The 111,101-nt window shown below is 70.8% G+C and carries 110 protein-coding genes, 1 tRNA gene and 1 pseudogene (2 of these 112 only partly in view); 67 read left to right on the forward strand and 45 right to left on the reverse strand.

Features of this window, described 5'->3' with window-relative positions:
- Together HZS55_RS08225 and HZS55_RS08230 are read right to left on the reverse strand one after the other, a co-directional pair.
- On the reverse strand, positions 1–284 hold the 5' portion of the coding sequence (locus tag HZS55_RS08225; RefSeq protein ID WP_179911207.1) for a glycosyltransferase. Its footprint begins 1,108 nt before the window's first position; only the first 284 of its 1,392 coding nucleotides appear in the window; its start codon is at positions 282–284; its stop codon lies off the left edge, out of view.
- Between the two features lie 149 nt (positions 285–433).
- Positions 434–877: a DUF302 domain-containing protein gene (locus HZS55_RS08230; protein ID WP_179911208.1), complete on the reverse strand. Its 444-nt coding sequence runs from the start codon at positions 875–877 to the stop codon at positions 434–436.
- A gap of 190 nt (positions 878–1,067) precedes the next feature.
- On the opposite strand from HZS55_RS08230, the gene HZS55_RS08235 reads away from it, so the two are divergent.
- Positions 1,068–1,472, forward strand: coding sequence for a helix-turn-helix domain-containing protein (locus HZS55_RS08235; RefSeq protein ID WP_179911209.1), 405 nt, complete (start codon positions 1,068–1,070; stop codon positions 1,470–1,472).
- Positions 1,473–1,508: 36 nt separating this feature from the next.
- Here the strand turns inward: HZS55_RS08235 and HZS55_RS08240 are convergent, their stop codons facing one another.
- Entirely contained in the window at positions 1,509–1,934 is a 426-nt protein-coding gene (locus HZS55_RS08240; protein WP_246308390.1) for an NAD(P)/FAD-dependent oxidoreductase, read from the reverse strand.
- A gap of 166 nt (positions 1,935–2,100) precedes the next feature.
- Between HZS55_RS08240 and HZS55_RS08245 the strand changes: the two genes are divergently transcribed.
- The 4 genes from HZS55_RS08245 (at position 2,101) to HZS55_RS08260 (ending at position 4,411) form a co-directional block, all read left to right on the forward strand.
- Positions 2,101–2,562, forward strand: a complete 462-nt coding sequence (locus HZS55_RS08245) for a dTDP-4-dehydrorhamnose 3,5-epimerase family protein (protein ID WP_179911211.1) — start codon at positions 2,101–2,103, stop codon at positions 2,560–2,562.
- A gap of 67 nt (positions 2,563–2,629) precedes the next feature.
- Entirely contained in the window at positions 2,630–3,703 is a 1,074-nt protein-coding gene (locus HZS55_RS08250) for a glucose-1-phosphate thymidylyltransferase (RefSeq protein WP_179911212.1), read from the forward strand.
- Positions 3,704–3,705: 2 nt separating this feature from the next.
- Positions 3,706–3,885 carry a hypothetical protein gene (locus HZS55_RS08255; protein WP_179911213.1) on the forward strand — a complete coding sequence of 60 codons (180 nt, stop codon included), beginning with the start codon at positions 3,706–3,708 and terminating at the stop codon, positions 3,883–3,885.
- 208 nt (positions 3,886–4,093) lie between these two features.
- Positions 4,094–4,411 (forward strand): type II toxin-antitoxin system VapC family toxin, encoded by a 318-nt coding sequence (locus HZS55_RS08260; protein ID WP_179911214.1) that lies wholly within the window; start codon positions 4,094–4,096, stop codon positions 4,409–4,411.
- Between the two features lie 25 nt (positions 4,412–4,436).
- Here the strand turns inward: HZS55_RS08260 and HZS55_RS08265 are convergent, their stop codons facing one another.
- Positions 4,437–5,345, reverse strand: coding sequence for an SDR family oxidoreductase (locus HZS55_RS08265; protein ID WP_179911215.1), 909 nt, complete (start codon positions 5,343–5,345; stop codon positions 4,437–4,439).
- Positions 5,346–5,399: 54 nt separating this feature from the next.
- Between HZS55_RS08265 and rfbB the strand changes: the two genes are divergently transcribed.
- The 6 genes from rfbB to HZS55_RS08295 all read left to right on the forward strand — a co-directional run bounded on the left by rfbB (position 5,400) and on the right by HZS55_RS08295 (position 11,900).
- On the forward strand, positions 5,400–6,326 hold the full coding sequence (gene rfbB, locus HZS55_RS08270; RefSeq protein ID WP_179911216.1) for a dTDP-glucose 4,6-dehydratase: 927 nt from the start codon (positions 5,400–5,402) through the stop codon (positions 6,324–6,326).
- A gap of 150 nt (positions 6,327–6,476) precedes the next feature.
- A complete protein-coding gene (locus tag HZS55_RS08275) occupies positions 6,477–8,309 on the forward strand; it encodes a glycosyltransferase family 39 protein (RefSeq protein ID WP_179911217.1) in 1,833 nt (610 codons plus the stop codon).
- 296 nt (positions 8,310–8,605) lie between these two features.
- Entirely contained in the window at positions 8,606–9,598 is a 993-nt protein-coding gene (locus tag HZS55_RS08280; protein ID WP_179911218.1) for a glycosyltransferase family 2 protein, read from the forward strand.
- Entirely contained in the window at positions 9,598–10,431 is an 834-nt protein-coding gene (locus HZS55_RS08285; protein WP_179911219.1) for a class I SAM-dependent methyltransferase, read from the forward strand. The genes HZS55_RS08280 and HZS55_RS08285 overlap by 1 nt, the downstream gene beginning before the upstream one ends.
- On the forward strand, positions 10,428–11,477 hold the full coding sequence (locus tag HZS55_RS08290; protein WP_179911220.1) for a lysylphosphatidylglycerol synthase transmembrane domain-containing protein: 1,050 nt from the start codon (positions 10,428–10,430) through the stop codon (positions 11,475–11,477). Before HZS55_RS08285 ends, HZS55_RS08290 begins: the two co-directional genes overlap by 4 nt.
- Before the next feature lie 54 nt (positions 11,478–11,531).
- Positions 11,532–11,900 carry a hypothetical protein gene (locus HZS55_RS08295; protein ID WP_179911221.1) on the forward strand — a complete coding sequence of 123 codons (369 nt, stop codon included), beginning with the start codon at positions 11,532–11,534 and terminating at the stop codon, positions 11,898–11,900.
- Positions 11,901–11,922: 22 nt separating this feature from the next.
- Here HZS55_RS08295 and HZS55_RS08300 read toward each other — a convergent pair whose 3' ends face one another.
- Positions 11,923–12,186, reverse strand: coding sequence for a tudor domain-containing protein (locus HZS55_RS08300; protein WP_179911222.1), 264 nt, complete (start codon positions 12,184–12,186; stop codon positions 11,923–11,925).
- 130 nt (positions 12,187–12,316) lie between these two features.
- Here HZS55_RS08300 and HZS55_RS08305 point away from each other — a divergent pair, with 130 nt between their 5' ends.
- Positions 12,317–12,919, forward strand: coding sequence for a sulfite oxidase-like oxidoreductase (locus HZS55_RS08305; protein ID WP_179911223.1), 603 nt, complete (start codon positions 12,317–12,319; stop codon positions 12,917–12,919).
- A 33-nt stretch (positions 12,920–12,952) separates the two neighbouring features.
- On the opposite strand, the gene HZS55_RS08310 is transcribed toward HZS55_RS08305, so the two are convergent.
- Both HZS55_RS08310 and HZS55_RS08315 read right to left on the reverse strand, forming a co-directional pair.
- Positions 12,953–13,993 (reverse strand): DHH family phosphoesterase, encoded by a 1,041-nt coding sequence (locus HZS55_RS08310; RefSeq protein ID WP_179911224.1) that lies wholly within the window; start codon positions 13,991–13,993, stop codon positions 12,953–12,955.
- A gap of 78 nt (positions 13,994–14,071) precedes the next feature.
- Positions 14,072–15,382 carry a hypothetical protein gene (locus HZS55_RS08315; protein ID WP_179911225.1) on the reverse strand — a complete coding sequence of 437 codons (1,311 nt, stop codon included), beginning with the start codon at positions 15,380–15,382 and terminating at the stop codon, positions 14,072–14,074.
- Positions 15,383–15,597: 215 nt separating this feature from the next.
- Here HZS55_RS08315 and HZS55_RS08320 point away from each other — a divergent pair, with 215 nt between their 5' ends.
- From HZS55_RS08320 to HZS55_RS08360, 9 genes are all read left to right on the forward strand, one after another.
- Complete coding sequence (locus HZS55_RS08320; protein ID WP_179911226.1) at positions 15,598–16,674, forward strand: FkbM family methyltransferase; 1,077 nt, start codon at positions 15,598–15,600, stop codon at positions 16,672–16,674.
- A gap of 153 nt (positions 16,675–16,827) precedes the next feature.
- Positions 16,828–17,676, forward strand: a complete 849-nt coding sequence (gene nadE / locus HZS55_RS08325; RefSeq protein ID WP_246308391.1) for an NAD(+) synthase — start codon at positions 16,828–16,830, stop codon at positions 17,674–17,676.
- A 196-nt stretch (positions 17,677–17,872) separates the two neighbouring features.
- A complete protein-coding gene (locus HZS55_RS08330; protein WP_179911227.1) occupies positions 17,873–18,889 on the forward strand; it encodes a DUF4129 domain-containing protein in 1,017 nt (338 codons plus the stop codon).
- Positions 18,886–19,464: a DUF7269 family protein gene (locus HZS55_RS08335; RefSeq protein ID WP_179911228.1), complete on the forward strand. Its 579-nt coding sequence runs from the start codon at positions 18,886–18,888 to the stop codon at positions 19,462–19,464. The genes HZS55_RS08330 and HZS55_RS08335 overlap by 4 nt, the downstream gene beginning before the upstream one ends.
- Complete coding sequence (locus tag HZS55_RS08340; RefSeq protein ID WP_179911229.1) at positions 19,457–21,031, forward strand: DUF58 domain-containing protein; 1,575 nt, start codon at positions 19,457–19,459, stop codon at positions 21,029–21,031. Before HZS55_RS08335 ends, HZS55_RS08340 begins: the two co-directional genes overlap by 8 nt.
- Positions 21,028–21,531, forward strand: coding sequence for a DUF7519 family protein (locus tag HZS55_RS08345; RefSeq protein ID WP_179911230.1), 504 nt, complete (start codon positions 21,028–21,030; stop codon positions 21,529–21,531). Before HZS55_RS08340 ends, HZS55_RS08345 begins: the two co-directional genes overlap by 4 nt.
- A 331-nt stretch (positions 21,532–21,862) precedes the next feature.
- The gene (locus HZS55_RS08350; protein WP_179911231.1) at positions 21,863–23,092 is read left to right on the forward strand and encodes a carboxylate--amine ligase; all 1,230 of its coding nucleotides are present in this window, start codon (positions 21,863–21,865) and stop codon (positions 23,090–23,092) included.
- 76 nt (positions 23,093–23,168) lie between these two features.
- On the forward strand, positions 23,169–24,053 hold the full coding sequence (locus HZS55_RS08355; RefSeq protein ID WP_179911232.1) for a hypothetical protein: 885 nt from the start codon (positions 23,169–23,171) through the stop codon (positions 24,051–24,053).
- Between the two features lie 61 nt (positions 24,054–24,114).
- Positions 24,115–25,479, forward strand: a complete 1,365-nt coding sequence (locus HZS55_RS08360; protein ID WP_179911233.1) for a hypothetical protein — start codon at positions 24,115–24,117, stop codon at positions 25,477–25,479.
- Positions 25,480–25,822: 343 nt separating this feature from the next.
- On the opposite strand, the gene HZS55_RS08365 is transcribed toward HZS55_RS08360, so the two are convergent.
- Together HZS55_RS08365 and HZS55_RS08370 are read right to left on the reverse strand one after the other, a co-directional pair.
- A complete protein-coding gene (locus HZS55_RS08365; protein ID WP_179911234.1) occupies positions 25,823–27,394 on the reverse strand; it encodes a cryptochrome/photolyase family protein in 1,572 nt (523 codons plus the stop codon).
- A 129-nt stretch (positions 27,395–27,523) separates the two neighbouring features.
- Positions 27,524–28,123, reverse strand: a complete 600-nt coding sequence (locus tag HZS55_RS08370; protein ID WP_179911235.1) for an HdeD family acid-resistance protein — start codon at positions 28,121–28,123, stop codon at positions 27,524–27,526.
- 429 nt (positions 28,124–28,552) lie between these two features.
- On the opposite strand from HZS55_RS08370, the gene HZS55_RS08375 reads away from it, so the two are divergent.
- Positions 28,553–29,878, forward strand: a complete 1,326-nt coding sequence (locus HZS55_RS08375) for a metallophosphoesterase (RefSeq protein WP_179911236.1) — start codon at positions 28,553–28,555, stop codon at positions 29,876–29,878.
- 15 nt (positions 29,879–29,893) lie between these two features.
- Here the strand turns inward: HZS55_RS08375 and HZS55_RS08380 are convergent, their stop codons facing one another.
- Positions 29,894–30,865 (reverse strand): hypothetical protein, encoded by a 972-nt coding sequence (locus HZS55_RS08380; RefSeq protein ID WP_179911237.1) that lies wholly within the window; start codon positions 30,863–30,865, stop codon positions 29,894–29,896.
- A 155-nt stretch (positions 30,866–31,020) separates the two neighbouring features.
- Here HZS55_RS08380 and HZS55_RS08385 point away from each other — a divergent pair, with 155 nt between their 5' ends.
- The 7 genes from HZS55_RS08385 to HZS55_RS08415 all read left to right on the forward strand — a co-directional run bounded on the left by HZS55_RS08385 (position 31,021) and on the right by HZS55_RS08415 (position 39,541).
- Positions 31,021–33,039, forward strand: coding sequence for a hydantoinase/oxoprolinase family protein (locus HZS55_RS08385; protein WP_179911238.1), 2,019 nt, complete (start codon positions 31,021–31,023; stop codon positions 33,037–33,039).
- A gap of 532 nt (positions 33,040–33,571) precedes the next feature.
- Positions 33,572–35,218: a hydantoinase B/oxoprolinase family protein gene (locus tag HZS55_RS08390; RefSeq protein ID WP_179911239.1), complete on the forward strand. Its 1,647-nt coding sequence runs from the start codon at positions 33,572–33,574 to the stop codon at positions 35,216–35,218.
- Positions 35,219–35,273: 55 nt separating this feature from the next.
- Complete coding sequence (locus tag HZS55_RS08395; protein WP_179911240.1) at positions 35,274–36,305, forward strand: DUF4129 domain-containing protein; 1,032 nt, start codon at positions 35,274–35,276, stop codon at positions 36,303–36,305.
- Positions 36,302–38,365: a DUF58 domain-containing protein gene (locus tag HZS55_RS22395; protein WP_246308392.1), complete on the forward strand. Its 2,064-nt coding sequence runs from the start codon at positions 36,302–36,304 to the stop codon at positions 38,363–38,365. Before HZS55_RS08395 ends, HZS55_RS22395 begins: the two co-directional genes overlap by 4 nt.
- Positions 38,362–38,853: a DUF7519 family protein gene (locus HZS55_RS08405; RefSeq protein WP_179911241.1), complete on the forward strand. Its 492-nt coding sequence runs from the start codon at positions 38,362–38,364 to the stop codon at positions 38,851–38,853. Before HZS55_RS22395 ends, HZS55_RS08405 begins: the two co-directional genes overlap by 4 nt.
- A gap of 91 nt (positions 38,854–38,944) precedes the next feature.
- Positions 38,945–39,115 (forward strand): hypothetical protein, encoded by a 171-nt coding sequence (locus HZS55_RS08410; RefSeq protein ID WP_179911242.1) that lies wholly within the window; start codon positions 38,945–38,947, stop codon positions 39,113–39,115.
- 72 nt (positions 39,116–39,187) lie between these two features.
- Complete coding sequence (locus tag HZS55_RS08415) at positions 39,188–39,541, forward strand: DUF5789 family protein (RefSeq protein ID WP_179911243.1); 354 nt, start codon at positions 39,188–39,190, stop codon at positions 39,539–39,541.
- Positions 39,542–39,547: 6 nt separating this feature from the next.
- On the opposite strand, the gene HZS55_RS08420 is transcribed toward HZS55_RS08415, so the two are convergent.
- Positions 39,548–40,495: an AAA family ATPase gene (locus HZS55_RS08420; RefSeq protein WP_179911244.1), complete on the reverse strand. Its 948-nt coding sequence runs from the start codon at positions 40,493–40,495 to the stop codon at positions 39,548–39,550.
- A gap of 157 nt (positions 40,496–40,652) precedes the next feature.
- Here HZS55_RS08420 and HZS55_RS08425 point away from each other — a divergent pair.
- Positions 40,653–40,737 (forward strand) — tRNA-Ser (locus HZS55_RS08425).
- 186 nt (positions 40,738–40,923) lie between these two features.
- Here HZS55_RS08425 and HZS55_RS08430 read toward each other — a convergent pair.
- From HZS55_RS08430 to HZS55_RS08440, 3 genes are all read right to left on the reverse strand, one after another.
- Entirely contained in the window at positions 40,924–41,445 is a 522-nt protein-coding gene (locus HZS55_RS08430) for a hypothetical protein (protein WP_179911245.1), read from the reverse strand.
- A gap of 83 nt (positions 41,446–41,528) precedes the next feature.
- Entirely contained in the window at positions 41,529–43,403 is a 1,875-nt protein-coding gene (locus HZS55_RS08435; RefSeq protein WP_179911246.1) for a DUF2070 family protein, read from the reverse strand.
- Positions 43,404–43,562: 159 nt separating this feature from the next.
- Positions 43,563–44,111 carry a GMP synthase subunit A gene (locus HZS55_RS08440; protein ID WP_179911247.1) on the reverse strand — a complete coding sequence of 183 codons (549 nt, stop codon included), beginning with the start codon at positions 44,109–44,111 and terminating at the stop codon, positions 43,563–43,565.
- A gap of 156 nt (positions 44,112–44,267) precedes the next feature.
- On the opposite strand from HZS55_RS08440, the gene HZS55_RS08445 reads away from it, so the two are divergent.
- Together HZS55_RS08445 and HZS55_RS08450 are read left to right on the forward strand one after the other, a co-directional pair.
- The gene (locus tag HZS55_RS08445) at positions 44,268–45,374 is read left to right on the forward strand and encodes a lysylphosphatidylglycerol synthase transmembrane domain-containing protein (RefSeq protein WP_179911248.1); all 1,107 of its coding nucleotides are present in this window, start codon (positions 44,268–44,270) and stop codon (positions 45,372–45,374) included.
- Positions 45,375–45,963: 589 nt separating this feature from the next.
- Positions 45,964–47,028: a lysylphosphatidylglycerol synthase transmembrane domain-containing protein gene (locus HZS55_RS08450; RefSeq protein WP_179911249.1), complete on the forward strand. Its 1,065-nt coding sequence runs from the start codon at positions 45,964–45,966 to the stop codon at positions 47,026–47,028.
- Positions 47,029–47,065: 37 nt separating this feature from the next.
- On the opposite strand, the gene HZS55_RS08455 is transcribed toward HZS55_RS08450, so the two are convergent.
- The gene (locus HZS55_RS08455) at positions 47,066–47,647 is read right to left on the reverse strand and encodes a DUF7097 family protein (protein ID WP_179911250.1); all 582 of its coding nucleotides are present in this window, start codon (positions 47,645–47,647) and stop codon (positions 47,066–47,068) included.
- Between the two features lie 127 nt (positions 47,648–47,774).
- Here HZS55_RS08455 and HZS55_RS08460 point away from each other — a divergent pair, with 127 nt between their 5' ends.
- The 3 genes from HZS55_RS08460 to HZS55_RS08470 all read left to right on the forward strand — a co-directional run bounded on the left by HZS55_RS08460 (position 47,775) and on the right by HZS55_RS08470 (position 51,622).
- Positions 47,775–49,505: a methyl-accepting chemotaxis protein gene (locus tag HZS55_RS08460; protein WP_246308393.1), complete on the forward strand. Its 1,731-nt coding sequence runs from the start codon at positions 47,775–47,777 to the stop codon at positions 49,503–49,505.
- Between the two features lie 38 nt (positions 49,506–49,543).
- Positions 49,544–49,900: a DUF192 domain-containing protein gene (locus HZS55_RS08465; protein ID WP_179911251.1), complete on the forward strand. Its 357-nt coding sequence runs from the start codon at positions 49,544–49,546 to the stop codon at positions 49,898–49,900.
- A 156-nt stretch (positions 49,901–50,056) separates the two neighbouring features.
- On the forward strand, positions 50,057–51,622 hold the full coding sequence (locus HZS55_RS08470) for a (R)-citramalate synthase (RefSeq protein WP_179911252.1): 1,566 nt from the start codon (positions 50,057–50,059) through the stop codon (positions 51,620–51,622).
- Between the two features lie 27 nt (positions 51,623–51,649).
- On the opposite strand, the gene HZS55_RS08475 is transcribed toward HZS55_RS08470, so the two are convergent.
- Positions 51,650–51,853, reverse strand: coding sequence for a hypothetical protein (locus HZS55_RS08475; RefSeq protein WP_179911253.1), 204 nt, complete (start codon positions 51,851–51,853; stop codon positions 51,650–51,652).
- A 31-nt stretch (positions 51,854–51,884) separates the two neighbouring features.
- Entirely contained in the window at positions 51,885–52,421 is a 537-nt protein-coding gene (locus tag HZS55_RS08480) for a bifunctional nuclease family protein (RefSeq protein WP_179911254.1), read from the reverse strand.
- A 220-nt stretch (positions 52,422–52,641) separates the two neighbouring features.
- Between HZS55_RS08480 and HZS55_RS08485 the strand changes: the two genes are divergently transcribed.
- The 4 genes from HZS55_RS08485 (at position 52,642) to HZS55_RS08500 (ending at position 54,730) form a co-directional block, all read left to right on the forward strand.
- The gene (locus HZS55_RS08485) at positions 52,642–52,929 is read left to right on the forward strand and encodes an amphi-Trp domain-containing protein (protein ID WP_179911255.1); all 288 of its coding nucleotides are present in this window, start codon (positions 52,642–52,644) and stop codon (positions 52,927–52,929) included.
- A gap of 78 nt (positions 52,930–53,007) precedes the next feature.
- A complete protein-coding gene (locus HZS55_RS08490; protein WP_179911256.1) occupies positions 53,008–53,466 on the forward strand; it encodes a DUF7109 family protein in 459 nt (152 codons plus the stop codon).
- Between the two features lie 75 nt (positions 53,467–53,541).
- Complete coding sequence (locus HZS55_RS08495; RefSeq protein WP_179911257.1) at positions 53,542–54,180, forward strand: NUDIX hydrolase; 639 nt, start codon at positions 53,542–53,544, stop codon at positions 54,178–54,180.
- Between the two features lie 88 nt (positions 54,181–54,268).
- Entirely contained in the window at positions 54,269–54,730 is a 462-nt protein-coding gene (locus HZS55_RS08500; RefSeq protein WP_179911258.1) for an MGMT family protein, read from the forward strand.
- A gap of 3 nt (positions 54,731–54,733) precedes the next feature.
- Here the strand turns inward: HZS55_RS08500 and HZS55_RS08505 are convergent, their stop codons facing one another.
- The 3 genes from HZS55_RS08505 to lonB form a co-directional block, all read right to left on the reverse strand.
- A complete protein-coding gene (locus HZS55_RS08505; RefSeq protein WP_179911259.1) occupies positions 54,734–55,111 on the reverse strand; it encodes a hypothetical protein in 378 nt (125 codons plus the stop codon).
- A gap of 43 nt (positions 55,112–55,154) precedes the next feature.
- Positions 55,155–56,198 (reverse strand): CPBP family intramembrane glutamic endopeptidase, encoded by a 1,044-nt coding sequence (locus HZS55_RS22610; protein ID WP_246308394.1) that lies wholly within the window; start codon positions 56,196–56,198, stop codon positions 55,155–55,157.
- Between the two features lie 95 nt (positions 56,199–56,293).
- On the reverse strand, positions 56,294–58,456 hold the full coding sequence (gene lonB / locus HZS55_RS08515) for an ATP-dependent protease LonB (protein ID WP_179911260.1): 2,163 nt from the start codon (positions 58,454–58,456) through the stop codon (positions 56,294–56,296).
- A 398-nt stretch (positions 58,457–58,854) separates the two neighbouring features.
- On the opposite strand from lonB, the gene HZS55_RS08520 reads away from it, so the two are divergent.
- Positions 58,855–59,394 (forward strand): nicotinamide-nucleotide adenylyltransferase, encoded by a 540-nt coding sequence (locus HZS55_RS08520; protein ID WP_179911261.1) that lies wholly within the window; start codon positions 58,855–58,857, stop codon positions 59,392–59,394.
- Between the two features lie 50 nt (positions 59,395–59,444).
- On the opposite strand, the gene HZS55_RS08525 is transcribed toward HZS55_RS08520, so the two are convergent.
- A complete protein-coding gene (locus HZS55_RS08525) occupies positions 59,445–60,812 on the reverse strand; it encodes an APC family permease (protein WP_179911262.1) in 1,368 nt (455 codons plus the stop codon).
- A 179-nt stretch (positions 60,813–60,991) separates the two neighbouring features.
- Positions 60,992–62,548, reverse strand: a complete 1,557-nt coding sequence (gene thsA, locus HZS55_RS08530; protein WP_179911263.1) for a thermosome subunit alpha — start codon at positions 62,546–62,548, stop codon at positions 60,992–60,994.
- 360 nt (positions 62,549–62,908) lie between these two features.
- Here thsA and HZS55_RS08535 point away from each other — a divergent pair, with 360 nt between their 5' ends.
- Together HZS55_RS08535 and HZS55_RS08540 are read left to right on the forward strand one after the other, a co-directional pair.
- Entirely contained in the window at positions 62,909–63,730 is an 822-nt protein-coding gene (locus tag HZS55_RS08535) for an amidohydrolase family protein (protein WP_179911264.1), read from the forward strand.
- Between the two features lie 79 nt (positions 63,731–63,809).
- Positions 63,810–65,066, forward strand: a complete 1,257-nt coding sequence (locus HZS55_RS08540; RefSeq protein WP_179911265.1) for a glycosyltransferase family 87 protein — start codon at positions 63,810–63,812, stop codon at positions 65,064–65,066.
- Positions 65,067–65,100: 34 nt separating this feature from the next.
- On the opposite strand, the gene HZS55_RS08545 is transcribed toward HZS55_RS08540, so the two are convergent.
- The 5 genes from HZS55_RS08545 to HZS55_RS08565 form a co-directional block, all read right to left on the reverse strand.
- On the reverse strand, positions 65,101–65,763 hold the full coding sequence (locus HZS55_RS08545) for a class I SAM-dependent methyltransferase (protein WP_179911266.1): 663 nt from the start codon (positions 65,761–65,763) through the stop codon (positions 65,101–65,103).
- Entirely contained in the window at positions 65,763–66,659 is an 897-nt protein-coding gene (locus HZS55_RS08550; RefSeq protein ID WP_179911267.1) for a thiamine-phosphate synthase family protein, read from the reverse strand. The genes HZS55_RS08545 and HZS55_RS08550 overlap by 1 nt, the downstream gene beginning before the upstream one ends.
- Positions 66,660–66,884: 225 nt before the next feature.
- Positions 66,885–67,472: a dCTP deaminase gene (dcd, locus tag HZS55_RS08555; RefSeq protein ID WP_179911268.1), complete on the reverse strand. Its 588-nt coding sequence runs from the start codon at positions 67,470–67,472 to the stop codon at positions 66,885–66,887.
- Between the two features lie 86 nt (positions 67,473–67,558).
- A complete protein-coding gene (locus HZS55_RS08560) occupies positions 67,559–68,734 on the reverse strand; it encodes a glycosyltransferase family 39 protein (protein ID WP_179911269.1) in 1,176 nt (391 codons plus the stop codon).
- Between the two features lie 100 nt (positions 68,735–68,834).
- A complete protein-coding gene (locus HZS55_RS08565; RefSeq protein WP_179911270.1) occupies positions 68,835–70,394 on the reverse strand; it encodes a glycoside hydrolase family 43 protein in 1,560 nt (519 codons plus the stop codon).
- 113 nt (positions 70,395–70,507) lie between these two features.
- Between HZS55_RS08565 and pth2 the strand changes: the two genes are divergently transcribed.
- From pth2 to psmB, 5 genes are all read left to right on the forward strand, one after another.
- Entirely contained in the window at positions 70,508–70,846 is a 339-nt protein-coding gene (gene pth2 / locus HZS55_RS08570) for a peptidyl-tRNA hydrolase Pth2 (protein ID WP_179911271.1), read from the forward strand.
- Positions 70,847–70,988: 142 nt separating this feature from the next.
- The gene (locus HZS55_RS08575; RefSeq protein ID WP_246308395.1) at positions 70,989–71,381 is read left to right on the forward strand and encodes a DUF5518 domain-containing protein; all 393 of its coding nucleotides are present in this window, start codon (positions 70,989–70,991) and stop codon (positions 71,379–71,381) included.
- 287 nt (positions 71,382–71,668) lie between these two features.
- Positions 71,669–72,118: a hypothetical protein gene (locus tag HZS55_RS08580; RefSeq protein WP_179911272.1), complete on the forward strand. Its 450-nt coding sequence runs from the start codon at positions 71,669–71,671 to the stop codon at positions 72,116–72,118.
- A gap of 161 nt (positions 72,119–72,279) precedes the next feature.
- Positions 72,280–73,020: an archaeal proteasome endopeptidase complex subunit alpha gene (gene psmA, locus HZS55_RS08585; protein ID WP_179911273.1), complete on the forward strand. Its 741-nt coding sequence runs from the start codon at positions 72,280–72,282 to the stop codon at positions 73,018–73,020.
- Positions 73,013–73,756 (forward strand): archaeal proteasome endopeptidase complex subunit beta, encoded by a 744-nt coding sequence (psmB, locus tag HZS55_RS08590; RefSeq protein ID WP_179911274.1) that lies wholly within the window; start codon positions 73,013–73,015, stop codon positions 73,754–73,756. The genes psmA and psmB overlap by 8 nt, the downstream gene beginning before the upstream one ends.
- A 61-nt stretch (positions 73,757–73,817) precedes the next feature.
- Here psmB and HZS55_RS08595 read toward each other — a convergent pair whose 3' ends face one another.
- Positions 73,818–74,090, reverse strand: a complete 273-nt coding sequence (locus HZS55_RS08595; protein ID WP_006885878.1) for a MarR family transcriptional regulator — start codon at positions 74,088–74,090, stop codon at positions 73,818–73,820.
- A gap of 205 nt (positions 74,091–74,295) precedes the next feature.
- Between HZS55_RS08595 and HZS55_RS08600 the strand changes: the two genes are divergently transcribed.
- The 4 genes from HZS55_RS08600 (at position 74,296) to HZS55_RS08615 (ending at position 76,966) form a co-directional block, all read left to right on the forward strand.
- Positions 74,296–74,706, forward strand: coding sequence for a pyridoxamine 5'-phosphate oxidase family protein (locus tag HZS55_RS08600; protein WP_179911275.1), 411 nt, complete (start codon positions 74,296–74,298; stop codon positions 74,704–74,706).
- 111 nt (positions 74,707–74,817) lie between these two features.
- Positions 74,818–75,528 (forward strand): class I SAM-dependent methyltransferase, encoded by a 711-nt coding sequence (locus HZS55_RS08605; RefSeq protein WP_179911276.1) that lies wholly within the window; start codon positions 74,818–74,820, stop codon positions 75,526–75,528.
- 112 nt (positions 75,529–75,640) lie between these two features.
- A complete protein-coding gene (locus HZS55_RS08610) occupies positions 75,641–76,543 on the forward strand; it encodes a glycosyltransferase family 2 protein (protein ID WP_179911277.1) in 903 nt (300 codons plus the stop codon).
- 141 nt (positions 76,544–76,684) lie between these two features.
- Positions 76,685–76,966, forward strand: coding sequence for a hypothetical protein (locus HZS55_RS08615; RefSeq protein ID WP_179911278.1), 282 nt, complete (start codon positions 76,685–76,687; stop codon positions 76,964–76,966).
- A 29-nt stretch (positions 76,967–76,995) separates the two neighbouring features.
- On the opposite strand, the gene HZS55_RS08620 is transcribed toward HZS55_RS08615, so the two are convergent.
- Both HZS55_RS08620 and HZS55_RS08625 read right to left on the reverse strand, forming a co-directional pair.
- A complete protein-coding gene (locus HZS55_RS08620) occupies positions 76,996–77,760 on the reverse strand; it encodes a DUF7001 family protein (RefSeq protein ID WP_179911279.1) in 765 nt (254 codons plus the stop codon).
- Between the two features lie 69 nt (positions 77,761–77,829).
- Positions 77,830–77,976, reverse strand: coding sequence for a hypothetical protein (locus tag HZS55_RS08625; protein WP_179911280.1), 147 nt, complete (start codon positions 77,974–77,976; stop codon positions 77,830–77,832).
- A gap of 121 nt (positions 77,977–78,097) precedes the next feature.
- On the opposite strand from HZS55_RS08625, the gene HZS55_RS08630 reads away from it, so the two are divergent.
- Both HZS55_RS08630 and HZS55_RS08635 read left to right on the forward strand, forming a co-directional pair.
- Positions 78,098–78,793, forward strand: coding sequence for a class I SAM-dependent methyltransferase (locus tag HZS55_RS08630; RefSeq protein ID WP_179911281.1), 696 nt, complete (start codon positions 78,098–78,100; stop codon positions 78,791–78,793).
- Between the two features lie 118 nt (positions 78,794–78,911).
- Positions 78,912–80,474 (forward strand): SagB/ThcOx family dehydrogenase, encoded by a 1,563-nt coding sequence (locus HZS55_RS08635; RefSeq protein ID WP_179911282.1) that lies wholly within the window; start codon positions 78,912–78,914, stop codon positions 80,472–80,474.
- 45 nt (positions 80,475–80,519) lie between these two features.
- Here the strand turns inward: HZS55_RS08635 and HZS55_RS08640 are convergent, their stop codons facing one another.
- Positions 80,520–81,710 carry an outer membrane protein assembly factor BamB family protein gene (locus HZS55_RS08640; RefSeq protein ID WP_179911283.1) on the reverse strand — a complete coding sequence of 397 codons (1,191 nt, stop codon included), beginning with the start codon at positions 81,708–81,710 and terminating at the stop codon, positions 80,520–80,522.
- A gap of 86 nt (positions 81,711–81,796) precedes the next feature.
- The gene (locus HZS55_RS08645) at positions 81,797–81,961 is read right to left on the reverse strand and encodes a hypothetical protein (protein ID WP_179911284.1); all 165 of its coding nucleotides are present in this window, start codon (positions 81,959–81,961) and stop codon (positions 81,797–81,799) included.
- A gap of 74 nt (positions 81,962–82,035) precedes the next feature.
- Here HZS55_RS08645 and HZS55_RS08650 point away from each other — a divergent pair, with 74 nt between their 5' ends.
- Positions 82,036–82,200, forward strand: coding sequence for a hypothetical protein (locus HZS55_RS08650; RefSeq protein ID WP_179911285.1), 165 nt, complete (start codon positions 82,036–82,038; stop codon positions 82,198–82,200).
- 413 nt (positions 82,201–82,613) lie between these two features.
- Here the strand turns inward: HZS55_RS08650 and HZS55_RS08655 are convergent, their stop codons facing one another.
- A complete protein-coding gene (locus tag HZS55_RS08655; RefSeq protein ID WP_179911286.1) occupies positions 82,614–83,546 on the reverse strand; it encodes a sulfide-dependent adenosine diphosphate thiazole synthase in 933 nt (310 codons plus the stop codon).
- Between the two features lie 154 nt (positions 83,547–83,700).
- Here HZS55_RS08655 and HZS55_RS08660 point away from each other — a divergent pair, with 154 nt between their 5' ends.
- From HZS55_RS08660 to hutH, 8 genes are all read left to right on the forward strand, one after another.
- On the forward strand, positions 83,701–84,627 hold the full coding sequence (locus HZS55_RS08660; RefSeq protein ID WP_179911287.1) for a thiamine-phosphate synthase family protein: 927 nt from the start codon (positions 83,701–83,703) through the stop codon (positions 84,625–84,627).
- Positions 84,628–84,746: 119 nt separating this feature from the next.
- Positions 84,747–85,028 carry a hypothetical protein gene (locus HZS55_RS08665; RefSeq protein WP_179911288.1) on the forward strand — a complete coding sequence of 94 codons (282 nt, stop codon included), beginning with the start codon at positions 84,747–84,749 and terminating at the stop codon, positions 85,026–85,028.
- Between the two features lie 52 nt (positions 85,029–85,080).
- Entirely contained in the window at positions 85,081–86,082 is a 1,002-nt protein-coding gene (locus HZS55_RS08670) for a hypothetical protein (protein ID WP_179911289.1), read from the forward strand.
- Between the two features lie 50 nt (positions 86,083–86,132).
- The gene (locus tag HZS55_RS08675) at positions 86,133–87,386 is read left to right on the forward strand and encodes a hypothetical protein (protein WP_179911290.1); all 1,254 of its coding nucleotides are present in this window, start codon (positions 86,133–86,135) and stop codon (positions 87,384–87,386) included.
- Between the two features lie 59 nt (positions 87,387–87,445).
- On the forward strand, positions 87,446–89,302 hold the full coding sequence (gene hutU / locus HZS55_RS08680) for a urocanate hydratase (RefSeq protein ID WP_179911291.1): 1,857 nt from the start codon (positions 87,446–87,448) through the stop codon (positions 89,300–89,302).
- Positions 89,295–90,374, forward strand: coding sequence for a formimidoylglutamase (hutG, locus tag HZS55_RS08685; protein WP_179911292.1), 1,080 nt, complete (start codon positions 89,295–89,297; stop codon positions 90,372–90,374). Before hutU ends, hutG begins: the two co-directional genes overlap by 8 nt.
- On the forward strand, positions 90,367–91,734 hold the full coding sequence (locus tag HZS55_RS08690; protein ID WP_218927291.1) for an imidazolonepropionase: 1,368 nt from the start codon (positions 90,367–90,369) through the stop codon (positions 91,732–91,734). Before hutG ends, HZS55_RS08690 begins: the two co-directional genes overlap by 8 nt.
- On the forward strand, positions 91,727–93,334 hold the full coding sequence (hutH, locus tag HZS55_RS08695) for a histidine ammonia-lyase (protein WP_179911293.1): 1,608 nt from the start codon (positions 91,727–91,729) through the stop codon (positions 93,332–93,334). Before HZS55_RS08690 ends, hutH begins: the two co-directional genes overlap by 8 nt.
- Positions 93,335–93,396: 62 nt before the next feature.
- On the opposite strand, the gene HZS55_RS08700 is transcribed toward hutH, so the two are convergent.
- The 7 genes and pseudogenes from HZS55_RS08700 to HZS55_RS08730 form a co-directional block, all read right to left on the reverse strand.
- Positions 93,397–95,970: an AAA family ATPase gene (locus HZS55_RS08700; RefSeq protein ID WP_179911294.1), complete on the reverse strand. Its 2,574-nt coding sequence runs from the start codon at positions 95,968–95,970 to the stop codon at positions 93,397–93,399.
- Positions 95,971–96,107: 137 nt separating this feature from the next.
- A complete protein-coding gene (locus HZS55_RS08705) occupies positions 96,108–96,866 on the reverse strand; it encodes a 4-phosphopantoate--beta-alanine ligase (protein ID WP_179911295.1) in 759 nt (252 codons plus the stop codon).
- A gap of 162 nt (positions 96,867–97,028) precedes the next feature.
- Complete coding sequence (locus tag HZS55_RS08710) at positions 97,029–97,256, reverse strand: helix-turn-helix domain-containing protein (protein ID WP_179911296.1); 228 nt, start codon at positions 97,254–97,256, stop codon at positions 97,029–97,031.
- A 91-nt stretch (positions 97,257–97,347) separates the two neighbouring features.
- Positions 97,348–97,764: pseudogene (locus HZS55_RS23000) on the reverse strand (bacterio-opsin activator domain-containing protein); the annotation flags it as partial.
- Positions 97,765–97,911: 147 nt separating this feature from the next.
- Positions 97,912–98,178: a UPF0058 family protein gene (locus HZS55_RS08720; RefSeq protein WP_179911297.1), complete on the reverse strand. Its 267-nt coding sequence runs from the start codon at positions 98,176–98,178 to the stop codon at positions 97,912–97,914.
- 188 nt (positions 98,179–98,366) lie between these two features.
- Positions 98,367–99,224, reverse strand: a complete 858-nt coding sequence (locus HZS55_RS08725) for a pantoate kinase (RefSeq protein WP_179911298.1) — start codon at positions 99,222–99,224, stop codon at positions 98,367–98,369.
- A 77-nt stretch (positions 99,225–99,301) separates the two neighbouring features.
- Positions 99,302–99,751: an SHOCT domain-containing protein gene (locus tag HZS55_RS08730; protein ID WP_179911299.1), complete on the reverse strand. Its 450-nt coding sequence runs from the start codon at positions 99,749–99,751 to the stop codon at positions 99,302–99,304.
- A gap of 137 nt (positions 99,752–99,888) precedes the next feature.
- Between HZS55_RS08730 and HZS55_RS08735 the strand changes: the two genes are divergently transcribed.
- The 3 genes from HZS55_RS08735 (at position 99,889) to HZS55_RS08745 (ending at position 101,714) form a co-directional block, all read left to right on the forward strand.
- The gene (locus HZS55_RS08735; RefSeq protein ID WP_179911300.1) at positions 99,889–100,191 is read left to right on the forward strand and encodes a UPF0175 family protein; all 303 of its coding nucleotides are present in this window, start codon (positions 99,889–99,891) and stop codon (positions 100,189–100,191) included.
- A gap of 49 nt (positions 100,192–100,240) precedes the next feature.
- Positions 100,241–100,756, forward strand: a complete 516-nt coding sequence (locus HZS55_RS08740; protein WP_179911301.1) for a hypothetical protein — start codon at positions 100,241–100,243, stop codon at positions 100,754–100,756.
- Between the two features lie 160 nt (positions 100,757–100,916).
- Positions 100,917–101,714: a bacteriorhodopsin gene (locus tag HZS55_RS08745; RefSeq protein WP_246308426.1), complete on the forward strand. Its 798-nt coding sequence runs from the start codon at positions 100,917–100,919 to the stop codon at positions 101,712–101,714.
- Positions 101,715–101,750: 36 nt separating this feature from the next.
- On the opposite strand, the gene HZS55_RS08750 is transcribed toward HZS55_RS08745, so the two are convergent.
- The 4 genes from HZS55_RS08750 to HZS55_RS08765 all read right to left on the reverse strand — a co-directional run bounded on the left by HZS55_RS08750 (position 101,751) and on the right by HZS55_RS08765 (position 105,011).
- Positions 101,751–102,371: a hypothetical protein gene (locus HZS55_RS08750; RefSeq protein WP_179911303.1), complete on the reverse strand. Its 621-nt coding sequence runs from the start codon at positions 102,369–102,371 to the stop codon at positions 101,751–101,753.
- A 255-nt stretch (positions 102,372–102,626) separates the two neighbouring features.
- Positions 102,627–103,931, reverse strand: a complete 1,305-nt coding sequence (aspS, locus tag HZS55_RS08755; RefSeq protein WP_179911304.1) for an aspartate--tRNA(Asn) ligase — start codon at positions 103,929–103,931, stop codon at positions 102,627–102,629.
- Between the two features lie 121 nt (positions 103,932–104,052).
- The gene (locus HZS55_RS08760) at positions 104,053–104,196 is read right to left on the reverse strand and encodes a hypothetical protein (protein ID WP_179911305.1); all 144 of its coding nucleotides are present in this window, start codon (positions 104,194–104,196) and stop codon (positions 104,053–104,055) included.
- A 92-nt stretch (positions 104,197–104,288) separates the two neighbouring features.
- Positions 104,289–105,011: a phosphoglycerol geranylgeranyltransferase gene (locus HZS55_RS08765; RefSeq protein ID WP_179911306.1), complete on the reverse strand. Its 723-nt coding sequence runs from the start codon at positions 105,009–105,011 to the stop codon at positions 104,289–104,291.
- Positions 105,012–105,167: 156 nt separating this feature from the next.
- On the opposite strand from HZS55_RS08765, the gene HZS55_RS08770 reads away from it, so the two are divergent.
- Together HZS55_RS08770 and HZS55_RS08775 are read left to right on the forward strand one after the other, a co-directional pair.
- Positions 105,168–109,265 carry an Eco57I restriction-modification methylase domain-containing protein gene (locus tag HZS55_RS08770; RefSeq protein WP_179911307.1) on the forward strand — a complete coding sequence of 1,366 codons (4,098 nt, stop codon included), beginning with the start codon at positions 105,168–105,170 and terminating at the stop codon, positions 109,263–109,265.
- A gap of 389 nt (positions 109,266–109,654) precedes the next feature.
- The gene (locus HZS55_RS08775) at positions 109,655–110,110 is read left to right on the forward strand and encodes a Rieske (2Fe-2S) protein (RefSeq protein WP_179911308.1); all 456 of its coding nucleotides are present in this window, start codon (positions 109,655–109,657) and stop codon (positions 110,108–110,110) included.
- Between the two features lie 71 nt (positions 110,111–110,181).
- Here the strand turns inward: HZS55_RS08775 and HZS55_RS08780 are convergent, their stop codons facing one another.
- Positions 110,182–111,101, reverse strand: the end of a protein-coding gene (locus HZS55_RS08780) for a DNA topoisomerase I (protein ID WP_179911309.1). The gene runs 1,681 nt beyond the window's last position; only the last 920 of its 2,601 coding nucleotides appear in the window; its start codon lies off the right edge, out of view; its stop codon occupies positions 110,182–110,184.

The raw sequence follows: 111,101 nt of genomic DNA on the forward strand, positions 1-111,101 counted from the left end.
AACATGCCGGAGACGGTGAAACAGGCCATCACCGCCTGGACGACGACGATACTGCCGAGGCCGATTCCGAGGACGGTCGGGACCGCGACGACGACGGTCATGCCGCCCTGGAGGTAGCCGGCGACGACGACGGCGGCGACGAGGCCGACGTACGCGGTCGCGTCGACCGCCTCCCGGACGGAGTCCGGACGGAGCGCTCGAACCGCGGCGGCGCTGCGACGGAGCGTCCGACGGAGACGGCCAGGGCCGGGGCTAACGGAGGGGAGGGCGTTTCGGGGACGCATCGTATCTCGACCGTCGCACGCTTCTCGCATATAAATGTATGTACGACTTCACGATCGGCAACTCGGCGAAACCGGCGGAGGGGGCGAGGGAGTCGTCTCGGCCGCGGGCGGACGCCAGGCGGCGGATCCGGCGGCGGTGGCGCGGCCGTTCAGTCGAGGTTCGCGAAGGCCTCGTCGACGAGTTCGCCGGTCTCGGCGACGATCCCGTCCATCGCTTCCTCGTCGGAGACCATCCCGAGGAGTCGCGCGATGCGCATGATCGAGACGTGGTAGACGCGCTGGACGCCGGGCTCTTGCTCCCAGACGACGACGTTACAGGGCATCAGCGCGCCGAGCCTGTTGTCGGTCGCGTCGAGCGCTCTGTCGGCGATCGCCGGGTTGCAGGCCCCCAGCACGTAGTAGGGGTCCCTGTCGGCGTCGACCTTCTCGTTGAGCATCTCCGACGGCGAGAACTCCACGGGGATCCCCATGCCGACATCGGTGAACGCCTCGCGGACGCGTTCGACGGCTTCCTCGTGGTCCATCTGCAGCGTGGTCTGGGCCTCGCCGAAGTCGTCGGGGTCGATCTCGGTCGGGTCGATCGGGAGCGTCATTGTTGTAGAGCATTGGGCGTTCAGAACAAATATATTTCGGCGGGGGCACTCCTCTCACTTCGCGTATCTATCCGGATCGAAGTCCCCCTCCGCGTCGATCCCAACCGCACACACCTCCGATTCACGTCTACAATTGCACGATCTGTACACAAATCTTATACCCGTCGATTCCGTAGCGTTCGGCACACAGATGCCGGATTCGATGTCCGAACAACTACAGCGGGACATGGAGTGTGGGGGGCTTCTGGAGTGTTTCCACGGGCTCAAACAGCTCGACAGGGACGTCTTCCAGGCGTTGGTCGACACCGACGAGCCGCTGACGGTCGACGAGGTCGCGGCGGCCGTCGACCGCGAGCGCTCGACCGCCTACCGCGCCGTCCAGCGGCTGCTCCAGACCGGTTTCATCCGGAAGGAACAGGTCAACTACGACCAGGGCGGCTACTACCACGTCTACGAGCCCGCCGACCCGGCGACCATCGCCGACGACATGCAGCGCATGCTCAACGACTGGTACGCCAAGATGGGCCAGCTCATCCGCGAGTTCGAGACGAAGTACGAGGACACCGAGACGCCCGCCGGCTCGGTCGAGGGCTGACCGGCCCGGAGCGCGCTGGCGTGACTCGCGGGACCGTCACGCCAGGTCGCCGTCGACAGCCTTCGCCGCGGTGAGTACGGGGTCCCAGACCGGGCCGAACGGCGGCGAGTAGCCGAAGTCGAGGTCGGCCAGTTCCGCCACGGTGAGTTCCGTGTGGAGCGCGGTCGCGGCGGCGTTGATCCGGTGGGCACACCCCTCCTCGCCGACGAGGCCGGCGCCGAGCAGCCGGCCGTCGTCGGCGTCGGCGCCCATCTCGGCGACGATGCGCGACCCGCCGGGGTAGTAGTGGGCACGGGAGATGGTCGTGATCGTCTCCTCGACGGGATCGAAGTCGGCTGCTCGGGCCGTCTCGCCGCGCTCGATCCCGGCGTCGGCGGCCAGCTCGGCGTTCGGTTCGACGCCCTCGTCGACGAGCACGGCGTCGACCGGGATGCGCCCGTCGCCGGTCTCGATCGCGGTCACGGCGTCGTCGCCGACGAACCGCTCGACGCGACCGTCGCGGCGTCGGGACGCGCCGTCGGTGACGGGCGGGCGGGCCGGCGGCCAACCGGGAGTAAGCCCGGCCCACTCGACCCCGGCGGGCGATACGCTCCGTGTAACAATGCGACCGCGGCGTCCCCCGTGCAACATGATAGACGGCGTCGCGGTGCGGGACCTTCAGGTGAACGCCGACGAGCGCGGCCATCTGGTCGAGTGCTTCCGCGAGGACTGGCCGGAGTTCGACCCGGAGCCGTCGATGAGTTACCACTCGACGAGCTACCCGGGGGTCGTCAGGGCGTGGCACCGCCACGTCCGGGGACAGGTCGACCACTTCGTCTGCCCCAGCGGCCGGATCAAGGTCGGCGTCTACGACGACCGCGAGGGGTCGCCGACGCGGGGCGACCTCGACACGTTCGTCGTCGGCGAACACGACCAGCGGCTCGTCCGGATCCCGGGCGAGTGCTGGCACGGGTTCAAGGTCGTCGGCGACGAGCGCGCGCTGCTTCTCAACATGCCCACGAACCTCTACGACTACGACGACCCCGACGAGCAGCGCCTCCCCCCCGACACCGACGAGATCCCCCTCGACTGGGACGAGACGCCCCACTGACCATGTCCGGACGCGCCCCACTGACTATGTCCGGACGCTCACCCCTCGCGGTCGGGAGGGCCCGCGCGTGAAGGGACTCGTGCTCGCCGGTGGGACGGGGTCGCGGCTCCGGCCGATCACCCACACCGGGCCCAAACAGCTCATCCCGGTCGCGAACAAGCCGGTCGTCGAGTACGCCATCGAGGACCTCCGCGCCGCCGGCATCGACGAGATCGGCGTCGTCCTCGGGCACAAGGGCCGCGAGGCCATCCAGTCGCTGCTCGGCGACGGGAGCGACTACGGCGTCGAGATCACCTACGTCGTCCAGGGCGCTCCCCTGGGACTGGCCCACGCGGCGGGCTGTGCCCGCGCGTTCGTCGGCGACGACGACTTCGTGATGTACCTCGGCGACAACCTCCTCAACCGCGACATCGGCCGGCTGGTCGAGCGCTTCGAGGCCGGCGACGGCGACGCGGCCATCGCCCTCCAGCACGTCGACCGGCCCCGCCAGTTCGGGATCGCCGCGGTCGACGACGACGGGACCGTCCGGCGACTGGTCGAGAAGCCCGACGACCCGCCGAGCGACCTCGCCCTGGTCGGCATCTACGTGTTCTCCCCGGCCGTCTTCGACGCCATCGCCGACCTCGAACCGTCCTGGCGGGGGGAGCTGGAGATCACCGACGCGCTCCAGTGGCTGCTCGACGAGGGGCGGGCGGTCGACGCCCACGTCGTCGAGGGCTGGTGGAAAGACACCGGCAAGCCCGGCGACGTGCTCGACGCCAACCGGCTCGTCCTCGAGGACATCGACCCGGCGGACGCGGGGCGGATCGCCGACGGCGCGCGGACCCGCGGTCGGGTCGATCTACGCGACGGCGCCGAAATCGAAGCCAGCGCCGTCGTCCGCGGCCCGGTCTCGATCGGCGAGGGCGCGACCGTCCGCGACGGCGCCTACGTCGGCCCCTACACCTCGATCGGCCCCGGTTCGACCGTCGCCGAGGCCCACGTCGAGAACAGCGTCCTCATCGGCGCGGTCGACGTCGACGCCGAGGTCAGGATCGTCGACAGCCTCGTCGGCCGCAACGCGTCGATCGAGAGCGCCGACGGCCACCGCCCCGACGGCCACCGGCTCGTCGTCGGCGAGAACTCCGAGCTGAAGTTCTGAGCATGAAGATAATCACCCACACCTGCTCCGACTGCGGAACGGTCGTCTCCGCGAACGAACTGGAGGACCGGCGCGTCACGAAGTGTCCCGGCCTCGACTGCGAGGCGGTCCTCCGCTTCTCGGACCTGCCCGAGCGCGACCGCGAGCACTTCCTCGACAACAGGGAGCGGTATCGGCTCTGAACGCCGGCGAACGACGCTCTCGGTGGCCGCTTCGGACTCGTCGCTGGGCGTTGTGTCCTTGATGGGTCGATACCCCATCAAGATGGACGGGATACGGGGGGTTACGTCCCAACAGGGACAGATCTTTGTCGATCGGTCGTCACCACACGGGTATGAGCGACTCAGGGGGGCGTCCCCAGTCGGTGACCTCGTCCATCGGCCACTGTACGTGACGACCCACGTCCTGTCGGAGTTCGCTACGCTGGCACTCCGGTACGCTGGCCCCGCCGCCGCGGCGCGAGCCGTCGAACGCGTCCGTGACTCGGGGCTGTTCACCGTCGTCCACCCCGACCCGACCGCCTTCGACGAGGCCTGCCGAGCGCTGGAGCGCTACGACGACCAGCGGATCACGCTCGTCGACCATCTCACCGGCGTACTCGCCGACCGACGCGATGTCGCCCGCGTCTTCACCTTCGACAGCGACTTCGGGACGCTCGGATTCACCGCGATCCCGAGCGATACGGACGATGCGGGCGTCGACGAGTGACGCCGCGGGCAGTCCACACTGACCGTCAGTGTTCGTCGACACTCGCCGCGAGCGCCCCGTCGATCGCCGCCAGATCCTCCGCGAGCGTCGGCTGGTCCCGACCCAGCGTCGCTTCGACCCTCGACACGTCGAGGCAGGTGTCCCGCGGCCGCGCGGCCTCGCGGTCCGCGTCCCCCATCGAGCCCGCGTCGACGAGCCCCGGATCGACGCCCAGCCGCTCGGCTATCAGGGCGCCGAACTCGCGGGGGGTCACGCAGGAGCGCGCGGCGACGTGGTAGGTCCCGCGGGCCTCGGCGGCGGCCAGGCCGAGGAGCGTCGCGGCGGCCTGGCCCGCGCGGGTCGGCGTGACGCGCTGGTCGGTGAACAGCGGGACCGCGGTGCCGGCGGCCAGTTCGTCGCGGACCCACGCGGGAAATCCGGTGAGTTCTCCCGAAAAGCCGTGGGTGCCGTAGACGAAGGAGAGTCGGGCGACGAGCGTCTCGCCCCCGGCGTCGCGGACCGCGCGCTCGCCGGCGAGCTTCGACTCGCCGTATTCCTGGAGGGGGTTCGGCTCGGCCGACTCGTCGTAGGGCTCGCTCGCCCGGCCGTCGAAGACGTAGTCCGTCGAGACGTGGACGAAGGGGACGCCGCGCTCGGCGCAGGCGCCGGCGAGAGAACCGGGGGCGCGGCCGTTGACGGCACGGGCCCGCTCGGGGTCGCGCTCGCAGCCGTCGACGTCGACCGTCGCGGTGCAGTTGACGACCAGTTCGGGGGCGGCGTCGTCGAGGACGGCGGCCGCGCGGTCGGCGTCGCGGACGTCGAACTCGTCGCAGTGGACCGGTGGGTCCGCCGGGTCCGAGCGGACGGTGCCGCGGACCGTCCAGCCGCGGTCGCGGGCGGCGGCGACGACGTTGCTCCCGAGGCGACCGTCGGCGCCGAGGACGAGCGTGCGCACGTCGTCCGGTAGGGGGTCGATAAACAAATACGTCGGCGCTGACCCTGCAGGCAGATGCGAACGCTCGTCACCGGTGGCGCCGGCTTCATCGGCTCGAACTACGTCCGTCACCGCCTCGCCCGGACCGGCGACGAGGTGGTGACGCTCGACGCGCTGACCTACGCGGGGTCGGCCGACAACCTCGCGGGCGTCCGCGACCACGACCGCCACGAGTTCGTCGAGGGCGACGTGCGCGACGAGGGCCTCGTGACCGACCTCGTGGCCGACGCCGACGCGGTCGTCCACTTCGCGGCCGAATCGCACGTCGACCGGTCCATCGACGGCGCGGCGCCGTTCGTCTCGACGAACGTCGACGGGACGCGCGCTCTGCTGGACGCCGCCCGCGCGACCGACCTCGACCGGTTCCTCCAGGTGTCGACCGACGAGGTGTACGGCGAGACCGTCGACGGCCGGTTCGCGGAGACGGACCCGCTCGACCCGCGCAACCCCTACGCGGCGACCAAGGCCGGCGCCGACCACCTCGCGCTGAGCTACCGGGCCACCCACGGCGTGCCGGTCGTCGTCACCCGCTCGTCGAACGTCTTCGGGCCGCGCCAGCACCCCGAGAAGCTGATCCCGAAGTTCCTCACGCGCGCCGCTCGCGGGGAGCCGCTCCCGCTGTACGGCGACGGCTCGAACGTCCGCGAGTGGACCTACGTGACCGACAACTGCCGGGCGCTCGACCGCGCGCTGGCCGACGGCGAGCCCGGCGAGGTGTACAACGTCGCCAGCGGCGAGGAGCGCACGAACCTCGAGGTCACCGAGGCGGTCCTCGACGCCGTGGGCGCCTCGCGGGACCTGATCGAGTTCGTCGACGACCGGCCGGGTCACGACCAGCGCTACGCGCTGGAGACGGGGAAGATCCGGGGGCTCGGCTGGGAACCGGAGTACGACTTCGAAGCGGGCCTCGAACGCACGACCGAGTTCTACCTCGATGAGTGAGCGCCGCCGCACCGGCCGCTCGCCGAGTCGCCCGCCCCGGAGCGAGCCGGGTAACCGGGACTTACCGTCGAAACGGGCGGTCGACCGGCGGACTGCGAGCCCGGCGAGCCGACCGAACGGCCGGTTCCGGCGGGGCCGGCGCGGGGTGGCATGCGGCCGATAGCGGGCGGGCTGGTCGGGCGGGCGCGGCGCTGTCTCCGCGCGGACTTCGAGTCGGACCCGTACCTGCCGTACATCCTCGGGTTGGCGGCGCTGCTGTCCGGATTCTGGTTCTGGCATCGGGTCCCGAACTTCGCGACGCGGGACGAGCGCTGGCGGCTGGTCGACCCGATGTCGTTCGTCGGGACGGTCGCGGCCGACCCGAGTATCGAATCCGCTCTCGACGGCCTGAGCGAGGGCCGGACGTTCGGCGCGACGTTCTACCTGTTCGGGCTGGCGCTGGTGCCGGTGTTCGTCGCCGCCTTCCTCACCGGGCGGATCGAGGCGTTCGTCGCCATGCCCGAGCACGCGTCGGTCGACCTGTGGGCCCACTGGCAGCGCACGCCGCGGTGGATCTGGACCTGGAGCATCGTCCTCGGGCGCCTCGTCGTCGTCGCGCTCGCGGTCGGCTGTGTCTACGTCACCTACCGGATCGGGACGACGATGCGCGACCGGGCGACCGGGCGGCTGGCCGCCCTGCTGTGCTCGCTGACGTGGGGGGTCCTGGTGCTCGCCCACGAGGTCGGCGAGGACGTGCCGGCGCTGTTTTTCGTCCTGCTGGTCGTCTACTGGTCGCTGCGCTACGCCGAGACGGGCGACGCCGGACTCTTCCTCGCGGCGTGTCTCGCCGGCGGCGTCGCCATCGCGCTGAAGCTCACGACGGCGGTCGTCGTCGCTCTGATCGCCGTCGCCTTCCTGTTGCGGGTCGGCAACGCCGGCGACGACTGGCGGGCGGCGCTGGTCCGCCCCCGGATGCTCGCGGCGGGCGCCGCGCTCGGCGCCGCGGCCATCTTCGTCGGCTTCCCGACCGTGATCGCCGACGGGCTGGACCCGCTGGTCGCCCGCATCCAGCGGGGCGCGAGCGGCAAGACCGACCCGCACGGCTGGCGGGTCGAGCCGACGTGGTGGTGGTTCCTGCGGAGCTATCTCGGCGGGCTGGGGCTCCCGCTGTTCGTCGCCTCGGTCGGCGCGCTCGCGGCGAGTCTCCCGCGGCTGTTCGACCGCTCGACCGAGGCCGACGCCGTCGCGCTGGCGCTGGTCGGCCTCGCCGCGTACGGCCGGCTCTACAGCAACTGGGCGTACGTCCGCGTCCACCACCTCCTGCCGACGTTCCCGCTGCTGGCGGTGCTGGTCGCCGCGGCGCTGGTGCGCCTGCGCGAGTCGCGGCCGGGGCTCGCCCGCCCGCTGATCGCCGTCCTGCTGGTGACGAGCGGGCTGTACGCGGGCGCGGGCGTCCTCGGCTACGCCGCCCAGCCGCGCGACGGGGCGACCGACTGGCTGCGGGCCGAAGCCGGCGCGAACGCCACCGTCGAGACGTACCCGAACGACCCGCAGGAGACCGCCGTCCCGCACGACGTGACCGTCTACCGCCCGTCCAACCGGAACGCCACGCCCGGCGGCGCGAACCCAGGCGGCGGCCCGTGGCTGCTCGGGCTGGAGACCCGCTGTCCCGACTACGTGCAGTTGCACTACTACGAGAGCGTGCTCGTGCTGGCGCCCGACGACTGGAGCGAGCGGGCCCGCCGCCTGGGGGGCGAGCGCCGCCGGCAGTACGTCCGTGACCTGCTCGCCGAGGACACCTACCCCTACCGCGTCGCGGCGACGTTCGGCTCCCGGCCGGCCTTCCTCGACGGCCGGTCGCGGTCGGCCGGACTCCCCGAACTCGTCGAAGTCGGGCTCGTCCCGCGGACGCTCCAGTACGGCGACCCCCAGGACATGGGGGTTGACCAGTACACCGTGATCCTCGAACGCAACGGCCGATGCACGCCCTCGGAGGCGTCATGACCCGACCGCGGCGGGGTCAGGTGACCCCGACCCTCCGCCGCCCGCCGCGGCGAGCCGGTGGCGGCGGACCGCGATCGAGAGGTCGGCCGATATCGACGCGTTCGACGCCTTTCGTGGCGGGCTTGTGTGTGCAAGATGATTCGTTATGCTCGTACCGGTCGACCGTTCGGGTGAGTGCTCCGTATGTCACCGCTCGTCTCCCGCCGGGACGGGTCCGGCACGGCATCGAATCGGGCAGTCGCATGCCACTGGGGCCGCCCCGACGGGCGGTCGACGTGCGGGAGGGAGTGGTTTGGATGACCGGCGACACGTCGAGCGGTTCGGAGCGGCGAGCGGGGGGCGAGCGGGTCCGCGAGCGCGGCGACGACCCGCGAGCGAGCGCGGACGCCGAGTCGCGGCCCGCCTTCTCGCTGGTCTTTCTGACCTGGAACCCGGGCGACGCCATCGTGGCGGCGATCGACTCGGTCTGCCGGCAGGACTTCGAGGACTACGAGGTCGTCGTCGTCGACAACGGCAGCGACGACGGCACGCCCGAGCGGGTCCGGGGGGCGTACCCGGACGAGCCGGTCCGCGTCTTCGAGAACGACCGCAACCGCGGGTTCAGCCGCGGGATCAACCGCGGTATCCGCGAGAGCCGCGGGCGGTACGTCTGCACGTACAACCACGACACGCAGTTCCCCGTGGACTACCTGTCGACGCTGGCCGACCGGGTGACGCCGGAGGCGGTGTGGACCACCGCGCGGCGCAACTACCGCGTCGACCCGCGGGGGACCTACGTGCGCCTGCTCTCGCGGTACCGGTTCACGGTGCCCTACGTCGTCGACTCGCTGTCGGGGACGGCGGCGGTGAACTACGTCCCCGGCGACGGGACGGTCGTGCCGCGGCGGATCTACCGCGAGGAACTCGACGGGGAGGTGTTCGACCCGTCGATGCCGACCCGCGGCGAGGACGTGGACCTCTCGCTGCGGCTGGCCGACAGCGGCGTCCCGATGCGGGCGGTGCTCGACACCCACTCGATCCACCCGGACAAGGGCGACATCTACGCCCCGTCGGTCGCGAACTTCGCCGCGCTGGTCCGGACGATCGGCGCCCGGATGGCGGCCCACAGCAACAACTCCGTCCCGCGCGCGACGGTCGCCCTGGCGGCCGCGAGCCTCGTCACCCAGCCGCTGAACGTCTACTTCGCCGCCTACCCCCGCTCGGCGGAGGCGTTCGTCGAGGCGACCACGGTTCGGCGCCGCGAGGACCGACCGACGCCGGCCGACCCGACGTTCACGGAGGCGCGCTGATGGACTCCGACGACACCGCCGGATTCCTGCCGTTGTCGCTCGCGCCCGGGAGCGCGGTCGATCGCGGCGACCTCCTGCGGCGCTCGCTCCGGGCGAGCGGCGCGCTCGAACTGGTCCACGAGGGGGTCGACCGGTACAACCGGATCGCGGGTTCGGAGGGGTACGAGCCGCCGACGGACCTGCCGGAACTGCGGGCGGTCCAGCGACGCGCCCGCCGGAACACCGACACCAGCGACCACCTCGAACGGCTGTTCGTCGAGGCGCTGGCGGCCGACCCCGACACCGTCGTCGAACTCGGGGTGCGGGGCGGCGAGTCGACGTTCGTCTTCGAGCGGGTCGCCCGCCTGACGGGCGCGGACCTGGTCAGCGTCGACGTCGAGGGGACGACCTACGACACCGACTACGAGCGCTGGGAGTTCGTGCGGTCCGACGACGTCGCGTTCGCCGAGGCGTTCGAGGAGTGGTGTGCGGGCCGCGAGGTCGACCCGGCCGTCGACGTGCTGTTCGTCGACACGAGCCACGAGTTCGAACACACCGTCGCGGAGATCGACGCCTGGTTCCCCCACCTCGCCGACGACGCGGTCGTCCTGTTCCACGACACGAACATGCGGCGGGTCTACCGCCGCGAGGACGGCACGGTCGGGCTCTCCCGGCGCGCCGACCGCGGCGTGATCCGGGCGCTGGAGGAGCACTTCGAGTGCTCGCTCGACGAGACCGAATCGTTCGCGACGGTCCGCGACGGGTTCGTCCTCGAACAGCGGCCGTCCTGCAGCGGGCTGGCCGTCCTGAAGAGGCTCGGCTTCGACCCCGCGGCGGACGGAGGCGAGCGGTGACGGCCGACTCGCGGTATCGAGCCCGGGCCGTCACCGGCGCGCAGTACCTCCTCGGCGCGCTCGCGCTGGCGTGGGTGGTCACACAGGTCGACTGGGCGCGCGCGCTCGCGCTGGTAGGGGGCGTCTCGCTCGGGACGGCGGCGGCGCTGGTCGCGGTGAGCACCGTCGGGCTGGCCACGTCGCTGTACATGTGGCAGGTGTTGCTCGACCGGGTCGAGCCGACCGGCTACCGCGACGCGGCGGGGACGGGACTGGTCGTGCTGTTCGTCAACCAGCTGTTGCCCTCGCGGCTGTCGGGACGTGCGGTCGCACCGTTCGTCGTCCGCGAGCGCACGGGGATGGGTTACGCCGACGCCGTCGCGGTCTCGGGCGTCCACACCGGGCTCTACGCGGTGCTGTACGGCGCCACGGCGCTCGTCGGCGTCGCCCTCGCGTTCGGGCGGGTGCCGTCGGCGCTGGCGCTCGTCCTCCTGCTCTCGACGGGGCTGTACGTCGCCGCCGGCGGGCTGGTGTTGCTCGCCGGCGCGCACATGCGGAGCGTCGACCGCGTCGCCGGCCTGCTCGCGGGCGCGGGGCGGCGCGTCCCGGTCGTCGGCGACCGCCTCGCGGCGCTGTCGGGGTCGCTCCCGGCGTTCACCGAGTCGTCGTCGGCGACGTTCCGCGACCTGCTCGGCGCGCCGGCGGCGCTGGGCCCCTACGCGGTCGGGTTCGTCGTGACGGTGCTCGCGGTACCCGGCCTGCGCGTCTGGCTGCTGTTCCGGAGCCTCGGCGTCGGGTTCGAGCCGCTGGTGGCGCTGCCGCTGTACCTCGTCGCGGCCTACAGCGTGACGCTGTTGCCGCTGACGCCCGGGAGCGTCGGCGTCACCGAGGCGACCGCGACGGCGGTGTTCACCGCGCTGGGGGCGCCGGCCGCGGCCGTCGTCCCGGTGGTGTTCCTCGACCGCCTCCTCGGCTCGTACCTCCCGGCGCTCGTCGGCTGGTACCCCTCGCTCCGGGTCGACTTCGGCGACCTCGCCGCGGGGCCGTCCGCGGGGACCGGCGACTGAGTCGCCGCCTCCCCGCGGCGGTCGACCTTTGCCGGTGGCGACCCATCGACCGGTGTGACCGACCACGACAGCCGCGGCCGGGGCCTCGCCGAGCGCCTCGCGGACGCGCTCGACCGCGAGGCGACCGGCGCGTTTCGCGTCGTCGACCGGACGAGGCGAGTCGCCCCGACGCCGGACGGGGCCTTCGCCTACGCGATCGCGGCCGACGGAACGGCGCTCGCGGAGGTGTTCGTCGCACCCGAGCGCGTCCGCGTCGAGTTCACCGCGGCACAGGAGCGCGCGGCGAGGGCGGGCGCCGACGCCGACCTGCGGGTCCGGCCGAAAGCGACGAGGCCGCCCCGGACGCTCGCGTTCGTCGAGTCTCCCGGCGACGTCGAGCGGGCGCTGGACGCGTTCGAGGCGGTTCTGACGGCCGTCGAGTGAGCGGGGTGGTCGCGCTCGCTCGTCACTCGCGTTCGGCGCGGGCGGCCGCGGCGCCCTCGTCGACGTGGTCGAGACAGCGGATCTCGCCGGATTCGGTGTCGAAGGCGAACGGGTCGCCGGGGGCGATCCGTCGGCCGTCGACGGCGCAGCCGTCGTCGTGGCGGAGGAAGTACCGCCCCTCGGGGCGGCCGGTCTCCAGGCGGCCGGCCTGGACGGCGAACTTCACGAGCCCCTCGCCGATCTGCGTGCGCTCGGGCGAGTCGGCTTCGAGTCTGATGACGGGCATCGGTGGTCGCCGGGCCCTACCGGCGGCGGGGCGATAAATCGTCGGCCGGCCGGCGCAGGCGGCCGGGCCGGCAGCGAGCGGCGGCACTCTCAGACCGGCCGTTTAGGGGCGGCCCCGCCCAAGGGCGTCCATGGGCGTCAGAGACGTGACCGACATCCACGAGGAGTTCGACGGCGAGCGGCTCCCGCCGGGCCAGCGGGAGACCGAGCGGTTCCCCGTCCTCTCGCTCGACCACACCCCGGAGTTCGACCCCGACGACTGGGCGTTCACCGTCCGCGGCGCCGTCGACGAGGAGCTGACCTACTCCTGGGCGGAGTTCCGCGAGCTGCCCACCGACACTCAACGGCAGGACTTCCACTGCGTGACGGGGTGGAGCCGCTTCGACAACGAGTTCGTCGGCGTCCCTTTCCCCGAGATTGCCGAGCGCGCCGGCGTCGACGACGACGCCGTCCACGTCATGTTCGGCGCGATGGACGGCTACTCGACGAACCTCCCCCTCGAGGAGTGCATGCGCCGGGAGGTGCTGTTCGTCCGCGAGTTCGACGGCGACCCGCTACCCTCCGACCACGGCGGCCCCCTGCGGGTGGTCACCCCGCACAAGTACGCCTACAAGGGCGCCAAGTGGGTCGACGGCGTCACCTTCCTCACCGAGCCCCAGCGGGGCTACTGGGAGAAACGCGGCTACTCGAACACCGCGAATCCGTGGGCCGAGGACCGCTACACGACGATGTGAGCGGGTCCCGTCGGGACCCGGCGGGCGGTGCCGTCATCCCGACGACTCCTCCGAGAGCCGGAGTTCGGCGACGAGGCGGTCGCTGACGACCGATTCGACGATGTCGACCAGTCTCTCGTCGTCGGCGGTGTAGTCGGCGAAGACGCCGAGCGAGACCTCGCCGCCGGCCATGTCCTGGTGGCCGCCGGCGGTGCCCACGTCGCCGAAGGCGTCGTCGAGGGCGTCGCCGAGGTGGATGCGCGGGTCGACCGTCCGCCCGCTGAGGTGGATCGACCGGCCGACGATGCCGAAGACGATGGCGGTTTCGACGCCTTCCAGCGTCTGGAGGTAGTCGGCGGCCTGCGGGAGGGCGTCGCGCTCGGTGGTCCGGCCGACGTTGGAGATGAGCACGGAGCCGCGGGTCCGTCGGTGTTCGATGGCGGTGGCGATGGCGTCGAGCGTGGCACCGGTGACCGACGGGCTGGCCAGCTGGCGGAGCAGGTCGATGTCGGCCCGTTCGTGGAGGTAGCCGGCGGCCTCGTACTCGGCGCGGGTCGTCCCGCGGAGGAACTCCAGGGTCTCCCGGCGGATGGCGAACAACAGCGCCGTCGCGAGGTCCTCGTCGAGCTCGGCGTCGAGGTCCCGGACGTACTCGGTGAAGATGGTGGCGGTCGCGCCGATCTCCTCGCGGTGGTCGACGAAGCGGGCGTCGACTTCTTCGGCCGGGTGGTGGTCGACGACGATGTCGACGGGCGTCTCCTCGGGGACACGGTTGTTCCGGCCGGGGACCGAGTGGTCGACGAACGCGAGCAGCGATCCCGATGGGCGGTCGCGGGCCATCGCGGGGTCGAACCGCTCCAGGTCGATGTCGAGCAGGGTGACGAACGCGCGGTTCTGCTGGTGGGAAATCTCCCCGCTGTAGGTGATCCGCCACTCCTCGACGCCGGCCGCCGCGGCGATCCGGCCGAGCGCGAGCGCGCTCGCCAGGCAGTCGGGGTCGGGGTTGTTGTGACAGACGATGGTGACGGCTTCGCCCTCTCTCAGGAGGTCGCGAAGCGCTCGGGCCGGACGTGCGGTCGGCGATGACTGACTCATCGTGTGGCTCGGACGGGCCGTCTAGACGCCCGGTCGGCAAAACGCCCCGGCCGGCACACGCCGTCGTTCCGGGAGCGCTCACGAGCCGGCGGTCGAGATCTTCGACAGGGCGTCGTAGACCGGGTACAGCGACGCGTAGACGGGATACGGGAGGTTCCGCGCGACGGCCCGAGCCAGCCGCTCGCGGCGCGCCGGGGTGGCCTCGCTGGCGACCGCGGCCATGTCGACGCCGTCGAGCCACCGGAAGAAATCGGTCGCGCCGTCGACGGGGAACGACCGGTCGAGGTCGACGTGGGCCTGGATGTCCTCCCAGTGGAAGCGAGTGTGCTCGTCCATCACGAACGCCGTCCGCTCGAAGGCCGCGCGGATCTCGTCGAGCGTCCGCCGGTCGGCCTCGTAGCCGAACTCGTTCGGGTCGAGTCCCGCGAGGACGAGCCCGACGATCGTTCGGTAGCACTTCTCGCAGTCGTTGCAGTTGCCGCCGGCGTCGTCGTGGATGCACGTCCGCAGCGGGAACCGCTCGCCGGTCTCCTCGACGTACGCGGCGATGCGCTCTATCTTCTTCTGGCGGGTGAGCTCGAACCCGTCGTGGTTCCCGCGGCTGTGTCCCCAGCGCACCCGGTCGTCGATCGCAGGGTGCGAGCCCCACGGCTCGTCGAATCCCGCTGTGTGGCTGGCCGCGATGTGGACCGTCCCGAGGCCGAGCGCGTGGGCCAGCGGCGCGCACAGCCCGAGCAGCCCCAGCCCGTGGCCGACGGAGCTGTACCAGGCGCCGTCCACGTAGCGCTTGTAGTGGGCCTGCAGCATCGGGGTGTCCAGCACCGAGAGGGCGTTCGACCGGACGTAGCGACAGTCGAGCCCGCGCCGGTCGGCGAACGGTTCGACGTGCTCGCGGAACCCGCGCCAGCGGTCGTCCTCGTCCGGGCCGACGACCCACCCCTGGACGCCGATCAGCGTCGGCTCCGCCTCGCGGTGGCGGACGTAGCTGGCGACGGAGTCGACCCCGCCGGTGAACAGCAGGCCGCTGTCGTCGACGGCGTCGGCCGGGCGGCCGTCGGCCGTCCGGCCGACCTCGTCCGCCCGCAGTTCCCCGGGGTCGACGAACTCGGGGTACATCCGCGCCAGCGCCTCGCCGACCTCCCCGAGCGCGTCGAGGAACGCCCGGTCGACCGCCGGCGCCGCCACGTCGTCGCCGTTGGCCCAGGCGACCGGCGCGACGTGGGCCAGCGCCGGGATCGACGCGATCGCGGGCGGCACGTCCGAGATATCGGCGTCGTAGTCGACCCGGACCGTGTCGCCGGTGAAAAAGCGCCTGAGGTCGCGCGACGGCGTGACCTCGCACTCGACGGTCGACCCGTCGACGGTCGGTTCACCGACGACGACGGTCATCGGCGGTCCCACCCGCCCGGCTCGCCGCTCGCGCGACGGAGTCGTCTCACCCACTGATTCGCGTGCATGTTCGTCGTGACCTATGGGCGATGCGACGAGGTAGTAAATTCGGCGCTACCCGCCCGCGTCTACCCGTCCTCGCCGAGGAGAAGCGCTCCATACTGCGCGTAAGTGCTATATACTCATACGTATCTGCCCGGTCGTCACGACCACAGATGCAGCGGGTGGTCTCGAAGCTCCGAACGGCGCTAGCGAATCCGCGTGCGGCCCTCCCGTACGTCAGGTCGCGGCTTCGGGTGGCTCGCGGGCTGGCCGCGCTCTCGCGGTACCGCCTGGCGTCGCTGTACGTCGCCGACCTGCTCGGCGGTACCGACCGGTTCGAGTCCTACGTCCGGGCCAACGAAGGCGACCGCTACCCCGAACTCGACGTGCTGGACTTCCGGATGCGGGTGGACGCTCTCGACGAGGGGCTCTCGCGCGAACTGCTGCGCGACGGCGTCAGGGAACCACTCGCCACTGAGGCCTACCGGCGGGAGCTGACCCGGCTGGAGAGCGAACGCGGCCCGCTGACGGTGGTCGACGCGGGCGCCAACATCGGGTACTTCGCGCTCCAGTACCCGGCGCTGAGTCGGTACGTGGGCGGGAACGGGAACGAGGACGAGCACGTGGAGGGGGACGGGAACGACGAGAAACGGGAAGGGGGCGAGGGGGAGGTGATCGCCGTCGAACCGCTCCCGAGCAACGCCGCGCTCCTCGAAGGGAACGTCGCGCTCAACGGGTTCGAGGAGTCGGTGTCGTGTCACCGCTGTGCCGTCGGGTCGTCGACGACGCGGACGACGATGCACGTCTCCACGCACAGCAACTGGGGGACCGTCGGCGACACCATGGGGATGGACCACTTCGTCGACGAGATCGAGGTCCCGGTGTGGCGCCTCGACGACCTGCTCCGCGACCGGGCGGTGCCGCTCGACTCCGTCGACGCGGTCCGGATGGACGTACAGGGCTACGAGTACGAGGTGGTCCGCGGGATGGCCGACCTGCTCGACCGGGGCGACCTCGGCCTCCTGTTCCTGGAGATCCACCCCTGGTATCTGCGGGAGACCGGCGAGTACGACGCGTTCCTCTCGACGCTCGAGGCGGCCGGCTTCGAGCCCGTCTTCGTCGCCGACGGCCGCACCGGCGTCCTCCGGTCGGAGAAGGCGAGCTACACCGAGCGGGAACTCGACGTCGACAGCCTCGACGAGCTGCGGTCGGTCGACTTCACGACCGAGGTCGTCCTCCGGGCGGGTTGAACGCCGTCCCGGCGTATTAGGTGTGTCAGGACTAAGGCAGACCCCTAATAGGTATATAGACAACCGCTAAGGGCGGTCGGTCGCCCGGATCGGACGTGACCGAACGACGCCACGCGACCGACGCGAACCGACGGACCGGGGCGGTGGTACGCCGTGAGTGACGCGGCCCGGCACCCGCGAGTGCTGGACCTGCCTCGGGACGAGACCGGACTGGCGACGACGACCGTCGCGCTCAGGCGGCTGCAGGAGCTGTTGCCGGAGTTCCTCGTCGATCTGACGACCGACGCCGACGCCGAGGGGCTGGTCGTCCCGCTGGACGGCGGGGTCGCCACCGCGACGGCGGCGGCGCTGGCCGTCGACGCGGTCGGCGCCGAGGACGTGATCGGGCTCGCCATGCCCGCGGGGCTGACCGACGAGGCGACCGCGCGGACCGCCGAGACGGTCGCGGAGATGCTGGGGATCGACCACCGGCGGCTGCAGCTGCAGCCGGTCGTCGCGGCCTTTCAGGAGACGGTCGGCGAGGCCGGCGGCCCGGCCGACGACCTCGTGGCGACGGACAACGCCGTCGAGCGGTTCCGGACGGCGACGGCCTACTACTTCGCCAACCGCCGGGAGGCGCTGGTGGTCGGGCCGGTCGACCGCACGGACCGGCTGCTCGGGTCGGCGACGAAGTACGGCGAGACGGGCGTCGACTGCTTGCTGTTCGGCGACCTCTACGGGACGGAGGTCCGCGCGCTCGCCGCGGCGATGGACCTCCCCGTCGACATGCTCGACGGCGACGGCCGCGCGCCGGCGGGCGGCGCGACCGACGCGAACAGGCTCGACGTCGACGCCGAGACGGTCGACCGGGCGCTGCGACTCCACGTCGACGAGGGCCGGGAGCCGCGGGCGGTGGCCGACCGCCTGGGGATCGACCGCTCGGTCGTGGCCCGGCTGAAAGAGTGGTGCGCGGCGACGCGACACAAGCGACACATGCCGCCCAAACCCTCGACGAACCGCTGAGAGCGGGCCCGGCGCGGACCGTCGTCGACGGCACCGCTCGTCGGGTGGGACCGTTCGCCGACGGCACTGCTCGTCGGCTGGGACCGTTCGCCGACGGCACCGCTCGTCGACGGCACTGCTCGTCGGCTGGGGCCGACTTCACGTCGGGTCCCCCCCCCTGCGGTACCCCTAAGGGCGGCTACCCGCTAGAAGGGGTGTGGATCCGTCACGCCTGAGCCCGCGGACGGTCGCCCTCGCGGTCCTGTGCGTCGCGGTGATCGCGTTCGCGGCGGCGACGCTGGACACGACGACGAACCCGGACCCGTCGGCCGGCGCGGGCTACGCCGGTGTGGACGACCAGCTGGGCGGCGAGCGCACGCCGGCCGAGGAGTCGACCGGCGACAGCGCGAGCCCCCGGGACTCGCCGCTCGACCTCGACTTCGACTTCGCGGAGGGGTCGCCGTTCCAGTTCTGCCAGTCGTGGCTCAAACAGCCGCTCGTCCAGCTGCTGTTGCTGTCCGGCGTCGTCGGCGTGTTCGCGCTCGGTCGCCGGCTCGACGACGCGGCGACGGGGTTGGCCGCCGTCTTCGTCGTCGGCTATCCCGGTTTCTTCCTCTATCTCCTCCTGACGACCTGCCGGACGGACCCGGGACTGCTGTCGTTCGCCGACGGCGGGCGGCCGGCCCAGGAGGGCGGCGGGTTGCTCGGCGGTGAGGCGACCGTCGCGCCGCCGTCGTTCTCGACGGCCGCGCTGCTCGTGCTCGTCGTCGCGACGCTGGTCGCCGTCGCCGCGCTGGTGTTGACCGGCAACCACGACCAGCGCGAGGAGCACGAACGGGGCAGCGACGAGGACGACCCCGACCTCGAGCCGTCCGCGGACGTGCGGGCGGTCGGCGCGGCCGCGGGGCGGGCGGCAGATCGCATCGAGGAGAGCGACGGCTTCGAGAACGAGGTCTACCGCGCGTGGGCGGCGATGACCGACCACCTCGCGGTCGACCGGCCCGAGTCGAGCACGCCCGCGGAGTTCGCGACCGCCGCGACGGACGCGGGGATGGACCCGGCGGACGTGGCCCGGCTCACCGAGGTCTTCGAGGAAGTGCGCTACGGCGGCGAGGAGCCGACCGCCGAGCGCGAGCGTGCGGCCGTCGAGACGCTGCGGCGGATCGAGGCGACCTACGCCGACGCGGACGCCGACACCGCCGGCGACGGTGAGGGGGCGGTGGACGACCGATGAGCCGGAGCGTCACCGCGACGCTGGGGGTGTTGTTGGGCGTCGTCGGGCTCGCGGCCCTCGCCGTCCCACAGATCACGACGCCGCTGCCGACCGGCGAGACGTTCGTTCTGGTCGTCGGGCTGGTCCTCGTCCTGGGCGCGGTAGCGCAGGTCCAGCGCCGGCGCCACACGGAACTCGACTACGCGGAGACGCCGGACGCGGAGCTGGCGGTCGACCTGCCGACGCCGGGCGACGACCTCGACCGGCGGCTCGGCCGGCTGCGGCTGACGCGGTTCAACGAGGCCGAGCGCCACCGCATCAACGACGAGATCCGTGACGTGGCCGCGGCGACGATCCGGCGCCGCGAGCGGGGGTCGGCCGAGGCGGCCGAGCGAGCGCTCGACGAGGGGAGCTGGACCGACGACCCGTTCGCGGCGGCCTTCTTCACGGGCCGAGTGCCCGAGGCGCCGACGACCGACCGCCTGCGCGAGCTGTTCGACCGCGAGTCGCCGTTCAAGCGCCGCGCCGTCCGGGCGATCGACGCCGTCGAGCGGCTGCTGGAGAGCGAGGTGCGCCGGGAGGCCGACGATGAGTGAGGACGATCCCGCACGGCCGGGTTCCGAGCGGTCGGATACCCGGGGCTCGGAGCCCGAGCGACCGGACGGCGGCCGAACGGTGGTCGACGAGGACGACGAGGCCGACGAGACCGGCGCGGCGGACGAGCCGTCAGTCGACCCCGGTGGCGGGGACGGGACCGAACCGGCGTCGGCCGGTGCGAACGAGCGGGACGGCGAGACGACCGAGGCGGGGAGGGCCGACGAAGGGGACGTAGCAGATGGGTCGGCGGGCGGGGCCGACACCGGGGGGCCGGTGGCGGTGACGGTCCGCTCGTCGCGGCTCCGCTCGACCAACCACTGGGTGGGGTTCGCGACGCTGGTCTTCCTGTCGGCGGGGCTGGGGGCGCTGTTGCGCTCGCGGGCGCTCATGCTCGCGGCCGTCGTCGGCGTCGGCTACCTCGCCTACGCGAACACGACGGAGGCGCCCGAGCCCGACCTCGCCGTCGAGCGGCGGCTCTCGGCGGAGGACCCGGAGCCGGGCGACACGGTCGAGGTGACGGTCGTCGTCGAGAACGTCGGCGAGGCGGCGCTGCCGGACCTGCGGGTCGTCGAGCAGGTGCCCGAGGCGCTGGCGGTCACCGCGGGGCCGGCGCGGGCGGCGACCGCGCTCCGTCCGGGCGCCCGCATGACCTTCTCCTACACCGTCCTCGCGCGGCGGGGCGCCTACCGCTTCGAGGGGCTGACGGTGATCGCCCGCAACGCCAGCGGCAGCCGCGAGCGGGAACTCGACGCCGAGACCGAGCCGGCGGCGATCACCTGTCTGGCACCGGTCGACGCGACGGAGGCGGTCCCGCTGCGCGGGCTCACCTCGCCGTACACGGGCCGGGTCTCGACCGATTCGTCGGGCGAGGGCACCGAGTTCGCGTCGCTCCGGGAGTACCAGCACGGCGACGCCCTCTCGCGGATCGACTGGAACACGTTCGCCCGCGACGGGACGCTGACGACCATGGAGTTCCGCGAGGAGCGCATGGCGACGGTGGTGGTCGTCCTCGACCTGCGCGAGGAGGCGTACCTCCAGGCCGGCGACGACGGCCCCCACGCGGTCGACCGCGGCATCGACGCGGCCCGCCGCGTGTTCAACTCGCTGCTCGGCACCGGCGACCGCGTCGGGATCGCCGCGTTCGCGGCCGAGACGGTCTGGCTGTCGCCGGGCGCGGGGCCGACCCACCGCGCCCGCGCCCGGGAGCTGCTGTCGACTCATCCGGCGCTGTCGCCGACGCCGCCGGACGGACGGGTGTACGTCCGGCTCCAGCTGCGCCGGCTGGCCCAGCGGCTCGACGACGACGCGCAGGTGGTGTTCGTCTCGCCGATGCCCGACGAGACGAGCGCGGTGATCGCCCGCTCGCTGCAGGTGCGGGGCCACGCCGTCACCGTCCTCAGCCCAGACCCGACGATGCGGGACACGCCGGGGCGGCGGCTGGCGGCCGTCGAGCGGTCGAACCGGCTGAACGACCTCCGGGGCAGCGACGTGCGCGTTGTCGACTGGGACGGCGACGAGCGGCTGGCCGAGGCGCTCGAACGCGCGCGCAGGCGGTGGTCCGGGTGAGCGGGACGGAGGTCACCCGCCGGCCGGGTCGCCACTCGCTGGTCGTCTCCGGGATCGCGGGCGCGACGGCGACGGCGATGGCGCTGACCGGCGGCGGCGCCGGCGCGGCGGTGGCGGCGCTCGGGGCGGTCGTGTTGCTCGCGGGCGTCCGGACGGCGAACCATCGCGCCGTCGACGCGGGCGGACTGGTCGCGTTCCTCGGGGTCGCCGCCGCGGCGCTGTCGGAGGCGCCCCCGGTCGCGGTCCTGCTCGGGACGGTCGCGGCGGTCGTCGCCTGGGACGCCGGCACCAACGCCGTCTCGCTGGGCCGGCAACTGGGCGCCGAGGCCGACACCGTCCGCGCCGAGAACCTCCACGCGATGGCCGGCGCCGTCGTCGGCCTCGTCACCGCCGTCCTCGGTCTCGTCCTCTTCGAGGTCGGCCCCACCCGCCAGCCCGTCACCACGCTGTTCGTCCTCCTGATCGCCGCGACGCTGCTCGTCGTCGCGCTGAACCGGTGAGGCGCCGACCCGACGGCTGGTGTTATAGTAGAATTTGAAAGCGTTTGCTCGGTCGACCGCACGACTGCGTGCGGTCATCCGAGCGATGTCTTTCAAATTCTACTATAGCCGTGTGCAACCGAGCGATACGATCGGGTTACCCCTCGCGGTCGCGCGCTCGGGCCGCCGAACCCGCCGGTCCCGACCGGCGGTCGCCGGCGAACACGTCGGCGCGGTCCGCTCCGATCGCGCCCGGGATCCAGCGGTACCCCGAGCCTGTGAGAACGAAACGTACCGGTACCGAGCGTTTCAGAGCCGATTACTACGAGCCGTCACCGCGTGGGATCCGGGTATGGTCGAAGGCAGCACGTCCGACGGGCCCGCAGTCGCGGTGCCGGTCACGGACGTCCCGAGCACGGTCGCCACGCTCCGCTCGCTCGCTCCGCACGGCATCCACACGGTCGTCGTGTCGGAGATGGCCACCGCGCAGGCCTTCGCGTCGAAGTACTGTGACGAAGTCGTCGGGACGGCCGACCCCCACGCGGACCTGCTCGCCTACAGGGACGACTTGCTCGACGTGGCGGCCCGGGACGACGTTCGGACCATCGTCCCCGTCCGGGAGGTCGACGCGTACGTCCTCTCTCGCTACCGGTCGTCGTTCGAGCCCCACGTCTCGCTGCCGGTGCCCGACATGTCGGCGCTCGAACGCGTCCACGACAGGCTGTTGCTGGCCGAGGCCGCCGAGTCGGCCGGGGTCCCCGTCCCCGACACCCGGCGGCCGGCCGACGTCGAGGACTGGTCGCGGGACCTGCTCGCCAAGTCCCGATACAACCTGCTCACGGCCAGCTACGACGACTCGCTGGGCCCCGGGGAGAGCGCGACCTCGGACCTGATCGAGCACTTCGAGACCGGCGTCCGACCGGACCTCGACTCGCTGTACGAGCGCCATCGGGTGGAGCCGATCGTCCAGGAGTTCGTCCCGGGCGGCGAGGAGTACATGGTCGCCGCGCTGTACGACTCGGGCGACCCGCTCGCCGTGTTCCAGCACCGCCAGGTCCGGGGCACCCGCTACACCGGCTCGGGCGGCGCCTACCGCGAGTCCGTCTCGATCCCCGAACTCGAAGCGGTGGCGACGGATCTGCTCGACCACCTCGAGTGGAACGGGTTGGCCTGTCTGGAGTACCTCCGCGACGAGGACACCGGGGAGTTCGTCCTCGCGGAGATCAACCCGCGCATGTGGCAGTCGCTGGCCTCGACCGTCGCGATGGGGGCGGACTTCCCCCGGTACTACTGGCAGCAGGCCACCGGCCGGGCCGACGAGATCGACCCCTCCTACGACCTGGGCGTCGGCTGTCACTGGCTGAAAGGCGAGTTCCTGCACGCGCTGAGCCTGTTCCGGTTCGACTCCCCGCACGTCGAGCGGCCGGGCTACGCCGAGACGCTCCGGGACATCGCCGTCTCCACCTACCGCCACCCGCGGTTCGACTACCTCTCGCTCGACGACCCCGGCCCGTTCCTCCAGGACTGCTCGACGCTCCTCGCCGAGCTGCCCGCCGTCCCGAGACTGCAGGTCAAGGGCTGAGGCGACCCGTCGGTGCGATTCCGGTGTCACTGGGATGACCGAAGCGTTTTTACCGGAAGATAGTCAGAAAGTTGGTATGAACGGCAGAGCGGTCTTGGCGTGGGTGACGGGTGTTCTGCTGACGCTGCTGGGGCTCGTGTTCCTGGTCGGCGCGCCGCCGGTCGGTGTCGTCGTCCTGCTGGTCGGGTTGTACGTGCTCCCGCCGGTCAACCGCCGGGTCGAGATCGACATCTCGCCGTCGTGGGCCGTGTCGTGGACCGCCGGTGTACTTCTGTTCCTGTTCGCGCTCGTGATCGTTCATCTGGTCCCGCTCGCTGGAGCGGTCGCCGCCGTCGGTGGGCTGTTCGCGCTTCCCCCTGTCCGCCGGCAGGTGACGAGTCGGACGGGCCGCGAACTCGGTCGCGGAGCGGTCGTCGGGGTCGTCCTGCTGGCCGCGGTCGGTGCGGGCGGAACGGCCGCGCTCGCGCTGGAGACCGACGAGACGCTCGGCACGGACACGAAGGTCCACGACGTGGGCGAGCGGTTCGTCGTCGACGAGGACGACACCGACCTCGCGGTCACCGTTCAGGGCGTCAACAGGACGTACTCGCTGGACCGCCCCGAGGCGGTAGTGGTGGGCTCCCCGGAGGAGGTGTATCTCGTCGTCACGGTCCGTATCGAGAACGTCGGTGACGAACACGTCCCCCTCCGGGAGAGCACCCTCCTGGCGGTCAGCGCCGACGACGAGCGAAGCTACCAGATGCACGAGGGCACGGACGATATCCGCGAAGGCGGTCCGTACCGGGCGCCGGGGCTGGAACTGTCGCCGACGACCTCCGGACCGCGCCTCGACGGCGGCGAGGAGATAACCCGGACCATCGCCTTCCGCGTCGACCGCGACCGGACGTATCTCCTCACGAACCAGGCGACCGGGCCGTACTCCGGTGCGGACCGTCACTACGTCCCGCTCGGGGACGTGTGACCGGTTGCGTGCCGGTTGCGTGTCACAACTATCAAGGTAATTGCTAGGCTGTCGTGATGTAATGGCAGACGACGATCGGAGTCGCAGACAGTTTCTCCGGGCGAGTAGCGTTCTGGGCGCTCTCGGGCTCGCAGGGTGTACGGGCGTACTAGAGGAGACGACCGCGACGCCGCCGGACGCCGGTGAGACGACGGAGGTACCGGAACTGGTGTCGACCGGGACGGCGACGCCCACGGCGGCCGAACAGCCGGCCACGACCGGCCCGACGGAGACCGATACCCCGACGGCGACCGCGACACCGGAACCGTCGGTCACGATCGGTGTCGCGGAAGAACTCGACCGACAACGGCCGGACCTCCCGGAGCAACCGGAACCGGATTGGACCGTCGCCGCGGACGGTAGCGGCGACTACGAATCGCTCAGCGAGGCGATGCGGATAGCCAAAGACGGTGAGGTGATCGAACTCAAGGCCGGGACCTACGAGATCACGTCCGGGGGAGAGATACAGTTCGTCGGCGCCGGACGGTCGGAGACGACGGTCAACGTCACTGCAGACGGTGTCAACGGGTCGGACTTCTCCTTTCACGGTCTGACGGTGGCCGAGATGCCGGCCGTCGCCGGGCTCAATACGTCTCTCCGGTTCTACGATTGCCTGGTCGAAACCTCGATCGAGGCCGCCCGGAGCAGCCGGAGCTACGGCGTCCACGGCGTCCGGTCCCGGTTCGTCGAGTCCGTCAACGCCGAACTGCTGGAGGCCAGCGGCTGTCTGTTCGAGAGCGAGGCCAGTCCGGTAAGTATGCGCGTCAGCGACTGTCGGTTCGAGTCGGGAACGAAGCTGTTCGATGCCAAGTCACTGGAACGGTGCGTCTTCGACGAGCCCGTTAGCCTGCGTCTCCAGGGCGGGGAGACGGTGTCCGACACGGTCTTCACTGGCGTATCAGTCGATGTCATCAACGCCCGCGAATCCGGCGTGATCACGAACTGCCACTTCCAGCAGCCGGACGGCTCCACCGAGGTCGCGTCGTTCACTGGCAACGGTGACGTGCGGTACTGTCGGTTCGAGGGATCTTGCGACCCGAACTGCCGATCCCTCTTCGCCAACGAGTTCACCGCGGACGGGGCTGTAGAGTACTTCATCGACGGGCGAGCGCCGTCGGAGTTCGTCGCGAACGTCTTCGACGGCGCCGATATCCGGGTCGACTCGCTTCGCAACGATTTCGACTACAAGACCGCCCCGTATCTCGAAGCCGCGGAACTCGGGAACTACTACAGCGGGCACGACGAGTCGGACGAAGACGGTGACGACATCGTCGATCTCCCGTACCCGATATCCGGCGAGATGGGCCTGACAGACAGGTACCCGTTGGCTTCCAAGGACATCGCGAGGTACCTCCCAGTGACCGCCGAGTGTGAGTTCTGTGGCTAAGCGGAGGCCCGACGAGTTCCCGGGGAGGTAGCTCAGGCGTCCCCGACGGACCGGAGGGGCTCGACGATGTTTTCTCGACGTCACCGGAGCGCTCGCGACAGCGGGCTGTTCCGGGCTGATGAGGTCGTCGACGCCGATGGCCACCCCACAGGGGACAGACGCGGCCGTGGTCGTGGACGGGTGTCGGACGACGATCCGGAAGGGCGAGCGCCAGCGTTCGACGACGCCGACTACCGCTCGGAGTCGACGAACGACGCGAGAGTAATACACCATCGGATCAGCGAGGGAATCCGCTCCAGGCCCGTTCGGGTGGGGCGGCCCGGCGTTTGCAGGCGGCCGCGTCTCAGAGGTCTCCGTCGCGCTCCATCGACCGGAGTTCGCTGACGCGCTGGAAGATCTCGTCGAGTTCGCCGTCCTCGCGCTTGTCGTCGACGTGGCCGTAGACGAACCCCATCCGGTGGTTGCTCCGCAACTCGTCCTCGTTGCGGTCGAGGAAGTCCCAGTACAGCGCGTTGAGCGGGCAGGCGCCTTTGCCGGTGGTCCTGTCGGGGTCGTAAGCGCAGTCGCCGCAGTAGTCGCTCATCCGGTCGACGTAGTTGGCCGAGGCGACGTACGGCTTGGTGGCGAAGACGCCGCTGCCGTAGGCCCCCATCTCGACGACGTTCGGCGTGGTCACCCAGTGGTAGGCGTCGACGTAGGTCGCGTGGAACCACTCGTTCAACTCGGCGGGGTCGACCCCCCACAGCGTCGCGAAGTTCGAGAGGACCATCAGCCGCTGGATGTGGTGGGCGTAGCCCCGCTCGTACACGTCGGCGACGCTGCCGCCGACGCAGGCCATGTCGGTCTCGCCGTTCCAGAAGGCGTCGGGGAGAGCCCGGTCGGCGCCCAGTCGGTTCGCTTCGGCCAGGTCTGGCATCGCGTGGCGGTAGACGTGGCGCACGAACTCGCGCCAGCCGAGGAACTGGCGGACGGCGCCCTCGGCGGAGTTGAGCGGCACGTCCGCCCGGCTCTCGTAGGCGTCTTCGACGGCCGTGACCGCTTCCCAGGGGTGGAGCAGCCCGAGGTTGACCGCCGGCGAGAGCAGCGCGTGGGCCATCGCCGGGTCGTCGGCCCGCATCGCGTCCTGGTACGGGCCGAACTCGGGCAGCCGTTCGGCGACGAAGTGGTCGAGCGCGGCCAGCGCGTCCTCGCGGGTGACCGGCCAGGCGAAGCCGTCGGTCGATCCCCAGGTGTCGAACTCCGCGGCGACCCACTCGCTCACCGCGGCGGTCAGGTCGTCGCGTTCAGGCTCGTACACCGGCGGGGCCTCCCAGTCGTCGGGCGGGACCGCCCGGTTGTCCGCGTCGAGGTTCCACTCGCCGCCGACCGGGCCGCCGTCCGCCATCAGGACGCCGCTCTCGCGGCGCATCCACCGGTAGAAGCTCTCGTGACGGAAGGCGTCGGTCTCGCCGTCGGCCCACTCGTCGAAGGCCGCGCGGGTGGAGCAGAACAGTTCGTTGCCGACGAGGTCGAGGTCGCCGCCGACGGCGTCGACGAGGTCGGCGAAGCGGCCGCCGCTGCGGTGGCTCGGCGAGCGCATGGCGACGAGCGTGTCGTCGGGGTGTCGCTCGAAGTACGTCGCGAGGCCCTCGCGGAACGTCTCGGCGCGGACGTACTCGACCTCGTAGCCGGCCGCGCGGAGTTCGTCCCGGAAGTGACGCATCGCGGCGAAGACGAGCGTGAGCTTGTGGTGGTGAAAGGGCTTGCGCCGGGCGAACCCGTGGGCCTCGATCATGCAGACGCGCGACCCCGGCGGCGCGCGGCCGAGCGGTCCGACCTCGGGGTGGAGGTGGGTCCCGAGGACCCAGGGGACGCGGTTCGGATCGGTCAGGTCGTACTCGTCGGGGGTTCCGACGACCGGGCGTGGCTGTGTCATGGCGGAGACGGGGCCGATATCTCACCTAGCGGGACTCGCACAATAGAGGCGGTACCCACACAGTTCGACCGGGGTCGCCACGCGTCCGGTCCGCGCCGCGTCCGCGCCCGGCCGGACACCTCGTCCCGCTCACCCGCTCCGAGGTTCGCCACCCATCGCTTCGCCGCCGCTCGCAGTCCCGCCCCGTCGACCCGCGTAGCCGACGTACACCAGCAGGACACCGGTCGACAGCAGGTGGACCCCCGTCAGGAGTCCGACCGCCCACGCGGCCGTGCTCGGGAAGCCGGCCCACAGCAGGACGGCCAGCCCCAGCGAGACGGCGCCGCTCGCGACGTACCAGAGCCAGTTGGGCTCCGAGCGCGCCCGGATCCCCATCGCGACTTCGATGACCCCTTCGACCGCGAAGTAGGCGATGAGCAGGATCGTCACCGTCGTCAGGCCGAGCACCGGGTTGGCCAGCAGCGAGATCCCGGCGACCGCGTAGACGACCGCGAGCGCGACCTGCCAGACCGTCCCGGCGACCCCGCCCGCCGAGAAGGCGTTGACGGCGTGCCCGAGCGCGCCGACGACCAGCAGCGCGCCGAGCAGGACCGAGACAGCGACGCCGGTCACGAACGGCGCCGCGATCGCGGTCAGTCCGAGGACGGTGATCAGGAGGCCGGCGCCCATCAGATACCGCCAGCCCCGCTGTACGTCCGCCGATTCGACCGAGGAAGTGTCTGTGCTCATCGGCTCTCTCTCCCGTTAGGAGTACGCCGACCCCCGAGATAACCGTATTCGTGGCGCCCTATCGACATTGTTACTAGGTCACGCACCGTTACGGACGGTTGAATACGGTTACCGGAGAACGGAGCGGCTACTCGCCCGCCGCCGGGGTTCGGCCGGGCTCGCGGCGCGGCGGCGCGGCGGATCCGAATCGGTCGGATATCGGCTCTCGGCCGCCGCCCGCGGGACTGGCCACAGATCCGGTTCCAAGTGGGAACAACCGACTTGACGGCTTCGCCCCTCGCTTCGAAACGAGATGGGACGGGTTTCGTCGCCGCTCGCGAGCCCCGCGGTCGTCCGGCGGTGGTCGAAGGCGGTCGCTGCCCGTGGTCGGTCGCGTGTCGCCGGCGCCGCTCGCACCGGACCGGCGGTCGAACGGGGGAGCGCGGGCGGATGACCGACGCCTACTACCTCCTCAGCGACCTCCACATCGGCGGCGACGAGCAGTTGCGCCACGTCGACTTTCGCGAGGAACTGATCGAGTTCCTCCGCGACCTGGCGGACAGCGACGAGGACGCCGAACTGCTGATCAACGGCGACGCGTTCGGGCTGTGGGAGCTCACCGAGGTCGAGGGGCCGGCGAAGTTCGACGCGCTGGTCGCGGACTACCCGGACCTGTTCGCGCAGTTGCGCGCGACCGGCGAGCGGGTCCCGATCACGCTCATCCCGGGCAACCACGACTACGAACTCGCCGCCCACGACGAGTACGTCGACCGGCTCGCCGAGTACAACGTGACGCTCGACCAGTCGGTGTCGATCACGCGCGAGCTGGGCGATTCCGTCGTCCACGTCGAACACGGGATGCAGCAGGACCCGAACAACCGGATCCCGGACTTCGGGAACCCGTACGCGAATCCGCCGGGCTACTTCGTCAACCGCCAGATCACGAGCCGTGCGGGGCGGCTCTCGGGCCGCGGGAAGTACAACTGGCTCAGGGACATCCAGGCGGTGACGCCGATGACGCAGATCCCCGACTGGCTCGTCTCGAACTACTTCTACCGGGAGATGAGCGCCTGGCTGCGCTTCGCGGTCGTCCCCTTCCTGTTGCTGTTCAACGCGGCGCTGTGGTACGTCGGTGTCGTCGCCCTCGACGCGACCGGGGTCTGGTCGCTCCCGATGGAAGCCGTCCAGGACGCGCTCGCTCTGTTCGGTCCGGTCGGGTACCTCGTCGACATCGTCCTGACGGCCAATCTGGTGCTCGTCGGGCTGCTGCTCGTGATCGCCGCCCCGCTGTACGTCTTCGCCAGGGACGTGCGGAAGACGCTCCGGCGGTTCGGGCTCGTCCACGAGGGGAGCGACGAGGACCCCGTCGAGAAGTACCTCGACCGGGCGCGGGCGGTCTTCCGGGCCGACCCCGCCGTCGCCGTCTACGTCTACGGCCACACCCACCGCCCGTCGACGACCGAAGTCGGCGACCGGCTCGTGATCAACACCGGCACGTGGCTCAAACGCCTGCACCGCGTCGATCCGGTCGTCGGCCTCCTCCCGCCGGTGTACTACGCGTCGTTCCGGCTCAACTACTTCCGGCTCACCGCGGCCGACGACGGGGGCGTCCGGGTCGACTACGAGGTCGTCGACAAGCCCGACCCCGACGACGAGACGCTCCTCCAGCGGCTCCTCACCCGCCCGCCGGAATCCGAGGCGCAGATTCCGGAGACGACCGTCGTCGACCCGCCCGCGCCGCTCGACGAGCCGGTGTCCGAGCCCGCCGAGGAGTGAGCGGCCCACCCGGGGCTACGGCGCGGTCGCCGATGGGGTCGCCGGGTCGACCGGTGCGGTCGTGCCGTTCGCGGCGGTCGCGGTCGGTGACCGGTCGGTGCCGTCGGCGGTCGCGGTCGGTCCCGGGGTCGTGACGGTGACGGCCTCGGAGCCGGGGACACAGAACGCGTCGGGGCGGTCGACGGTGACGGTGCCGACTTCGCCGACGGCGAACGTCTCGACTTCGGTGGTGTTGACGATGCCGTCGATGGTGTCGCGCTGGAGCGTCCGGACCTGCCGGACGCGGCGGACGACGCCGCGGCGGTCGACGAACACCGTCGACTCGACGCTCAGCGCCTCGCCGGAGCCGACGAGAATCTCGATATCGCGGGCCTCTTGGAAGACGCGCACCTCGGTGCCGTTCCAGGTTCGCGTGCCGATCTGCGTGTAGTTGTAGTCGCCGATCCGCTCGTCGAGCCAGCTCTCGCCGGTCAGGGCATCGCGGTACCGGGCCGACCCGGGCGAGTCGGGGTCGTAGGGCTGGCGGTCGACCGCGACGCCGTCCTCGACCTGCCGGAGCCGGTAGATCGTTCCGGCGACGGCGAACACGCGGACCGACTGGAAGCCCAGCGTGACCCCCTCGTAGGTGAACGCGGTGACACCGGGCATGGCTCGCACCCGGGTGCCGTCCATCCGGAGGGAGAAGCTGTAGTCGTCCAGCGCCGCCCCGTGACCGGCGACGATATCGTCGCCGGCGACCGTCCCGTTCGTGGTCGCCAGTGGCACGGGCGTCGCCGGCGTCGGGGCCGGCGTCCGGTCGTCGGCCGCGACCCGCGGGGCGAGACACTCCGTCGGCGTCGGCGTGGCCGTCCGCAGCGACTCGGCGGTCGGGACCTCGACGGGCGTCAGCGTCGCCGTCTCGGGACGGTCCGTACCGTCCCCGCCGGCGAAGGCGTTACAGCCGGCGAGGACGACCAGCAGCGCGACGACGACGGTACGTCGATGCACGCTCCCCACTGAGGAGTCGACCCGCAAAAACCTACGCACGGCGATGCCCGGGGGCCGCGGGTTCGACGCCGGTCGCTCCGGCCGCCGGGGTGGACGCGCGTCCACGGCCCGTACCGACGGGGCAGGCTTATCGCCGTGCCGCCGTTGGGGTCGGTATGAACGCAGCCGACGACGCCGCCGACGCTCGCGACGCCCGCCTGGGCGTCGACGTGGGCGGCACCTTCACCGACGTGGCGCTGGTCGTCGACGGCGAGTTGACGACCGCGAAGGTCCCGACGACCGACGACCAGTCCAGCGGGGTCGTCGCCGGGATCGAGGCGGCCTGCAACGCCGCCGGCGTCGACCCGAGCGCCGTCGTCGGATTCCGCCACGCCACCACCGCCGCGGTCAACGCCGTCCTCGAAGGCGCGGGCGCTCGGACGGCGCTCGTCACCACGGAGGGCTTCGCCGACGCCGTCGAGATCGGTCGCCAGGACCGCCCCGACCTGTACGACCTCTCGGCGGAGAAACCCGAGCCGCTCGTCCCGCGCGAGCGACGGTTCGAGGTGGCCGAGCGCACCACCACGGAGGGGATCGAACGGGCGGTCGACCCCGACGGGATCCGGGAGCTCGCCGACGCGCTCGACGGGAACTGCGAGAGCGTGGCCGTCTCGTTCCTCCACGCGTACGCCCATCCAGACAACGAGCGCCGGGCCGCCGAGATACTGCGCGAGGAACTGGCCGTCCCGGTGTCGGCCAGCCACGAGGTGCTGGCGGCGTTCCGCGAGTACGAGCGGACGGCGACGACCGTCGCCGACGCCTACGTGACCCCGACCGTCGACGACTACCTCGCGCGGCTGTCAGAGCGGGCCGCGGACCTGGCGCTCCCGCCGGTGCGAGTGATGCAGTCCAACGGCGGGATCGCGGACGCCGAGACCGTCAGGGAGCGCGCGGTCACGACGCTGCTGTCGGGACCGGCGGCGGGCGTCGTCGGGGCGGCGCGGTTCGAACGGACCGCCGACGCCGGGCTCGTGACCTTCGACATGGGCGGCACCTCCTCCGACGTGAGCCTCGTCCGCGGGGGGAGCGCCGAGCGGACGACCGACGCCGAGATCGGGGGCCACCCCGTCGGCGCGCCGATGGTCGACGTACACACCGTCGGCGCGGGCGGCGGGTCGATCGCCCGGGTCGACAAGGGGGGTGCGCTTCGGGTGGGACCCGAATCCGCGGGCGCCGAGCCCGGCCCGGCCTGCTACGGGAAGGGCGGCGACGAACCCACGGTCACCGACGCGGCGGTCGTGCTGGGGTATCTCGGCGCCGATACGACGCTCGGCGGGGGGCTCGAACTCGACGCCGACCGCGCCGAGGCGGTGATGGAGGACCTCGCGGACGCGGCCGGCCTCGACACGGTCGTCGACGCCGCCCAGGGCGTCTACCGGGTGGCCAACGCGACGATGGCGCGGGCGATCCGCGGCGTGACCGTCGAGCGGGGCCACGACCCCCGGGAGTTCGCCCTCGCGGCGTTCGGCGGCGCCGGCCCGATGCACGCCGCCACGCTCGCCGACCGGCTGGGGGTCGAGACCGTCCTCGTCCCGCCCGGCAACGGCGTCCTCTCGGCGCTGGGCCTGCTGGCCGCCGACGAGCGCCACGACGCGACCCGGACCTACCGCACCGGCCTCGCCGGCGCCGACGCCGGGGCGGTCGAGTCGGTGTTCGACGAGCTTGCCGACGAGGCGCTCGCCGACGCGAGCGACGCCGAGACCGCGGCGGTCGAGCGCGCGGTCGAGTGTCGCTACGCGGGCCAGAGCTTCGAACTCGCGGTCGACGCGCCCGACCCGTTCGACCCCGAGACCGTGCGCGACCGGTTCCACGACGAACACGAGCGCGCCCGGGGCTACCGCATGGACGAGCCGGTCGACCTGGTCACCTGCCGAGTCACGGCGACGGTGCCGGGCGACCCGCCCGCCATCGCGTACGACCCCGAGGGCGACCCACTGGTCGGCAAGCGCGACGTGTTCTTCGAGTCGGGGTTCTACCGCGCGCCGGTGTACGACCGCGCCCGCGTCCCGGTCGGCGTGTCCGTCGACGGCCCGACGATCTTCGCCGGCGGCGAGAGCACCGTCGTCCTCCCGCCGCAGTGGACCGCCCGCGCCGACGAACAGGGGACGCTCGTGCTGGAGGCCGGTGAGCAATGAGTCGGGACCGTGATCTGAGATCGAGACGAGGCGATGCGACGCTCCATGCGGCGCGCGCTGTCGTCTCGGAATCGCTCGCGATTCCGATGGGCCGTCAGAGCAGCGCTCTGACACTGGCGCGCTCTCGTGCGCGCGACGGCACCCGTGCGAGGTCTGCGGGCGAGCCGAGCGTCGCTCGCATGGCCCGAGGGAGCGCTGCTCCCTCGCTGTCTTCGCGAGATCTGCGAGCGCAGGCTCGTCGGAGCTTGCTCCGACGGTGGATGAGGGAGCGACCGCAGGGAGCGAGCGAATCGGTCGGGGAGGCCCGTGGCTTACGGTGGCGGTGCGGTCGGTTCGGGTGGACTGAAAGGGGCCGCCGCGAGCGCGAACCCCGGCGACGTAAGCACTGGACCGAGCGACCGGCAGGAGCGAGGGAAGCGCGCAGCGAGCCGCGGGAGCACTCGCGGCGGGGGCTTTCGGCACCCGTTCCCGTGGGCGGGCTCGCAGTAGCTCGCGCCACCGATCGAGACGGCACCAACGGAGGACACGACGAATGATGGCCCTCGACCCGGTCGAACTCGAGATACTGCGAAACCAGCTCGAAAGCGTCGCCGAGGAGATGGGACAGGTCCTGATCCGGGGGGCGTACTCGCCGAACATCACCGAGCGGCGGGACTGCTCGACGGCCGTCTTCGATGCCGACGGGCGGCTGGTCGCCCAGGCCGAACACATCCCGGTCCACCTCGGGGCGATGCCCGAAGCGGTCGACGCGGTGCTCGACCGCGACCCCGAACCGGGCGACGTGTTCGCGCTGAACGACCCCTTCGAGGGCGGCACGCACCTCCCGGACGTGACGCTCGTCTCGCCGATCGCGCCCGAAACGGATTCGACTCCGCCCGACGGGAGCGACGCCGACACTGACGCCACGGACGACGAAATCCTCGGCTACGCGGTCTCGCGGGCCCACCACGCCGACGTGGGCGGGATGGCGCCGGGGAGCATGCCGGCGGGCGCCCGGGACATCCACCAGGAAGGGCTACGGATTCCGCCCGTCAGGCTCGTCGCGGACGGGGAGATCGACGACGAGGTCGAGTCGCTCGTCCTCGCGAACGTCCGCGACCCCGACGAGCGCCGCGCGGACCTGCGGGCGCAGATCGCCGCCAACGAGCGCGCCGAGGAGCGGATCGCCGACCTCCTCGCCGCCCACGGCGACCGCCTGCTCGCGGCGTTCGACGCCGTGATCGACTACTCCCGCGAGCGCGTCGAGAGCGAACTCCGCGCGCTCCCCGACGGCACCTACCGCGCCAGCGACGTGCTGGAGGGCGACGGCGTCACCGACGAGGAGATCCCCGTGGAGGTGACAGTCACCGTCGACGGCGCCGCGGTCGACGTGGACTTCGCCGGCACCGCCGACCAGGTCGCCGGCAACGTCAACGCCCCCCTGACCGTCGCCAAGAGTGCCGTATACTTCGTGATCAGGTGTATTACTGACCCCGAGATACCGCCGAACCAGGGGTGTTACGACCCGATCACGGTGGACGCGCCCGAGGGGTCGCTGTTGAACCCCGAACCGCCGGCGGCGGTCGTCGGCGGGAACGTGGAGACGAGCCAGCGGGTGACGGACGTGGTCTTCGCGGCGCTGGCCGAGGCGGCGCCCGACCGGGTCCCCGCGGGCGGGCAGGGGACGATGAACAACCTCGTCGTCGGCGACGCCGAGTTCGCCTACTACGAGACCGTCGGCGGCGGCGCGGGCGCGAACTTGGGGAGCGACGGCCTCTCGGGCGTCCAGGTCGGGATGACGAACACGCTGAACACGCCGGTCGAGGCGCTGGAAGCGGCCTACCCGCTGCGGGTCGAGCGCTACGCGCTCCGCGGGGGCAGCGGCGGCGACGGCCGACATCGCGGCGGTGACGGGCTCGTTCGGAGCGTCCGGGTCGAGACCGACGCGACCGTCTCGCTGCTGACCGAGCGGCGTCGACACGCTCCGCGGGGGATCGCGGGCGGTGCGGACGGCCGGCCGGGGGTCAACCGCATCGACGGCGAGCGCGTCCCCTCGAAAGTCACCCGAGAGGTGTCGGCGGGGACGACCGTCACCGTCGAGACGCCCGGCGGCGGCGGTCACGGCGGATCGGCGACCGAGCGGGTCGACGAGTCCGGACCGGCCGACGACAGCGACGAGCGGTCGGCCGACGCGGAGTGACCGACCGGCCGACGCGACGGGAGCCTTAAGTCCCTCCTGACTGTTTGGTCAGGTCATGGCAGACCGAGCGGCTGCGGCCGTGGTGGTGGTGTTGTGTGTCGTCGCGCTGGCGCTGACGGCGTCGACGCTCTCGGCCACGTCGAGCAACCAGCGGGGCGCGGGCGACGGCGACCGGGTCGGGGCCAGCGACGACCCGCTGGGCCAGCAGACGCCGGTCAACGAGAGCGCGCCCGACGCGCCCGGACTGCCGGGCGACCTGGTGGCGATCCTGATCGCGGCGGCGGTCGTACTGGCGATCCCGGGGGCGCTGTTGATGGGGTACGACCGGGTGCTCGGCATCGCCGCCGCAGTCGTGTTGTTCGTCGGACTGCTGGGGCTGTACGTTCTCCTCTCCGGGACGATCGACGTCCCGTCGCCCGGCGGTGCCCTCCCGAACGCGTCCGGCGATCCGCTCGGTGGCGGCGGCGACCTGGGCAGCGCCGACGAGAGCGCGGCGGACAACGCCCGGGACCTCCCCTCGCTGGTGACGTTCGGCGTCGTCGGGTTCGCGCTGTTGGCCGCGCTGGGGCTGATCTACTACGCCAGCGCCAGCGTCGACGCGTCGGTCGACCCGACGCCGCCGCCCGAGCCCGACTCGCCCGACCGGGAGTCGGTCGGGACCGCGGCGGCCCGCGCGGCCGACCGCATCGACGACCACGAGGGCGACGCCGAGAACGCCGTCTACGAGGCCTGGGTCGAGATGACGACCGCGCTCGAGGTGCCCGACCCCGCGACGAGCACGCCCGGCGAGTTCGCCGACGCCGGGACCGCGGCCGGGATGGACGAGGCCCGCGTCGCCGAGCTGACCGACCTCTTCGAGCGGGTCCGCTACGGGTCCGAGCCCGTCACCACCGACCACGAACGGCGGGCCGTCGAGACCCTGCGTGCGATCCAGGCGGCCCACGAGGGGGTCGACGCCGACTCCGTGGCCGCGGCCGCCGCCGCCGAGTCAAACGGTGGGTCGCCGGTTGGCGACGGCCCGGGAGACGAGACGGGGGCGACCGATACCGGTGGCGACGAACCCGACGAGTCGGGTGATCGGACGTGAGCCCGGACGACGTGGACCGGGACCCCGGGAGCGTCACCGACCAGCGCCTCCAGCAGGGCCAGGCCATGGGGCGGACGATGGAAAGCGTCGACACGGGCGTGACGGGCGACATCGACTTCGAAGCGCCGTCGGTGCGCGACAATCCGGTCAAGACGGCCATCGGGCTGGTCGTCGTCGTGGCGGGGTTGGCCGCGGTCGTCGGCCTCGACGCGGTGCCCGCGCTCCCGTTCGGGAACGGCGTCGTGGCCGGGATATCGATCTCGGCGATCCTCACCGGGTCGCTCGCGCTGGCCCGACGGGCGTTCACCGATTACGAGACGGCCGAGACGGCCGACGTGGAGTACCGCGAGTCGGTCACCGTCCCCGGTTCGGACTTCGACGACGCGCTCGCCGGCGCGATCCACGGGCTGAGCCGGACGCGCGTGGACGCCCGCCGCGACGTGACCGAACGACTCCGGCGCGCGGCCGTCTCGATCTACGCGCAGGCCGAGCGCATCCCCGAGGCGGAGGCCCGCGAGGCCGTCGCCCTGGGGACGTGGACCGACGACCCCGTCGCCGCGGCCCTGCTCTCCGACGAGGCGTCGGTCTCGTCCACCGGCGACCAGGTCCGGTCACTCGTCGGTCGCCGACCGAAGCTCGCGACCGACACCGACCGCGTGCTGGCCGAACTGGCCGCCCTCGCGCCCGGTCTCGACGCCGCCGACTGGGCGGACGAAGCGTCGACCGACGCCGACCGCCCCTCGACGGTCCGGACGACCGACCGGCGGCGCCGACAGGTCGACCGGCGGACGAACCGGTGGACGGGCCTGACGGGGCTGGGCCTGCTCGCCGTCGGCGTCGGCATCTGGGCCGGCCACTCGGCGGTGCCGCCGTCGCTGATGGTCGCCGCCGCGACCGTCGTCGGCGCCGCCGGCTACGTCTACCTCTCCTCGCCGCCGCCCGTCGAACTGGCCGTCGAGCGCGACCTCTCCGCGACCGACCCCGCGCCGGGCGACCCCGTCACCGTGACCGTCCGCGTCACCAACGAGAGCGACGACCTCCTCCCCGACCTGCGACTGGTCGACGGCGTCCCGCCGGCGGTCCGGGTCGTCGACGGGTCGCCGCGGTTCGCCACCGCGCTGCGGGCCGGCGAGACCGTCTCCTTCTCCTACACCGTCGAGGCGGTCCGGGGCGACCACCCGTTCGACCCGGTCCACGTCGTCGCCCGCGACTTCAGTGGCGCGCTCGAACGCGAGCGCCACATCCCGGGCGAGGGCGAGACGGCCGTCTCCTGCGCGCTCGATCTGAGCGCCGACGAGGAGATCCCGGTCCACCCCCAGACGGCCCGGCGGGTCGGTCGCGTCGTCACCGACACCGGGGGCAGCGGCGTCGAACTCCACTCCGTCCGGGAGTACCAACGGGGCGACCCCCTCTCCCGGATCGACTGGAACCGCGTCGCCCGCTCCGGGGAGTTCGCCACCCTGCTCTTCCGGGAGGAACACGCCGCGACGGTCGTGGTCCTCGTCGACGCCCGCGCGGAGGCGTACGTCGCCCCGCGGGTCGACGCCCCCTCCGCGGTCGACCACTCCATCGCCGCCGCGGACGTGGTCGTCGCCTCGCTCATCGGCGCCGGCGACTCCGTGGGGGTGGCCGCCCTCTCGCCGGAGCGCTGTTGGCTCGAACCCCGCGGCGGCGCCACGCAGGCCGCCCGCGCCCGCAGCCTGCTCGAACGCCACCCCGCATTCGACGGGAACCGGCCCGAGGGCGCCTTCTACGGCGAGTTCGCCGAGCGCCGGCTCCGCCGGGAACTCCCCAGCGACGCCCAGCTCGTCCTCTGTTCGCCGCTCGCCGACGACGACGCCGTCGACATCGTCCGCCAGCTGCACGCCCGCGGATACCCGGTCACGGTGCTCAGCCCGGACGCGACCGCCGGCGCCTCGACCGGCCAGCGGCTGGCCAGCGTCGAGCGGGCGATGCGGATCTCCCGGTTGCGCCGCGCGGGCGTCCGCGTCGTCGACTGGGACCCCGACAGGCCGCTGGAGACGGCCATCGACGCCGCCCAACGGCGGTGGTCGGCGTGAGCGTCGTCCGCCGCCCCGCCCGCGAGTCGGTGTGGATCGCCCTCGCGCCCGGCGTCGTCGCCGTCCTCGGCCTCGCGGTCAACCTCGGCTCGTTCGTCGTCGCCGCGGCCGGCCTCGCCGTCGTCGGCTACGGGACCGACCGCGCCTCGCGCGCGATCGTGACCGCGGGGAGCGGCCTGATCTTCGCCGGCGTCCTCAACGCCGGCGCTCGCGGCGCCCCGCCGGCCGTCCTGCTGCTCGTGACCGCCGCCACGATCGTCACCTGGACGACCGCCGAGCACGTCGTCGGCCTCGCCGAACACCTTGGTCGCGAGGCCCCGGTCCAGCGGTCGATCCTCGTCCACCTCGGCGGCGCGACGCTGACGACGCTGGTGGCCGGCGGCATCGGCCTCGGCGTCTTCCTGGCCTCGACCGCCACGCTCACGCCCGGCGTCCTCGTCTTCCTGCTCGTCGGCAGCGGGCTGTTGCTGTACGCGCTGGAACCGTAGCGCGGGTCCCGGCCCGGCCCGGCCCGGCCCGGCCCGGCCCGGTTCACCACAAAGATTTCCCGGTCGCCGGTCCGACCACTCGGTCGACAGCATGGCACTCGCTACTCGACCGGCCATCGTCGCGGCGCTCGCGGGAGCCGGTCTCCTGGCGGTCCTCGCCGGACTGGTCCACTGGTACGGTCCGCTGTGGGCCGGCGCCCTGGTCGTCGCCGGCGCGGGCTACGTCGCCTTCGAGACCGCTTTCGCCGACGCGTCGTTCTGACGGACTCCCGTCCGACGCGCACCGCTCGTTTGCAAGGTGAAGGCAGTTGCGCGAGCCGACCGGAACGGGGGTATGTCCGAAAGCGACGACGACCACGAGCAAGGGGTCGAGTTCGGGTCGATCGAATCGGTGTTCGAGGAGGTGTCCTACCCGGTGACCGCGGGCGAACTCGCCGAGGAGTACGGCGACCGGGAGATCGGGCGCACGAGCGCCGACCCGATCGCCATCCGGGATCTCTTCGCCGGCGCGGGCGAGCAGTCGTTCGAGTCCGACGAGGAGCTGCGCCAGGGGATGCTCAACATGATGCCCGCCGAGTCGGTGGGACGGCAGCGCTACTCCGACCGCGGGGGGTCCGACCAGGACGACATCGACCAATCGGAGATGCAGGCGGACAACGAGCGGCAGGTCGAGGACCGCGGCGAGTGACCGGCCTCAGACCGTCGGGACCGGTATCTCGTCGAGGACGCTGTCGACGACCGACGATTTCTGCACCTCGTCGACGCGGGCGTCGGGCGTGAGGACGATGCGGTGGGCCAGCACCGGCTGGGCGACGCGTTTCACGTCGTCGGGGGTGACGTACTCGCGGCCGACCATGGCGGCGCGGGCGCGGGTCGCCTCCAGCAGGCGCTGGGTGCCCCGCGGCGAGACGCCCACCTCGACGCGCCGGTCCTGGCGGGTCGCGCGGGCGATGGCCGAGACGTAGGTCACCAGGTCGTCGTCGACGCGGACCTGCTCGGGCGCCTCGCGCAGGCTCGTCACGAGGTCCTGGTTCAGCACCGGCGAGACCGACGGGCTCTGCTCGCTGCGGCCCAGGCGGCGGTGGAGCAGCTCCTCCTCGCCGGCCTCGTCGGGGTAGCCGATGGAACTCTTGACGAGGAAGCGGTCGACCTGCGCCTCGGGGAGTTCGAAGGTGCCCTCCATCTCGACGGGGTTCTGCGTCGCGAGGACGAAAAACGGGGAGGGCAGCTCGTAGGTGTCGCCGTCGACGGTGACCTGTTCCTCCTCCATCGCTTCGAGGAGGGCGGACTGGGTCTTGGGCGGCGCGCGGTTGATCTCGTCGGCCAGCACGACGTTCGCGAACAGGGGGCCCTCGTTGAACTCGAACTCCCGCTCGCGCTCGTTGAAGACGTGCGTGCCGGTGATGTCCGCGGGCAGCAGGTCGGGGGTGAACTGCACGCGGGAGAAGTCGAGGCCGAGGGCGGTGGCCATGCTGCGGGCGGTGAGCGTCTTCCCGGTCCCCGGCACGTCCTCCATGAGAACGTGGCCGCGGCCGACGAATCCCAGCAGCACGGTCTCGAGGAACTCACGGTCGGCGATGACGGCCGACCCGATCTCGTCGAGGACCCGGTCGCACTCCGCGTTCGCTTCGCTTACGTCCATGGAATCCCGTGAGCGCGCCGACAAGTTAGGCGTTGGGTCTGGCGTCGCGGTCGCCGGGCCGCGTGGAGGTCCGCCGGCGGCCCGCCCTCGCCGACTCCCCGACGCGAGCGGGACGAACCGTAACGGATAAAGTCGGCCTGCGTGTAGCGGGAGATGAGCCGAGGTAGCCTAGCCTGGCCAAGGCGCCTGCTTCGAGAGCAGGTCTCCGCAAGGACTCAGGAGTTCAAATCTCCTCCTCGGCGTTTCTCGTCGACGCTACCTCCCGAGAGCGTTCTATCGCTCTCGCTCCGGGTCGATGTGCCCGCCGCGCGAGATTTGAACCCTGGACGTCGCAGCGCGAGCGAAGCGAGCGACCGTCTTCCTCCGGTTCAAATCTCCTCCTCGGCGTTCTTCCGAACTCGACCGTCGAGCGACGGCCGTCGGCGCGGTCAGCCGCCGGTGCCGGGGTTCTGATAGACCGCGGCGACGATACCGGCGGTCTGGCCGAGGCCGACGGCGGCGATGCCGACGGCGGCGTCCACGTCGGAGCCGGCCAGCCCGTAGGTGGCCGCGCCGGCCAGCGCGAGGACGGCACCGCCGAGGTAGATCCGGTTGAACGGCGGGTCCATCTCGGCGGCGGTCGCGACGTAGGCCAGCGCGGGAACGATCATCCAGCCGTACAGCGTCACCGGGAGCGCGGGGTCGGCGTCGGACGTGACCGCCAGGTCGACGGCGCCGACGAGCGTGACGACGAAGCCGACGACGACGACCCCTTGCCAGACCGCGAGGACCGGGCCGGTCATCTCCCCGCGGGCGAGGACGGCGAACGCTCCCAGGAGAACGGTCATCACGGAGAGCCCGACCAGCAGGACGTGTCGCGATACGAGCGGGGAGACGTGGGCACCGAGCGCCAGCGCCCACGCCGCCGGGACGAGGACGGCCGGCGCGACGTCTGTCAGCGAGCGGCTCACGGCGAGCGCTACGGACAGCTCCGTGTTCGGCGTTTCGGTCGGCGTCCGAGTACGCGGGCGTCGAACCGGGAGATATCGGCCGTCTACAGCCGCGCGACGAGGAAGATGAGCGCCGACACGGACAGGGCGGCGGTGATGATGGCGCCGGCCAGCGGCGCGCCCATCGAGACGGCGGCGTTGGCCGTCGAGGCGAGCATCTCCGTGCGGTCGTTGCCGAAGACGGTCACCTCGGCGCTCTCGGTCTCCATGCCCGCCTCGACCGGTTCGAGGTCGGCCTTGGCCCGTTCGACGAGGTCCTCGATGGCCGCGACGACCTCCGCTTCGGGGAGGACGTCGCCGATCTGGTTCTCGGCTTCCATCGTGTTGACGACGTGCGTGTCGGTCGTCAGCACCTCGACGGTGTCGACGGTGTCCACGGCGTCGACGATGCGCTCGCGGAGGCCGGGCACCATGTTGTTGCCGTCGACGAAGACGTAGGCGGTCTGCTGGCCGTCCACCTCGAAGACGGCCACGCGGATGCCGAGCGGGCCGATGCCCTCCTCGGGCTCCCAGTCGGTCTCGTCCCAGGCGACGCCGCACTCGAACGGTTTCCGGGTCGCGGCGGCGAGCCGGGAGCCGACGTCGCGGGCGCCGTCGATCATGTCGAACGAGCGCTGGCTGCCGGGGACGACGTGGCCCAGGTCCTCCCCGTCGAGGCCGTTGTTGCAGTTGTGGGCGTCGGCGAGCATCACCTCGTCGAGGTCGCCGGTTCGGGCCTCGGCGACTGCGGAGAGGCCGACGGCGTACTCCACGTCGTCGGCGAACCCCGGCGAGAACGTCGACGCGAGGAAGGCGCCGTCGCCGAACGCCTGGCCGGTCAGAGTGGCGTCGCCCTCCGTGAGACGGACGGACTCGGTGGCGGTCGCGCCGTACTCGATGCGCTGGTAGGCGTTCTCGGCGGTGTCGATGACGGTCTCGACCTCGCGCTCGGTGACGAGGTTGAAGTCGTGGCCGGCGGTGGCGTGGGGCGGGAACGCCAGCCCGTCGGCCTGCTCGGCGATGCGGCGCGGGAGGTTGCCGCCGCCGATGTCGCCCATCGGGCCGGGGTGGAGCATCGGGAGGACGAACCGGGCCTTCTCGCCGCCCTCCGGCCGGCGGACCGAGAGCACGGTCACGGGGACGATGGCGTCCTCGCCGATGTCCTCGAAGAACGTCTCGAGCTCGCGGCTGCCCTCGGCGACGTGGCCGATGAACCCGCGGACGAAGTCGAGGACGCTGACGCCGAGGCTGCGCTTCCAGGGCTGGTCGATGACCGTGAGGAACAGCCAGACGCAGCCGGCGTAGACGACGCAGATGAGCGCGAGCAGGCCGAACTTCCCGGGGTCGACGTACTGCATCTCGGCGATGCGCGCGGGCGCCTCGTCGGACCGGAAGAGGAAGGCGCGAGCGACGGGGCCGCCGCCGAACTCCAGGTAGCGCATCGTCCCGCTGTAGACGAACAGCAGCAGCGCCGCCGAGGCTGTCTGGATGCTCGCGGCCGCCGACGCGACGACCAGCCGCTGGCGCGAGACGGCCATGATGACGAACAGTCGCAGGGCGAAGATCGACGCCAGCGCGACCAGCAGGGCGTCGACGACGAACTCCTGGCCCAGCGGCGTCACGAACGCGACGAACGCCGCGACGGTCAGCACGCCGATGGTGATGAGCTCGCAGGCCAGCGCCAAAAGCGACGCCTGGTTGCGCGAGAGCTGGCCGCCGAGCTTGCGGTCGACGTACGGCGTGAACACGCTCGCCGCGACGGTCGGGATGCCGATGTAGAACAGCCCCTCCCAGGCGTCCTCGAAGACGAACCGGGAGTCGAAGGCCGCGACGCCGGCGATCGCCGCGATGAGCAGGGCGAAGCCGACGCTGGAGTACCAGCTGGGCGCGCGAAAGACGAACCGCGAGAGGCTCGCGAGGTTGCCCTGTGTGGTCGTCATGACTAACCTGATCCACCAATGACGGTACGATCACTTCAAACGTGGGAGTTCCGTCAGACGCCCGTCAGCGGCCAGTTCAGTCGTCGAAATGGCGATATCTCCGATCGCGATCGCGAGATCGTGAGGCGCGGTCACACGCCGTCGTCCGCGGGCGGTCACCTACTCGCAGATGTCGAGGAAGTTCTCGAAGACCTCCTCGCCGCGCTCGGTGTGGGCGACCTCGGGGTGCCACTGGACGCCGTACAGACCGCGGTCGGTGTCGCTCATCGCCTCGACGCCGCAGACGTCGCTCTCGGCGGTGCGGGCGAAGCCGTCGGGGACGCGCACGACCTCGTCGGCGTGGCTCGCCCAGACGCGCGTGCTCGGGGCGAGCGAGCCGATCAGGGGGTCGGCGTCGTCGACGATGTCGACGGTCACGTCGGCGTAGCCGCCGTAGTCGCCCTCGCCGACCTCGCCGCCGAGTTCCGTCGCGATCACCTGGTGGCCCAGGCAGATGCCCAGCACCGGGACGTCGAGGTCGAGGTAGTCGGGGCAGTTGCCGATGCGGTCGATCGAGGGGCCGCCCGAGAGGACGAGGCCGTCGGCGTCGATCTCTTCCGGTGGCGTCTCGTTGTCAACGATCTCCACGTCCACGCCCATGTCCCGGAGCGCGCGCTGCTCCAGGTGTGTGAACTGGCCGTGGTTGTCGATCACGTCGATGCGGGTCATTACGCCCCCGTAGCCCACCGGACGGTAAAAGGCGTCCGGAACGCGCAGGACTGGCCAGCGGCGGACCGCGACGACCGACGTTGTAACGAGTGGCCGCCGTCCGTCCCCGTCTCCCGGTCACCGCGCTTATGTCCGCCCCTCGCGAGCAGTCGGTAGATGCGACGCCTCCTCCGGGTCGTCCTCGGGTTCGCGCTGGCCCTGCTCGCGGTGGGTGGCTTCCTGTGGATCGTCGGCCCGCGGCAGGTCCTCGCCGAACTGGCCGGCGTCGAGCCGGTCACCTACGCGGCCGGCTTTCTCGCCGTCGTCGCCGCCTTCTACTGCTGGAGCGAGGCGCTGCGGCGCCTGCTCGCGGGCGTCGACGGCGACGCTGGTGGTGAGGTCGGCGGTCCCCGCTACCGCGCGGCGTTCATGAGCGGCGAGTTCGCGAAACAGGTGGTCCCGATGGGCCACTCCGGCGGGCCCGTCTTCGTCTCCTACGCGGTCAGCCGCGAGACCGACGCCCCCTACGAGGCGGCGCTCGCGGCGGCGACGGTCGTCGAACTCGTCAACATCGGAGCGTCGATGGCCCTCGCCGGCGCCGGGCTCGGTATCGTTCTGCTCACGAGCGACGGACCGATCACGCCGCTGTTCGCGGCGCTGCTCGTCGGCTTCGCGGTCGCCGTCGTCGCGCTCGGCGGGGCGGCGCTGCTGGTCTACTCCCGCCGGGCGCTCGTCGAGCGGCTGGTCCTCCGGGCCGCCGGCGTCGGCCGGGCGACCGTCGGGCGGTTCTCCGCTCGCGCGCGAGACGCGCTGGAACCCGGTCGGGTCGCGGCGACGTTCGGGACGTACTACGCGGCGTTCGACCGGGCGCTGGCCGACCGGACGCAGGTGCGTCGCGCCGCGGTCTTCTCGATTCTGGGCTGGGCGCTGTTTCTCGCGCCGATGTACACGAGCTTCCGGGCGATCGGCGAACCGGTGCCCTACGCCCTCGTCTGCTTCGTCGTCCCCGTGCTGAGCCTGGTGAACGTCGTGCCGTTGCCCGGCGGCCTGGGCGGCTTCGAGGTGGCGCTGGCCGCCGTCGTCGTCGCGCTGGTCGGGCTGGAACTGCCCGCGGCGACGGCCGGCGTCTTCCTCTATCGACTGTCGAACTACTGGTTCGTCGTCCTGCTCGGCGGGCTCGCCACGGCCTGGGTCTCGGCGCGAGTGGCCGACGCGCCCGGCCCGCTCGCGCCGACCTCGGAACCCGACGGATCGTCCGCGGAGTCGACGGCCGATAGCAAGTGAAGTCGCTGCTCGATCCGTGTTGCTCGTCGATCGGTTGTTTCCGCTGGGATCGGCTCGGACGGAAGTCCTACGAGAGCGGCCGCACTCGTCGATGAGCGATGAAAGCCCTCGCCGCGCTCGCGGTCGGCTCCGCCGACCGCCGCAGGCCGTGGCGGCTTCTTGGCGCGGCTTCGCCGCGCCAACGGTCCGAGGGAGCGAAGCTCCCTCGCTATCGCCGCCACGCGCACCTCGCCCGTTCAGTCCGCCGGGAGAGCGAGCTCTCCCGAGCCCTGACTCGCTTCGCTCGTCAGGACACCAGGGGCCGCAACCGCCCCGCACAGTAACCGCCCCGCACAGCACCGCAGACGGCCACGAGCCTCCCCAGCCGATTCGCTCGTTCGCTGCGCTCACTCGCTCATCCACCGTCGGAGCAAGCTCCGACGAGCCTTCTCTCACGAGTTCGAGAAGACCTCGCGCGGCTACGTCGCGGCACGGAGGCCGCGACAGCGCGCGCCAACCGCACCACACCCGCTCACAACAGCACTTGCACTGAACGGACCCATCGCGAGCGTCGGACGATTTTTACCGGCCGGCCGCGTTCGTCGTCAGTATGTCACGTCGCGTTCGGCTGGTCGCGGGGTTCACGCTCGCGTTCCTGGCCGTCGGCGGGCTCCTCTGGGCGGTCGGACCCGAGGCCGTGCTGGCGGAACTGGTGTCGGCGGATCTCGCGGTGCTGTCGGTCGGCTTCCTCGCGGTGGTCGCCGCGCTCGGCGTCTGGAGCGAGGCGGTGCGGCGCCTGCTGGCGAGCACCGGCCACACCGTCCGGGGCCGGCGCTACCGCTCGGCGTACCTGAGCGGCGAGTTCCTCAAGCAGGTGCTACCGATGGGGCAGAGCGGCGGGCCGGTGCTGATGTCCTACACGGTCAGCCGCGAGACCGCGGCGCCCTACGAGTCGACGCTGGCCGCGGCGTCGGTGTTCGCCTTCCTCAACGTCGTCGCGTCGCTCGTGCTCGCCGTCGTCGGCCTGGCGCTCCTGGTCGCCACCCAGCGGGGCCCGTCCGGGACGCTGCTGCGCAACGTCCTCGTTGCGATGGTCGCCGTGACCGTCGTCGTCCTCGCGCTCACCTATCTCGCCGTGTACCGACGGGAGGTCCTCGAAGGGATCGCGCTCCGGGTCGCCGCCGGCCTCCGCCGGACGGTGGGACGCGTCTCCCCGCGGGCCGACGCGGCGCTGGCGCCCGAGCGCGTCGCGGACGCGGCCGCGCGGTTCGGCGGATCGATCGGCGACCTGGCGGGCGACCGCCGGCGGATCGGAACGACCGTCGCGCTGGCGGTCACCGGTTGGCTCTGCTTCCTGCTGCCGCTGTACACGAGCTTCCTCGCGATCGGCGAGCCGGTCCCATACGCGCTCGTCGTCTTCGTCGTTCCGGTCGTCACGCTGCTGAACGTCGTGCCGCTGCCCGGCGGCCTGGGCGGGTTCGAGGTGGCGCTGGCGGGCGTGACCGCCGCGCTCGCCCCGGTCGGCCTGCCGACGGCGACCGCCGCCGTCTTCCTGTTCCGGCTGTCGAACTACTGGTTTATCGTCCTGCTGGGCGGGCTGGCCGCCGCGTCGCTGTCGGTCCGAGTGAGCGACCCGCCGCCGGTGGTTCCGCTGGAGGACGACGAGGGGGTCTGACCGCTCTCGCTCTCGGGCTACGTGTCACCGGACACGCTCACGTACCGCCGGGTCCGTCCGCGTCGTCGCTCCCGCCTGTCTCGAACCGCTCGGCGGCGGACCGGAAGCCGAGTTCGGACCGTTCCCGGGAGCGACGCCCCTCGCGCTCGGCGATGGCCTCGGGATCGGGGTTGGCGTCGTCGTCGACGCTCGCCCACGAGTCGTGGACCTTCGCGTGACACCACCGACAGAGGAAGACCGTTATCTCGTGGCTCGGTTCCTCGTCGTCGGACCCGCTCGCGTACGAGAGGTGGTGCTCCTCCAGGAGCGGCCGCTCGTCGTCGTGGGCCATCCGGCGCTCTTCGAGCCCGCAGCGCTCGCACGCCCGGTCGCGGTTGCGACACCGGAAGTGCGGGCAGTCGGCCCACTCCCAGGGACCGGTCAGTCCCTCCTCGTCGAACTCGCCCACGACCGGACACCGGAAGTCCTCGCGACTGCGCGCGTCGGCGAACTCGGGGTCGCGCTCGCCCCGCTCGACGGCGAACCGACAGCGACCCTCGTCGGTGCAGTGGTCGCAGCGGTCGACGTGGGCGTACGGGTCCTCTACCCCCACCGACGTGCCGGCGGGCGTCTTCTCCATGTCCGGCCGGTGGGCGCCGAGGGGTTTGAACCTCCCGCTCGCCCGGGGCCCGACCGCCAACCGGTCAGTTCTCAAATAATGAAATACGCGTCCAGCATTTATCACGCACGTGTTCGAGTCGACCCGTATGGACGTTCGCCCCGTTCGGTGGTACAAGCGGTTCATACGACGGTGGATGACGACGATGGGGATCGACCGGTCGGTCGAGCGGACGGTCGTCGCGGCGGCCGGGATTCAGTTTCTGATATCTGTCGCTCAGGCGGTCGTCCCGTTCGTGACGACGGGCGCCGCGCGGGTCGCGCTCGCTGCGGTCCTGTTCGTGGGGGCGGCGCTGGCGCTCGCGAACACGGTCTGGATCACGCGTGAAGACGTGGTCGTCCCCGTCCGGCGGCTGGAGGCGGCGGCCGACCGGATCGCAGACGGGGAGGTGGACGTGGCCGTGCCGGCCAGCGACGACCCTTCGGAGGTCGGGAGCCTGACCCGGTCGTTCGCGGCGATGAGCTCGCACATCGAACTCGTGGCGGCGCAGGCGGACGCGCTGGCCGACCAGGAGTTCGACGCGCCCGTCCTCGACGAACGGGTGCCCGGCGCCTTCGGCGAGTCGCTGGCCCGGATGGCCGAGAATCTCCGCGAGTACACCGACGAGTTGGAGACGATGACCGCGGACCTGGAACGGCGCTCCGAGCGGCTGGAGTCGCTCGTCGCGGCGTTCGGCGACGCGACCGACCGCGCCGCGGACGGGGACCTGACCGCGCGGCTCGACCCCGACGATGTCGCGGGCGACGACGACCAGTTCCGGGAGATCTGCGAGAACTACAACCGACTCGTCGGGACGCTCGGCGCGACGGTCGGCGACGTGCGCGCGTTCGCCGACGACGTGTCGGCGGCCAGCGACGACGTGGCCGCGAGCATGGACGAACTCGACCGGACGAGCGACGAGGTGGCCGAGTCGATCCAGGGGATCTCCGAGGGCGCGACCCGCCAGAGCGAGCAGGTCCGGTCGGTCGCCGAGCGGTTGAACGACCTCTCGGCGACCGTCCAGCAGATCGCCGCCTCCGCCGACGAGGTGGCCGACACCGCGGGGACCGCCGCCGAGCGCGGCCGCTCCGGGCGCGACACCGCGACCGAGGCCATCGACGCGCTCGACGATCTGGAGGGGCGGATGGAGCGGACCGCCGACGCCGTCGAGGGGTTGGCCGACCGCATGACCGAGGTCGACGAAATCGTCTCCTTTATCGACGGCATCGCCGAGGAGACGAACATGCTGGCGCTGAACGCGAGCATCGAGGCCGCCCGCGCCGGCGGCGACGGAGGCGGTGGCGGCGCGGGCGACGGCTTCGCGGTCGTCGCCGACGAGGTCAAGGGGCTGGCCGAGGAGACCCGCGACGCCGCCGAGGAGGTGGGCGACCTCGTCGGCGAACTCCAGCGCGAATCCGCCGAGGCGGCCGCGACGGTCAGGGAGATGCACGACCAGGTCGGCGACAGCGTCGCCACGATAGAGGGGGCGCTGGGCGATTTCGAGGACATCGTCGCCGACGTGGGGGACCTCGACGAGAGCGTCCGCGAGATCAGCGCGGCGACCGACGAGCAGGCGGAGACGACCCAGGACGTGGTCGCCGTCGTCGACGAGGTGGCGAGTATCAGCGAGGACACCCGCGACGAGGCCGAATCGGTCGCCGCGGCGGCCGAGCAACAGACCGCCTCGGTCTCGACGGTCTCGGCGGACGTGCGGTCGGTCGCCGACCGCGCGGACGACCTGCTGACCGCGCTCGATCGTTTCGACCTGCCCGACGGCGCGGGCGACGGGGCCGCGACGCTCGCGACCGGTCGCGCCTCGGCCGCGCCGACCGACGATTGAGGGCAACGGTTTTGTCCCGCTCTCTCCAGGGTGTAGCCATGCGCCTCGTCCACGAGTCGGCCGACGGCGACACGCGGACCCTCGCGACGGACGTGGAGCGAGCCGACTCGCTGCTACAGAAGATCAAGGGGCTGATGGGCAAGTCCTCGCTGCCCGACGGGTACGCGCTCGTGTTCGACTTCGGGCGGACGAGCTATCGCGACGTACACATGCTGTTCGTCCGCACGCCGCTGGACGTGGTCTGGTTGCTCGACGACGAGGTCGTCCAGGTGAAGACCCTGGAACCCTGGCGTGGTACCGGCGTCGCCAAGGCCGACTGCTTCGTCGAACTGCCCGGCGGCGCCGCCGACGGCGTCGAAGTCGGCGACCGGGTGTACCTCGACGGCGACGAGTGAGCGAGCGTCGGTGAAAACCGAGAACGGAGTCGACGGCGTCGAACCCGACGGTTTAATTAGGGCGGCTCGCTTCACCTCGGAGTACGATGTCGGACTATACCGACACGGAGGATAGAGGAAGTCGCCTCACGGCGGCTGGCCGAGAAATTCTCCGTCATGTGTGACGGCTCCGGTGAGCGCGAAGGGACCACGCTCTTTGGCGACCATCCCGAGACGACTCACCTCAGTGACGTTGGAGACGTACAGTTTCTCGATACGACGCTGCGCGACGGCGAGCAAGCGCCGGGCGTCTCGCTGACGCCCGACGAGAAGGCCCGCATCGCCCGCGCGCTCGACCGCGCGAACGTCGGGTTCGTCGAGGCCGGCAGCGCCTGTACCGGCCCCGGCGAACGGGAGACCATCTCCCGCGTCGCCGAACTCGACCTCGACGCGACGGTCACGAGCTTCTGTCGGGGCATCCAGCGGGACATCGATCTGGCCCTAGAGTGCGACGTGGACGGCATCAACCTCGTCGTCCCGGCGAGTGACCGCCACATCACGGACAAGGTGGGAACGACCCACGAGCAGAACGTGCAGGACACGGTCGAGCTCGTCGAGTACGCCAAGGACCACGACCTCTGGGTCGAGGTCATCGGCGAGGACGGCTCCCGCGCTGACCTGGACTACCTCGAAGAGCTCCTGGGCGCCTCGCTGGAGGCGGGCGCCGACCGCATCTGCTGGGCCGATACGGTGGGTCACGCCACCCCGGACGGCGCCCTCGAAGCGGTCGCTCGCCTGTCCGAACTCGGGCCAGTGAGTACCCACACCCACGACGACCTCGGGCTGGCCGTGATGAACGCCCTCACGTCGGTCGCGGCGGGCGCCGACGTGGTCCACGGCACGGTCAACGGCATCGGCGAGCGCGCCGGCAACGTCGCCGTCGAGGAGGTCGCGATCGCCCTCTCGCACGGGTACGGCGTCGAGACGCTCGAACTCACGGAGGTGTACGACCTCGCGGAGCTGGTGGCCAACGCGACGGGCATCCCGCTGCCGCCGAACAAGGCCGTCGTCGGCCAGAACACCTTCACCCACGAGTCGGGCATCCACACCGACGGCACGCTCAAGGACGACGCGATGTACGAGCCCTACCCGCCCGAGACGGTGGGTCGCGAGCGCCGTCTCGCCCTCGGCAAGCACGCCGGCCGCGCCGGCGTGAAGGCCGCCCTCGACGAGAAGGACTTCGAGGTGACCGACGACGAGTTGTCGGCGATCGTCGCCCGCGTCAAGGAGATCGGCGACCGCGGCAAGCGCGTCACCGACGCCGATCTGCTCACCATCGCCGAGGACGTGACCGACAGCGAGCACGACCGGCGCGTCGAGATCACCGAACTCACCACCGTCGCCGGCGGGTCGACGCCGACGGCCACGGTCACCCTCGTCGTCGACGGCGACGAGCGCACCGAGGCCGAGATCGGTTCCGGACCCGTCGACGCCGCGATCAACGCCGTCCAGTCGGCGCTCGGTCACTCGTTCGACACCCACCTCGAATCCTACCACGTCGACGCCATCACTGGCGGTACCGACGCCATCGTCACCGTCGAGGTGGAGATGTCCCGCGGCGACGACTTCGTGACGGTGTCCGCCAGCGACTCGGACATCACCCGCGCCTCCGTCGAAGCGATGGTCGACGCCATCGACCGCCTCGTCGCTACCAGCGACGACCGCGTCATCGCCGACGATTGACCGCGGCGCGGTGACTTTTCGCCCCGCTCACGCCGACAGCCGGGCGGAGGCTTGGACGGCGCCAAAGAGTACGGCCAGCGCGCCGGTCTCGACGAGCATCGGCGGGTCCCCCTCGAGTATCGTCCGCAAGACCAGCGCCAGCACGCCGAACAGCGTCGCCAGCAGCAGGTTGTACTTCGCCGGCACGACCCGGGTCTCCCGGTCGAGTTCGACGAGACCGTCTGATCCCACACCCCGTTCGGAGTTCGAGACGGGAACCCCCTCAGAACGGGTCGTCGTCGCCGAAGCCGGGATCGTCGTCCTCGTCGTCGAACTCGAAGCTCTCCTCGCCGAGGTCGTGTTCGCGGCGGGCTTCCTCCTCGTCGACGAAGCCGAGTTCGTCGGGGTCGCGGCCGGCCTCGTCGATCACCTCGTCGGAGACGATGATGGGACAGTCGACGCGCAGGGCGAGCGCGATGCCGTCGCTGGGCCGGGCGTCGAAGACCATCTCCGAGCGCCCCTCGTCGCCGTACTGCTCGGTGTCGATCTTCGCGTAGAACGTGCCGTCGGCCAGATCGTCGATGCGGATGCGGTCGATGGCGGCGCCGAACTCGGCGACCATGTCGACGAACAGGTCGTGGGTGAGCGGGCGCTCGAAGGGCGTCCCGTCGAGGGCGTGTTGCATCGACTGGGCCTGGTCGGCGCTGACGAAGATGGGGACCAGTTCCTCGCGGACCCGCAGCAGCACGACCGGGTGGCCCGGGCCGTCGTCGCCGACGCCCACGCCGACGCCCTCGACCGTGGCCTCGTGAGTTGCCATGTTACCGCGTTGGGGCGCGACCGTCAAAAAGGACCGTGCGCGACCATCTTTTTGGCGGAGGGGTGGGCAAACTGCACCCGCCCTCCGCGAAAAAGATGGGTGAAAACGCCCTCCTCCGCGGGGGTTCGGTCCGCTCTGACGGAAGGACCGCGCGCCGCAGGCGCGCGGATGCTCAGTGCAGCCTCTGGACTTATCGGTGCAGGTGACGTAGTGTCTCTGTATGCCTGAAAAAGTCCTGTTCAAATCCGAGACCGATCAGACCCGAGAAGAGATCGCGTCGTATCTTCGTAGTGTCGCTGATAAACTCGACCGAGGAGAAGCGGTCACGCTGAAATCCGGTTCCGAATCGGTGACGATGGAGCCGCCAGCCCGCCCGACGTTTGAGGTCAAAGCCGAACGCGAGGGACCGACGGACGGGTCCGGCGAACTGAGCATCGAGTTCGAACTCGAATGGGACGAGAACGCCGGTGGGGATGGCGGTGGCAGCGGCCAATTAGAGATCGAGTGACCGGTTCGCTCAACGAACTGAACACCGTCACACGGAGCGGAGGCGAACGCTGAAATGGGCCGGCGTCGTGGCCCCGGTATGAGTCTCGTCGCCGACGAACTCGCCGGTGTGGTCGACCTCTTCGGGGGACTGACTCGGGCGGAACTGCGCCGCGCGCTCGAAGAGCTGGCGTACAAGCGCGGCGAGGAGCCCGACGCCGACGCCGTCGCCGCGGCCGTCGAGGCGGCCGTCGAGAGCTATCACCTCGTGCCCGTCGAGCGCGACGAGGTGACCCTGCTCGTCGCCGGGCCGACGGCCTTCCCGACGCTGCCCGAGCACGCGGAGGACCTCCCGCACATCATGGACGTGCAAGACCGGTCGGTCGACCGCGAGACCGCCGCGGTCGCCGCCCGCGACCGCCTCGACGCCCAGGCGGTCGAGGTCGCCGAGGCCGGTGACGCCGACCGCGCCGACGAACTCGTCGAGGTCTGTTACGACCTCGAGACGTGGGCCGCCATCGACACCGCGGAACTGCGCGAGCGACTCGACGACGTGTGAGCCCCCGGCCCGACCGGCGACCGTTCCTTCGAGGGTAACCCGCCAGTTAAGACCACCCGCCCCGTTGCTCCGCGTATGGACCTGTCGCGGGTGCGAGAGCGTGACCCGGTCGGCCTGCCGGCCGAGGGGTCGCGAGCCGACGGGAGCGACCGCCTCACCGGCGAGGAGCGCGAGGCGGCGGTCCTGGCGCCGGTCGTCACCCGCGACGGCGCCGACCACGTCCTGTTCACCAAGCGCGCCGACCACCTCCCGGACCACCCCGGGCAGATGAGCTTCCCCGGCGGCGGCCGCGAACCCGAGGACGCGGACCTGCTCGCCACCGCGCTCCGGGAGGCCGACGAGGAGGTCGGGCTCCGGCCCGACGAGGCCGAGGTCGTCGGCCGGCTCGACGACATCCGGACGATCACCGACTACCTCGTCCGCCCGTTCGTCGCCCGCGTCGCCGACCGCGAGTACCTGCCCGGCGACGGGGAGGTCGCCGAGGTGGCCGTCCTCCCCGTCGCCGGACTCGTCGACCCCGACAACTACGAGAGCGAGCGCCGCGACCACCCCCACTACGGCGAGATCCGACTGCACTTCTTCCGCGTCGACGGGTTCACCGTCTGGGGCGCCACAGCCAACATGCTCGTCCAGCTGCTGGAGTTGACCACCGACTGGGACCTCCCTCCGGAGCCCGACCGGACCGTCGACGCCGACGTCGACCTCCCCGGGTGACCGGGGTCGGACGGCTGGCCGGGCGACCCGGGACCGGCTGGCGCGCGCGGGACGAATCTTCAAGTTCCGACCGGACGGAGGTGGTGCTATGAACGAGGAGGCGGGGATCTACGCGCGGGAGTCATCGTATCTCGACCGACACGTCCAGTTCGGAGAAGCGCAGGGACGGGTACTCTCGCTGTCGTTCCCGAACGCGCCCGACGACGACGCGGCCGTCGACCACGCACTGCTCGACCGGATCGAGGAGTACCTCGCCGGCGGGGACGACGACTTCACCGACGTGACCGTCGCGCTGACGGTCCCGACCGACCGCCGTGCGGTGCTCGAGGCGGTCCGGGAGATTCCCCACGGCGAACAGGTGAACGTCGCCCAGCTCGTCCGGATGACGGCCGAGGGCGACCCCGACGACGAGGAAGACGTGCGCACCGCTCGCAGCGCGCTGGCCGACAACCCCGCGCCGCTGCTCATCCCGGACCACCGCGTCCGCGACGGTCCCAGCGCCGCCCCTGCGGAGGTCGAACAGCGCCTGCGCTCGCTCGAAGGGCTCTAAGCGTCAGGCCGCCGCGTCGTCCGCGTCGCCCGCCCGATTCGAGAGGACCAGCAACAGCGCGGCGAGGATCGCCAGGTCCGCCACCAGCGAGAGCGTGCCCGTTTCGACCGGCGACCACCCGACACCGACCGCCGACAGCACCAGTGCCGTTCCGCCGGCGACGAGCAGCCCGCCGGCGAGCAGGCGCGCCTGCGCGCCCGTCGCGGCGACGGCCACCGCGCCGACGCCCCCGAGGACGAGCGCGAGCCCCACCGCGAGGTCGGCCGGCGCGAACGCCAGGCCGCCCGTCGAGTCGGTCACGGCGACCGCGAACCACGCCAGCGCGAGCAGCGCCCACCCCGCGAGCGTCGCGCGACGGACGAGCGCGTCGTCGACGTCCATACGCGACCGGTCACCCCGTTGTCAGAAAACGGTGGCGCTCCGCTCAGGACCACACCGGGTCGGGGAGGCCCAGTCCCTCGTGAGCCAGAAACTCCAGCGCGTTGACGAGGTAGTGGGCGACGACGACGACGAGCAGGCTATCGGTCAGGACGAACCCGGCCGCGAGCGCGAAGCCCAGGCCGCCGGTGACGAGCACGCCCACGCGACCCTGGGCGCCGTGGCCGAGCGCGAACGCGACCGAGGAGACGACGGCGAGAACCCAGGGGGAGGTACCGGCCGCCGGCGTCACCGCGCCGACGACCGCCGCCCGGAAGACGAACTCCTCGACCACCGCGATGGTCGGCAGCGTCGCCCCCAGCAACAGCCCCCAGCCGCGGACCCCCTCCGGCGCGAGTAGCTCGCGCAGTCCCTCGTCGTAGTCCGCGCCCGAGGCCGCCGCCAGCCCGGAGGCGAGTTCGTTGCCGACCCAGAGGACGACTCCGAAGACGACACCGACCAGAAGCGCCGGCAGCCCCGTCGAGAGCGCGTCGCCGCCGACTCCCAGTACGTCCAGCGGAACGCCGAAGTACCAGACCCCGCCCGCGAGGATCGCGCCGAACAGCCCCTGCGTGAGCGCCACGTTCAGCAGGAGCAAACCGGGCGACATCGCCGGGTCCTCCCGGACGTTGCGTGCGACGGCGGGTTCGACCGGGCGATCCGCCGCGCCCCCGTCGGCGTCGCGGAGCCGATCGGCGTCCTCGGTCGGCCCCAGCGCCCCGTCGGGCGCCAGCGGGTGCGCGACCGGCGACGACTCCGGCGCGTCTTCGTCCCCGTCGCGGTCGCCGTCACCGGTGATCCCCCGTTCGGCCGCGTTTATCTCGCGACCGCCGAATCCCGTCTGTCCCGTCGAATGCGGCCGCTCGGGGCTCGAATCGTCGTCCCCGTGGTCGCCGTCCGCCTCGTCGCCGTCGGCGACGCCCTGCGAGAGCCGCGCGAGTATCAGAAAGCCCGCCAGGACGACGGCGACGAGCCAGGCGAACCCGGCCAGATCCGTCTCGGGGACGGGCAGCGTCTGGAGGGCGCGACCGACGGCCGGCGAGAGCGTCACACCCGGAGTTGGGACTCGGCGGTCGAAAGTCGTTTCGGAGCCGAAGAAAGCGAATTCGCGGGTCGAACGAGCGGCGTCGGGCCGAAGCGCCGCGACTACTGCGGGCTCGGCGAACCGCCGGTCTGACCGACCTCGCGCTGTTCGAGCGCCTTGCCCGTGATGGACTTGAGGCGGTCGACGAGCCCGTCCTTCTCGGGCTCGCCCGCCAGCGCGACCTCCAGCACCTCGGAGATGTGCTGGACGGGGACGATCTCGATCTGGTCTTTGAACTCGTCCTCGATCATCACGTCCTGCTCGTTGGCCTTGGGGATGATGACCGTGTCGAGGCCGGACTTCGCCGCCGCCTCGATCTTGTGCGTGACGCCGCCGACCGGGAGCACGTCCCCGCGGACCGACAGCGAGCCGGTCATCGCGAGGTTCTGCTCGACGGGCACGTCTTCCAGCGCGCTTATGACGGCCGTCGCGACCGTGATGGAGGCGGAGTCGCCGTCGACGCCGCCCTCCCCGGCCTGGACGAACTGGATGTGGACGTCCCGCTCGGAGATGTCCTCGTCGCTGAACTTCTTGATGATAGCCGAGACGTTCTGGACCGCCTCCTCGGCCATCTCCTTGAGCTGACCGGTCGCGATGACCTGACCGGGGCCCTGCGACGGCGTGACCTCGGCCATGACCGGGAGGACGATCCCGCTGTCCTCGCCCATGACCGCGAGGCCGTTGACGCGGCCGACCACGTCGCCCTGGTTGACGGTGAGCTCGTAGTCCTTGCGCCGTTCGATGTAGTTGTCCGCGAGCTGTTGCTCGATCGACCGGGAGCGCTTTTTCGCCTGGAGCACGTCCTCCCGTTCGGTGAACTCCTTGTCCTCGGCGCGGGCGATGTCGCCCGCGACGCGGACCAGCCCACCGAGGTCACGGAGCTTCAGCGAGAGGTGGCCCTTGCGGCCGGAACGGCGGCGAGCCTCGAGGATGACCTCCTCGACGGCCTCCTCGGTGTAGTGGGGCAGACGGCCGTCCTTCTCGACCTCCTGGGCGACGAACCGGGAGTACTTCCGGCGCATCTCGGGCTCGTCGTCGATGGTGTCGTCCATGTACACCTCGTACCCGTACCCCTTGATACGCGAGCGCAGGGCCGGGTGCATGTTCTCCATGGCGTCGAGGTTCCCGGCCGCGACGATGATGAAGTCCGTCGGGACGGGCTCGGTCTGGACCATCGCGCCCGAGGAGCGCTCGGACTGGCCCGTGATCGAGAACTCGCCCTCCTGGATGGCCGTCATCAGCTTCTGCTGGCTGCGGATGTCGAGCGTGTTGATCTCGTCGACGAACAGCACGCCCTTGTTGGCCTTGTGGATGTCGCCGGCCTCGACGCGGTCGTGGCTGGGCGTCTCCATGCCGCCGGACTGGAACGGGTCGTGGCGCACGTCGCCCAGCAGCGCGCCGGCGTGGGCGCCGGTGGCGTCCTCGAACGGCGCGGTCTGCTGGTTGGCGTTGTTGACCAGCAGGTTCGGGATCATCGCGTCGTTGCCCCGCGAGCCGTAGCGGAAGGCGAGATAGACGACGCCGGCCGCGAGGATACCCAGGAGGACCGACCCCTGGATGAGCAGCGCGTACCCGATGATGATCGCGATGATGATCCACATCAGGAACGACCGCATCTGGTTGCGCTTGCGCGCCTCCTCCTTGTGCGCGTCGACGATCTGTTCGCCCTTCCCCGCCGGCACGGTGCGGATCTTCGGCTCGTTGCCGTCGTCGGGGTTGTGGTAGACGAGCACGTCCTGCAGCTCCTCCTTGGGGAGCAGCTGGCTCATCGCCTTCGCCAGCATCGACTTGCCCGTCCCCGGCGAGCCGATCATCATCACGTGGCGGCGCTGTTTGGCCGCCTTCAGCACCACGTCGCGGGCGTGGTCCTGTCCGATGACCTGGTCGACCAGCCGGTCGGGCACCTCGATGTCCGCCGTGGTCTCGATGTCGAGCCCGCCGAGCAGGTCCTCGTCGGCGGCCTCGTCGGCGTCCTTGACGACGGCCTCGTCGTCGATCTCGACCGTGCTGCCGAGACTGTCGTCGCCGTCGACCGCGACGGCGGACTCGCCGTCCCCGGACTCGTCGGTACCCGACTCGTCGCCGCCCTCGGCGTCGGCCGACGGCCCCGGCTCTTCGCCCCGCTCGTCGGGGGTCGAGTCCGGCGCCTCCTCGGCCACGCCGACCTCCTCGGTCTCGTCCGCGTCGTCTGCGGACGGATCGTCGGTGTCGATATTCTCACTCATATAAACGATTCTGACATCAGAAGCCAAGGGCTGTTTATTGATATACTTTCTCCCACAGCGCGTCCCGATAACGCGCTCAAACCGCCGGACGTTGGCGGTATCGGCTGCCTCGGAGTACACGGCTCCTACCGGTCAGTCCGGAAAAAACAGGGGGTATCTATAGTAGAATTTGAAAGCGTTTGCTCGGTCGACCGCACGACTGCGTGCGGTCATCCGAGCGATGTCTTTCAAATTCTACTATAGGGTTGGCGCGCGGGGCGGAGCGGGGTCGTCCGTCGCCCCAGATCGGCCGTCGGGCGGGCGACAGCCGTGGGATCGTGGGCGGGCCGACGAGCACGGGCCCCGCTCGACGAGGCGAGTCACGGGGGTTAATGTGCCCGCTCCGCACAGGAAGCCGTATGACGCGCGGGTTCTACATCGGGCGCTTCCAGCCGTTCCACAACGGCCACCGGGCGATGGTCGACCACATCGTCGACGAGGTGGACGAACTCGTCCTCGGCATCGGGAGCGCGGACGTGTCCCACACCGTCCGCAACCCCTTCACCGCGGGCGAACGCGTGATGATGGTGAGCAAGGCCGTCCGCGACGTGGACGTGCCCACCTACGTCGTCCCCATCGAGGACATCGACCGCAACGCCGTCTGGGTCAGCCACATCCAGAGCATGTCCCCGTCCTTCGACGTGGCGTACTCGAACAACCCGCTGGTCGTCCAGCTGTTCGAGGAACGGGGCATCGAGGTGCGCGACTCCCCCATGTTCGACCGCGACCGCCTGGAGGGCAGCGACATCCGCGACCGGATGCTCGCCGACGACACCTGGACCGACCGCGTCCCCGACGTGGTCGCCGAGGTGATCGACGAGTTCAGCGGCGTCCAGCGACTCCGGACGATCGCTAAGGACGACGTCTCCGAGCGCTGGGAGAGCGGCGAGGACGACTGAACCGGAGACGAGAACGACGAACCGGAGACGGGCGCGACCCCCACGAGGGCCTACCGGAACGGCGACCGCTCCTCGACGAACTCGGGTTCGACCGACTCGACCTCCTCCTCGATCGCGTCGCGCTCGAAGTACAGCAACTCGACGGCGACGGCGACGACCGAGACGACCACCACGACGTAGAACGTGTGGCGCTGGTTCGTGTAGAGGTGCCAGAAGAGGAGCGGCAGGAACGCGGCCGTCCCGACCAGTCCGACGGCGGGCGGGACGGGGTCGATCCGGTCGCGGTCGCGCTCGCGCAGCGCGAGGTAGCTCATCGACCCGAAGACGACAATGAACGCGACCGAGGCGAAGGCGGTGATCCCGCCGAGACTCCCGATCGCCGCGAACGCCGCCGTGACGCCCCCGAGGACGAGCAGCGTCCGTGTCGGGATCCCCTCGGCTTCCGAGTCCCCGATCCGGTCGGGGAGCAGGTCGTCGGAGAGCATCCCCTTCGCGAAGTGACCCGTCGAGAACAGCGTCGCGTTGATCGCCGACCCCGTCGAGAACAGCGCCGACAGCGAGATGACGAGCGCGCCGGCCCGCCGTAGCCCGAACGACTCCGTGATCGCGCCGGCGGCGTCCGCCAGCGCCGTGTGGGGGTGCGACCGCAGCGCCTCGGGCGCCAGCGCGATGGTGACGACGGCGACCATCCCGTAGATGAGTACCGCCACCGGGATCGAGACGTACACCGCCTTCCGGATGGTCTCGACGGGGTTCTCGATGCTCTCCTGGTCGTAGAAGAGCAGCTGCCACCCCTGGAAGGCGACGAACGAGACCGCCGCCGCGACGACCGGCCCGAACGAGGTGAGCCGGGAGAACCCGAGCGAGAGCGTCGCGCCGTCGGAGCCGAGGGCGACGTAGGCGATGCCGCCGACGCCGAAGGCGACGAGGACGCCCACCTTCGCGGCGACGAGGACGTTCTCGGCGCTCCCGGTCGCTTGCGCGCCCAGCAGGTTCAACCCGACGAACCCGGCGACGGCGGCCACGGAGACGACCGGTCGGAGCGGGACCGCGCCGACGCTGTCGGGGACGCCGCCCAAGGCGACGGTGAACTCGCCGAAGGCGAAGGCGTACATCGCCATCGACCCGACGTAGCCGAAGAGGAGCGTCCAGCCGGCCATCCCCGCGAGCGTGGAGTTGCCGACGAACGACTGGACGAACGAGACCGACCCGCCCTGATTCTCGTCGTCCACGTCGTTGAGCGCGTTGTAGGAGTAGCCCGCGCAGGCGGCGACCACGCCCGCGAGGCAGAACGATACCCACGTCGCCGGGCCGGTGATCCCGGTGACCACGCCCAGGACGGCGTAGATCCCACCGCCGATCATGCCGCCCAGCGCCATCGACACGCTCTCGGTGAGGCCGAGTTGCTCGCTGGACACGGCTGGGTCGGCCTTCGGGTCTCAGTCGGTTGAAAGTGGCGTCGGCGAGGCCCACGCGCCGACCGGATCGTGACGCCGGCGAACGGCGGGAGCCGCTGCTGTTCGGGTGTGGTCGATAAAATTCGGGATGTGTTCGAGAACCGACAGCGGGACGGTCGGCTCGCTTCGGGTCGCGGCGCTTAGCTCGCGGAGATGACGTCGTCGATGCGGACGATCATCGTCGCGGCCTCGGTGGCGCTCTCGACGGCCTCGTCCTTGACGGCGACGGGGTCGAGGACGCCCAGCTCGACGGGGTCGTCGATGACGCCGGTCTGGCCCTCGGAGATGATGCCGGCGATGCCCTCGCTCTCGTACTCGGCGCGCAGGTCGACCAGCGCGTCGATGGGGTCCATGCCCGTGTTCTCGGCGAGCGTGCGCGGGAGCACGTCGACGGCGTCGGCGAAGGCCTCGACGGCCAGCTGCTTGCGGCCCTCGACGCTGGCGGCCTCGCTACGGATGTGGTCGGCGACCGCGATCTCGGTGGCGCCGGCGCCGGGGACGACGCCGCCCTTGTCGAGGGCGGCCGTCACGACGTCGAGCGCGTCGCCGAGGACGCGTTCGAGCTCGTCGGTGACGTGCTCGGTGCCGCCGCGGGCGAAGACGGTGACCGACTGACCGGCCGCGCCGTCTTCGACGAAGGTGACGTAGTCGTCACCGAACTTCTCGACGCTGATGGAGCCGGCGGAACCGAGGTCGTCGGCTTCGAGCTCGTTGACGCCGGCGGCCCGCGAGAGGCCGGTCGCGTGGGCGAGCTCGTCGCCCTCGTCGTCGCCGACCTCGAAGGCGGCGACGCCGTTCTTCGCGAGGATCGCTGCGACCTGGTCGGCCACGTCGCCGTCGACGAACAGCACGTCGACGCCCAGATCGAGGACGTGCTCGGCGTAGCCGCGGAGTTCCGACTCCTCGGCCTCGATGGCGGTGTTGAGGTCGTCGACGCTGGAGACGTTGTACTCGGCGTCGATGGAGGCCTCCTGGACCTCGATGTCGTCGTTGACGAAGGCGATCTGCGGGTCCTCGAAGCTGGTCGGCATGTTGTCGTGGACCGGCTCCTCGTCGACGAGGACGCCGTCGACCAGCCGGGTCGCCGACGAGGACGAGCCCGTCTGCGTGTAGACGGTGATGTTGTCGCGGACGACGCCGTCGTCGTCGGCGACGCGGCGGACGGCGTCGACGACGGTCTCGGCGAGGCGCTCGGCGGAGACGTCGCCGGTGCCCTTGCCGGTCATCGACGAGCGGGCGACGGTCTCGAGGAGGTCGTCGTCGAGCTCCTCGTCGAGCTTGATCTCGTCGATGGCCTCGTGGGCCATCGAGAGGGCGGCGTAGTACCCTTCGACGATGGTCGTCGGGTGGACGTCGTCGTCGAGCAGGTCCTCGGCCTGGCTGAGGAGCTCGCCGGCGAGCACCGCGGCGGTGGTCGTCCCGTCGCCGACCTCGGTCTCCTGGGTCTCGGCGACCTCGGAGATCATCTGCGCGGCCGGGTGCTCGATGTCCATCTCGTCAAGGATGGTCGCGCCGTCGTTCGTGATGACGACGTCGCCGCCGTCGGAGACGAGCATCTTGTCCATGCCGCGCGGACCGAGTGTGGTCCGTACGGACTCGCTGACGGCCTTCCCGGCCGTGATGTTGGAGCTCTGAGCGTCCTTGCCTTGCGTGCGTTCACTGTCCTCGTTGAGGATGAACATCGGCTGTCCACCCATGCGTCGCTGGCCAGATGACATGGTTGAGTTTCATCTATTCATCGTTAGCGGTTCTATATAAAACTTTCCAAGCACCCCCCACAACCACCGCCAGCGGTGTGTGAGGGGTCACCATTCGATTTCCCGGGAAGCGTTTAAATAGGATGAAGCAGGGTGGTGGTTCGTCGTCGGATCCGGGCGTGAGGAGTCGGTCGACGCGGTGCGGTCGGCGCGTGCTGTCGGGCGTGTTCGAACCAGGCGAGGCGTGACCGGAGGACGCCTCACGGAGTGACCCGAGGGCGACGAGTCCGAACACCGGTCCGACCACTCGCCCGTTCGCTCCGACAACCGTTTCAACCACCTCCACACATGGTAGGGTGAATGCTGGAGCTGGAGCACGGGTTCCGGGTGGTCGACGTACACGCGCGGCTGGAGCCGGACGAGGACCGCCGTCAGCGGGAGGGGCTGGGTGACCCCGAACGGCTGGAGCGGGAGATGCACCAGGCCGGCGTCGTCCGGTCGCTGGTGTTCCCGAGCGCGCGCGACGGCAACTACCTCCCGGCGAACAACGCCGTCGCGCGGATGAGCGTCGGCCGGCCGTTCGTCGCCGTCGCCCGCATCGACGGCGCTCGCGACCCCGGAGACACGACCGCGGCGAAACTCCGGAACCTCACCGCCCGCCGCGGGGACCACCACACCTCCCCCGAGGACGTCGAGCAGTACGCCTACGACGACCGCTTCGTCGGCTTCAAACTCCACCCCGCTCGCGACGGGCTCCCCGACGAGGAAGTGCTGGCGGGACTGGCCGACGTGGGCCTGCCGACCATCGTCCACGGCGGCCGCGACTTCCCGCCCGAAGCGGTCGAGGCGACGCTGCTGGAGTACGACTTCCCGGTCGTCCTCGCCCACTTCGGCGGCCACCCGCTCGACCGGGAGCTGATGGAGCGCAGCATCGACATGCTCGACCACTCCTCGTCGCTGTATCTCGACACGAGCTTCGTCCGCTACCGCGACCCGCTGGAGCGGGCGATCATGGAACACCCCGACCGGGTCTGTTTCGGCAGCGGGTCGCCCGCTGCCCACCCCAACGTCGCGGTCATGGAAGTGCTCACCCTCGACGTGCCCGAGGACGCCATGACGAAGGTCTTCTCGAACAACCCCGGCCGCGTCTTCGACGCGCTCGCACCCGCCGGCGACGGGTGACCGCCGCGGTCGATCCCCGCCCCGCGGTCGCTGTCACCGATCCGACACGCACAAGCCCCCCGACTGCGCACCCGTGAGCGTGACCGACCGAAGCAGGGACGCGTTGGCGGTGTTCGCGACCGGCGCGCTCCTCGGGGTCGCGATACTGGTCAACTACGCCGTCAACCGGCCCGGGACGTTCGGGCTCAACTACCGCGTCTACCACGTCGCCGCCGAGGCCGCGCTGGCGGGTCGGGACTTCTACGCCGTCACGCCTGCCGACAGCGGCTACCACTACGTCTACCCGCCCGCCGCCGTCGTCGCCTTCCTCCCGTCCGCCCTCGCCGAGAGCTGGGTCCCCGGCTTCCTCGCCATGACGGCCGTCTCCGTCGCCGCCAGCGCCGTCGCCGCGCGACTGCTCGCGGGGTACGTCGAGTCGCTGGGCTACGACGTGGGCCGTCTCGAACGGGCCCTCCTGTTCGCGTTCCTGCTCGCCTCGGCCGCCTCGGCCCCGTCGCTGGGCTACGGGCAGGTGAACCACGCGCTCGCGCTCGCGCTGGTCGCCGGGTTCGTCTGGCTCGCTCGCGACCGGGAGGGCAGAGCGGGCGTCGCGCTCGCGGTCCCCGCGTTCGTGAAGGTGTTCCCCGCGGTCGTCGGCCTGTGGTTGCTCCGCCGGCGCGCGTGGCGCGCCATCGCGGCCGCGGTCGGCACCGCCGCGAGCCTGTTCGGTCTGGGACTGCTCGTCTTCGGGGTCGACACCACCCGGACGTACGTCACCGCCGCCCTGCTCCCCCAGCGGGAGACGGCCGACTTCGTGGGCGGGCTCGCGCCGGGCAAGAGCTTCGTGACGCTCCGTCGGCCGCTGTCGGTGGTGTTCCCGAACGTCGACCCGGTCTGGTACGCCGTCGGCGCGGCGGCGCTGCTGGCGCCCGTCCTCGCCGCGCTGTACTACCGCCCGCGGACCGTCACCGACCGCCACGTCGCCGTCCACGGGACGCTGGTCGCGATGGTGCTCGCCTTCCCGTCGCTGTTGCTGTACTACGCCTACACTGCGTTCTCGCTCGTGGTCCTCCTGTACGACCTCCCCGCGGGTCGCGGCCGCCAGCTGTTCGTCGCCGGCGCGCTGCTGGCCAACGTCTCGCTGTCGTACGGTACCCTCCGGGAGACCGTCCGGGCGCTCCCGCTCGATCCCGCGACCGCACAGGCGATACTGGACGCCGCGCTCCCGGTGCTCCGCCTCGGGACGCCGGTGCTGTGGGGGAGCCTGCTCACCCTCGCCGGCTGTCTCGTCTACCGCGTCGAGTCCGGTGCGCTGTCGGTCCCCGCGCCGCTCCGCGCGGTCGTCGGCGACGACTGACCCGGTCGTTCACCCTCGGTCTCAGTCCCCTGACTCACGCCCGCTCGCCCCACGCGAGCCCCAGGTACCCCAGCCCGAACGCCTCGAAGCCGTGGTCGACACAGCCCGAGTAGACGGCGTCGCGGGCGGTCGCCACCCGTCGCTCCAGGCTCTCCACGGGGGAGACGCGCCCGTCGCCGGGGGCGGCCAGCCGGACGAACGCGCGGAAACCCAGGTTCAGCGGCGCGGCGACCCGTCGCTCGGAGCGGCCGGCGTTGAGCAGGGCGATCCGCCCGCCGGGCGCGAGCGTCTCGATCCACCGCTCGACCGCGGGGCGGGGGTCGGCGAACATCCCGACGACGAACGTCGCCAGCACGGCGTCGACGGGGCCGTCGACCGGCGGCCGTCGGGCGTCGGCCTGCACGAGGTGGACGTTGTCCCAGCCGGCGCGGTCGACGCGCTCGCTGGCCCGCCGGAGCATCTCGCGGGTCACGTCGACGCCGACGACCCGCCCCTCGGCGCCGACGCGCTCGCGCAACTGGGCGAAGTTCGCGCCGGTGCCACAGCCCATCTCGACGACGGTGTCGCCGGGTTCGAGCCCGAGCCGGTCGGCGGCGCGGTCGCGCCAGGAGTCGACGCCCGGCGCGGTCGCCAGCCAGTCGTAGGCGTTCGCCCAGCGGCCGTAGAACGCCTGTGTCGCCCGAGTGTCGTTCGCCATTACAGCTCTCTGACCGCGCGGGCGGCGGTCGGGCCGTCCGCCCCCAGCACGTAGACGATCGGTTCGACGCCGAACCCGCCGGTCTGATAGAGCACGTCGGCGTCGGGCGACTCGGCGAGCGCGTCGGCGACGGCCTCGGTCAGGTCGCGCTCGGCGTCGAACGCGACGGCGGTGTAGCCCGCGTCGGTCAGCGTCTCGACGATCTCGGGGTCGTAGCGGACGTTCAGCGCCGCGCGGGCGTCGCTCCCGCCCGCTCGGGCCGCCAACAGCACGCTCGCGACGTGCTCGCTGACGCCGAACTCGGGATCGCCCGGGACGGCCGTCGTCCCCTCCAGGTCGAGGATGCGCCCCGGCACCGCGGCCACGTCCTCGATGCCCTCCGCCTCCGGGAGGCACTCGACGAGGTTGGACCCGACGGCGGGCACCAGCTCGGGGAAGTCGTCGGTGTTCTCCAGGATGCGCACGCCCCGTCGCAGCGAGGCCAGCACCTGCTCGGCCGCTCGCACCGTGCTCTCGGGGTCGTGGATGGCGAAGCGGTCGTCGCCGTACTCGGCGAGGCCGGGCATCTCCGCCTCGTGGAGCTGGGCGAGCAGGTCGCCCTGCTCCAGCCGGCGGACGAACACCTCCGCCTCGACGAGCGCCTGGACGGGGCTCATCTCGCCGCTCGCGAGCCCCTCGGCGAGGCGCTCGACCAGCTCGCGCAGGCGCCGGTCCGAGAGCAGCCGGTCGTTGCGCTCGACCTCGCCGTGGACGTACTTCGAGACGGCGCTCTGGCTGATACCCAGCAGCTCCGCGACCTCGCTCTGGGTCAGCCCCCGCTCGCGCAGCGCCTCGGCGAGCATCGACCGGAACGTCGGCAGGAACTCGTCGACGACGACCTCCTCGACGAACTTCATCGGTCGGTCACCGCCGTTGTCGCCAGCATGTCACTGGTCGCCTCCGAACTCCAACTCGTTTCTCGCCGACATCGTGCCGACACGCCAAGGGGTCGTCACTGGTCGCCTCCGAACTCCAACTCGTTTCTCGCCGACACCGTGCCGACACGCCAAGCGGTCGTCACTGGTCGCCTCCGAACTCCAACTCGTTTCTCGCCGACACCGTGCCGACACGCCAAGCGGTCGTCACTGGTCGCCTCCGAACTCGCGGTCGCCCTGGATCTTCGACGCTTGCGGCCCGGACTGGTCCTGGTACTTCGAGCCGCGTTCCTCGCCGTAGGGGCGGTCGGCGGGCGTCTTCAGTTCCGTGAAGGTCAGCTGGGAGATGCGCATCCCCGGGGTGAGCGCCACGGGAGCGGTCCCGAGGTTGGAGAGTTCGAGCGTGATCTGGCCCTTGTATCCGGGGTCGCACAGTCCCGCGGTGGCGTGGACGACGATGGCGAGCCGACCCAGCGAGGAGCGGCCCTCGACGTGGGCGATGAGGTCGTCGGGGATCTCGACGCGCTCGTGGGTGGTCCCGAGCACGAAGTCGCCGGGGTGGAGGATGAACTCACCGTCCTCGTCGACGACGGTCTCCTCGACGTACTCGTCGACCTCGTTCTCGCTCGTCGGGTGGATACAGGGGATGTTGGCGTGCTGGAACTCCAGGAACTCCCGGCCCAGCCGCAGGTCGACGCTGGCGGGCTGGATCTGGATGTCCGGGTCGTCCAGGGGTTCGACCACCAGATCCCCCGCCTCCAGGCGTCGTAGAATATCGGCGTCCGACAGTATCATACAAGCGTCTCTCCCCGCTCGCGGTAAAACATCACGATTGCCGGTAGTGGACCCGCCGAGGTTTCGACGGCTCACCGGGTTCGGCGTTACACCGGGCTCAGCGAGCGGACGCGCCGCGGCCACTCGGTCAGCGAGACGTAGTAGCCGGCGAACAGGGCGTAGACGACGACGGCGGGACCGAGGAAGTTGCGCCAGCCGGCCACCCAGATGCCCATCGCGGTGACGACGACCGCGGCCAGCGGCGTCGCCCACAGCGCGAGCAGGTCCCATTCCTCGCGCCGTATCGCCGCGCGGATCCCGAGCGCGGCGAGGACCATCAGCGGGGTCAGCGAGAGCCCGGCTTTCAGCGCGTGGCTCGACGACCAGCCGGGCATCACCGGCGAGAAGAACCACAGCCCGCGCAGGACGGCGATAGCGACGACGTGTTCGGCGTTGGCGACGAAGAAGTCGACGACGCCGCTGGCCGTCGCGGGGTCGTAGCCGTAGACGACCCGCTCCGGCGTGACGATTATCCCCTCGCGCCAGTGGTACAGCATCGACCCCTTCGCCCAGCCGAACTGCAGGCGATAGGCGATCCCGGCCGCGAGCGCGCCGACGATGCCGAGGTTCACCTTCGCGGGGAACCCGAGGTTCAGCCGGCGGTCGCTGGTCGCCGGCAGCAGGTCGTAGAGCAGGTACGCGCCGACGATCGGCAGGCCGTTCGGGCGGACGAGCGCGACGAAGCCCAGCGACCCGAGCGCGAGCAGGCGGTTGCGGGTCGTCGGCGTCGTGTGGTAGTGCGCCAGGCGCCACAGCGCGAGCGCGAGCGCGAACGTGAGCATGAACTCCGACTGGGGGCGAGCGACCCACCGATACACCTCCCACTGGAGCGCGAGCGCGACCCCGGCGGCGAGCCCCGCCGACCGACCGACCAAGTGGCGACCGGTGGCGTAGACGAGGACGCAGGCGAGCGCCGAGAGGACGACCTGGACGCCGACCCAGCCGTGGACCCACTCGCCGGTCGCTTTCAGCCACCCGCAGTAGGGCAGCCAGTAGCCGGAGTAGGCGAGCGCTCGGGTCCCGAACAGGGTCCCGGCCGAGAGGTCGTTGCACCACGTCAGGTAGCGGGTGCCGTCGCGGACGACGTGGGTGCCCATGTCGGCCCACACCCACGAGCGCAGCGCGAGTGCGACGAGGAAGATGATGCCGGCGTCGCGCGCCCCCGCGTCGTCGGGGAGGGGCGCCGAGAGGGCGTCGCGGACGCTGGAGCGGCGGAGGACCATCGGTAGCGTGGCTGACACCACCCTCCCTTGAAAATCTTCTTCATGCGACCGCAGGGTTCAGGCGAGACGCGCGGCGGGGCGCGACGTCGACGCCCGTCGGTTACCGGTCCGCGGGCTCGTAGCGGAACCGCTCGACCCGGGCGGGCGTCGCCGCTGCCGGGCCGCCGTCGGCGACCGCGTACGGGCCGACCACCACGCCGGTGAACCCGCCGGCGACCTCCGTCGCGAGGTACTTCGGCCGCGCGTCGGCGACGACCTCGCCGTCGACGCGGAACTCGTAGGATTCGGCGGTGGCGTCGACGCCGAGCGACACTCGCTCGTCGACGGGCTCGCGCGCGAGCACGTCCGTGGCGTCGCCGATCGTGAGGCGGACGACGGCTTCGGCGCGGTCGGCGTCTCCGTCGCCGGTGTCGCCGCGGTCGCCGTCACCGTCGTCGGCGGGGACGACGCCGACCTCGTAGTGGTGCTGTTCGTCCATGACGAGCGCCAGTCCCGCCTCTTCGCCGGGATCGGGGTCGAACGCCAGGTCGGCGCGGATCCGGCAGTCGAAGTTCGTCTGCCGACGGCAGAGGAGCGTCGTCCCCCTTTCGTCCAGGGACTCGGGGCCGCCCCGGAGAACGAGCCCGCCGTCGGTGAACGCGTAGCGGTCGCGGTCGGGCGTCCGGCGGTACAGGAACTCGTGACCCCGTCCCTCGGAGAAGTCGGTGTCCGTGTGTTCGACCGGGGCGGGACCGGACCGACCCGCGGACTCGGTGGTAGCGGCCCCGCCGTCGCCCGGCAGCGCCGCTCCGTCGATCTCCGTCGGGAGTGCCTCGCCCGCGACGACCGGCCAGCCGCCCTCCCAGGCGACGGGCGCGAGGAACGTCTCGCGGCCGAGGTGGTGCCAGCCGGGGAACCCGCCGCGCGGGCGGGTGCCCAGACAGACCAGCCACCAGTTCCCGTCGGCGTCGGTGACGAAGTCGGCGTGGCCCGCCGCGTGTACGTCGTGGTGGAAGTCCCTGCGATGGGTGAGGATCGGGTTCTCGGGGTGGGGTTCGAACGGGCCCGTCGGGTCGTCGCTCCGACCGACCATCACGGAGTGGCCGGTGCTGGTACCGCCCTCGGCGACGACGAGGTAGTACGTCCCGTCGCGCTCGTAGAGGTGCGGGGCTTCGGCGTTCGGGTCCTCGTGGCCGGTCCAGACCGTGTACCCCTCGCCGAGTTCGCCCGTTTCGAGGTCGATCTCGGCCTGTTCGACCCGCCGGTCGTCGTCGGTCGTGAAGTAGGTGAAATAGCAGGCGTCCCCGTCCCAGAACAGATCGGGGTCGATGCCGGGAGCGTCGACGTACGTGGGATCGGACCACTCTCCGGCGGGGTCGTCGGCGGTGACGACGAAGTGGCCGCCGCCGCTCGTGTTCGTCGACGTGAGGTAGACGGTGCCCTCGTGCTCGCGGAGCGTCGGCGCGAAGATCCCCCCGGAAGCCCGGGCGTCGCGCGTGTCCAGTTGCGACTCGCGCGTGAGCGCGTGGCCGATCGGCTCCCAGTCGGCCAGGTTCTCGCTCCGGTACAGCGGGAGTCCGGGGAAGTACTCGAAGGAACTCGTCGTCAGGTAGAACGTCTCGCCGACCCGGCAGACCGACGGGTCGGGGTGGAAACCGGGTAGGACGGGATTCGATGGCACGTCACACCGCTCGACGCGGCAGGTGGTAACTCCTGCGGACGCTCGCTGGTACCGGGGCGAGCGCCCGGTGGGGGATGGAAAGGCAGATACCGCGCCCGGTCGTCCGGGGAGCCATGAAACAGGCCATCGTCGCCCGCGCCGACCTCGGGATGGGCGAGGGGAAACTCGCCGCGCAAGTCGCCCACGCGTCGCTCATGGCCTTCGAGGACGCCGACCGACAGGCCGCCAGCGAGTGGAAGGGCAGCGGCCAGAAGAAGGTCGTCCTCCAGGCGAACGGGGAGTCCGAGCTGTTCGAACTCGCCGACAAGGCCGAACGCGAGGGACTGCCCCACGCCGTGGTTCGGGACGCCGGACACACGCAACTGGAACCGGGGACCGCCAGCGCCCTGGCCGTCGGCCCAGCGCGCGATGACCTCGTCGACAAGGTGACCGGCGACCTCTCGCTGTACTGAGCCGGTTCGACTGGCCGACTCGCACCTCGCGGACAACTCGCGTCCATTCGTTCCGTCGCCGCGGCCATCTGGTACGTGAATCTGAAATTACCTCCCGGTGTCGGCAAGTTCGCTTAACACGTCAGCCAGCCTGGACTCGCGTATGGTAAAGTGGATGGCCGTCGCGTACGGAATCGTCGCATCGCTCGTGATCGGGCTCCTCGGCGGACTGGGCCTCCCGTTCACCGACGCGACCCTCCCGACGGTCGGCGCGGGGCTGACCGGCCTCGTCGCCGGCGCGATAGCCGGATACGCCGCCCGGGAGGGGTTGGGTGGCGGCGCGTTACACGGGTTCCTCGCGACGGCTATCGGGGGGCTCATCGTCGCGCTGGTCCTGCTGTTCGTCGGGACGCTCGTGGCCGGTATCTTCGGGTTCGGGGCCGGCGTCGCCGCGCTCGTCTGGGTCGCCGCGACCGGGATCCCCGGCGCGGTCGGCGGCGCGATCGGCGGCGCCGTCGCGCCCGAACCCGAAGCCGCCGGCCGACCCGTCGCCTGACGACCACTCCCCCGTTCGTTCGGTCCCGAGTAACCTGAGCGTATCGCTCGAACCGGCGCGCAACGGAGCGGTTCGGCCGGTGAAACCGCCGTAGACCGCCGGTCTTTCGCCGTCGGCCCGTCGGGGCCGATGACACGAGTTAAGCGTCCGTAGCCGGGAGGGTGGGGTATCGATATGACCGCGCGCTCCGCCGCGACCCGGTCCAGTGTCGAACACCCGTCGACCGCCGACCCGACCGCCGCCGGTTCGCGGAGCCTACCGCGAGACGGACGCGGGGGGTCCCGCTGATGTACGAGACGAACGCGGCCGCCCGGCTCGCCGGCGCGGCCGCCCTGCTGGTCGCGCTCGCGGTCTGGGGACTGGTGTCCGTGCTCGCGGGCGGCGAGACGACCGCGTCGACGTGGGCCCTGGGGCTCGCCGTCATGTTCCCGGTCGGGGCGCTCGCTCTCGGATACGCCAGCGAGCGCCCGGCTTCGGCGCTCGGGGGCGAGTACGCCCTCGGGCTCGTCGTCGCCGTCGCGACCCTGTCGGTGACGTATCTCGCGGCGCTCGCGGTCGGTTTCCCGGCGGTCGCCCCCATTCTGGGAGCGACCGCGCTCGAACTCGTCGTCGCCGCCGTCGGCTTCGCCCTGCTCGCGGCGGCCCTCGCGGTCGCCGACGCGCGGTACGTCGAGCGCCCGGCCACCGCGGCCCGCCTCGAAGCGCGATACCTTGACGACCCCGTGGGCGACGACTGACGGGGCCCGACCCCTCGGGTTCGGACCGGCACCCTCGCGACTCCGACCGCTACCGGCGCGACCCGGACGCCACCGCCGCGTAGTCTCGCGGTCTGGTGAAAAGGCCTATATATGGAGACCACTAACTGGAGGTTAGTCACGACGACTCAGTGACCCACACTATGCAGGATCAGAACCAGCAGGCGTACGACCGCGGGACGTCGATCTTCTCGCCGGACGGACGCCTCTATCAGGTCGAGTACGCTCGGGAAGCGATCAAGCGCGGTACCGCCAGCGTCGGCGTTCGCACCGCCGACGGCGTGGTGCTCGCGGCCGACCGGCAGGTACGCTCGCCGCTCGTCGAGGAGGGGAGCATCGAGAAACTCCACCGCGTCGACGACCATATCGCGGTCGCGAGCGCGGGTCACGTCGCCGACGCGCGCCAGCTCGTCGACTTCGCGCGCGAGCAGGCGCAGGTCAACAAGCTGCGCTACGACGAGCCGATCGGCGTCGAGTCGCTGGCCAAGGAGGTCACCGACTACATCCAGCGCTACACCCAGAGCGGCGGCGTCCGCCCGTTCGGCGTGGCGCTGGCCATCGGCGGCGTCGACCCCGACGGCACGCCGAAGCTCTTCGAGACGGACCCCTCGGGGACGCCCTACGAGTGGAAGGCGACCGCCATCGGCGGGAACCGCGAGGCGCTCCAGAGCTTCCTCGAAGGAGAGTACCGCGCCGAGATGGACCTCGATTCGGGGATCTCCCTCGCGCTGGAGACCATCGCACAGGGCGACGAGGAGGTCGACCCCGAGGCCGCCGAGGTGACCGTGATCGACACCGAGACCCATCGGGTGCGCTCGCTCGACCCCGAGGAGATCGCGAGCCACCTCGACGAGCTGGAGACGGGAGGTGACGGCGATGAGTAGATTCACCGACCCGCTGACCGGCGCCGACGCCGTCGGCGACCCGACCGCGCCCGAGCTCGCGGACGGGTTCGACGGGGAGTTCGGCTCCGGGGACGCCGGAGACGCGCAGGCCCGCGACGAGGGCGCGGTCAACAAGACCGGGACGACCACGGTCGGCATCACAGCTGAGGACGGCGTCGTCGTCGCGACGGACCGGCGCGCCTCGCTGGGCGGCCGGTTCGTCTCGAACAAGTCCGTCCAGAAGGTCGAACAGATCCACCCGACCGGCGTGCTGACGCTCGTCGGCTCCGTCGGGGGCGCCCAGTCGTTCATCCGGACGCTCCGCTCGGAGGCGGACCTCTACGAGGTGCGCAAGGGCGAGTCGATCAGTATCTCCGCGCTCGCCACCCTGGCGGGCAACTTCGCCCGCGGCGGGCCGTGGTTCGCCATCAACCCGATCCTCGCGGGCGTCGACGAGGAGGGCAGTCACGTCTACAGCATCGACCCCGCGGGCGGCGTCATGGCCGACGACTACACCGTCACCGGCTCGGGGATGCAACTCGCCTACGGGACCATCGAGGGCCAGTACGACGAGGGGATGAGCATGGCTGACGCCCGCGACCTGGCCGTCCGGGCCGTCGAGGCCGCCAGCGAGCGCGACACGGGCTCGGGCAACGGCGTCTACGTCGCCGAGGTCACCGGCGACGGCGTCGACATCGAGGGCTTCGACGACACCGACGCGGCGCTGGCCGAGTAGGCGTCGAACGCCGTCGCGGTCCGGTCTCGACTCCGAGAACCCGGCCGACGGCCGCGGCGGCTCAGCTGTTGAGGAAGTAGACCTGTTTCCGGGCGTCGTGGAAGCTGTAGCGCGACCCCACGAGGCCGGACTCTTCGAGGCGATTCAGCGCGTAGCGGACGGTCCGGTCGGGCAGCAGCGACTCCTCGGCCAACTGGCCCTGCGAGAGGGGCGCGTCCGTCTCCAGTACTTTCGCGACTAGCTTCGCGCTCGGGGGGAGCTCGCGGAGCCGCTCGCGGAACTCGGCCTCGCCCAGTGCTTCCTCCGCCGCGGGCTCGTCTATGGTCGTGCTCATACCACCTCGTCTCGCGAGGGTACTGGTAAAAGTTGGCTATATGGATGACCAAATAGTCCAAACCATATAAGGTGTCCTAATATTTCTGCCCGTTCGTCGAACGGGTCGACAGTAGCGGACGGATCCGGCCGGATCTGTCCACGAGGGGAACAGGCGGGGTCGCTCCGTGGCGCACCTTTTCGGCGCTGTGGACCGACGGTCCGGTATGTCGTCGATCCCGGAGTCTTCCCACGAACTGTTCGAGAAGGAGACCTACGCGCACTTCGCGACGCTGACGCCGGCGGGGTTTCCCCACGTCACGCCCGTCTGGATCGACTACGACCCCGATGCCGACCGGGTGCTGGTCAACACGGCGCGGGGGCGCCGCAAGGAGCGCAACGTTCGCGAGGACCCACGCGTCGGCGTGAGCATGGTCGACCCCGACGACGCCTACCGGTACTGTTCAGTGATCGGTGAGGTGACGGCGCTGACCGAGGACGGCGCCGAGGACCACATCGACGGTCTGGCGGCTCGCTACCTCGGAACCGAGACGTATCCCGGGTACGAGAACGACCCGGGTCCCAGGGTGATCGTCGAGATCCGACCGGACGAGGTGTTCACGGCGGACGTCTCCTGACGTCGGGCGGGAGCGACACGCGAGCGGCCCGGACGACACCGCCGTCGTGGGTGCTTGTCTGCGAGCGCTTTCAGTACTCTTTTGCCCCCCGAGGGGGCAAATCCGGGTATCGTGAAGGGTCAGGAGTGGTACCAGCAGGAAACCGTCGTCGAGTCCTACGAGGACAAACGCTTCTCCCGCGGTGGGGGTCGGCTCACCGACCGACTGGAGAAAGAGGCGGTCGGCGAGGCGCTCGCGCCCGTCGAGGACCGGAAGATCCTCGAGATCGCCTGCGGCACGGGTCGGTTCTCCGTGATGCTCGCCCAGCAGGGCGCGGACGTGGTCGGGCTCGACATCTCGGCGCCGATGCTCGGCGAAGGCCGCCGGAAGGCCCGCCAGGCGGGCGTCGACGGCCACCTCGAGTTCCTGCGCGGGGACGCGGCCCGCCTGCCGTTCCCGGACGATCACTTCGACTCCGTGTTCGCCATCCGCTTTTTCCACCTCGTGGACGCGCCCGAGAAGTACCTCAGCGAGCTCGCTCGCGTCTCGAAGGACCAGGTCGTCTTCGAGACGTACAACCGCTTCTCGGGTCGGTCGCTGTACAACTGGGCGCTCCCGATGGGGTCGCGGCTGTACTCCCGGCGGGAGGTCGACGGGATGCTCGCCGCCGCCGACCTGCGACTGACCGGCGAGACCCACGAGTTCGTCGTCCCGTTCGGCCTCTACCGCAAGCTCCCGGGCGGCGTCGCGAAAGCGTTCCGCAGCGTCGAAGAGGCGGTCGACCGCACGCCGCTGGGCGACAGCCTCGCCTCGATCTCTTACTGGTCCGCCGCCGTCGAGTGAGCACGGGCGGTCCGGCCGGCGGTCGCCCGCGTCTCGCGCCGTCGCTTGACTCGGATTCGCAGGGTCCGTTCGTCCCACGACTTTTATACGCGTCGAGCCTGCTACGGACTGTATGCAGCTCTCGGTGGTGGTTCCGACGCTCGACGGCCGGGAGCAACTCGCCCGGACGCTCGACGCGCTGACCGGGCACGTCCCCGCGGCCGAGGTGGTGGTCGTCAACGGCCCGTCGACCGACGGGACGACCGGGATGGTCCGCGAGCGCGACGACGTGGACGTGCTCGTCGAGGTCGCCGACCGGACCGTCACGGCCGCGCGCAACGCCGGTATCGAACAGACCACCGGCGACGCCGTCGCGCTGGTCGACCAGGGCCTGGCCGTGACCGACGAGTGGTACGACGCGCTGGTCGAGGGGCTGGCCGACGCCGACGTGGTCTCCGGCCCGGTCCACGAGCGACTGCGCGGCGGGATGACCACGGAGGAGGTCGAGTCCGACGCGCTCGCCGGCCGCGAGATCACCTACTTCAACGGCGGCAACGTCGCGTTCTCGCGGCCGGCGCTCGACGCGCTGGACGGCTTCGACGAGTATCTGGAGATCGGCAGCGCCCGCGACGGCGCCCACCGCCTGGCGAACCTCGACTACGCGGTGACCTGGCACTCGGAGATGGGCGTCGCCCGCCAGGTCGGCGCCGACGGCGGCGGGCCGACGAGCGACCTCGGCTGGAAGTACCGCTCGCTCGCCTACCGTCTCGTCAAGAACTACGGCGTCCGCCCGCGCGTGGCTGCGCGAATGGTGGCCCACGCCGGCCGCGACGCCCTCGACTCCCTGCGCGACGTGGCCCGCGGCGACGGCACGCCGTCGAACTGGCTGACCACCGGCCGCGACGTGCTCTCCGGGCTGGCGGTCGGCTCGAAGGACGGCGCCTGGGCGCGCCTGCTCGACCGGTCGTCCCGTCGCAACCCCTACGGCCGCTCGGCCCGCTCGGAGCGCGCGGTCGCCGTCTACGACCGCCGCTGACCGGTTCCGTGTCCCCGTCGCTATCGACCGCCGTCGACCGGCCCGGAGAGATTCGACTTCCGAAGGCGGCGACCGCGAGCGAACGGGTCGCGAGCGGTTGCGCCCGCCACACTTTTGACAATCCCGCCGCCAGTTCGAACGATGCCCTCCAACAGAGCGGTCGGCGCGGCTCCGATAGCGACCGGCGTCCTCCTCACCGGGTCGGCCGCGCGAGAGCTCGCACAGCACGGAATCGAACTGTGGACGGCGCTGGCACTGGTCGGCGGCCTCTCGGCGGTCGCCGTCGGTGTCGGCGTCCTGACCGGGCGCGGCGGGTTCGACCCCGACGACGCCGACGGACACCGCGACCGGACGACGACGGTCGCGCTCGCGGGCCTCGCGCTGACGAGCGTCGCCGTCGGCGCCGGCCTCGCGCTGGCGTAGGCGGACGCCACCGAACGGCCCCACTCACGCTACTTCCGATAGCGCTCGGCGTGTTCGGGGCAGAACTCCGGGTCTCGCAGTTGCGCCCGGACCACACCGGGCTGGCGATGCGGATTGTGCAACCGGCAGTCCTCGTCGTCGCAGAAGCTCTCACCGGTCTCCAGATAGTGGTAACACTGCAGGACGTAGCCTCCCAGCGCCTCGGTCGTCCGGGGGTCGGACTCGACGAGGAACTCGCCGTCGACCTCGTTCTCCAGCACCTCCCGCGGAGGCGCGCCACCGGAGAGCAGGGCGTGTTTCTGCTGGGCCTTGTAGTACTGCTCGGGCTTGGCGGGCGCCTCGTAGAGGCCGGGCACCGACACCACGCCGGGCTGGCCGAGGACGTTCACCCGCTTGTGCCAGCGGCCGTCGTGGTCGCCCCAGGTACCGACGACGCGGTCCAGCAACGGGACGTGCAGGTGCTCCAGGCCGCGCTCGTCGGCGGGGACGAGCCCGTTCAGGATCGACTGGACGCGCAGTCCGTCGTAGATGACGCCGCCGGCGCGCTCGGGATTCTCCAGCGCCCGTCGCTCGTAGCGGACGATACCGACCATCGTGTTGCCGGTCTCGCGCTCGTACGGCGAGAGCACCCGCGCCTCGGCGAACGACTCCGCCAGATCCTCCCCGCCGTAGACCGAGAGAAACCGGTCGCGCACTCGCACGTCGGCGCCGACGCGTCGGCGGAGCCACTCGGCGACCGCGTCGGCGTCGGCTTCCGTGGTGGGCGCGCGATAGAGCGTAACCTCCTCGACCATACGAACCGGTGGTACCACCCGGTGAAACGATTTGCGGGTTCCGCTCGCCGCGGGGCCGCCCGCGGCCCGCTAGATCTCGCTCCCGTCGAAGCGCTCGTGACGCTGGTCGTCCATCTCGGCGAGGTGCTCCCTGATGACGCTCCGTCTGTCCTTGCGGTTGCACGCCGGCGCCGGACACCCGACGTACTCCCGCTCTCTGGCAGCTGTCTCGGGCATGGTTCGTGCTACGAACCCACACGCTTTAGTCGGACTGGTCACTCGCTTGCCGAATACCTCCCAGTCCCTAACTCGAAAATACTATACATTGGTGTACAATTTCGTGCAATAACGTCTTACAATGGAGGATGCTGAGTTCGAAGTCGAGGCCGACTTCCTGACCATCGGGCGGACGTTCGCGGAGTACCGGCGGATGTTCGACCTGGGAGCCGACGACATCGCGGGCCGGGAGCTACTGGACTGCGGCGGGGGCGCGGGGGCCTTCACGGCGACCGCGGCGGAACTCGCCGACAGCGCGGTCGCCGTGGATCCCCTCTTCGGTCGCCCCGCCGAGGGACTCGAACCGGAGCTCGACGACGCCATCGAGTACAACGTCGACCAGCTCCGCGAGAAACGGGACCTGTTCGTCTGGGACTTCTACGGCGACGTGGGGACGCGCGGGCGATATCTCCGGGCGGCCGCCGAGCGCTTTCTCGCCGACTACGCGACCCACCCAGACCGATACGTCGCGGGCGCGCTCCCGGACCTCCCCTTCGACGGCGACGCGGTCGACCTCGCGCTCGTGGCGAACCTGCTGTTCGTCTACGACGACCGCCTCGACCGCGAGTTCCACCTGGCCGCGCTCCGCGACCTCGTCCGGGTCGCCCGCGAGGAGGTGCGCGTGTTCCCGCTGCACTCGCTGGACCGCACCCGCTCGGCGTTCGTCGAGCCCGTCGCCGAGTCGCTCCGGGCGGACGGTCACACGGTCGAATGCCGCGAGGTGCCCTACGAGTTCCAGCCCGGCGCGACGGAGATGCTGGTCGTCGACCCGCCGTGACGCGGACGGCCCACGGTACGGAAATGCAAGGGGAAAGCCCCGCCCTATAGGGCGGGGAAGCTGTCAACGCGTTCTGCACGACCCCAAGCGGTTAGGTCCGACCGGCCGAACCGCCGGCATGGTCGACGCCCGCGAGTACCACGAACGCACCGACTACTCGCCCGAGCGACTCCGCGAGATGGACTTCGAACTCGACGAGTCGAACCGGCCGCGGCCCTACAAGGTCTACGAGGAACTCCCCCGGGTTTCGCCCGGGGGCGACCCCGACCCGCCGGAGACGCCCGCGTTGGCCGCCGTCGCCACCGACGGTCCGGCGCCGTCCACGGCCGCACCGGCACCCGACGACCCCGATATCGAGACGCTCTGTCACTACGCCGCCGGGGTGACCAAGGAACTGGAGATCCGGGGCGAGCGACACCGGTTCCGCGCCGCCGCCTGCACGGGAAAGCTCTACCACGTCGACCTGTACGCCGTCGCCGGCGACTGCGGGGCGTTCTCGCCGGGGGTCTACCACTTCGACCCCCACTCGGGCGAGTTCGACGCGCTCCGCGAGGGCGACTATCGCGGAGTGCTCGCCGCGGCCTCCGGTGACCGGGCGAGCGTCGCCGACCGCGGGGCCGAGTCGGCGGCCGTCGCCGGCGCGCCGGTCACGTTCGTCGCCGCCTCGGAGTGGTGGCGCAACGCCTGGAAGTACCGCGACCGGACCTACCGCCACGCGTTCTGGGACGCGGGGACGATCCTCGCGAACCTGCTCGCCGTCGCCCACGGCGGGGGCCACCGCGCCGAGGTCGTCGCCGGGTTCGCCGACGACCCCGTCGTCGAGTTGCTCGGTCTGGACCCCGACGAGGAGGCGCCGCTGGCGCTCGTACCCGTCGGGTCGGGCGCGCCGGTGCCCGACGACGCCGCCCCCGACGTGGACCCCATCGACCCCGACGAGCGCCCGCTCTCGGCGGACCCCGTCGACTACCCGCTGATCCCCGACGCCTGGCGACAGAGTCGGCTGGAGGGCGGCGAGGCCGCGGCGTCCTGGCGAGCGAACTTCGCCGTCGAGGCGGCCGACACGTCGCTGGGCGAACGGGTCGACGACGCCGACCGGATCGCCCTCGACCCCGTCGACCGCGAGACCGCCTCGGCGCGGCCGGTCGGGGCGACCGTCGAGCGCCGGGGCTCCTGCCGCGAGTACAGCCACGACCCCATCAGCGCCCGGCAGTTCGCGACCGTCCTCGACCGGGCGCTCTGCGGGGTTCCCGCCGACGCCTTCGCCGGCGATCTGCGCGGGCTCGTGGACTGTTACTGCCTCGTCCACGCCGTCGAGGGGATCGAGTCGGGCTGCTACGAGTACCACCCCGGTCCCGACGAACTGGAGCGAGTGGGCGAGACCGACCGCGACCGGGCGGGCGAGCTGGCGCTCGGACAGGACGTGGTCGGCGACGCCGCCGTGAACGTCTACCTCGTCGCCGACGTGGACGCGGTCGTCTCGGAGTTCGGGAACCGCGGCTACCGGCTCGCCCAGCTGGAGGCCGGCATCGCTCTCGGGCGCCTCTACCTCGCGACCTACGCCCACCGGTCGCTGGGCGGCCGCGGGTTCACCTTCGCCGACACCGAGGTCAGGGAGTACCTCTCCCCGCACGCCGACGGGGGGACGCCGATGACGCTGTTCGCGTTCGGCAAACCCGCGTGAGGCGGCCGGCGGCCGTCGCTGACCGGGCACCCGGCGCCGCCGTCGCTACGCTTCGGCGAGCGCGTGTACGCCTCCCTCCGAGGTCGAGACGTACAGCCTGCCGTCCGCGAGGGCGAGGCTCGCGCGGACCGATCCCTCCACGGAGTGTTGCCACAGCGTCTCGCCGGAGGACGCGTCGAGGCCGTAGACGGTCCCGTCGGTCGTTCCCAGGTACACGCTTCCGTCGCCGACGATGGGGCTTCCCTTCACCCCGCCGTCGAGCGAACTGCCCCAGACCTGCTCGCCCGACGACGCGTCGAGCGCGACGGCCTGATCGCGGGTCGAACCGGAGCGGGCGTTCCCGTAGTAGACGCGACCGCCGGCGTGGGCGAAACTCGACGTCGGTCGCGGCGCCCCCTCGTCGTTCGTCCACGTCCGCTCGCCGTCGGAGGGCGACATCGCGGTGGTCTCGTACCCCTCCTGGTGGTACACGGTCCCGTCGACGACCGTCGGTCGGTGATTCGTCGCGGTCGACCGCTCGACCCGCGCGCTCTCCTCGCCGCTCTCGACGTCTACCGCGACCAGGTGGCTCGCGGCGTCTTCGACCCGCCTCGTGACGAAGTAGGCCGTCCCGTCCGCCACCGCCGGCGGGTGCGGGATCCCGTGCTCCGTCGGGAGCGACCAGTCCCGCTCTCCGCTCTCGGTGTCGATCGCCACGAGCCCGCCGTTCCACTCGGCCAGGTACGCGGTCCCGTCGGCGACGGTCACGGACCCGCGCTCGGCGACCTCGTCGTACCGCCACACCTCGGACCCGTCGGCGACGTCCAGCGCTCGCACGCCGTCGGACTCGAAGTACAGCCGGTCGTCGACGACCGAGAGGTACCGCAGGCTCCCGTCGAACTCCTCGCGCCACTGTTCGTCGCCGCTCTCGGCGTCGAGCGCCGCCACTCCCTCCGAGTCGCCGGCGTACACCGTGCCGTCGACGACCACCGGCGGCGTGAGCACGTAGCCATCCGACAGGTCGTACGTCCAGTCGGTCTCCACCGACGACGTCGGACCGGACCCTCCCGCCCGTCCGGTGGCCGCCGGATCGCGCTGGGCCCTGGGCCAGCCGTTCGGGCCGCCCCCGCCCAGCGGCCCGCCCCCGCCCCCGTCGCCGTCGGACGAACTCAGTGATCCCATGCAGCCGGCGGCGCCGACAGCACAGCCGATTCCCCCGATCCGCAGGACTCGCCGTCGTGTCGTTCCCCTGTCCATACGCGACTACTGGGAGGAACGTTCTCATAAGCTTGCTGTTTGCTCAACAGGAAGTGATCCGTCGATCGATAGGTCGGGCCGCCTCCTCAGTCCGGGTCGGCCGTCGCGTGGTGCGGTCCGACCGGCCCGTGTTCCGGACAGGTACCCGCGATCGGCGTCGCGTTGAGACAGCAGTTTCGGCTGTTCGTGGCTGCGAGGGCCTTCTGGAGTCGCCGGCCGCACAGGCGGCAGTACTCGGGGTCGTCGGTCACTGGTCGCTGTTCGGGTTCCACCGGGAAAGCGTCGGGGCCGCAAGCACTATGGTGTCAGTCAGCCACCACTCACCATGGTGCTCGCCGCGCTGGCGTTCTATGCTCTCGTCGCCTTCGTAGTCGTCGCCGCCGGGTCGTTCGTCGGCGCGACGCTCGCCCTGCAGGTGTATCACGGAGATCGGGCAGGTTCGCTCTCCCTTCGGGAGTTGGTCCGACGGCTCAACAACGACACGAGATGACCGGTACTCGTCCGTGAGCGCTGAAATCGGCCGGATCGTTAGGTGGAGCGGCTACTGCACTCGACGGCAAGCGTTGGAAGCCCTCGACCCGCTCGCTCGCTGGAGATGCTACCGCAGGGAACGACAGGCGTTGAAAGCCCTCGACCCGCTCGCGGTCGCTGAGCGACATATCCGCGCTCTCCGCACCGCCCGCGCGGATAGGGGTCGCTCAGACGACTGAACTGAACGCGAGCGCGCCTCGCCCTTTCAGTCCACCAGGGACAGCAAACCGCTCCCGCACGGCACCGCAGACGCCCTCACGCCTCCCCAGCCTCTTGCGATGCTCGCACGCTGCGCTTCTCATCCCTCGCACGGCTACGTCGCGCGCATGAAAGCGCGCGACAGCGCGCGCCAAAATCAGTTGCTGCTCGGAATCAGTCGTCGGCCGGGGCGGCCGCGTCACGCGAAGTCAGGTCGACGGGGTCGGCGTCGACGTCGAGTTCGTCGAGCGCGACCTGGGCGGCGCGCTTGCCGGAGACGAGCATGGCGCCGAACGTCGGGCCCATGCGCGGGAGGCCGTAGGTCGTCGCGGTGGCCATGCCGGTGACGACGAGGCCGTCGTGGGCGAGGCCGGTGTGCTCGACGACGGCGTCCTCGCTCTCGCCGACCCACATCGAGTCGTGGCCGGGCGAGTCGTGGCCGGGGGCGCCGTAGGTGTCGTCGCCGGTGCTATCCATGCCGCTGGCTTCCTCTTCGAGACCCGGCGCGTTGAGGACGCCGCGCTCGTCGAGCTTCTTGACCGCCATGGCCTCGTGGCCGGTGGCGTCGATGACCAGGTCCGCCTCGACGGCGATGGGGTCGACGCAGGTGATCTCCCGGGGCAGCGCGTGGACCGGCGTCCAGTTCATGACGATGCCGCCGACGCGGTGGTCCTCGCGGATGACGATGTCGGTGAACTCCGTCATGTTCTGCATCTTCGCGCCGGCGTCGCAGGCGGCCTTGATGAGGCCGGAACAGGCCTCCGGGCCGTTGGCGACGTACAGGCCCTCGCTGTCCTGGGACTGCTTGTGGTCCACGTCGAGTTCGTCGAGGACCTGCTGGGCCGGGTCGCGCACGGTGACCTTGTTCATCAGGAACCCGCCGAGCCAGAACCCACCACCGAGGTAGTTGTTCTTCTCGACGACCATCACCTGGACGCCCCGCTCGGACAGTTCCTTCGCCGCCATCAGCCCCGAGGGGCCGCCGCCGACGATGATCACGTCGCTGTCGGAGAAGTCCATGAACTCCTCGGTCCACTCCTGGCCGATCGCTCGGGTGACTTCCGCCTCGCCCACGTCGCTGAACTTGTCGAAGCCTTCCTGGCTCATATTAACCAGTGTTACCAGCGAGTGGTAAAACGACTTTCGGTATAAGTCGCTTGTACGGTCGGCCGAACGCGGGCCCGGTGACGGACGCGGGGCCGCGGCGGATACGAAGTCGTTGTACAATGCGCTTATACGTCGGCCGGGGCAAGCGGGGCGCATGTCACTGCGGCTCCCCAGCGAGATCGTGGTCGAGCGGTTCCTCCCGACCGCGCGGGCGATGCTGGCGACCGAGTTGCACGACCGGGGGTTCACCCAGAAGGAGGTCGCCGACCGCCTCGGACTGACGCAGGCGGCGGTGAGCAAGTACCTCCGCGGCGACGTGACCGTCGAGGACCGCTTCGCCGAGGACGAGCGGATGGTCGCGACCGTCGAGGCCGTCGCCGAGGGGTTCGCCGACGGGTCGATGGACGGCTACGAGGCGCTTTCGGAACTGCTCGACCTCGTCCGCGCGTTCGAGGATCGGGGCCCTATCTGCGCCGTCCACGAGGAGGAGATGCCGGCGCTGGAGGGGATGGGCTGTGACCTCTGTGTGCGGGGGACCGACGACGCGGTTCTCGCCGAACGCGAGGCGCTGGCCGCGGTCCGCCGGGCGGCCCGCCGGATCGCCAACGAGCCCGCGATGGCCGACCACGTCCCCAACGTCGGGACGAACGTCGGGACGGCGGTCCCCGGCGCCGACGACGCGACGGACGTGGCCGCCGTCCCGGGGCGACTCCAGGCGGTCAACGGCCGGGTCGTGGTCCCCGCGGACCCGGAGTTCGGCGCCTCCCAGCGCGTCGCCGAGACGATCCGCGCCGCGATGACCGTCGACCCCGACGTGCGGGGGGCCTTGAACCTCGCCACCTCCGAGGGGCTGCTCGACGCCGCCCGCGAGCGCGGGATCGACCCCGTCGAGTTCGACGCCGACTACGACGAGCGCGGCGAGCGCCTGCGCGGACACTTCCGCGAGCGCGGCGGCGTCCCCCGCGCGGCCTACCACGAGGGCGCGTTCGGCATCGAACCCGTCACGTACGTCTTCGGCGAGACGGCGACCGAGGCCGCCGCCCTCGCCGTCGCCCTCGTCGAGTCGACCCGTGCCGGATGAGTACGACGAGCGTCTCACCGACCGGTAGTATTTATTGACTGACACCCTCAGGTGTGGACGATGGGTCCTCGCCGCTCGACAGCGACCGTCCTCCTCGCAGCGCTCCTCGTCCTCGCCGGGTGTTCGACGCTCCTCGGCGGCGGGTCGACGCCCGCGCCGACCGACGACGGAACGACTCCCGTTCCGACGGCCGCGGACGAACCGACGACGCCGACCGCGACGCCGTCGCCCGCCCCGGCACCGACGGCCACACCGACATCGACACCCACGTCGACGCTCACGCCGACACCGACGCCATCGCCGACGCCGACACCGACGCCATCGCCGACGCCCACACCGACACCCACGCCGACGGCGACAGCGACGCCGTCGTCGAGCACCGGCTCCGGCGGCGTCGGTGAGAGCGCGCGGGTCGTCGTCCGCGGCGGGGAGCTCCCGGTCAACGCCACGGCGGTGTACCAGCGGGTCGAGCGGCTGATGGGCGCCGACGCGCCCGCGCCGACCGTCGACGTGGCCGCCGACGGGCCGGTCAACTTCTCCTCGCGGGAGCTCTCCCCGACGACCGACGCGCTGGGCTACCGCCGCGGCGACGGGTCGATCTCGAAGTGCGGGCGGTTCTATCCCGCTTTCGCGGGCGAGGACGCCGTCACGATCACGCCCGGGAACCTCTCTGCGGAGGCCGTCGAGCTGGTCCTCGCCCACGAGTTCGTCCACATCGTCCAGGACGAGGTCGAGGGGTACGAGCGAGTCGGGGAGATCGAACGGTACGCCGTCGACCACGCGCTCACCGAGGGCAGCGCCGTCTACGTCGCCGACCGGTACGCCGACCGCTACGACAAGCGCTGGAACGGCACCACGCCGCTGAGCATCCGCGAGTGTATCTACGACCGCATCGGCGACGGCACCCGCGGCCTCGCCGGTCGCTACTACTTCGGGGGATCGCACTTCGAACAGCGACTCGACTCGCCGGCGAACCTCTCGGCGGTCTACCGGGCGCCGCCCCGGACGACCGAACAGGTGATCCACGGACTCGCGCCCGACGCCGAGCCGGTCGCGAACCTCTCGGTGTCGGTCCGCCAGCGCGGTCGCTGGATCGGCGACACCCGCGAGCGAGCGGGTGAACTCCGCCTCCGGTCGTGGCTCCGGACCGGGCTCCCCGCCGACCGCGTCGACACCGCCGCGACCGGCTGGGGCGCCGACGAGACCCTCACCTTCGAGCGCGACGGCGCGACGAGCGTCGCCTGGGTCCTCCGCATGGACTCGGCCGCCGACGCCGAGGAACTCGCCGCGGCCGCGAGCGATCTGGAGACCACCCTGGAGTCGCGCGACGCGACGAGTGTCGGGGTGGAGCAGGTGGGCGACGGGACCGTCGTCGTCTTCGCCGGCGCCGATTCGTTCGTGGCGGACGCCGACGCCACCGGGACCGACGACGACGTGACGGTCACCGTGCCGTAGCCGAACTATCGGATCGAACGCATTTTCACGTTACAGTTCTATCGGGTGATATGGCGACCCGACGGGCCCTCTCGACGCTATCGCTCGCCTGCCTCCTCGTTCTCGCCGGCTGTGGGGCGCCGTTCGGCGCGAGCACGACGCCGGATCCGACCCCGGCCGCGACCGGCACCGAACCGGGAGTGACGTCGACCGCGACGCCCGATGGATCGGAGCCGTCGGCCACCGAGCGCGGAGTCGGACCGGGTGACCCGGCCGGCGTCGGCGAGAGCCGGCGCGTCGCCGTTCGCGGTGGGGAGCTCCCGTTCAACGCGACGGTCGTCTACCGCCGCGTCGAGCGGCTGCTCGGCGTCGACGAGCCGGTTCCCGAGGTCGTCGTCGGGGACCGGGACGCGTTCGACTTCTCGGCGATCGAACCTCGCCCGTACCAGGCGGCGTTGGGACTGCAGGCGGGGTCGGTCTCCGACTGTGCGACGTTCTATTCGGCGTCCGGCGGCGACCCCATCTCCATCACCCAGGGGACCCTCTCGGCGGAAGCCGTCGAGCTGATCTTCGTCCACGAACTCGGTCACACGTTTCAGGGACGGGCGTCGGGGTCCGTGGATATGACCGAACTCGGCGAGTCGTCCACCTACCTCACGGGTGGTGTCGCGGTGTACACCACGGACCGGTACGCCGAACGCTACGACAAGCGCTGGAACGGGTCTCGGCCCGTCGATGTCAGGGAGTGTGTCTACGACGAGGCCCCCGGAGCCTACCGACAGACGGCCGGTGAGATCTACTTCGGGGCGCGCTACGTCGAGGAGCGAGTCGACGAGCCGACGAACCTCTCGGCGGTCTTCGAGTCGCCGCCCGAGTCCGCCGAAGCGGTCGTCCACCGTCTCGAACCCGGCGCGGAACCGGTCCGCTCGCTGGACGTGCGCGTCGACGGCGGCGACCGCTGGGCGGTCGGCGAGCGGCGCCGCGCCGGCGAGATCGAACTCCGGGCGTGGCTCCACGCCGGCCTCCCCGACGACCAGGTCGACACCGCCGCGACGGGGTGGGGCGCCGACAGACTCGTCCGGTTCGGCGACGATACCGACCCGAGCGTGGCGTGGGTCCTCCGGATGGACTCCGCCGGAGACGCCGACGAACTCGCGGACGCCGTCGCCGACCTCGAAACCGACCTCGAATCGCGGAACGCGACCGAACTCCGCTCGACGCGCGTCGGCGAGGCGACGGTCGTCGCCTTCGCCGGAACCGAGTCGTTCGTCGCGAACGCGACCGCGGGCGGCACCGCCGGAAACGTGACTGTCGCAGCGCCGTAGCGCGGCCGGACCCTCCCGGGCGGCACGCACCTTTTGTCCGTCTCCCCCCAAGTGATCACATGGCACAACAGACGACAGACGGCGCCGCGGTCGGCGACCCCAGCGACCGGTGGCGCGCCGACCCGGGCGCGTCGACGGGGACCGACATCGAGTGCGAGGGGTGGCGCCAGGAGGCCGCGCTCCGCATGCTCGACAACAACCTCGACCCGGAGGTCGCCGAACTCCCCGAGGACCTGGTCGTCTACGGCGGGACCGGCCGCGCCGCCCGCTCGTGGGACGCCTACGACGCCATCGTCGCACAACTCCGCGAACTGGGCGACACCGAGACGCTGCTCGTCCAGTCGGGCAAACCCGTCGGCCGCTTCGAGACCCACGAGCGGGCGCCCCGGGTCCTCATCGCCAACTCCAACCTCGTCGGGAAGTGGGACAACTGGGAACAGTTCCACGAACTCGAAGCGAAGGGCCTGATCATGTACGGCCAGATGACCGCCGGGTCGTGGGCGTACATCGGGACCCAGGGGATCGTTCAGGGCACCTACGAGACGCTCGCCGAAGCCGCACGCCAGCATTTTCGCGGGTCCCTCGAAGGGAACGTCGTCGTCACCGGTGGACTCGGAGGGATGGGCGGCGCACAGCCGCTCGCGGTGACGATGAACGAGGGCGTCTGTATCGCCGCGGAGGTCGACGAGGCCCGCATCGACCGACGTATCGAGACGGGCTACTGCGAGGAGAAGACCGACGACCTCGACGAGGCCATCGAGCGCGCCGAAGCGGCCGCGGCGGCGGGCGAGCCGTATTCGGTCGGCGTCCACGCCAACGCCGCCGACGTGCTCGAAGCGATGCTCGAACGCGAGTTCGTCCCCGACGTCGTCACCGACCAGACCGCCGCCCACGACGCCCTGGAGGGGTACTACCCCTCGGGCTACACCGTGGCGGAGGCCGACGAGTTGCGCGAGCGCGACCCCGAGCGCTACGAACGGGAGAGCCTCGAAACGATGGAACGGCACGTCGACGCGATCCTCGAACTGCAGGAGCGCGGCGCGGTCGCCGTCGAGTACGGCAACAACGTCCGCGGCCAGGTCGCCGACTTCCGGGCCGAACGCGCCCGCGATAGCGAGGGAAGCGGGGACGACGAGGTTCGCTGGCCGCTCTCGGGCGCCACCGACGCCGAGCGCGCACCCTTCGACTTCCCGGGGTTCGTCCCGGCCTACGTCCGACCCCTCTTTTGCGAGGGGAAGGGCCCGTTCCGCTGGGTCGCGCTGTCGGGCGACCCCGCCGACATCCACCGGACCGACGAGGCCGTCAAAGAGCTGTTCCCCGAGAAGGACGCGCTGCACCGCTGGATCGACCTCGCTCGGGAGCGGGTCTCGTTTCAGGGACTGCCCGCGCGGGTCTGCTGGCTGGGTGCGGAAACGAGCGAGACGCCGCAGGCGTCTCGGAGCGGAGGCGACGAAGCCGCCGAGGGCGACGACGAGCGGCTCACCGAACGGGCTCGCTTCGCCCTTCGGATCAACGACCTCGTCGCCGACGGCGAGATCCGGGCGCCGGTCGTCGTCACGCGCGACCACCTCGACGCCGGCAGCGTCGCCTCGCCCAACCGCGAGACCGAGGACATGAAAGACGGCTCGGACGCCGTCGCCGACTGGCCGATCCTCAACGCCCTGCTGAACTGCGCCGCCGGCGCGGACATCGTGAGCGTCCACGACGGCGGCGGCGTCGGCATCGGCAACGCCCTCCACACCAACAACCACGTCGTCCTCGACGGCTCCGATCTCGCCGCCGAGAAGGCCCGGCGCGTGTTCACGACCGACCCCGGGACGGGCGTCGTCCGCCACGCCGACGCCGGCTACGAGGCGGCGCTCGAACGGGCCCGAACGTCCGATATCGCGGTCCCGATGGAGGACCGCGATGGGTGACGGCCCGGCCGGGACGGCGGAGTTCTCGCCGCCGTCGGCGTGGACGGGGCCCTCGGCCGACCCGAACGACGAACAGTTCGGCGACGCCGTCGAACCGGCCTCCCTCGACGACCTCGGCGAGTACGGCGCGGTGTTCGTCGGCGAACCCTACGACGGCGCGGTCATCGGCCGCCGCGGCGCCGCGGAGGGTCCGGCCGCGATCCGCGCGTCGCTGGCCGCGGCGAAGACCCACCACGTCGACCTCGGTCCGATCTCGGTCGCGGGCGACCCTGTCGACGAGGACGGCGAGGTGACGGCGACCGAGCGGATCCACGGCCCGACCGGCCCTAGTGTCGGACTGGCCGACCTCGGCGATATCGACCTCCCGGACGGCACCGAAGCCGACGACCCGTCGGTCGAATCCGTTCAGGCGCACGTCCGCGAGGTGACCGACGAACTCTACGGCCGGGGCGTCGTCCCGATGTTCCTCGGCGGCGACAACTCGCTGACGTACCCCAACGCCGCGCCGCTGCTGGAGCGGGGGTCGCTCGGCGTCCTCAGCTTCGACGCACACCTCGACTGCCGCGAAGTCCGGGAGGGCGTCGGCCCCACCAGCGGCACGCCCTACCGACAGCTGTTCGCCGACGGGCTCGACGAACTCGCGGTGGTCGGCGCGCGCAACTTCGAGACGTCGACCGCCTACCACGACTACCTCCACGAACGGGGCGGGCGCGTGTTCACGCCCGCCGATGTGGCCGCCGACCCCGTCGACGCGATGGACGACGCCATCGCCTCGCTGGGCGACGTGGACGCCATCTACGTCAGCGTCGACCTCGACGTCCTCGACGCGGCGGCCGCGCCGGGCGTCAGCGCGCTGACGCCCGGCGGGCTCTCCACGCGGGAACTGTACCGCCTGCTCGAACACGTCGCGACCCACGGCCGCGTCGCCGGCTTCGAGGTCGTCGAGTGCGCGCCGCCGCTGGACGAGGGCGGGCGGACCGTCGACGCCGCCGCCCGCGCGGTCGCGCACTTCCTCGCCAGCCTCGCCGCGCCGAAGGGCCGCCACGGCCGCAGGGGGGCGCTCGATGGTTGAGTTGACGGCGGTCGTCCACGGCGCCGCCGAGGTGGCGACCGCGACCGGCGGCCTCGGGAGCGACGACCCGGCGGGCGTCGTCGAGGACGGCGCGGTCGCGGTCGTCGACGGGGCTATCGCGGCGGTCGGTCCCACCGACGAGGTGACCCGCGAGTATCCGCCGGCGAACGCCGTCCACGAAGTGGACGCGAGCGGTCGGGCGGTGATACCCGGCTCCGTCGACTCGCACACCCACGCCTGCTTCGCCGGCGACCGCTCCGACGAGTTCGAGGCGAAACTCCGGGGGACGACCTACGGGGAACTGCTCGCGAACGGCGGCGGCATCCACCGTACCGTCCGGGCGACGCGGGCCGCGACCGACGACGAACTGCTGGGGAATCTGCTCGACCACCTCGACGTGATGGTCGCCCACGGAACGACCACCGTCGAGGTGAAGTCGGGCTACGGCCTCGACACCGAGACGGAGCTGCGGATGCTCGACGCCATCGACCGCGCCGACGACCGCCATCCCGTCGACGTGGTCCCGACGTTCATGGGCGCTCACGCGGTGCCGCGCGAGGCCGACCGCAGGGAGGCCTCGGACCGAGCGAGCGGCGAAGCCGCGAGCCGCGGGAGAGACCCCGTCGACGCCGATGACTACGTCGACCGCGTGGTCTCCGAGCAGCTCCCGGCCGTCGAATCGCAGGGTGTCGCCGAGTTCTGCGACGTCTTCTGCGACGAGGGGGCGTTCACCGTCGACCAGTCGCGGCGCGTCCTCCACGCGGGCGCCGAGCGCGGCCTGACGCCGAAGGTCCACGCGGAGGAACTCGCCCACCGCGGCGGCGCGAAGCTCGCTGCGGAGGTGGGCGCCGCCAGCGCCGACCACCTCCTGCACGCCACCGACGAGGACGTGGGAGCGCTCGTGGAGGCGGGCGTGACGCCCGTGCTCCTGCCCGGCACCGCCTTCGGGCTCGGCGCCGACTACGCCGACGGGCGGGCGATGGTCGACGCCGGCGCGCCGGTCGCCGTCGCGACCGACTTCAACCCGAACTGCCACTCCCAGAGCACGGGCTTCGCGAGCGCGCTGGCCTGCGTCGAGATGGGACTCACGCCCGCCGAAGCGCTGGTGGCCACCACCCGCAACGGCGCCCGCGCGCTGGACCGCCCCGATCTGGGCGCCCTCCGCGAGGGCGCGCCCGCCGACCTGGTCGTCCTCGACGCGCCCTCGCACGTCCACGTCCCCTACAGCTACGGGGTCAACCGCGTCGCGACGGTGCTGAAAGAGGGCCGACCGGTCGTCGGCCCCGAGTGGACCGGCGAGACGGGTGGCGACCCCGGCGACGGCGGCGGTCGGGGTGGCGGAGGTGGACCCGATGTCTGAGGCGACGGTCGTCCTCGACGGCGAGTCGCTGACTCCGGAGAACGTGGCCGCCGTCGCCCGCGAGGGCGCCGAAGTCGCTATCACCGACGAGGCCCGCGAGGCGGTCCGCGTCGCCCGCGAGCGCGTCGAAGACGTGGTCGAGAGCGACGAAGCGGTCTACGGCGTCAACACCGGTTTCGGCGAACTCGTCGACCAGCGCATCCCCCGCGAGGACGTCGCGCAGTTGCAGACGAACCTCCTGCGCAGCCACAGTGCCGGCAGCGGCGACCCCCTTCCCGCGGAGGCCGTCCGCGCGATGCTGCTCGCGCGGGTCAACGCGCTCGTCAAGGGGTATTCGGGCGTCCGCGAGGTCGTCGCCGACCACCTCGTGACGATGCTGAACGAGGGCGTCCACCCGGTCGTCCCGCGGACGGGGAGCCTCGGCGCCAGCGGCGACCTGGCGCCGCTGGCCCACGCGACTATCGTCCTGCTCGGCGAGGGGCAAGCCGAAGTCGAGGACGAACGGCTCGACGGCGAGACGGCGCTGGCCCGCGCGGGGCTGGAGCCGCTGACGCTGGGCGCCAAGGAGGGGCTGGCGCTCATCAACGGCACGCAACTGACGGTCGGGCTCGGCGCGCTGCTCGTCGTCGATACGGAGCGGCTGGTCCGGGCCGCGGACGTGGCGGGCGCGCTGACGACGGAGGTGACGCTGAGTTCGACGGTCCCCAGCCACCCGGCGATCCAGGCCGTCCGCCCCCACGAGGGCCAGGCCGCGAGTGCGGCGAACCTCCGGCGGCTGACCGCCGGCTCGGAGGTCGTCGACTCCCACCGCAACTGCGACCGCGTGCAGGACGCCTACTCGACGCGCTGTCTCCCGCAGGTCCACGGCGCCGTCCGCGACGCCGTCGCCCACCTCCGGGCGGCGGTCGAAGTCGAGCTGAACAGCGCCACCGACAACCCCCTGGTCTTCCGCCGCGAGTCGATCGCCGACCGGACCGACCAGGCCACGGCCGCCGCCGACCGCGCCAGCGGCACCGACCGCGCCGCGGTGCTCTCGGGCGGCAACTTCCACGGCGAACCCCTCGCGCTCCGGCTGGACTACCTGACGGGCGCGCTGACCGAACTCGCCGCGATCGCAGAGCGGCGCGTCGACCGCACGCTCAACCCCAACACCCAGGAGTCGCACCTCCCGCCCTTTCTCACCACCGAGCCCGGTCTCCGCTCGGGGTACATGATCGCCCAGTACACCGCGGCCGCGCTGGTCAACGAGTGCCGGGCCGCGGGCCGCCCCTCGACGGACAACACGCCCGTCAGCGGCAACCAGGAGGACCACGTCAGCATGAGCGCCACCGCCGCCTGGGGCGCCCGCGAGACCGCCGACCGCGTCGCTCGCGTCGTCGGGATCGAACTCCTGTGTGGCGCCCAGGCCGCCGAGTTCGTCGACGACGACCTCGCCCCGGGCCGCGGCACCGGCGCCGCCTACGAGGCGGTCCGCGAGCGCGTCCCGCCGCTGGACGAGGACCGCCCGCTCGCCGACGAGCTGGCCGCAGTCGCCGAGCTGGTCGCCTCGGGCGACCTCGAAGCGCGGGTGAACGCGGCGCTCGACGAGCCGCTGACCTGAGCGCCTGTCGCCACCGGTCTCGGACGACGCGGACGGCCGCGCCCGACCGCCGGGACGGCCGCTCACCCGGAGAACCGGAGGTCCGAGCCGGCGTCGCTGGCCGCGTAGCGGTCGCCCTCGTCCCAGTCGCGGAGGCTGGACTGGGTCTCGAACAGGGCCGTGTCGAGGTGGCCGTCGTCGATGGCCGCGCCGTCGCCCAGCGCGTTGCGCGCGGCGTTCTCGGCGAGGAGTTCGATGTCGCTGGCCGCGTAGCCCTCGGTCCCCTCGACGACCCGGTCCCAGTCGACGGCGTCGGCGACCGGCCGGCCGGCGAGGTGGAGGTCGAGGATCTCCCGGCGGGCGTCGGCACCCGGCGGCGGCACCTCGACGCGCTCGTCGAACCGCCCCGACCGGCGGATGGCCGGGTCCACGTCCTCCAGCAGGTTGGTCGCGCCGACGGCGACCACGTCGTCCTCGTCGAGCGACTCCAGTTCGGTGAGCAGCTGGTTGACCATGCCCTGCCGACTCGACCCTACCCCACTGCGAGAGCCCGCAACGGCGTCTATCTCGTCGATGAAGAGGAGACACGGCGCGTTCGCGCGGGCGATCTCGAACAGGTCGGCGACGTTGCTCTCGGGCTCGCCCATCCACTTGCTCGTCAGGTCCGCCGGGGAGACCTCGACGAACGCGTGGTCGAGTTCGCCCGCCAGCGCCCGCGTGACGTGGGTCTTCCCGCAGCCGGGCGGGCCGTACAAAAGCAGGCCCGAGAGCACGTCGATGTCGTAGCGGTCGTAGGTCCCCGGATTCGAGAGGGGGTCAAGCACCGTCTCGCGCAGCCTGTCTTTCAGCTCGTCCATCCCGCCCACGTCGTCGAACGAGCGGTCCACGTCGACGGTGACCAGCGACCGGGCCGACAGGTCTACCCCGTCGGGCTGGACGACGTGGGTCCCCGCCTTGTGGGAGACGCCGACCCACTCGCCGATGCTGGAGTCCGTCGACTCGAGGGCCGGTTCGAGGTGAGACTGGCCGATCGGCGCCTCGTCGCGCAGCGCCTCGCGGGCCGCGTTCTCGGCGATCAGCTCGAGGTCGCTGGCGGCGTAGCCGACCGTCCGCTCGACGACGGGCGACGGATCCAGGCCGTCGGCCGTCGGTCGGCCGGCGAGGTGGAGGTCGAGGATGGCCCGGCGGGCGTCGGCGCCCGGCGGCGGCACCTCGACGCGCTCGTCGAACCGCCCCGACCGGCGGATGGCCGGGTCCACGTCCTCCAGCAGGTTGGTCGCGCCGACGACGACCACGTCGTGGTCGTCCAGCGATTCGAGTTCGGTCAGCAGCTGGTTCACGAGCTGTTGCTCGCTGGAGTTCATGTCGCTCTCGCCGCCGCGGTCGCCGGCGATACCGTCGATCTCGTCGACGAACAGCAGACACGGGGCGTTCGCCCGGGCGATCGCGAACACGTCGGCGATCTTCTGGGCCGGTTCGCCCATGTACTTGCTCGTCACGTCGGCGGGCGACACCTCGACGAACGCGTGGCCGAGTTCGCCGGCGAGCGCACGGGTGACGTAGGTCTTCCCGCAGCCGGGCGGGCCGTGCAAGAGGACGCCGTTGACGACGCTCAGCCCGTACTCGGCGAACCGGTCGGGGTCGGTGACCGGCCGGATCACCTTGTGCTGCAGGGTCTCTTTCAGGTCGGCCATCCCGCCGACCTCGCCGAAGCCGTGCGCCGGCGCGGGGTCGACCAGCGAGTCGGCGTCCATCTCGACGCCGTCGGGCTGGACGACTTCGGTCGCCTCGTCGGTGCCGGGCCGCCCGCCGCGGCCGCCCGACGGATCGAGCGGCTCCGGCCCGCTCTCGTGGTTCGTCTCGGCGCCCTCGACGCCCCGGCCGTCCGCGTCGCTCTCGCTCCCGGTGTCGCCCGCGGAGCCCGTCCCGCCGCCCCGCTGGACCCGGTCGAGGTCGACGTCGTACCCGAAGTCGCCGACGACCGTCGGGTCGCCGGAGACCCACTCGGCCACCCAGCCGTCGGGGTGGTCCACGTCGGCGTCGGCCTCGTCGCGGAAGGAGACGAGGTACGCGTGGTCGGCCGCTTCGGCGCGGAACTCCGCGAGCCAGAAGGGCAGATAGACGCGGCTCACGTCGGTCACGTCGATGCCGCCGTCGGGGTCGAAGTCGTTGGGCAGTCCGTAAGTGTCCTTGAACTTGTTGAGGAAGACCGCCGCGGCCTCCTCGCCGGCGGCCGCGCGGCGCTCGCGGTAGTCGATCAGCCGCTCGACCAGCACGCTCTCGGCGCGGTCGTCGGTCGCCTGGAACTCGAGCATCACCGTCGTCCCCAGGCCCGGGTGGTCGGTCCCCAGGTCGAACTCGCCGGGGTCGACCGTCGCCGGGTCGGCCGTCCCGTCGACGTACTCGTGGACGAACCGGTCGTTGCCCTCGACAAGCCCGTCGACTAGCGTGGTCGTCGTCTCGCGGTTCTCGCCGAACGAGAGCAGCTCCGAGGCCTCGTACTCGAACTCCAGGCGGAAGACCGGATAGAGGACCCGATGCAGCCGATCGAGGGTCTCGCCGGGACCGAACGGCGTGATCGCTCGCTCGTCCAGGGCCGCCCGGACCCGCTCCTCGTCGGGCAGCCGACGGTCGAAGGCGAACCGTTTCGGCAGCACGTCAGAGCCCCCCGTCGCGTGCGCGACTCATTACGCCCGAGTGACACGGTCAGGGGCATCAACGTTCCGACCGACGACGGTCGGGACCGTCGACCGCCGACCGCCGACCGGCCGCGCTCGCCCGACGGCCGGGCGCCTCAGGCCTCCGCTTCGTCGCTCCCCTCGCGGATCGCCCGCTCGGCAGCCGCCAGCGTCTCGTCGGCGTCGAAGTCGGCGACGATCCCCTCCAGCGTCTCGCGGTCGGCGTCGACCAACTCGCGGGCGTGCTCGGTGATCGCCGGGACCGCGCGGATCACGTTGTCGACGATCGGCACGTCGGCCGCGCGGGCCGAGCGGGACATCGGGTTGAGGTCGATGACGACCTCGACTTTGCCCAGCTCGCCCAGCGCCTCGGCGCGGTCGCCGTCCTCCAGCGGGACGAGGACGACGTCGGCGTCCCCGATGCCGTCGGCGTCGACCTTCGCTCGCTCGTGGTCCAGCCCCGGGATACGGCCGTCGGCGGTGAGCCCCTTCACCTCGCTGGCGCCGTGCTCGCGGAGGTGGTCGGCGATCCGCTCCATCCGCTCGGCGGTGCGGTTGAAGAGGTTCACCTCGATGTCGGCGCCCGTCGCTTCCGCCAGGTCGACGACCTCGCCGGGGACGAGCGCGGCGACGTTGCCGTTGACGGAGAGGACGGGGTGATCGGCCAGCAGGAGGTGGGCGGCCGCCGCGCGGGCGGCGCCGTCGGCCGACGGGAGCGTGCGCTCGCCGAGCAGGTAGTCGAACGCCTCGCCGCGGCCCTGGGCGATGAGGCCCTGCCGGGAGGTGATCCCGTCTTCGACCCCCGCCTCGATGCGGTGGCGGGTGAGCAGCGACTCGTAGCGCGGGTGACTCTCCGGGATGTCGGCGTCGGTCATGCCCGGACGCTCGCGGCCGAGCGCCGAAAACCCGACGTTTCCGGACCGGACCGCGAGCGGTCGGTGCCGCGTCTCGACCCGGGGCCGACGGGTCGTGACGGCCGGGGACTGGCGGGTCGTGGCCGCCGGGGCTGGCGAGTCGGGACGGCCGGGGCCGGCGGCTCACTCCGCGTCGATCCGGTGGCCGGCGGCCGGGCCGCACTCCGCGAAGAGGGCGGTGAGGAGCTTGCGCTGGGCGGCCCGGAGGTGCTGGGAGAACGTCGACGGCGAGATATCGAGGTCCGCGGCGACCTCCGCGCCCGTCGTCTCGCGGGGTCGCTCGAAGTAGCCGGTCCGGTAGGCGGTCACCAGCACCTCCAGCTGACCGTCCGTGAGTTCCCTCGCGAGCACGTCCTGGACCTGATGGCGGAGGAAGAGCGCCCTCGCGAGGGCGGTCGCGCTTGGCGACCAGGTCGACCGAGGGGTGTTCGTCCGTGACGGAGTCGACGACCGCGCCCGCGTCGCGGGAGGGCAACACCTCGACGACGCGGCCGTCGCCCTCCTCGGCCCAGAGGTCGCGGAGGAACGCCTCCTCGTCGGCCAGCGTCGTCGCGACGCAGTCGGCGGCCTCCTCGACGTGACAGACCAACACGCCGTTCTCGGTGTGGTGGTCGACCAGCCGCTCCTCGACCGGTTCGGCGTCGGTGATCCGGTCGACGGTCGCGGGCGAGGCGTCGCGCACCTCGAAGAGCTCCAGGCACTCGCCGTCCGACCGCGGCAGGAGCTCCCGGAGTATCCACCGACAGGAGCCACGTTCGGACCCGCTGACGAACGTGTAGTCGGCGCTGGTCACCCGGAACTCGAGCTCCGTCGGTCGCTCGGCGGGCGCCGCCGTCCTATCGTAGAATTTGAAAGACATCGCTCGGATGACCGCACGCAGTCGTGCGGTCGACCGCGCAAACGCTTTCAAATTCTACGATAGCGGGAACTCCGCGGGTACGGCGGGAAGTGCCTTGTGCGGTTCGACGCGGACGAGTACACCGGGGGCGAAACCCGCCGTCGTCGGTCACCTCGCATACCGGTTCGAACCCTCGGCGTCCGACCGAGGGCGCTCCGCGTCGTCCGTCGCCGATGCGGCCGTCGCGCTCAGCTCCGCGGAGAGCGCGAACAGCGCCCGCCGGTGTGCGTCCTTCGAGCGGTGGATCGCCGTCGGACCGACCGCCGTGGCATCGCACTCGTCGAACGGGCCGGTCGCCAGGTCGCGCTCGTCCTCGAACTCCTGTCGGATCAGGACGAACAACGCGTGCAGGTAGAGTGTCTCGCGTTTTCGCATGGGTGGCGTGGTAGGTGGCCCCGCGGCGCCGCGGGCCGATGGGTCGAAGGCACGAACCGGGGTGGGGTGGTGGGAGAGGCGGGACCGAAGCCGCGCGCGTCGTCGGCCCGTCGTGACAGACGAGTGCCACGGATGAAAAACGAATACCTGAATAGTACGGTCCACCGCCAGCGAGCGGTAGGCGGCGCCTACTCCGGGAGCGTCCGGTCGCTCGGCGGGGCGACCAGCGTCGCTCCCGTCGGGTCGATCCGGCAGGCCGTCGGGTCGTAGCCGGCGTCGCTGAGTCCGGTGTCGAGCGCGAGGACCGTCTGGCCGAGCATCCCCATCGTCGCCTCGCCGCCGGCCTCGGCCACGTCGGTCACCACCTCGTACACCCGGTCGGTGACCAGGTCCGCCTCCCGGGAGAACTGCCGGGACGACGCCACGAGGCGTTCCAGCGTCGGCTCCTGGACGAGCCGGGAGAGCGCCCGCTCGCCGGCCGCCGAGATGGTCGCCGTCTCGCCGCCGATCACCTCGCTCGTCGACAGCTCCCCGAACGTCTGGAACTCGACGCGCGAGCGGGTCGGCACCGCGTCCATCTCGTTGTGCCGGGGGCTCCCGGGTTCGAGTCGGATCGGGACGCCACCGTGGAGCTGGCCGACCACGTCGCCCAGCCCGGTGCCGGCCTGGACCTCCGCGCCGTGGGCGATCGTCGCGAGTTCGTACGTCGAGAGCCGCCGGTCGAGCAGTTCGTTCGTCGCCAGCGCCGCGCCGAGCGCCATCGCGCCGGAGACGCCGAACCCCGAGCCGACGGGCAGGTCCGTCACGCCGCGGACCGCGACCGTCGCCTCCAGCGCGTCGAGCACGCGCTCGACGGCCTCGATATCGACCGATTCGCCGTTCAGCGTCACCGCGACCGCGTCGGCGGGCCGGACGGTGACGGTCACGCCCTCCGAGAGCGCCAGTCCCGCGCCGCGCGACCCCGCCTTCGTCGGGTCGTCGGCCCGGTCGACGGTGAAAAACCCCGTCACGTGCCCGGGGACGAACGCCCGTGCCACCGCTGTCATACTCCCCCGTGGGCGCGGCGCCTGTAATCAGTTTCGTCCTCGGGGCGCCGTCGGCCCCCGACGGACGGGTCCGCCGCTCACGCCCGCTCGCGCTCCGCCGAGCGGTCGTCCTCGCCGTCCGATTCCGCGAGGAACGTCTCGGCGTCGTCGACCGACTCGGTCTCCAGCAGGCGCTCGACTCTGGTCTCGAACTCCGCGTCGTCGATCTCCCCGCGGGCGTAGCGGTCGCGCAGCTCGGCGAGCGCCTCGTCGGCCTCGTCGGAGCGGCCGCGGTCGCGGCGCCCGCGTCCGCGCTCGCGGTCGGCCTCCCGCTTCGACTCGTAGTACTTCGCGAGCGCGACCGCGAGCGGCATGCCGCCGCCGAAGCCGACCGGGAACGCCACCCAGAAGTAGTCGACGCCGAGGAACATGAGCGAGAAGGCGACGCCGAGCGTCAGGAAGGTGACCGCGCCGGTCGCGACGCCGACGAGCGGGCTCTCCTCCTCGTCTCCGTCGGGTTCGACGGCGCCGCGTTCGTCGCGTGCCATACCGGATCGTCGACTGCCCCCCATTTGTATCTACCTCGCCGGCCGGCTCCGAAGGGCCGAGCGGAGCGCGTCGGCGCCGCGAACGGCGGCGGGGACCCACAGAATTATTGTATCCGCTGTCGGACATCGTATCGAGTATGCCGTCAGTCAGCGCGCGCCTCCCGGACGAGGAGAAGGAGGAACTGGACGCGGTCGCCGAACTGCTCGACGAGGACCGATCGACGACGATCCGGAAGGCCCTGCGGGAGGGACTGGCCGAGCTGCGCGTCCGCCGCGCGGTCGAGCGCTACCAGTCGGGCGACGCCTCCGTCGCCGAGGCCGCCCGCATCGCCGGCGTCTCCCTGGGCGAGTGGCTGGAGATCGCCCACGAGCGCAACCTCACCACCCAGCTGGCCGCCGAGGACCTCGGCGACGACGCCTACACCGCACAGGAGCTATGACCGGCGGGAACCCCGCCGGGTCGTCGGACTCGACTCGGGGGGCCCGCGGATGAGCCGCATCTACGTCGGCCCGACGAGCCTCTACGCGCTCGGGCAAGTCGGCGAGCTCGACCTGCTGAAGAGCTTCGACGGCCGGCTCGTCGTCCCCGAGATCGTCGAGGCACAGGTGACGACCGAGCCCGCGCGGAGCGCGCTGGCGTCCTTTCTCGACGAGACCGACGTGTCGACGGCGGTGCCCGACACCGCCCACGAGCGGGCCGTCGAGGTCGTCGGTATCGACGAGGGCACGCACGAGGCGTCGATGCTCGCGGGCGTGATCGCCCACGCGGACCCGAACGACCGCCACGCCGTCGCCGTCGTCTCCGAGGACCGCCGCGTCCGCCGCATCGCCGAAGGTCTGGGAGGCGCGGTCACCAGCTGTTTCGGCGTCGTCGCGCGCGCCGCCGCCGAGGACAAGTACCTCTCTCGCTCGCAGGCCCGGCGGATCGTCCGCCGCATCGACGCCAACGGCATCCAGATGACCGGCGAGATGCGCTCGCAGGCGGTCGGTGCGGTCGGGGAGTAGCGTCCGCAAACGTTCGGAATCGGATCGTCAATAGCAGGGGCCGTATGTTGCCGGTCCGGTGTGACACGACCCCCGCATAGTTTGGTACCACATACTACATGGCTCGGGTCAGAATTGTGAACGTATGTCACCAGTGACTCCAAGCACCGCCGTCCTCCAGATGAGCCAATCGGACGCGTTCGAGCAGATCAGCAACGACGTCTTGCTCTCGTCGTCGCTGTGGGCGAACATCGCGCTGGCCGGGCTGTCGATACTGCTGTTCGTGTACATGGGACGGGACGTCGAGGGGACGCGGGCGAAGCTCATCTTCGGAGCGACGCTCATGATCCCGTTGGTCTCGATATCGAGCTACACGGGACTCGTGTCGGGGCTGACAGTCGGATTCATCGAGATGCCGGCGGGACACGCCCTGGGAGGTGAAGAGGTGATGAGCCAGTGGGGTCGATATCTGACGTGGGCGCTGTCGACGCCGATGATCCTGCTCGCGCTGGGGCTCCTGGCCGACGTGGACGTGGGTAGTCTGTTCACGACCATCGCAGCCGATATCGGGATGTGCATCACCGGACTCGCCGCGGCGCTGGTCACCTCCTCGTACGCGCTCCGCTGGGTGTTCTACGGCATCAGCTGTGCGTTCTTCGTGGTGGTCCTGTACGCCGTCCTCGTCGAGTGGCCCCAGTCGGCGACGGCCGCGGGCACCGACGAGATCTTCGGCACGCTGCGCGCGCTGACGGTCGTGCTGTGGCTCGGCTACCCGATCATCTGGGCGGTCGGCATCGAAGGACTGGCGCTGGTCGAGTCGGTCGGGCTGACCTCGTGGGGCTACTCCCTGCTCGATATCGGTGCGAAGTACCTCTTCGCGTTCCTGCTGCTCCAGTGGGTCGCCGCCAACCAGGACGTGGTTCAAACGGCCGGGCTGGGCACCGACGCCAGCGGCGCCACGGCCGTCGACGACGACTGACCCGTCGGTGGTCGAGCGGTCTGCCCGCCGTTTATCTCACTCTTCGGCGGCCTCGTAGAACTCGCCGTCGTCGAGGACGGGGTCGTCTTCGAGGAACTCGACGCCGCGGGCGGTCGGCTCGACGCCCGTCTCGGCTTCGAACTCCGCCAGCAGATCGCTCCCCCAGCCCATGCCGGCGACGGCGTCGAACGCCCCGAAGACCTCGACGAGCATCGGCGCCGGCGGCGCCTGGGCGAACGCGCGGAACCGGAACCGATGGGCCATCGCGAACCGATAGAGCATATCCTGGCCGGCCAGCCCCTCGCACCCCTCGTAGCGGGCGATCTCGTCGGGTGCGTCGTCGCTGTCCGACCGGTAGAGGACCGCCTCGGTGCAGGTCTCCGTCTCCGAATCGAACGTTCCGACGGCCGCCCGCTCCCACAGCGGCGCGCTCTCGACGAGCAGGCCGGGGACCGGCTCCTCGACGAGGACGTAACAGTAGTCGGCGACCCACGCCAGGTCGGCCGCCCGCTCCGTCCCGTCGCCGTCGACGAGGTCGCCGTGGACGCAGTCCTCCCCGTTGGGTATCGCTACCGGGTGGCGGTCGTCGAACCACGCCACCAGCGACTCGCGGGCCGCCTCGTCCGCGCACTCGAACGTGTAAGTCGTCCACTCCACGGGCTCGCTTCGGGAGTGGCAGGGAAAAACGTTGACGGCTGCGCGTCTCCGGAGAGGGCCGCTGGCGGTTTCGGACCGCCGCGAGATCGAGCGGCCCGCGCGTCGCTTCGCTCGTCTCGCTGGCTCTCAGGTCTTCGCCGCTCACGGCACCCTGCGGTCGCCGTCTGCTCGCGGGCCGCGGGCCCGCTCGCACGGCCCGTGGGAGCACTACTCCCACGCTGTTCGCGCTCCGAGGTCGCTCCGCGATCTCGCTATCTACGGACTCAGACGCTGACGATCCCGCGGGAACAGCACCGCCTCGCGGATGTTGCCCAGGCCGAGCATCGTCATCACGAGGCGCTCGCCACCGAGGCCCCAGCCGGCGTGGGGCGGCATGCCGTACTTGAACATCTTGGTGTAGTAGTCGAACTGCTCGGGGTCGAGACCCTGCTGTTCGAACCCGTCGACGAGGTGGTCGTAGCGGTGTTCACGCTGGCCGCCCGAGACCAGCTCCATCGTCGGGTGCATCATGTCGAAGCCCGTCGAGAGCCCCTCGTCGTCGTCGTGGTCCTTGATGTAGAACGGCTTGATCTCCGAGGGCCAGTCGGTGATGAAGTAGTGCTCGCCCACGTCCTGGCCGAGCGCGTGCTCGCCCTCCGTTGGGAGGTCGTCGCCCCAGACGAGCTGCTCGTCGAGCTCGCCGGTGGCGTTGATCCGCTCGATGGCCTCCTCGTAGGTGAGCCGCGGGAAGTCGCCCTCCGGCGCCTCGAACTCCTCGTGCAGGTCGAGCGCTTCGAGCTCGTCCTGACAGTTCTCGGCGACGCCCTCGTAGGCGGCCTTCACGATGGTCTCGCAGGCGTCCATCGCCTCGGTGTGGTCGTAGAAGGCCGACTCGAAGTCGATGGAGGTGGCTTCGTTGAGGTGGCGGGGCGTGTTGTGCTCCTCGGCGCGGAAGATCGGGCCGATCTCGAAGACGCGTTCGAGGCCGGAGCCGACCATCAGCTGCTTGAACAGCTGGGGGCTCTGGTTCATGAACGCTTCCTGGCCGAAGTAGGTGATCGGGAACAGCTCCGTCCCGCCCTCGGTGCCGGTGGCGACGATCTTCGGCGTGTTGATCTCCGTCGCGTCGAGGTTCCGGAACGCCTCGCGGACCGAGCGGAGGACCTCCGCGCGGATCTCGAAGATGGCCTTGGTCTCGTCCTTCCGGAGGTCGAGCGTGCGGTTGTCCAGCCGCGTCGAGAGGTCGGCGTCGACCTTGCCCGAGGGGTCGAGGGGCAGTTCGGGGTCGGCCTCGGCGACCACGTCGAGGGAGTCGGGCGTGATCTCGACGCCGGTGGGCGCTCGGGGCTCCTCTTCGACGGCGCCGGTGACGGCGACGACGGACTCGCGGTGAACTCCCAGTCCCGCCTCGACGAGGTCGTCGTCCATCTCGTCTTTCTCGAACTTGACCTGGATCTTCCCGGACTGGTCCCGGAGGATGAGGAAGGCGATGCCACCGAGGTCGCGGATCTCGTGGACCCAGCCGGCGACCGTGACGGTCTCGCCCGGCTCGGCCTCGGCTGTGTAGGTGCGGTCGTCCATGGGAGTGGCTTCTGGTGGCCCCGACTTAAGGACAGTCCTTCGGCGCCAACGCCTCCCACGCCACCGAACGGTACCCCCGCCGGTCGACGGCGTGCGAGCGCCTCGAAAAAATCGCGGTCGGTTACGACTCGTCGCCGCCGTCGGTCAGCACTTCCACGTCGTCGCCGCCCTCCTCGTCGGCGAACGCCGGCAGGTCGTCGTCCGATTCGGACTCGCGGTTCTCGGACTCGCGGTCCCAGACCCGGGAGGCGTATTCGTGGCACATGGTATCACACCACCCGGAGCGCGGGACCGGAGCCAATTGAACCTTGGGGCGGCACTGTCCGGGTCGAACGTCGACGGGCGCGGGCGGCGGAACTACTCGGAGACGGCCGCGGCCCTGGCGTCCTTGGCGCCCTCGACGGTCTTGGCGACGGCGTCGACACCCTCGTCGTGGACCAGGTCGCCGACGACGACGGTGTCGGCGTGGTCGGCCATCGTGTTGGCCGACTCGTAGTCGTGGATGCCGCCGCCGTAGAACAGGGTGGACTCCTCCAGCGCGCCGGCCGCGGCGGCGACGATCTCGGGGTCGCCGAAGGTGCCCGAGTACTCGGCGTAAATTATCTCCTGGCCGAGCATCCGCTCGCCCACCTCGGCGTAGGCGGCCACGTCCTCGGCGTCGAGGTCGCAGTCGGACTGGGTGAGTTTCGCGGCCGCCGAATCGGGGTTCAAGACGACGTAGCCCTCGGTGAACGTGCGCTCCCAGTCGATGTCGTCGTCGATGCGGACCCACTCCTTCTGGACGCCGGTGAGCCAGGCGATGTCGCCGGCGTTGAGCACCGCGGGGACGAGGTAGCCGTCGACGCCGCCGCGGTAGACGACGTTGGCGGGGTTCGAGGGCTCGACGTACAGCGGCACGTCGTACTCGGCGCAGGCCTCGACCACGTCGGCCATCTTCTCCTCGGTGACGCCCGTCGTCCCGCCCACCTCGATGGCGTCCGTGCCACAGGTGACGACGTCCGCGTACGTCTCGCCGTCGACCAGATCCTTGTCCGGGTCGACCTTCAGCACGTGATCCCAGTCGTCCCACGGCCTCTGCATACTCGCACACATCTCACCGGACCGTAAAACCGCTTCGGATAGGAGTAGCGCGGGGTTTCGGCGCCGCCGTTCGGAACGCAGCGCCGAAATCCGGATGTAGGGGCCGCCGGAGCACCTACGCTTTTGGTGATCGCCGACAGGACATAGGGGTATCCGATGAGTCAGGCGACCCTCCCGTCGACGCCGTATCAGAACTCGAATCTCTTCTCCAACTACTATCTCGACGAGCGCGTCGCCGACCTCGACGCGTGGGACTGCGACGACGAAGCGCGCGCGGCGTTCGAGGAGCTACAGGACCTGTGGGAACTGGAGGGCGATCTCCTGCCGTCGTACAAGGAAGACGAACTGCTCGACTCGTGGATCGACGAGGTGCTCGACACCCTCGGGTTCGGGACGATGTCCGAGACGACGCTCCCCGAAAGCGGCGGGTACAACGACCGACTCCTGTTCGAGTCGGACGACGACCGCCGCGAGGGGGCGCTCCGGAAGAAGGAGGGCGAGCCCGAGGCGATGTACGGGACCGCCGCGGCCGTCCTCGAAGCGAAACAGTGGGACGCCGACTTCTCCGCGCGGTTCAGCGAACAGCGCTCCTATCGCGACGCCTCCCACCAGATCAAGTACTACCTCGAACACACGCCCGAGCGGATGCGCTGGGGCGTTCTCACCGACGGCCGCAAGTGGCGCCTCTACGGGACCAAGGACTACGCCACCGAGACCTACTACGAGGTCGACCTGCCGGAACTGCTGCGTTCGGGCAGCGTCGAGCAGTTCAAGTACTTCTTCGCGTTCTTCCGGCCGGCGGCGTTCCGCGAGACCGCCGGGACGTGTTTCCTCGACACCGTCTGGTCCGAGAGCGAGACCGCGGCGCAGGAACTCGGCGAGGACCTGCAGGACAACGTCTTCACCGCGCTCCGGGTGCTCGGCGAGGGCTTCGTCGAGACGAACGACCTCGACATCGACCCCGACGACGACGCGGCCCTGGAGCAGTTGAAAGAGCAGTCGCTCGTCCTCCTCTATCGGCTGATGTTCGTCCTCTACGCCGAGTCGCGGGGGCTCATCCACCCGGACGACCCCGACGCGGTCGACGAGTACGAGGAACACTTCAGCCTCGACACGTTGCGACTGGAGGTCAACGACGAGATCGAGGGCGGTGGGTCGCTGTCCGACTACAGCGAGCACGCCACGTCGATGTGGAGCCGGCTGGAGGACCTCTTTCGGCTGGTCGATTCGGGCGAGGAGTCGCTGGGCATCCCGCCGTACAACGGCGGCCTGTTCGACGACGACAACCACGAGTTCCTCGCGGACAATCAGGTCGCCGACCGCTACGTCGCCGAGGTGATCTACCGCCTGGGAACCACGAAAGCCGACGATGGCTCGTTCGTCCTCGCGGACTACGCCGACCTCGACACCCGCCACCTCGGCAGCATCTACGAGGGCCTGCTCGAACACGAGTTCCGCATCGCGCCGGAGGCCTACGCCGCCGTCGCCGAGGACGGCGGCCAGGTCTGGGAGCCCGCGACGGACGTGACCGTCGCCGAGGCCGTCGAGACGGTGGAGGCGGGCGAGCTGTTCGTCGTCAACGACGACGGCGAGCGCAAGGCCACGGGCGCCTACTACACGCCCGACTACGTCGTCGCCTACATCGTCGAGGAGACCGTCGACCCGCTGATCGACGACATCGATTCGGAGCTTCGTGCGGACGGGCTGGAGCCGGGCGATCCGACGTACTTCGGGCGGTTCTACAGGCAAGTGCAGGAGTTGACGATCCTCGACCCGGCGATGGGATCGGGGCACTTCCTCACGAAAGCGGTCGGCTATCTCACGGAGCAGGTGATGGAGGTCGTCCGGGAAGGTGAGCAGGGTCGTGACGAGCAAGTGATCCGGCGCACGCTCGCCAAGGAGTGCATCTACGGCGTGGACGTGAACGGCATGGCCGTCGAACTGGCGAAGCTCTCGATGTGGCTGGAAACGCTGGCGGCTGACAAACCCCTCGCGTTCTTGGACCACCGGCTCAAAGCCGGGAACTCGCTCGTTGGTTCGGACATTACGAACGTTCTGAGCGACGATTCCGAAATCGAAGGAGAAACCGTCGACCAGGACGACGGGATCGTCCAAACGACCTTCTCCCGATTCGAACGTGCCAGACGACGGACGCTCGATCACGTGATGGACCTGATGAAGGACCTACTCGCCATCGACAACGAGGAACTTGAAGACATCAAGTCGATGGAAGAGCTGTACGACAAGATCCGCGACGACCCGCTGTATCAGCGACTCTTCGAGCTGGCGAACGTCCATACGGCCGAGCAGTTCGGCGCGGACGTTCCAGAAGGTGCGTACGAGGAGATGGCCGGCGCTATCGAGGACGCCGACGACTGGGCCGAAATCGAATCCGAACCGTGGTTCTCGGAAGCGCAGTCAGTTGCCGGCCGCGAGGACTTCTTCCACTGGGAACTGGAGTACCCCGAGGTGTTCTTCGACGACGAGGGCGAGAAGCGAGACGATTCCGGGTTCGATGCCGTGGTCGGGAATCCGCCGTATGTTCCAACAGAACAAATCGCAGAACTTCAAAAGGAATTTCTCACAGAACGTTACGAAACCCTCTACAGAAAATATGACCTCTCTGTCGCTTTCTTAGAACGTTCATTCGAGTTAGCACGCACGAATGCGTTCACTGGAATGATTACACCAGTGGCCTGGGAAACAGGAGAAAACTATTCTAAATTTAGAGAGAAGCGCCTCGCTAGTGGAGAGGCAAGCATTGAAAAGATCATTAATCTCCCGTTTGATGTATTCGAAGATGCCTACGTTGACACAAATATAGCGATATTCCAAGAGTCGGGCGGCAATTCAGGTGAGTTTCTAGCAAAAGAGTTTGAAAAGAGAAACAGAATCCGCGATGTAGACGCACTCAGGGACGGATTCAGCAGAGTTCCCTATGAATATTTAACCAACGACAAAAATTCGAAAATATACACTTCCAGTAACTATTACGAATTGTTGCAATCCTATGAATCCGAGCGGTTCTCTGAATTAGGCGCACTTACGAGGTCCCAACAGGGAATTGTCGCCTCCTTTTTTGACTACTCTGATGAAAAGGAATCGGAGGATTTCCTGTCATATAAAGAGTGTGACGTGTATCGATATTCCTTGACTGTGACTGAGGAGCGATTCATTGATTTCAGCGGAAATGAATCACAAAAAGAATACTACACTCAACCAAGGATTCTACTCCGTCGATTAGTAAGCAGAGATGATCGGCTTATGGCCGCAGTCGCAGAGGAATCATTTGTAGTAAAGAAAGACCTGAATCCATTCATCAAAGATGGAACTGACCTGTCGCTTCGATATTTGTTTGCTTGTTTGAACAGTTCCCTACTTTCGTTCCTTTATGTGTCAACATCTGCATTAGCCCAAAAAGACGACTTCCGGCAGACAACACTCTCGGAAGTTCGATCCCTCCCGATCCGAAATTTAAGCATCTCCAACGAACCCGACGGAACAGAGTTAGAGGAACTTCAGAACCGGTACGAATCTGAAGAAAAATCCGCATTCCCACGGGTCAATGAATTAATTGAGTCGTCCACAGGTCAGAGGGCTATTCATGACTTTGTTTCTTTCCTCACAGTTAAGATAGAAGATGCCACAGAGAGAAAAAATCGGCTAAATACCAACCTCTTAGATTACTTTGGAGCATATTCTACTGGAGATTCCCTTGAAGAGATTGGATTTGTTCAACCGCCCGAAAATGTCGCTGGGTCTATCCTCCAGGAAACCACAAAACAGAAGCCCAATCTCAAAGTCGGCGAAGCCACGGTCAGCCGAGAATCGGATAGCACGGTCGAGATCAGACTCACAGCCCGTTACAAACCCGACCCAGACAAGAAAGGTGCGGATGCATACACCGAAACCGACCCGCTCCCGGCGCTCCGGATCACCGACCTCACCGAGACGGAGGCGGACCTGATCGAGGCGTTCGTGCCCGTCGCCGTCGATGAGGCGGGCGGGTTCGCGGGCTTCCGGGAGACGGCGACGAAGACGAACTCGCTTGTCGACCGCCTGCGCGCGCTGACGCTGCCGCGGGTCGCCGACGTGGCCGAGGGACTGGCGAGCTACCGCGAGACGATGGCCCGGGCCGAGGAGTTGGAGGCGAAGATCGAACGCACCGACGACCTGATCGACGAGATCGTCTACGAGCTGTACGGGCTGACCGACGAGGAGATCGAGATCGTCGAGGACGCGGTCGGGGAGTGAGGTCGGGTGTGACCGCGCTCGACGGCGAGCGATGAAAGCCCTCGCCCCGCTCGCTACGAGAGACAGCGACCGTACTCGACAGCAATCGATGAAAGCCCTCGCCCCGCTCGACGGTTCTGTGCGGGATATCCTCGGTCGCTTCGCTCCCTCGGATAGTGGCCCGCGCAGAACCGCCGACCGCACCTCGCCCTTTCAGTCCGCCAGGAGGCCACACCGCGCCACACACCTCCCCAACCGACTCCTTCGGTCGCGTTCGCTCCCTCAGTCGTCCCTCGCACGGGTGCGTCTCGCGGCCCTCGCGATGCTCGGCCACGCTCGACGGCGCGCGCCGCCCCAGGAGACCTATCGGCGCCACCAGACCTAACTCGCCGCGGTCCTATCGACGGACAATGCCAGCGGGCGCGCGACTGACGACGGTCGAGGAAGTGCGCGAGGACGGATCGTTCCTGTTCACGGCGACCGACTCCTTCGACGTGGACGAGGAGATCATCGTGGTCCCCTGCGACGAGGACGTGGCGGCCGACGGCGGCGCGCCGGTCGACGACGAGGGCGGCGTCGCGGCGTGGATCAACCGCTGCACGCACGAGGCCCAGCGCTTCGACACCGGCCGCGGCGTCCCCATGCGCGACGGGGAGATCGTCTGCCCGAAACACGGGTCGATGTTCGACGCCTGTTCCGGCGACTGCCACAACGGCGAAGCCGCCGGGACGACGCTCCCCGACGTGGACGTGGCCGTCGAAGACGGTGCGGTGTTCCTCGTCGACGAGGAGTACGCGTTCGAACACGAGGGCCAGATCGACGACGGCGACGAGGGTCCGAGTTCGACCAGTCACGTGGGTTTCTGAGGGACGGATATCGAACCGCACCGAGAAGCGGAGAACGAACGGCCGTTCGGACCGCGGCGCGCGGCGAGCGCTCAGTCGCTTTCGACTTCCTCGACTTCGGCGTGGATGTCGTCCATGATGTCCCCCTCGTCGCTCCCGTCTTCGCTTCCCGACACGGTGTCGTCGTCCGGGTCGTCGTCGTCGCCGTGGTCGACCTCCGGCAGTTGCGCGATCCAGTCGCGGATCTGGCCCGCGCTGACGCCCTGGATCTCCGTGGCGAGGCGGTCGGGGTCGACCTCGCGGAGGTCCGCGGGCTCTTCGACCCCGGCCGTCTCCAGTCGCTCGGCGGTGGCGGGGCCGACGCCGTCTAGGTCCTCCAGGTCGTCGACGGCCTGGCGGGCCCGGTACTCCCGGTAGTTGCAGATGGGACAGCCGAGTTCCCACGGCTCGTCGCCGCTGTGGACGACGAGTTCGGGTAGGTCGTGCTCGTCGCAGTACTCGTCGGTGATCTCGATGTCGCCGCGGCGCGGCAGCGGCAGCGAGTAGTCGCAGTCGGGGTAGCGGGTACACCCCACGAGTCGCGAGCCCGAACGCAATTGCTTGATCGCCAGGTCGCCACCGTGCTCCTCACCGCAGTCCGGACAGACGCCGATGACCTCGTCCTCGGTGTCGTCGGCCTCGTCGGCCTTGCACTGGGGGCAGCCGTGGACGAACGTGTCACGGCCGGCGAGCATCTTCACGTGATTCAGGCCGTGTTCCTCGCAGGCGTCTTCGAGGACGAGCGGCTCGCCCGTGCTCGGCAGCGGGAGGGTGTAGCGACACTCCGGGAAGCCGTCGCAGCCGACGAAATACGAGCCCTGGCGGCTCTGCCTGACGAGCAGGTCGTGGTCGCTCTCCGGACAGGGGCCCAGCCGACGGTCGGCCTTCAGCGACTCCTGGAGGTGGTCGCCGATCGCCTCGCGCGACTCCCGGAGCTCCTCGAACACCCTGTCGAGCATCTCGCGGGACTCCT

The sequence above is a fragment of the Halosimplex rubrum genome, assembly GCF_013415885.1.
Taxonomy (GTDB): Archaea; Halobacteriota; Halobacteria; order Halobacteriales; family Haloarculaceae; genus Halosimplex; species Halosimplex rubrum.

Bases quoted from the DNA above. Each gene is read 5' to 3' on its own strand.
- HZS55_RS08635 (WP_179911282.1), top strand. From the start codon at position 78,912: ATGGTCGACGCCCGCGAGTACCACGAACGCACCGACTACTCGCCCGAG.
- pth2 (WP_179911271.1), top strand. From the start codon at position 70,508: ATGAAACAGGCCATCGTCGCCCGCGCCGACCTCGGGATGGGCGAGGGG.
- HZS55_RS08410 (WP_179911242.1), top strand. From the start codon at position 38,945: ATGGCACTCGCTACTCGACCGGCCATCGTCGCGGCGCTCGCGGGAGCC.
- HZS55_RS08375 (WP_179911236.1), top strand. From the start codon at position 28,553: ATGACCGACGCCTACTACCTCCTCAGCGACCTCCACATCGGCGGCGAC.
- HZS55_RS08725 (WP_179911298.1), bottom strand. From the start codon at position 99,224: ATGACAGCGGTGGCACGGGCGTTCGTCCCCGGGCACGTGACGGGGTTT.
- HZS55_RS08305 (WP_179911223.1), top strand. From the start codon at position 12,317: ATGGGCGTCAGAGACGTGACCGACATCCACGAGGAGTTCGACGGCGAG.
- HZS55_RS08255 (WP_179911213.1), top strand. From the start codon at position 3,706: ATGAAGATAATCACCCACACCTGCTCCGACTGCGGAACGGTCGTCTCC.
- HZS55_RS08745 (WP_246308426.1), top strand. From the start codon at position 100,917: ATGAGCCAATCGGACGCGTTCGAGCAGATCAGCAACGACGTCTTGCTC.
- HZS55_RS08445 (WP_179911248.1), top strand. From the start codon at position 44,268: ATGCGACGCCTCCTCCGGGTCGTCCTCGGGTTCGCGCTGGCCCTGCTC.
- hutG (WP_179911292.1), top strand. From the start codon at position 89,295: ATGGGTGACGGCCCGGCCGGGACGGCGGAGTTCTCGCCGCCGTCGGCG.
- HZS55_RS08775 (WP_179911308.1), top strand. From the start codon at position 109,655: ATGCCAGCGGGCGCGCGACTGACGACGGTCGAGGAAGTGCGCGAGGAC.
- HZS55_RS08560 (WP_179911269.1), bottom strand. From the start codon at position 68,734: ATGGTCCTCCGCCGCTCCAGCGTCCGCGACGCCCTCTCGGCGCCCCTC.
- lonB (WP_179911260.1), bottom strand. From the start codon at position 58,456: ATGAGTGAGAATATCGACACCGACGATCCGTCCGCAGACGACGCGGAC.
- HZS55_RS08520 (WP_179911261.1), top strand. From the start codon at position 58,855: ATGACGCGCGGGTTCTACATCGGGCGCTTCCAGCCGTTCCACAACGGC.
- HZS55_RS08420 (WP_179911244.1), bottom strand. From the start codon at position 40,495: ATGGACGTAAGCGAAGCGAACGCGGAGTGCGACCGGGTCCTCGACGAG.
- HZS55_RS08535 (WP_179911264.1), top strand. From the start codon at position 62,909: ATGCTGGAGCTGGAGCACGGGTTCCGGGTGGTCGACGTACACGCGCGG.
- HZS55_RS08485 (WP_179911255.1), top strand. From the start codon at position 52,642: ATGCCTGAAAAAGTCCTGTTCAAATCCGAGACCGATCAGACCCGAGAA.
- HZS55_RS08650 (WP_179911285.1), top strand. From the start codon at position 82,036: ATGGTGCTCGCCGCGCTGGCGTTCTATGCTCTCGTCGCCTTCGTAGTC.
- HZS55_RS08275 (WP_179911217.1), top strand. From the start codon at position 6,477: ATGCGGCCGATAGCGGGCGGGCTGGTCGGGCGGGCGCGGCGCTGTCTC.
- HZS55_RS08440 (WP_179911247.1), bottom strand. From the start codon at position 44,111: ATGACCCGCATCGACGTGATCGACAACCACGGCCAGTTCACACACCTG.
- HZS55_RS08360 (WP_179911233.1), top strand. From the start codon at position 24,115: ATGGCAGACGACGATCGGAGTCGCAGACAGTTTCTCCGGGCGAGTAGC.
- HZS55_RS08390 (WP_179911239.1), top strand. From the start codon at position 33,572: ATGATGGCCCTCGACCCGGTCGAACTCGAGATACTGCGAAACCAGCTC.
- HZS55_RS08500 (WP_179911258.1), top strand. From the start codon at position 54,269: ATGAACGAGGAGGCGGGGATCTACGCGCGGGAGTCATCGTATCTCGAC.
- HZS55_RS08730 (WP_179911299.1), bottom strand. From the start codon at position 99,751: ATGGCACGCGACGAACGCGGCGCCGTCGAACCCGACGGAGACGAGGAG.
- HZS55_RS08480 (WP_179911254.1), bottom strand. From the start codon at position 52,421: ATGGCAACTCACGAGGCCACGGTCGAGGGCGTCGGCGTGGGCGTCGGC.
- HZS55_RS08450 (WP_179911249.1), top strand. From the start codon at position 45,964: ATGTCACGTCGCGTTCGGCTGGTCGCGGGGTTCACGCTCGCGTTCCTG.
- HZS55_RS08760 (WP_179911305.1), bottom strand. From the start codon at position 104,196: ATGTGCCACGAATACGCCTCCCGGGTCTGGGACCGCGAGTCCGAGAAC.
- HZS55_RS08550 (WP_179911267.1), bottom strand. From the start codon at position 66,659: ATGAAGTTCGTCGAGGAGGTCGTCGTCGACGAGTTCCTGCCGACGTTC.
- HZS55_RS08720 (WP_179911297.1), bottom strand. From the start codon at position 98,178: ATGCGAAAACGCGAGACACTCTACCTGCACGCGTTGTTCGTCCTGATC.
- HZS55_RS08350 (WP_179911231.1), top strand. From the start codon at position 21,863: ATGGTCGAAGGCAGCACGTCCGACGGGCCCGCAGTCGCGGTGCCGGTC.
- dcd (WP_179911268.1), bottom strand. From the start codon at position 67,472: ATGATACTGTCGGACGCCGATATTCTACGACGCCTGGAGGCGGGGGAT.
- HZS55_RS08595 (WP_006885878.1), bottom strand. From the start codon at position 74,090: ATGAGCACGACCATAGACGAGCCCGCGGCGGAGGAAGCACTGGGCGAG.
- HZS55_RS08340 (WP_179911229.1), top strand. From the start codon at position 19,457: ATGAGTGAGGACGATCCCGCACGGCCGGGTTCCGAGCGGTCGGATACC.
- HZS55_RS08765 (WP_179911306.1), bottom strand. From the start codon at position 105,011: ATGCAGAGGCCGTGGGACGACTGGGATCACGTGCTGAAGGTCGACCCG.
- HZS55_RS08365 (WP_179911234.1), bottom strand. From the start codon at position 27,394: ATGACACAGCCACGCCCGGTCGTCGGAACCCCCGACGAGTACGACCTG.
- HZS55_RS08385 (WP_179911238.1), top strand. From the start codon at position 31,021: ATGAACGCAGCCGACGACGCCGCCGACGCTCGCGACGCCCGCCTGGGC.
- psmB (WP_179911274.1), top strand. From the start codon at position 73,013: ATGAGTAGATTCACCGACCCGCTGACCGGCGCCGACGCCGTCGGCGAC.
- aspS (WP_179911304.1), bottom strand. From the start codon at position 103,931: ATGGACGACCGCACCTACACAGCCGAGGCCGAGCCGGGCGAGACCGTC.
- HZS55_RS08315 (WP_179911225.1), bottom strand. From the start codon at position 15,382: ATGACCGTCGTCGTCGGTGAACCGACCGTCGACGGGTCGACCGTCGAG.
- hutU (WP_179911291.1), top strand. From the start codon at position 87,446: ATGGCACAACAGACGACAGACGGCGCCGCGGTCGGCGACCCCAGCGAC.
- hutH (WP_179911293.1), top strand. From the start codon at position 91,727: ATGTCTGAGGCGACGGTCGTCCTCGACGGCGAGTCGCTGACTCCGGAG.
- HZS55_RS08630 (WP_179911281.1), top strand. From the start codon at position 78,098: ATGGAGGATGCTGAGTTCGAAGTCGAGGCCGACTTCCTGACCATCGGG.
- psmA (WP_179911273.1), top strand. From the start codon at position 72,280: ATGCAGGATCAGAACCAGCAGGCGTACGACCGCGGGACGTCGATCTTC.
- HZS55_RS08300 (WP_179911222.1), bottom strand. From the start codon at position 12,186: ATGCCCGTCATCAGACTCGAAGCCGACTCGCCCGAGCGCACGCAGATC.
- HZS55_RS08660 (WP_179911287.1), top strand. From the start codon at position 83,701: ATGTCACTGCGGCTCCCCAGCGAGATCGTGGTCGAGCGGTTCCTCCCG.
- HZS55_RS08580 (WP_179911272.1), top strand. From the start codon at position 71,669: ATGTACGAGACGAACGCGGCCGCCCGGCTCGCCGGCGCGGCCGCCCTG.
- HZS55_RS08770 (WP_179911307.1), top strand. From the start codon at position 105,168: ATGAGTCAGGCGACCCTCCCGTCGACGCCGTATCAGAACTCGAATCTC.
- HZS55_RS08370 (WP_179911235.1), bottom strand. From the start codon at position 28,123: ATGAGCACAGACACTTCCTCGGTCGAATCGGCGGACGTACAGCGGGGC.
- HZS55_RS08620 (WP_179911279.1), bottom strand. From the start codon at position 77,760: ATGGTCGAGGAGGTTACGCTCTATCGCGCGCCCACCACGGAAGCCGAC.
- HZS55_RS08455 (WP_179911250.1), bottom strand. From the start codon at position 47,647: ATGGAGAAGACGCCCGCCGGCACGTCGGTGGGGGTAGAGGACCCGTAC.
- HZS55_RS08465 (WP_179911251.1), top strand. From the start codon at position 49,544: ATGCGCCTCGTCCACGAGTCGGCCGACGGCGACACGCGGACCCTCGCG.
- HZS55_RS08575 (WP_246308395.1), top strand. From the start codon at position 70,989: ATGGTAAAGTGGATGGCCGTCGCGTACGGAATCGTCGCATCGCTCGTG.
- HZS55_RS08675 (WP_179911290.1), top strand. From the start codon at position 86,133: ATGGCGACCCGACGGGCCCTCTCGACGCTATCGCTCGCCTGCCTCCTC.
- HZS55_RS08495 (WP_179911257.1), top strand. From the start codon at position 53,542: ATGGACCTGTCGCGGGTGCGAGAGCGTGACCCGGTCGGCCTGCCGGCC.
- thsA (WP_179911263.1), bottom strand. From the start codon at position 62,548: ATGGGTGGACAGCCGATGTTCATCCTCAACGAGGACAGTGAACGCACG.
- HZS55_RS08395 (WP_179911240.1), top strand. From the start codon at position 35,274: ATGGCAGACCGAGCGGCTGCGGCCGTGGTGGTGGTGTTGTGTGTCGTC.
- HZS55_RS08615 (WP_179911278.1), top strand. From the start codon at position 76,685: ATGCCCTCCAACAGAGCGGTCGGCGCGGCTCCGATAGCGACCGGCGTC.
- HZS55_RS08505 (WP_179911259.1), bottom strand. From the start codon at position 55,111: ATGGACGTCGACGACGCGCTCGTCCGTCGCGCGACGCTCGCGGGGTGG.
- HZS55_RS08470 (WP_179911252.1), top strand. From the start codon at position 50,057: ATGTGTGACGGCTCCGGTGAGCGCGAAGGGACCACGCTCTTTGGCGAC.
- HZS55_RS08705 (WP_179911295.1), bottom strand. From the start codon at position 96,866: ATGACCGACGCCGACATCCCGGAGAGTCACCCGCGCTACGAGTCGCTG.
- HZS55_RS08640 (WP_179911283.1), bottom strand. From the start codon at position 81,710: ATGGACAGGGGAACGACACGACGGCGAGTCCTGCGGATCGGGGGAATC.
- HZS55_RS08355 (WP_179911232.1), top strand. From the start codon at position 23,169: ATGAACGGCAGAGCGGTCTTGGCGTGGGTGACGGGTGTTCTGCTGACG.
- HZS55_RS08310 (WP_179911224.1), bottom strand. From the start codon at position 13,993: ATGAGTCAGTCATCGCCGACCGCACGTCCGGCCCGAGCGCTTCGCGAC.
- HZS55_RS08245 (WP_179911211.1), top strand. From the start codon at position 2,101: ATGATAGACGGCGTCGCGGTGCGGGACCTTCAGGTGAACGCCGACGAG.
- HZS55_RS08735 (WP_179911300.1), top strand. From the start codon at position 99,889: ATGCCGTCAGTCAGCGCGCGCCTCCCGGACGAGGAGAAGGAGGAACTG.
- HZS55_RS08690 (WP_218927291.1), top strand. From the start codon at position 90,367: ATGGTTGAGTTGACGGCGGTCGTCCACGGCGCCGCCGAGGTGGCGACC.
- HZS55_RS08280 (WP_179911218.1), top strand. From the start codon at position 8,606: ATGACCGGCGACACGTCGAGCGGTTCGGAGCGGCGAGCGGGGGGCGAG.
- HZS55_RS08545 (WP_179911266.1), bottom strand. From the start codon at position 65,763: ATGGCGAACGACACTCGGGCGACACAGGCGTTCTACGGCCGCTGGGCG.
- HZS55_RS08335 (WP_179911228.1), top strand. From the start codon at position 18,886: ATGAGCCGGAGCGTCACCGCGACGCTGGGGGTGTTGTTGGGCGTCGTC.
- HZS55_RS08415 (WP_179911243.1), top strand. From the start codon at position 39,188: ATGTCCGAAAGCGACGACGACCACGAGCAAGGGGTCGAGTTCGGGTCG.
- HZS55_RS08610 (WP_179911277.1), top strand. From the start codon at position 75,641: ATGCAGCTCTCGGTGGTGGTTCCGACGCTCGACGGCCGGGAGCAACTC.
- HZS55_RS08490 (WP_179911256.1), top strand. From the start codon at position 53,008: ATGAGTCTCGTCGCCGACGAACTCGCCGGTGTGGTCGACCTCTTCGGG.
- HZS55_RS08230 (WP_179911208.1), bottom strand. From the start codon at position 877: ATGACGCTCCCGATCGACCCGACCGAGATCGACCCCGACGACTTCGGC.
- HZS55_RS08235 (WP_179911209.1), top strand. From the start codon at position 1,068: ATGCCGGATTCGATGTCCGAACAACTACAGCGGGACATGGAGTGTGGG.
- HZS55_RS08625 (WP_179911280.1), bottom strand. From the start codon at position 77,976: ATGCCCGAGACAGCTGCCAGAGAGCGGGAGTACGTCGGGTGTCCGGCG.
- HZS55_RS08655 (WP_179911286.1), bottom strand. From the start codon at position 83,546: ATGAGCCAGGAAGGCTTCGACAAGTTCAGCGACGTGGGCGAGGCGGAA.
- HZS55_RS08435 (WP_179911246.1), bottom strand. From the start codon at position 43,403: ATGACGACCACACAGGGCAACCTCGCGAGCCTCTCGCGGTTCGTCTTT.
- HZS55_RS08460 (WP_246308393.1), top strand. From the start codon at position 47,775: ATGGACGTTCGCCCCGTTCGGTGGTACAAGCGGTTCATACGACGGTGG.
- HZS55_RS08285 (WP_179911219.1), top strand. From the start codon at position 9,598: ATGGACTCCGACGACACCGCCGGATTCCTGCCGTTGTCGCTCGCGCCC.
- HZS55_RS08320 (WP_179911226.1), top strand. From the start codon at position 15,598: ATGCAGCGGGTGGTCTCGAAGCTCCGAACGGCGCTAGCGAATCCGCGT.
- HZS55_RS08740 (WP_179911301.1), top strand. From the start codon at position 100,241: ATGAGCCGCATCTACGTCGGCCCGACGAGCCTCTACGCGCTCGGGCAA.
- HZS55_RS08600 (WP_179911275.1), top strand. From the start codon at position 74,296: ATGTCGTCGATCCCGGAGTCTTCCCACGAACTGTTCGAGAAGGAGACC.
- rfbB (WP_179911216.1), top strand. From the start codon at position 5,400: ATGCGAACGCTCGTCACCGGTGGCGCCGGCTTCATCGGCTCGAACTAC.